77 protein-coding genes, 1 tRNA gene and 1 other annotated feature are annotated in these 85,618 nt (G+C 64.3%); of the genes, 45 read left to right on the top strand and 33 right to left on the bottom strand.

Annotation, left to right across the window (positions count from 1 at the left end):
• The first annotated feature begins 76 nt into the window (after positions 1 to 76).
• Entirely contained in the window at positions 77 to 1,321 is a 1,245-nt protein-coding gene (locus NKJ11_RS12635; protein WP_352793434.1) for an RNA polymerase sigma factor, read from the top strand.
• Positions 1,322 to 1,324: 3 nt separating this feature from the next.
• Here the strand turns inward: NKJ11_RS12635 and NKJ11_RS12630 are convergent, their stop codons facing one another.
• From NKJ11_RS12630 to hrcA, 6 genes are all read right to left on the bottom strand, one after another.
• Positions 1,325 to 1,951 carry a glutathione S-transferase family protein gene (locus NKJ11_RS12630; RefSeq protein ID WP_352613477.1) on the bottom strand — a complete coding sequence of 209 codons (627 nt, stop codon included), beginning with the start codon at positions 1,949 to 1,951 and terminating at the stop codon, positions 1,325 to 1,327.
• A 131-nt stretch (positions 1,952 to 2,082) separates the two neighbouring features.
• Complete coding sequence (gene cysK / locus NKJ11_RS12625; protein WP_352613479.1) at positions 2,083 to 3,063, bottom strand: cysteine synthase A; 981 nt, start codon at positions 3,061 to 3,063, stop codon at positions 2,083 to 2,085.
• Between the two features lie 177 nt (positions 3,064 to 3,240).
• The gene (locus NKJ11_RS12620) at positions 3,241 to 3,858 is read right to left on the bottom strand and encodes a LysE family translocator (protein ID WP_352613481.1); all 618 of its coding nucleotides are present in this window, start codon (positions 3,856 to 3,858) and stop codon (positions 3,241 to 3,243) included.
• A gap of 111 nt (positions 3,859 to 3,969) precedes the next feature.
• A complete protein-coding gene (locus tag NKJ11_RS12615) occupies positions 3,970 to 5,322 on the bottom strand; it encodes a PQQ-dependent sugar dehydrogenase (protein WP_352613483.1) in 1,353 nt (450 codons plus the stop codon).
• A gap of 98 nt (positions 5,323 to 5,420) precedes the next feature.
• A complete protein-coding gene (locus NKJ11_RS12610; protein ID WP_023814156.1) occupies positions 5,421 to 5,618 on the bottom strand; it encodes a hypothetical protein in 198 nt (65 codons plus the stop codon).
• 24 nt (positions 5,619 to 5,642) lie between these two features.
• On the bottom strand, positions 5,643 to 6,725 hold the full coding sequence (gene hrcA / locus NKJ11_RS12605) for a heat-inducible transcriptional repressor HrcA (protein WP_027040272.1): 1,083 nt from the start codon (positions 6,723 to 6,725) through the stop codon (positions 5,643 to 5,645).
• A 198-nt stretch (positions 6,726 to 6,923) separates the two neighbouring features.
• Between hrcA and rph the strand changes: the two genes are divergently transcribed.
• The 6 genes from rph to NKJ11_RS12575 all read left to right on the top strand — a co-directional run bounded on the left by rph (position 6,924) and on the right by NKJ11_RS12575 (position 10,831).
• Entirely contained in the window at positions 6,924 to 7,640 is a 717-nt protein-coding gene (gene rph, locus NKJ11_RS12600; RefSeq protein ID WP_013528632.1) for a ribonuclease PH, read from the top strand.
• 182 nt (positions 7,641 to 7,822) lie between these two features.
• Complete coding sequence (locus tag NKJ11_RS12595) at positions 7,823 to 8,233, top strand: VOC family protein (RefSeq protein WP_352628867.1); 411 nt, start codon at positions 7,823 to 7,825, stop codon at positions 8,231 to 8,233.
• Positions 8,233 to 8,880, top strand: coding sequence for an RdgB/HAM1 family non-canonical purine NTP pyrophosphatase (rdgB, locus tag NKJ11_RS12590; RefSeq protein WP_352628869.1), 648 nt, complete (start codon positions 8,233 to 8,235; stop codon positions 8,878 to 8,880). Before NKJ11_RS12595 ends, rdgB begins: the two co-directional genes overlap by 1 nt.
• Entirely contained in the window at positions 8,877 to 10,040 is a 1,164-nt protein-coding gene (hemW, locus tag NKJ11_RS12585) for a radical SAM family heme chaperone HemW (protein WP_352628871.1), read from the top strand. Before rdgB ends, hemW begins: the two co-directional genes overlap by 4 nt.
• Before the next feature lie 4 nt (positions 10,041 to 10,044).
• Positions 10,045 to 10,368, top strand: a complete 324-nt coding sequence (locus NKJ11_RS12580; RefSeq protein WP_352628873.1) for a low molecular weight protein tyrosine phosphatase family protein — start codon at positions 10,045 to 10,047, stop codon at positions 10,366 to 10,368.
• 25 nt (positions 10,369 to 10,393) lie between these two features.
• Positions 10,394 to 10,831 carry an EamA family transporter gene (locus NKJ11_RS12575; protein ID WP_127297006.1) on the top strand — a complete coding sequence of 146 codons (438 nt, stop codon included), beginning with the start codon at positions 10,394 to 10,396 and terminating at the stop codon, positions 10,829 to 10,831.
• A 73-nt stretch (positions 10,832 to 10,904) separates the two neighbouring features.
• On the opposite strand, the gene NKJ11_RS12570 is transcribed toward NKJ11_RS12575, so the two are convergent.
• A complete protein-coding gene (locus NKJ11_RS12570) occupies positions 10,905 to 11,096 on the bottom strand; it encodes a hypothetical protein (RefSeq protein ID WP_352628875.1) in 192 nt (63 codons plus the stop codon).
• A 134-nt stretch (positions 11,097 to 11,230) separates the two neighbouring features.
• On the opposite strand from NKJ11_RS12570, the gene rsmI reads away from it, so the two are divergent.
• Positions 11,231 to 12,160: a 16S rRNA (cytidine(1402)-2'-O)-methyltransferase gene (gene rsmI / locus NKJ11_RS12565; RefSeq protein ID WP_352628877.1), complete on the top strand. Its 930-nt coding sequence runs from the start codon at positions 11,231 to 11,233 to the stop codon at positions 12,158 to 12,160.
• Positions 12,153 to 12,530: a YraN family protein gene (locus NKJ11_RS12560; RefSeq protein ID WP_127269758.1), complete on the top strand. Its 378-nt coding sequence runs from the start codon at positions 12,153 to 12,155 to the stop codon at positions 12,528 to 12,530. The genes rsmI and NKJ11_RS12560 overlap by 8 nt, the downstream gene beginning before the upstream one ends.
• 277 nt (positions 12,531 to 12,807) lie before the next feature.
• Here the strand turns inward: NKJ11_RS12560 and NKJ11_RS12555 are convergent, their stop codons facing one another.
• Positions 12,808 to 13,614 carry an undecaprenyl-diphosphate phosphatase gene (locus NKJ11_RS12555; protein WP_023814166.1) on the bottom strand — a complete coding sequence of 269 codons (807 nt, stop codon included), beginning with the start codon at positions 13,612 to 13,614 and terminating at the stop codon, positions 12,808 to 12,810.
• A gap of 160 nt (positions 13,615 to 13,774) precedes the next feature.
• Between NKJ11_RS12555 and NKJ11_RS12550 the strand changes: the two genes are divergently transcribed.
• From NKJ11_RS12550 to NKJ11_RS12495, 12 genes are all read left to right on the top strand, one after another.
• The gene (locus tag NKJ11_RS12550; RefSeq protein ID WP_013528622.1) at positions 13,775 to 14,467 is read left to right on the top strand and encodes a glutathione S-transferase family protein; all 693 of its coding nucleotides are present in this window, start codon (positions 13,775 to 13,777) and stop codon (positions 14,465 to 14,467) included.
• Positions 14,448 to 15,602: a tRNA epoxyqueuosine(34) reductase QueG gene (gene queG / locus NKJ11_RS12545; protein WP_352628879.1), complete on the top strand. Its 1,155-nt coding sequence runs from the start codon at positions 14,448 to 14,450 to the stop codon at positions 15,600 to 15,602. Before NKJ11_RS12550 ends, queG begins: the two co-directional genes overlap by 20 nt.
• On the top strand, positions 15,599 to 16,498 hold the full coding sequence (locus tag NKJ11_RS12540; RefSeq protein WP_352628881.1) for an SDR family oxidoreductase: 900 nt from the start codon (positions 15,599 to 15,601) through the stop codon (positions 16,496 to 16,498). Before queG ends, NKJ11_RS12540 begins: the two co-directional genes overlap by 4 nt.
• Positions 16,499 to 16,563: 65 nt before the next feature.
• Positions 16,564 to 17,652, top strand: a complete 1,089-nt coding sequence (gene mepA / locus NKJ11_RS12535) for a penicillin-insensitive murein endopeptidase (protein WP_352628883.1) — start codon at positions 16,564 to 16,566, stop codon at positions 17,650 to 17,652.
• A gap of 199 nt (positions 17,653 to 17,851) precedes the next feature.
• Positions 17,852 to 18,877 (top strand): glucokinase, encoded by a 1,026-nt coding sequence (locus NKJ11_RS12530; RefSeq protein ID WP_352628885.1) that lies wholly within the window; start codon positions 17,852 to 17,854, stop codon positions 18,875 to 18,877.
• A gap of 138 nt (positions 18,878 to 19,015) precedes the next feature.
• On the top strand, positions 19,016 to 20,875 hold the full coding sequence (locus NKJ11_RS12525) for an ABC transporter ATP-binding protein (RefSeq protein ID WP_128305277.1): 1,860 nt from the start codon (positions 19,016 to 19,018) through the stop codon (positions 20,873 to 20,875).
• Positions 20,872 to 21,693 carry a 4-hydroxy-tetrahydrodipicolinate reductase gene (dapB, locus tag NKJ11_RS12520; RefSeq protein WP_128305276.1) on the top strand — a complete coding sequence of 274 codons (822 nt, stop codon included), beginning with the start codon at positions 20,872 to 20,874 and terminating at the stop codon, positions 21,691 to 21,693. Before NKJ11_RS12525 ends, dapB begins: the two co-directional genes overlap by 4 nt.
• Before the next feature lie 41 nt (positions 21,694 to 21,734).
• Positions 21,735 to 22,355, top strand: a complete 621-nt coding sequence (locus NKJ11_RS12515) for a 2,3-bisphosphoglycerate-dependent phosphoglycerate mutase (protein WP_128305275.1) — start codon at positions 21,735 to 21,737, stop codon at positions 22,353 to 22,355.
• A gap of 73 nt (positions 22,356 to 22,428) precedes the next feature.
• Positions 22,429 to 22,513: transfer RNA gene (locus NKJ11_RS12510), tRNA-Leu, on the top strand.
• 185 nt (positions 22,514 to 22,698) lie between these two features.
• Positions 22,699 to 22,754 (top strand) — a sequence feature (sul1 is cis-regulatory element that is thought to sense ions involved in sulfur or methionine metabolism; They are found in Alphaproteobacteria).
• A gap of 72 nt (positions 22,755 to 22,826) precedes the next feature.
• Positions 22,827 to 24,311 (top strand): SulP family inorganic anion transporter, encoded by a 1,485-nt coding sequence (locus tag NKJ11_RS12505; RefSeq protein ID WP_128305274.1) that lies wholly within the window; start codon positions 22,827 to 22,829, stop codon positions 24,309 to 24,311.
• Positions 24,312 to 24,466: 155 nt separating this feature from the next.
• Positions 24,467 to 26,158, top strand: coding sequence for an FAD-dependent oxidoreductase (locus NKJ11_RS12500; RefSeq protein WP_128305273.1), 1,692 nt, complete (start codon positions 24,467 to 24,469; stop codon positions 26,156 to 26,158).
• Positions 26,148 to 26,456 (top strand): UBP-type zinc finger domain-containing protein, encoded by a 309-nt coding sequence (locus NKJ11_RS12495; RefSeq protein WP_352793433.1) that lies wholly within the window; start codon positions 26,148 to 26,150, stop codon positions 26,454 to 26,456. Before NKJ11_RS12500 ends, NKJ11_RS12495 begins: the two co-directional genes overlap by 11 nt.
• An 84-nt stretch (positions 26,457 to 26,540) precedes the next feature.
• Here NKJ11_RS12495 and NKJ11_RS12490 read toward each other — a convergent pair whose 3' ends face one another.
• From NKJ11_RS12490 to NKJ11_RS12480, 3 genes are all read right to left on the bottom strand, one after another.
• Positions 26,541 to 26,915, bottom strand: coding sequence for a YkvA family protein (locus tag NKJ11_RS12490; RefSeq protein ID WP_352793432.1), 375 nt, complete (start codon positions 26,913 to 26,915; stop codon positions 26,541 to 26,543).
• A 79-nt stretch (positions 26,916 to 26,994) separates the two neighbouring features.
• Positions 26,995 to 27,177: a hypothetical protein gene (locus NKJ11_RS12485; protein ID WP_013528612.1), complete on the bottom strand. Its 183-nt coding sequence runs from the start codon at positions 27,175 to 27,177 to the stop codon at positions 26,995 to 26,997.
• A 126-nt stretch (positions 27,178 to 27,303) separates the two neighbouring features.
• On the bottom strand, positions 27,304 to 29,289 hold the full coding sequence (locus NKJ11_RS12480; RefSeq protein ID WP_352793431.1) for a BTAD domain-containing putative transcriptional regulator: 1,986 nt from the start codon (positions 29,287 to 29,289) through the stop codon (positions 27,304 to 27,306).
• Positions 29,290 to 29,543: 254 nt separating this feature from the next.
• On the opposite strand from NKJ11_RS12480, the gene NKJ11_RS12475 reads away from it, so the two are divergent.
• The 7 genes from NKJ11_RS12475 (at position 29,544) to NKJ11_RS12445 (ending at position 38,390) form a co-directional block, all read left to right on the top strand.
• Positions 29,544 to 30,632 (top strand): PLP-dependent cysteine synthase family protein, encoded by a 1,089-nt coding sequence (locus NKJ11_RS12475; RefSeq protein ID WP_352793445.1) that lies wholly within the window; start codon positions 29,544 to 29,546, stop codon positions 30,630 to 30,632.
• 13 nt (positions 30,633 to 30,645) lie between these two features.
• Positions 30,646 to 32,133, top strand: a complete 1,488-nt coding sequence (locus tag NKJ11_RS12470) for a pyridoxal phosphate-dependent decarboxylase family protein (RefSeq protein WP_352793430.1) — start codon at positions 30,646 to 30,648, stop codon at positions 32,131 to 32,133.
• Between the two features lie 49 nt (positions 32,134 to 32,182).
• Complete coding sequence (locus tag NKJ11_RS12465) at positions 32,183 to 32,539, top strand: hypothetical protein (protein ID WP_352442631.1); 357 nt, start codon at positions 32,183 to 32,185, stop codon at positions 32,537 to 32,539.
• Positions 32,540 to 32,663: 124 nt separating this feature from the next.
• Positions 32,664 to 33,035 carry a hypothetical protein gene (locus tag NKJ11_RS12460; RefSeq protein WP_352442630.1) on the top strand — a complete coding sequence of 124 codons (372 nt, stop codon included), beginning with the start codon at positions 32,664 to 32,666 and terminating at the stop codon, positions 33,033 to 33,035.
• Between the two features lie 114 nt (positions 33,036 to 33,149).
• The gene (locus tag NKJ11_RS12455) at positions 33,150 to 33,776 is read left to right on the top strand and encodes a CDGSH iron-sulfur domain-containing protein (protein WP_352673170.1); all 627 of its coding nucleotides are present in this window, start codon (positions 33,150 to 33,152) and stop codon (positions 33,774 to 33,776) included.
• 304 nt (positions 33,777 to 34,080) lie between these two features.
• On the top strand, positions 34,081 to 36,123 hold the full coding sequence (locus tag NKJ11_RS12450; protein ID WP_352793429.1) for a hydantoinase/oxoprolinase N-terminal domain-containing protein: 2,043 nt from the start codon (positions 34,081 to 34,083) through the stop codon (positions 36,121 to 36,123).
• Between the two features lie 98 nt (positions 36,124 to 36,221).
• Complete coding sequence (locus NKJ11_RS12445; RefSeq protein ID WP_352793428.1) at positions 36,222 to 38,390, top strand: malate synthase G; 2,169 nt, start codon at positions 36,222 to 36,224, stop codon at positions 38,388 to 38,390.
• A 117-nt stretch (positions 38,391 to 38,507) separates the two neighbouring features.
• Here the strand turns inward: NKJ11_RS12445 and NKJ11_RS12440 are convergent, their stop codons facing one another.
• The 4 genes from NKJ11_RS12440 to gshB form a co-directional block, all read right to left on the bottom strand.
• Entirely contained in the window at positions 38,508 to 39,047 is a 540-nt protein-coding gene (locus tag NKJ11_RS12440) for a DnaJ domain-containing protein (RefSeq protein ID WP_127296986.1), read from the bottom strand.
• A gap of 270 nt (positions 39,048 to 39,317) precedes the next feature.
• Entirely contained in the window at positions 39,318 to 40,850 is a 1,533-nt protein-coding gene (locus tag NKJ11_RS12435) for a YifB family Mg chelatase-like AAA ATPase (RefSeq protein ID WP_127296985.1), read from the bottom strand.
• A 240-nt stretch (positions 40,851 to 41,090) separates the two neighbouring features.
• On the bottom strand, positions 41,091 to 41,681 hold the full coding sequence (locus NKJ11_RS12430) for an NAD(P)H-dependent oxidoreductase (protein ID WP_128305158.1): 591 nt from the start codon (positions 41,679 to 41,681) through the stop codon (positions 41,091 to 41,093).
• Between the two features lie 234 nt (positions 41,682 to 41,915).
• Positions 41,916 to 42,860: a glutathione synthase gene (gene gshB / locus NKJ11_RS12425; protein ID WP_352442625.1), complete on the bottom strand. Its 945-nt coding sequence runs from the start codon at positions 42,858 to 42,860 to the stop codon at positions 41,916 to 41,918.
• A gap of 230 nt (positions 42,861 to 43,090) precedes the next feature.
• On the opposite strand from gshB, the gene NKJ11_RS12420 reads away from it, so the two are divergent.
• From NKJ11_RS12420 to NKJ11_RS12395, 6 genes are all read left to right on the top strand, one after another.
• Positions 43,091 to 44,440, top strand: a complete 1,350-nt coding sequence (locus NKJ11_RS12420) for a putative bifunctional diguanylate cyclase/phosphodiesterase (protein WP_023814197.1) — start codon at positions 43,091 to 43,093, stop codon at positions 44,438 to 44,440.
• Between the two features lie 267 nt (positions 44,441 to 44,707).
• Positions 44,708 to 45,475 (top strand): SDR family NAD(P)-dependent oxidoreductase, encoded by a 768-nt coding sequence (locus NKJ11_RS12415; protein ID WP_352611533.1) that lies wholly within the window; start codon positions 44,708 to 44,710, stop codon positions 45,473 to 45,475.
• The gene (locus tag NKJ11_RS12410) at positions 45,472 to 46,431 is read left to right on the top strand and encodes a 2-dehydro-3-deoxygalactonokinase (RefSeq protein WP_352611532.1); all 960 of its coding nucleotides are present in this window, start codon (positions 45,472 to 45,474) and stop codon (positions 46,429 to 46,431) included. The genes NKJ11_RS12415 and NKJ11_RS12410 overlap by 4 nt, the downstream gene beginning before the upstream one ends.
• Positions 46,428 to 47,069, top strand: a complete 642-nt coding sequence (locus NKJ11_RS12405; RefSeq protein WP_352442623.1) for a 2-dehydro-3-deoxy-6-phosphogalactonate aldolase — start codon at positions 46,428 to 46,430, stop codon at positions 47,067 to 47,069. Before NKJ11_RS12410 ends, NKJ11_RS12405 begins: the two co-directional genes overlap by 4 nt.
• Positions 47,066 to 47,947, top strand: a complete 882-nt coding sequence (locus NKJ11_RS12400; RefSeq protein WP_352673151.1) for an SMP-30/gluconolactonase/LRE family protein — start codon at positions 47,066 to 47,068, stop codon at positions 47,945 to 47,947. The genes NKJ11_RS12405 and NKJ11_RS12400 overlap by 4 nt, the downstream gene beginning before the upstream one ends.
• A gap of 126 nt (positions 47,948 to 48,073) precedes the next feature.
• Positions 48,074 to 49,141 (top strand): D-alanine--D-alanine ligase family protein, encoded by a 1,068-nt coding sequence (locus tag NKJ11_RS12395; RefSeq protein ID WP_352793426.1) that lies wholly within the window; start codon positions 48,074 to 48,076, stop codon positions 49,139 to 49,141.
• A 36-nt stretch (positions 49,142 to 49,177) separates the two neighbouring features.
• On the opposite strand, the gene NKJ11_RS12390 is transcribed toward NKJ11_RS12395, so the two are convergent.
• The 9 genes from NKJ11_RS12390 to dnaK all read right to left on the bottom strand — a co-directional run bounded on the left by NKJ11_RS12390 (position 49,178) and on the right by dnaK (position 56,968).
• The gene (locus tag NKJ11_RS12390) at positions 49,178 to 49,594 is read right to left on the bottom strand and encodes a GFA family protein (RefSeq protein ID WP_128305150.1); all 417 of its coding nucleotides are present in this window, start codon (positions 49,592 to 49,594) and stop codon (positions 49,178 to 49,180) included.
• A gap of 2 nt (positions 49,595 to 49,596) precedes the next feature.
• The gene (locus tag NKJ11_RS12385) at positions 49,597 to 50,079 is read right to left on the bottom strand and encodes an SRPBCC family protein (RefSeq protein ID WP_128305149.1); all 483 of its coding nucleotides are present in this window, start codon (positions 50,077 to 50,079) and stop codon (positions 49,597 to 49,599) included.
• Positions 50,076 to 50,396 (bottom strand): ArsR/SmtB family transcription factor, encoded by a 321-nt coding sequence (locus NKJ11_RS12380; protein ID WP_128305148.1) that lies wholly within the window; start codon positions 50,394 to 50,396, stop codon positions 50,076 to 50,078. Before NKJ11_RS12380 ends, NKJ11_RS12385 begins: the two co-directional genes overlap by 4 nt.
• A gap of 582 nt (positions 50,397 to 50,978) precedes the next feature.
• Positions 50,979 to 51,266 (bottom strand): DUF1330 domain-containing protein, encoded by a 288-nt coding sequence (locus NKJ11_RS12375; RefSeq protein WP_023762651.1) that lies wholly within the window; start codon positions 51,264 to 51,266, stop codon positions 50,979 to 50,981.
• Between the two features lie 32 nt (positions 51,267 to 51,298).
• Positions 51,299 to 52,012: an orotidine-5'-phosphate decarboxylase gene (pyrF, locus tag NKJ11_RS12370; RefSeq protein WP_352793443.1), complete on the bottom strand. Its 714-nt coding sequence runs from the start codon at positions 52,010 to 52,012 to the stop codon at positions 51,299 to 51,301.
• Positions 52,013 to 52,023: 11 nt separating this feature from the next.
• Complete coding sequence (locus NKJ11_RS12365; RefSeq protein WP_023814188.1) at positions 52,024 to 52,620, bottom strand: NADPH-dependent FMN reductase; 597 nt, start codon at positions 52,618 to 52,620, stop codon at positions 52,024 to 52,026.
• A 316-nt stretch (positions 52,621 to 52,936) separates the two neighbouring features.
• Positions 52,937 to 53,542, bottom strand: coding sequence for a phospholipid N-methyltransferase PmtA (gene pmtA, locus NKJ11_RS12360; RefSeq protein ID WP_128305147.1), 606 nt, complete (start codon positions 53,540 to 53,542; stop codon positions 52,937 to 52,939).
• 166 nt (positions 53,543 to 53,708) lie between these two features.
• On the bottom strand, positions 53,709 to 54,839 hold the full coding sequence (gene dnaJ / locus NKJ11_RS12355; protein WP_023810873.1) for a molecular chaperone DnaJ: 1,131 nt from the start codon (positions 54,837 to 54,839) through the stop codon (positions 53,709 to 53,711).
• A 212-nt stretch (positions 54,840 to 55,051) separates the two neighbouring features.
• Entirely contained in the window at positions 55,052 to 56,968 is a 1,917-nt protein-coding gene (dnaK, locus tag NKJ11_RS12350; RefSeq protein ID WP_023810872.1) for a molecular chaperone DnaK, read from the bottom strand.
• Positions 56,969 to 57,181: 213 nt separating this feature from the next.
• On the opposite strand from dnaK, the gene NKJ11_RS12345 reads away from it, so the two are divergent.
• From NKJ11_RS12345 to NKJ11_RS12325, 5 genes are all read left to right on the top strand, one after another.
• Positions 57,182 to 59,443: a hypothetical protein gene (locus NKJ11_RS12345; RefSeq protein ID WP_352793425.1), complete on the top strand. Its 2,262-nt coding sequence runs from the start codon at positions 57,182 to 57,184 to the stop codon at positions 59,441 to 59,443.
• Positions 59,444 to 59,453: 10 nt separating this feature from the next.
• On the top strand, positions 59,454 to 63,197 hold the full coding sequence (locus NKJ11_RS12340; RefSeq protein WP_352793424.1) for a DUF7929 domain-containing protein: 3,744 nt from the start codon (positions 59,454 to 59,456) through the stop codon (positions 63,195 to 63,197).
• Between the two features lie 216 nt (positions 63,198 to 63,413).
• Complete coding sequence (rpe, locus tag NKJ11_RS12335) at positions 63,414 to 64,091, top strand: ribulose-phosphate 3-epimerase (RefSeq protein WP_023810869.1); 678 nt, start codon at positions 63,414 to 63,416, stop codon at positions 64,089 to 64,091.
• Between the two features lie 410 nt (positions 64,092 to 64,501).
• Positions 64,502 to 65,242, top strand: coding sequence for a GntR family transcriptional regulator (locus NKJ11_RS12330; protein ID WP_352793423.1), 741 nt, complete (start codon positions 64,502 to 64,504; stop codon positions 65,240 to 65,242).
• Between the two features lie 163 nt (positions 65,243 to 65,405).
• Positions 65,406 to 66,920 (top strand): malonate--CoA ligase, encoded by a 1,515-nt coding sequence (locus NKJ11_RS12325; RefSeq protein WP_352720939.1) that lies wholly within the window; start codon positions 65,406 to 65,408, stop codon positions 66,918 to 66,920.
• Positions 66,921 to 66,941: 21 nt separating this feature from the next.
• On the opposite strand, the gene NKJ11_RS12320 is transcribed toward NKJ11_RS12325, so the two are convergent.
• Genes NKJ11_RS12320 through NKJ11_RS12300 form a run of 5 tightly spaced genes read right to left on the bottom strand, consistent with a single transcriptional unit; the run spans position 66,942 to position 72,911 of the window.
• Positions 66,942 to 68,981 carry an ABC transporter ATP-binding protein/permease gene (locus NKJ11_RS12320; RefSeq protein WP_352793422.1) on the bottom strand — a complete coding sequence of 680 codons (2,040 nt, stop codon included), beginning with the start codon at positions 68,979 to 68,981 and terminating at the stop codon, positions 66,942 to 66,944.
• A gap of 33 nt (positions 68,982 to 69,014) precedes the next feature.
• A complete protein-coding gene (gene nagA, locus NKJ11_RS12315) occupies positions 69,015 to 70,220 on the bottom strand; it encodes an N-acetylglucosamine-6-phosphate deacetylase (RefSeq protein WP_352793421.1) in 1,206 nt (401 codons plus the stop codon).
• Positions 70,217 to 71,254 (bottom strand): SIS domain-containing protein, encoded by a 1,038-nt coding sequence (locus tag NKJ11_RS12310; RefSeq protein ID WP_352793420.1) that lies wholly within the window; start codon positions 71,252 to 71,254, stop codon positions 70,217 to 70,219. Before NKJ11_RS12310 ends, nagA begins: the two co-directional genes overlap by 4 nt.
• Positions 71,251 to 72,033 carry a GntR family transcriptional regulator gene (locus NKJ11_RS12305; RefSeq protein ID WP_027040192.1) on the bottom strand — a complete coding sequence of 261 codons (783 nt, stop codon included), beginning with the start codon at positions 72,031 to 72,033 and terminating at the stop codon, positions 71,251 to 71,253. The genes NKJ11_RS12310 and NKJ11_RS12305 overlap by 4 nt, the downstream gene beginning before the upstream one ends.
• Positions 72,030 to 72,911, bottom strand: coding sequence for a glucosamine kinase nucleotide-binding domain-containing protein (locus tag NKJ11_RS12300; protein ID WP_352611526.1), 882 nt, complete (start codon positions 72,909 to 72,911; stop codon positions 72,030 to 72,032). The genes NKJ11_RS12305 and NKJ11_RS12300 overlap by 4 nt, the downstream gene beginning before the upstream one ends.
• A 198-nt stretch (positions 72,912 to 73,109) precedes the next feature.
• Between NKJ11_RS12300 and NKJ11_RS12295 the strand changes: the two genes are divergently transcribed.
• The 6 genes from NKJ11_RS12295 (at position 73,110) to NKJ11_RS12270 (ending at position 79,678) form a co-directional block, all read left to right on the top strand.
• A complete protein-coding gene (locus NKJ11_RS12295) occupies positions 73,110 to 74,069 on the top strand; it encodes an N-acetylmuramic acid 6-phosphate etherase (RefSeq protein ID WP_352611525.1) in 960 nt (319 codons plus the stop codon).
• Positions 74,070 to 74,071: 2 nt separating this feature from the next.
• Positions 74,072 to 75,331 carry an ABC transporter substrate-binding protein gene (locus tag NKJ11_RS12290; protein ID WP_352793419.1) on the top strand — a complete coding sequence of 420 codons (1,260 nt, stop codon included), beginning with the start codon at positions 74,072 to 74,074 and terminating at the stop codon, positions 75,329 to 75,331.
• A 239-nt stretch (positions 75,332 to 75,570) separates the two neighbouring features.
• Positions 75,571 to 76,500, top strand: a complete 930-nt coding sequence (locus NKJ11_RS12285; RefSeq protein ID WP_352752009.1) for a carbohydrate ABC transporter permease — start codon at positions 75,571 to 75,573, stop codon at positions 76,498 to 76,500.
• Between the two features lie 223 nt (positions 76,501 to 76,723).
• The gene (locus NKJ11_RS12280) at positions 76,724 to 77,563 is read left to right on the top strand and encodes a carbohydrate ABC transporter permease (protein WP_127380895.1); all 840 of its coding nucleotides are present in this window, start codon (positions 76,724 to 76,726) and stop codon (positions 77,561 to 77,563) included.
• Positions 77,560 to 78,621 carry a Gfo/Idh/MocA family protein gene (locus NKJ11_RS12275; RefSeq protein WP_352752006.1) on the top strand — a complete coding sequence of 354 codons (1,062 nt, stop codon included), beginning with the start codon at positions 77,560 to 77,562 and terminating at the stop codon, positions 78,619 to 78,621. The genes NKJ11_RS12280 and NKJ11_RS12275 overlap by 4 nt, the downstream gene beginning before the upstream one ends.
• A gap of 58 nt (positions 78,622 to 78,679) precedes the next feature.
• Entirely contained in the window at positions 78,680 to 79,678 is a 999-nt protein-coding gene (locus NKJ11_RS12270) for an ABC transporter ATP-binding protein (protein WP_023810856.1), read from the top strand.
• A 273-nt stretch (positions 79,679 to 79,951) separates the two neighbouring features.
• On the opposite strand, the gene NKJ11_RS12265 is transcribed toward NKJ11_RS12270, so the two are convergent.
• The 4 genes from NKJ11_RS12265 to deoC all read right to left on the bottom strand — a co-directional run bounded on the left by NKJ11_RS12265 (position 79,952) and on the right by deoC (position 85,504).
• A complete protein-coding gene (locus tag NKJ11_RS12265) occupies positions 79,952 to 80,797 on the bottom strand; it encodes a fumarylacetoacetate hydrolase family protein (protein WP_023810855.1) in 846 nt (281 codons plus the stop codon).
• A gap of 218 nt (positions 80,798 to 81,015) precedes the next feature.
• On the bottom strand, positions 81,016 to 81,747 hold the full coding sequence (locus NKJ11_RS12260) for an SDR family oxidoreductase (RefSeq protein WP_023810854.1): 732 nt from the start codon (positions 81,745 to 81,747) through the stop codon (positions 81,016 to 81,018).
• Positions 81,748 to 82,016: 269 nt separating this feature from the next.
• The gene (locus tag NKJ11_RS12255; protein WP_352793418.1) at positions 82,017 to 84,389 is read right to left on the bottom strand and encodes an aldehyde dehydrogenase family protein; all 2,373 of its coding nucleotides are present in this window, start codon (positions 84,387 to 84,389) and stop codon (positions 82,017 to 82,019) included.
• 65 nt (positions 84,390 to 84,454) lie between these two features.
• Positions 84,455 to 85,504 (bottom strand): deoxyribose-phosphate aldolase, encoded by a 1,050-nt coding sequence (gene deoC / locus NKJ11_RS12250; protein WP_352553257.1) that lies wholly within the window; start codon positions 85,502 to 85,504, stop codon positions 84,455 to 84,457.
• Positions 85,505 to 85,618 lie beyond the last annotated feature (114 nt).

Here is an 85,618-nt window from a genome sequence, read left to right as displayed (position 1 = left end):
ACGACACCGCCCCCGCCCCGGTCTATTGCGGCCCTACGTGGTAATGGCCCCACAACAGCCCAAAAAATTCCGGGGTATGCCCTGGCCCCCGTACAGCCCCGGGGCGCCCGCCTCGGCGGCCGCGCGGCAGAGCTACGGCAAGCTGGTCGCCTGGCTCGCGGCCCGCACGCGCGACGTGGCCGCCGCCGAGGACGCGCTGGCCGATGCCTTTGCCGCCGCCCTCGAGCGCTGGCCGCGAACCGGCGTGCCGGAAAAGCCGGAAGCCTGGCTGCTGGCGGTGGCGCGGCGGCGCCGCGTCGATGCGGTGCGGCGGCGGCTCACCAGCGAGGCCGGCCGCGAGCATCTCAAGCTGATTGCGCAGGAGGCGGAGGCACGCATGACCGAGGAAGATCTGCCCGACGATCGGCTGCGGCTGATGTTCGCTTGCGCCCATCCGGCGATCGAATCGAGCGTACGCTCGCCACTTATCCTGCAGACGGTGCTGGGGTTCGACGCCGCGACGATCGCCTCCGCCTTCCTGGTCTCGCCCGCAACCATGGGCCAGCGCCTGGTGCGGGCCAAGTCCCGCATCCGTGAAACCGGCATTCCGTTCCGCGTGCCGGAGCGGGCCGAACTCGGGGAACGGCTGGATGCGGTGCTGGAAGCGATCTACGCCGCCTTCGCCGAAGGCTGGACCGACCCGGCGGGCACCGAAACGCGGCGCCGCAACCTGGCGACCGAAGGCATCTGGCTCGGCCGGCTGGTGGCTTCGCTGTTGCCGGAGGAGCCGGAGGCACTGGGCCTCTTGTCGCTGATGCTGTTTGCTGAGTCCCGCCGCGCCGCACGGCGCAGTGCCGAAGGCGACTTCGTGCCGCTGGCGGAACAGGATTGCCTTCTATGGGACCGCGCCCTCATCGATGAGGCGGAGGCGCTGCTTTCCCACGCCGCGTCCAAGGGCGTCATCGGCCGTTACCAGCTTGAGGCGGCCGTGCAGTCCGCGCATGCGGCACGAAGGTTCACCGGCCGCACCGACTGGGTGGCGATCCAGGAACTCTACGACGCGCTGCTTTCGATCGCAGGATCGCCGGTGGTGGCGATAAACCGCGCGGTGGCGATCGCCGAGGCCGAGGGCGCAGTGGCCGGATTGGCGGCCCTTTACGTGCTGGGCGACGACAAGCGGCTTGACGAGTACCAGCCCTATTGGGCCGCACGCGCCGGTCTCCTGGCCAGGCTTGGTCAGGTACCGCAAGCCTGCGAAGCCTACGACCGGGCGATCGGCCTCGAGCGAGACCCGGCGGTGCGCCGGTTCCTGCAGGGAAAACGGGCGGTGCTCAGAAATTGAGCTTCAGCCCGGCCACATCTCGTGCGAGGTGTTGAGCGTCTTCATCAGCGGATGGTCGCGCAGCCGCGCCCACAGGCGTTCGATGTTCGGCCATGCCGTCCGCGCGCTGTCGATGTCGGGATGCCAGGCCACCAGCATGACCAGATAGATGTCGGCCAGCGACATCCGGTCACCGACCAGCCAGTCACGGCCCTCGAGCGCGGCATCGAGAACGGCAAAGCCGCGGTCCATCTCGGCCACGGCCGCCAGCTTGACCGCCTTGGTGCCTTCGGGATCGGCCGTGTAGCGGTATGCGTAGTAGAAACGCAGCACTGCCGAATAGAGAACAGACGACATAAAGGCCATCCAGCGCAGGAAATCCGCGCGGGCAGGCGCTTCTGCTCCCGGCGCCAAATTGGCGTCGGGGTGGCGCTCGGCAAGCACAATGCAGATCGCTGCCGATTCGGTCATCGAGCTTCCGTCCGGCAGGGTCAGCACCGGCACCTGGTTCAACGGACTGATGTCGAGGAAGGCGGGATCGGGCCGGTCGGTCTTCGGCACGTCGATCTGCTCAAATGGTACATTGGCCAGCGCCAGCGCCGCCTCCACCACGAAGCCGCCGCTGCCGGGACGGGTATAAAGCTTGTACATGAAATTCTCCCCCGGCCCGCGCAAAGCAGGCCGGGGGAAATATGAACCGGAAGCGGTGTGGCGCTCAAGCCGCCCATGGCGGCCACGGGCGTTTTTTCAGCGGGCCAGCTTGGTCACGAAGAAGCGTCGGATTACGATCCCAGCCCCTCGAACAGGATTGTCGACAGGTAACGCTCGGCGAAGGACGGGATGACCACCACAAGATTTTTGCCCTTGTTCTCCGGCCGCGAGCCGACGACGATGGCCGCCTGCAGGGCGGCGCCCGAAGAGATGCCGACCGGCACGCCTTCGAGGCGGGCGACGAGGCGGGCATTGGCGACCGAATCCTCGTTCGACACCTTGACGATCTCGTCATAGATCGTCGTGTCGAGGATTTTGGGCGCAAAGCCGGCGCCGATGCCCTGGATCTTGTGCGGGCCGGGCTGGCCGCCCGACAGAACCGGCGAGGAGTCCGGCTCGACGGCGACGACATGCACGGAGGGCTTGCGCTTCTTCAGCACCTGGCCGACGCCGGTGATGGTGCCGCCGGTGCCGATGCCGGCGACGAAGATATCGACCTCGCCATGCGTATCGTTCCAGATTTCCTCGGCCGTCGTCGTGCGGTGGATTTCCGGATTGGCCGGGTTCTCGAACTGCTGCGGGATGATCGCGTTGGGGATCGTCGCTGCCAGTTCGTCGGCCTTGGCGATGGCGCCCTTCATACCTTTCGGGCCTTCTGTCAGCACTAGCTCCGCGCCGAGCAGCGCCAGCATTTTCCGGCGCTCGATCGACATCGTTTCGGGCATCGTCAGGATCAGCTTGTAGCCCTTGGCGGCAGCGGCGAAGGCAAGCGCGATGCCGGTGTTGCCCGACGTCGGTTCGATCAGCGTGGTCTTGCCGGGAGAAATCTTGCCTGACGCCTCCAGCGCCTCGATCATCGCCACGCCGATGCGGTCCTTGACCGAGGCGATCGGATTGAAGAATTCGAGCTTGGCGATGAGATTGGCGACGATGCCCTTTTCCCGAGCGAACTTGTCGAGCCGCACCAGAGGCGTATCGCCGATCGTGTCGGTGATGGAATCGTAGACGCGGCCGCGGCCGGGCACGCGGGCTGATGTGGTGGGCTTGTTCATTGGTTTCGCTCCCAGAATTTCAGGCAAGTGGATTTGCGGGCAACATAGGACCTTCGACCGCGCAAGATAGACTGTCGATTGAAAATATCCGAGTGAGACCTGTGTCTAAAACAGTGCCGTCTCGGAAAAGCATTTCCCGCAAAGGCCTGTTTGCGAAATGCTTTGGCCGAAAGCCCGCTATTGGCGGGCGGCAATCGCTGCAGCGGCACCGACCATGAAGCCGGCAGCCGTACGGTTCAGCGCCTTGAGCGCGCGCGGCGACTTCAGGAACCAGCGCGCCTTGGCGGCCAGCGCCAGATACGGCACCAGCACCACCAGAAGCACGACGATCGTCAGCGCGACGAGAATGCCGTAGTCGGCCAGCGTGATGGTTTTCAGGTCGACGATGGTCGGCGTGATGGCGAGATAGAAGATCATCGTCTTCGGATTGCCGAGCGTGAGGGTCAGGCCGGCGGCAAAGCTCGACAGCAAGCCGCCCTTGCCTTTTCTGGCCTCGACGGTCTCGGGCGTGATGCCGCTGTTCCAGAAGCGCCAGCCGAGGAAGGCGAGATAGGCGACGCCGAGCCATTTGATAGCGAGGAAAACCATGCCGAAACTCTGGGCGACGAAGGCGAGGCCAAGCACCACGGCGGTCAGATAGGTGATGTCGCCAACCATCAGGCCAAAAGACATCGCCAGCGACGAGCGGAAGCCGGAGCCGAGCGCACGGGCGACCAGCGCGGTGATGCCGGGACCAGGAATCGCGGCGGCGATGCCGAGAGCGGCGCTGTAGGCGAGGAATCCGGTGAGGGTCATGGTTGCGGCCTTGCGCGACGCTGCTATCACGGCATCCTATCGCACAAAGTCCGGCGGGCGTGAATTCCCTGAAACTCGGATTCGATTGCACCACGCCTGTGCGAACTGCGCTCAGGAACGACCGTCGCCATGGGTGACACGCCAGATGGTGCCGTTGCCGTCCTCGGTGACGATCAGCGCGCCATCCAGGGCCACCGCCACGCCGACCGGCCGCCCCCAGACCTCACCGTTCGAGACGACGAAGCCGGTGATGAAATCCTCATATTCGCCGGTTGGCTTGCCGTCCTTGAACAGCAACCGCACCACCTTGTAGCCGGTCCGGTTGCCGCGGTTCCATGACCCGTGCAGAGCGACGAAAGCATCGCCCTTGTATTCGGCCGGAAAGCTCTTCCCATCGTAGAAGGCGATGTTGAGCGGCGCCGAATGCGCCTGCATCAGCACATCGGGAACGGTCGTTTTGCCGGCAAGATCGGGGCGCTCACCCTTGTGGCGCGGATCCTCATTGTCGCCGATATAATACCACGGCCAGCCATAGAAGGCGCCGTCCTTGACCACGGTCGCGTATTCGGGCGGCACATTGTCGCCAAGCGCATCCCGTTCGTTGACGACGCACCACAGCGCGCCGGTCGCCGGCTGCACGGTCATGCCCGAGCAGTTGCGCAGGCCGGTGGCAAAGATGCGGCCGCTCTTGCCATCGGGATCGAAGGCCAGCACATCGGCGCGGCCATCTTCGGATCCCCATGGCGCGCCGAGCGCCTGCGACGCCGCCCAGGCGTCGAGTCCGCCCTTCGGCTCCTGGCCCATGTCCTCGGCGACATTCGATCCCGAGCCGACCGACAGATAAAGCGTCTTGCCGTCCGGCGAAAAAGCGATGTCGCGGGTCCAGTGGTGATTGGCCGGGATGTTGTCGACGATGGTTTCTGGATCGCCGGAGGCCTTCAGGTCGCCATTGCGGTAGGCAAAACGCACGATGCTGTCGCTATTGGCGACATAGACCCATTGCGGGTCAGCGCCTGGCGGATAGAAGGCAATACCATAGGGCTGGTTGAGATTGCCGGCAAAGATGCCGTCCTGCGCAGGCTTCGCACTGCCTTCGGCCAGACGGTAGATGCGGACTTGGTTGGCCTCGCTGTCGGCGACGAACAGGTCGCCATTCGGCGCGACGCGCACGACGCGTGGATTGTCGATGCCCGATGCAACCAGCTCGGCCGAGAACCCCGGCGGCAGTTGCAGCTTCGCGTCTGCCGGCATGTCCGCAACGCCGGCGCTGTTCGAGGTCGACCGGGTGGCATAGGGCTTAGGCAGATCGTCCGGTCTGATCAGGCGGCGTGTGCCCGGCTTGTCCGCTCGCCAGTCGCCGAATGCGGCCGCGCCTTTGAGCACCGGATCGTCCGCCTGCTGGGCGAATGAAGCGGTCGAGAGAAACAGTGCGGCGGAAATTGCGGGGCCGGCAAAACGCATCATTCGGTCCTCCAATGTTTGGGCGTGAGAACAGGAACGAGCGGTCTCGTCGATCGTTCCACGGCACACGATGAGGTGGAGGAAGCTTCCGGTTTCCCGGCTCAGGTCCCGGCGGCGTAAAAATCGTCGTCGAGGCGTTTTTCCAACTCGACGAGGTCAGCCGGCAGCGGCAATCCCATGGCGCGCATTTCCTGCAGTTTTTCACGCAACTGCTCCTGGATCTCGTGCTGGTCTTCCGGCTGGTTGACCATCTCTTCCAGCAGCAGGCTGATCCGGGCCTTGAATTCTTCGAGCGCCATCATCGTCTCCTCGGTTGGATCAGCTCAGCGCAGCATGCGGGAAATCAGCTGCGCCGTATAGTCGACCATTGGGACGATGCGCGCGTAGTTCAGCCGGGTCGGGCCGATGACGCCGAGCGCGCCGACGACGCGGGCATCCTTGTCGCGATAGGGCGCGACAACCAGCGACGAGCCCGACAGCGAAAACAGCTTGTTTTCCGAGCCGATGAAGATGCGCACGCCCGATCCCTCTTCGGCGAGGTCAAGCAACTGGATAAGCCCGTCCTGCGTCTCCATGTCCTCGAACAAATGGCGCAGCAGTTCGATGTCGGCCTGGGCGGTGACGTTTTCGAGCAGATTGGCGCGCCCGCGCACGATGAGCCGTGCCGGCAGGCCACTGTCGGCGCCGGCCCACACCGCCAGCCCCTTCTCGACCAGGTCCTGCGACAGCGTGTCGAGCGCGGCCCTGGTCTCTTCCTTGATGCGGGCGATCTCGATCCGCGCCTCGGCAAGCGTTCGGCCGCGTATATGGGCGTTGAGGAAATTTGAGGCCTCGTGCAGTTGCGAGACGGTGATGCCGGCAGGCAGCTCGACGACGCGGTTCTCGACGTCGCCATTCTGCGACACCAGCACCGCCAGCGCCTTGGTCGGTTCGAGTTGGATGAATTCGATGTGCTTCAGCGCCACCTCGTTCTTGGCGGCCAGAACCAGGCCGGCGCCGCGCGACATGCCCGACAGCATCTGGCTGGCCTCGGTCAGCATGTGCTCCAGCGTCGCGCCCGAGCCGGACGCCCGAACCTGTGCCTCGATGGCGCGGCGCTCCTCGTCGGAAAGGTCGCCAAGCTCCATGAAGGCATCGACAAAGAAACGCAGGCCGGCCTGCGTCGGCAACCGGCCGGCCGAGATGTGCGGCGCGTAGATCAGGCCGAGATGCTCGAGATCGCTCATCACGTTGCGGATGGTCGCCGGCGACAGCGAGGACGGCAGGATACGCGACAGGCTGCGCGAGCCCACCGGTTCACCGTCCCTGAGGTAGGAATCGACAATGCGCCGGAAGATGTCGCGGGAACGCATATCGAGCGACTGAAGCGCGGGCGACTGCGAAGCGGGATCGACTGCCTTGGTCATACGGCCAAAAACCTCCGGCCCAACGATATAGACTTACACTGCACCCGCGCAACCCGGTGTCTTTGTGAGATCACCCGGTGTCTGTGTGAGATCACCCGGTGTCTGCGTCAGATCGTCAGGCCATTTTCCTTTGCGCCACGCGTCCCATGCGGTTACAAGCCGGCCAAGATTCCGAAAAATGACAAGAAAGCAGCCTGAATGCGCCCTTCCAAACGCCAATTCGACGAAATGCGTGCCATCTCCTTCGAGCGCGGCGTCTCCAAGCATGCCGAAGGCTCGTGCCTGGTGAAGTTCGGCGACACGCATGTCCTGTGCACGGCCAGCCTTGAGGAAAAAGTGCCTGGCTGGATGCGCAATTCCGGCAAGGGCTGGGTGACGGCCGAATACGGCATGCTGCCGCGCTCGACCGGCGAGCGCATGCGCCGCGAGGCTTCGGCCGGCAAGCAGGGCGGCCGCACGCTGGAAATCCAGCGGCTGATCGGCCGCTCCCTGCGCGCCGTGGTCGATTTGCAGGCGCTGGGCGAGCAGCAGATCACCGTCGACTGCGACGTCATCCAGGCCGATGGCGGCACCCGCACCGCATCGATCACCGGCGGCTGGGTGGCGCTGTATGACTGCCTGCGCTGGATGGAAGCGCGCCAGATGGCCAGCGTCGCCAAGGTGCTGAAGGACCATGTCGCTGCGATCTCCTGCGGCATCCATGACGGTCAGCCGGTTATCGACCTCGACTATATCGAGGATTCCGCGGCCGGCACCGACGCCAATTTCGTCATGACCGGCAAGGGTGGCATCGTCGAGATCCAAGGCACCGCCGAGGGCGAGCCTTTCTCCGAAGAGCAGTTCGCGGACTTGATGGGCCTGGCCAAGAAAGGCATCCAGCGGTTGGTGAGTTTGCAGCAGATGGCAGTGGCTTAGGATTAAATGCCGAGCTTGAACACCCCCCTCTGCCCTGCCGGGCATCTCCCCCGCAAGGGGGGAGATCGGATGTCGTTTCGGGCTTCGCTAATCTCTAACGTTGCAAAGGGCGCGGCGATGCGGAGGCTGCCAATCTCCCCCCTTGCGGGGGAGATGCCCGGCAGGGCAGAGGGGGGTGCCTCGTGATGCCCTCTGCCATCCTTGAATCAGCTCTCTACGTCAGCGACCTGACCGCAGCGGAAACCTTCTACACCGACATCCTCGGCCTCCCCCTCCTCGGCAAGGTGGCCGGCCGGCATCTCTTCTTCCGCTGCGGCCCCGGCGTGCTGCTCGTCTTCAACGCCGAGGCGACCAAAATCCCGCCGGCGTCCGACGCCAGGCTGCCGGTGCCGCCGCACGGCACGGTCGGGGAAGGCCATCTCTGCTTTGCGGCGACCGCCGACGAAATCGTGCGCTGGAAAGCGCATCTCGAGGCGAAGCACATCGCTATCGAGAGCGAATTCGAATGGCCGCAGGGCGGCCGTTCGATCTATATACGCGACCCCTCGGGCAATTCGATCGAATTCGCCGAGCCACGAATCTGGGGCCTTTGATGCATTCTCTCGACGGAAAGAAGATCGTCGTCGCTAGCCATAATGACGGCAAGCTGCGCGAATTCGCCGAGCTGATGGGGCCGTTCGGCTTCGAAGCCAAGTCGGCCAAGGAGTATGGCCTGCCGGAGCCTGACGAGACCGGCACCACCTTCGAGGAGAACGCCTACATCAAGGCGCTCGCCGCCGCCAAGGCGACCGGCCTGCCGGCGCTGTCGGACGATTCCGGCCTGTGCGTCGACGCGCTCGACGGCGCGCCCGGCGTCTACACCGCCAACTGGGCCGAAACCCCGGATGGATCGCGCGATTTCGGCATGGCCATGCAGCGCACCGAAGTGGCGTTGCAGGAAGTCGGCGCGGCCTTGCCGCAACAGCGCAAGGGACGCTTCGTCGCCGTCATCTGCCTGGCGTTTCCCGACGGCGAGGCGGAATATTATCGCGGCGAGGCCGAAGGCACGCTGGTCTGGCCGCCGCGCGGCGAACTCGGCTTCGGCTACGACCCGGTCTTCCTCCCCGACGGCTTCGACAAGACTTTTGGTGAGATGACGGCCGAGGAAAAGCACGGCTGGAAGCCCGGCCAGCCGACGGCGCTGTCGCATCGCGCTCGCGCCTTCCAGAAGTTCGCCAAGGCGAGATTGGGCTCGGCATGAGCATGCTGCTCGACCGGACGCCCGGTTTCGGCGTCTATGTCCACTGGCCGTTCTGCGCGGCCAAATGCCCCTATTGCGACTTCAACAGCCATGTCCGCCACCAGCCGGTCGACCAGGAGCGCTTTGCCAGCGCCTTCGAGGCCGAGCTGGCGACGATGCGCGAACGCACCGGGCCGCGCGAGGTGACCAGCATTTTTCTCGGCGGCGGCACGCCGTCGCTGATGAAGCCGGAAACGGTGGCCAGGGTTCTGGACGCCGTGGCGAAGAACTGGACTGTGCCTGACGGCATCGAGGTGACGCTGGAGGCCAATCCGTCCTCGGTCGAGGCCGAACGCTTTCGCGGCTACCGGGCAGCCGGCGTCAACCGCGTGTCGCTCGGCGTGCAGGCGCTGGATGACAAGGATTTGCGCTTCCTCGGGCGGCTGCACAATGTCGAGGAAGCGCTGCACGCCATCGGCCTCGCGCGGGAAATATTCCCAAGGCTGTCCTTCGACCTGATCTATGCCCGGCCCGGCCAGACGCCGGAGGCTTGGGCATCGGAGCTGGAACAGGCGATCGGCCATGCCGCCGACCATCTGTCGCTTTACCAGCTGACCATCGAGGAAGGCACGCCCTTCCACGCCCTGCACGCGGCAAAGAAATTCATCATTCCCGACAATGACCACGCCGCTGACCTCTATGCGCTGACGCAGGAGATTACATCGGCGCATGGTTTGCCGGCTTACGAGATCTCCAACCACGCAAGGCCGGGCGCCGAGAGCCGGCACAACCTCACCTATTGGCGCTATGGCGAATATGTCGGCGTCGGGCCGGGCGCGCATGGCCGCTTCGTCGAAAATGGTCGCCGCACGGTGACGATCGCCGAGCGGATGCCGGAAACCTGGGCCAATCTGGTCGAGGCCAAGGGCCATGGCGTCACCGGCGGCGAAATCCTGACGCGTTCGGAAGAGGCCGACGAATTCCTGCTGATGGGCCTGCGGCTCGCCGAAGGCATCGACCTCTCCCGCTACGAAGCGTTCTCCGGACGCGGCCTGTCGAGCTCGCGGCTGTCGATGCTGCAGGGAGAGGGGCTGGTGGCGCCGATCGGCAATTCGCGCCTGCGCGCCACGCCGGCCGGTATGATCGTGCTCGACGCCGTGGTCGCCGATCTGGCGCGCTAACCCTTTGAAGAACGTCCTCTTTGTCTGCAGCCAGAATCGCTTGCGCAGCCCCACCGCCGAACAGGTGTTTTCAACGCGCCGGGATATCGAGGTGGCCTCGGCGGGGACAAACCACGATGCGGACACGCCGCTGACGCATGAACTCGTCGCCCGAGCCGATATTATCTTTGTCATGGAAAAGGCGCACCGCACCAAGCTGCAGAAAAAATTCAAGGCCAGCCTGAAGAAGGCCCGTGTGATCTGCCTCGATATACCTGATAACTATGAATTCATGGACCTGGAGCTGATTGGCCTTCTGAAGGCACGCGTTTCACGGTATCTCGGTTAAGACGCCATCCGCAAAGGCCACCGGCATGAACCTGACCGTATCCTCCTGGCAATTCTGGGCATTGCTGTCGGCTGCCTTCGCGGCCTTGACGGCGATCTTCGCCAAAGTCGGCATCGAGAACATCAATTCCGATTTCGCCACCTTCATCCGCACGGTCATCATACTGATCGTGCTCGGTGCGATCCTGCTTGCCAGCGGCCAATTCCAGTCGCCGGCCACGATCTCGGGAAAGACTTGGGCTTTTCTCGGCCTGTCCGGTCTGGCCACCGGCGCGTCATGGCTCTGCTACTTCCGCGCGCTCAAGATCGGCAATGCGGCGCAGGTGGCGCCGATCGACAAGCTAAGCGTCGTGCTTGTGGCGGTGTTTGGCGCGGCCTTTCTCGGCGAGCGGTTGTCCGGAGCGAATTGGCTTGGCGTCGCCCTTATCGCGGCGGGCGCGGTGCTGGTCGCCTATCGAGGCTAGTTGCGCGCCGTTGCGGGCATTCTTTGTTTCAAGACGGGTGATGAAGATGTCGAAGCGATTGGGCATCGTCCGGTCAGTGCTCCGTCGTGCTGTCTGGTTTGTTGCTGTCGGGATGCCTGCCCTTCGTCGGCGAGGTGCTCGCGGTCCGCTCTTTGGTCAGGCTGTTCTCGGTCTTGGCAGGCAGGCGCTTGGCCGTGGGCGCGGCACCGCGCTTGCGGCCGGCATAGTAAGGCTCGAAAGCGTCCTGTATCTTCAGGCTGTCCATCCTGTCCTCCTCCGGAATCAGGGGGCTAATCTGCCAACGCCGGTTTGGTTCCCCACTGTGGCAAAGGAAAGGCGAATTCCTTACATCGGCGTCAGCTTTTGCAAGCCCGCGTCAGCCGTGCCAAACAGGGCTGAATGGAGAAGTCATCGGTGACCGCAGAGACGAGCAAGCGCAGCTATGTGGTCGGGCAGACCGAGATCGCGGCACGGCCATTGGAGCCGGCGCTCTATCTGGTGGCGACGCCGATCGGCAATCTCGCCGACATCACGCTGCGCGCGCTGGAGACGCTGGCCGCGGCCGACATCGTCGCCTGCGAAGACACGCGGGTGTCGCGCGTGCTGCTCGAGCGCTACGGCATTCGCCGCCGCACCACGGCCTATCATGAACACAATGCCGGCGAGGCCGGGCCGAAGCTGATATCGGCACTTCAGGCCGGGCAGAGCGTGGCGCTGATCTCCGATGCCGGCACGCCGCTGGTATCCGATCCCGGCTACCGGCTGGTCGGCGAGGCGCTCGACCACGGCATTCGCGTCGTGCCGATCCCCGGCCCGTCGGCGCCGCTTGCGGCACTGACGGCATCCGGCCTGCCCTCCGATGCCTTCCTGTTCGCCGGCTTCCTGCCGGTCAAATCAGGGCAGCGGCTGACACGGCTGGAAGCACTGAAGGCCGTGCCGGCGACATTGATTTTCTTTGAATCGCCGCGCCGGCTGGCTGACTCCCTGGCTGCCATGGTCGAAGCGCTCGGCGGCGAGCGCAAGGCCGCTATCGGCAGGGAATTGACCAAGACCTTCGAAGAGATGCGAACCGGCACGCTGCAGGCGCTGGCCGACCACTATGCTGCGGCCGATACGCCGAAAGGCGAAATCGTCGTCTGCGTCGGTCCGGCCGAGGCCAGGGTCGACGAGCCTGAAGACATCGACCGTCTGCTTCTGTCGCTTGCCGCCGAAATGCCCGCTTCCAAGGCGGCCGCGGAAGCCGCGAAGATGACCGGCGGCCAGAAACAGGCCCTCTATCGGCGGCTGCTTGACCTCAGGGAGACTTCTGGAGAAAGCGACAGTGGCTGAGCGCCCAAGCGTCAGCCGCCAAAAGGCCTATCGACGCGGTCATCGCGGCGAATGGCTGGCGGCGGCAGCACTGATGATGAAGGGCTACAGAATCCTTGCGCGCCGCCACCGCACACGCTTCGGCGAGATCGACCTGATCGCGCGGCGCGGCGATCTGGTGCTGTTCGTCGAGGTCAAGGCGCGCCGCACGCTGATGGAAGCCATGGAGGCGATCGGTCACGAATCGGAGCGTCGCATAGAAGGCGCGGCTGACATCTGGCTGTCACGCCAAGCGGACTACGGCAGATTGTCGATGCGCTTCGACATGGTCGCGGTGCTGCCCTGGCGCTGGCCGGTGCATGTCGAGAACGCGTTTTATGGGAGGAGTTAGAGGGGGCAGCCCTCCTTCATTCGTCATCCACGGGCGGAGCAGGAGCGAAGCTCCGTCGCGGAGACCCGAGGATCCATGCCGCGACCTCTAAGCGCCTCTACGGTGCAGGAATTGGGAGACTTTTCGCCGGATTTGGCGAGCTTGGCGATGGCTATTCTCGATCGCCGAACCCTCCGATCGACGTCACGGCATGGATCCTCGGGTCTGCGCTGCGTCGCTACGCTCCTTGCTCCGCCCGTGGATGACGAAGCGTAGGGTCCGCTTCGCGGATCACTCCTCATCCCCAGATCATCAGCGCCACCAACCCGACACCGCCGACCACTAGCCGCCACCAGCCGAACAGCGCGTAGCCTTTGCGCGAGACGTAGTCGAGCAGGAAGCGCACGACAATCAGCGCCGTGACGAAGGCGGCGACGAAGCCGACGGCGATGATCGGCAGGTCGGCACTGCTCAGCACGTTGCGGTTCTTGAACAGGTCGAAGGCGAAGGCGCCGACCATGGTCGGGATCGCAAGGAAGAAGGAAAATTCCGCAGCCGCGCGCTTATCGACGCCCAAAAGCAGGGCGCCGACGATGGTCGAGCCCGAACGCGATGTGCCGGGAATGAGCGACAGGCACTGGAAAAGCCCGATCTGCAGGTAAAGCCGGGTCGGGAAGCGCTCGACATCGCGGTAGACCGGCTTGAGGTTCATGCGGTCCACCGCCAGCAGCACGACGCCGCCGATGATCAGCATGATGCAGATCAGCCTCGGCGATTCGAACAGCACCGTCTTGATGAAATCATGCGCCAGCGCGCCGATGATCGCCGCCGGCAGGAAGGCGATCAGGATGCCGATGGCGAAATGCCGCGTCAGCCGGTCATGCGGCAGGTCGAGCAGCATCTTCCACAGCCGGCGGAAATAGACGCTGAGGATCGCCAGGATGGCGCCGAGCTGGATCAGGATCTCGAAGGCCTTGCCGGTCGAATGGAAGCCGAGGAAATGACCGGCAAGCAGAATATGGCCGGTCGACGACACCGGGATGAACTCGGTCAGCCCCTCCAGCAGGCCGAGCAGCAGGGCTTCGACGATGGTCTGGCTTTCCATGGCTACCTCGGCATTGGCGTGACGGCTGACAGAAGGGCTTGCTTGTCATGGCGTTGAAGTCCCCCTATAGGTCGCAACACCCTGACGGCCCGCTAACCGGGCGGCCAAGACTTACCGGTGCGCCCTGCGATTCGCCAGTGCGCTTTATCATCGCGGAACCATGCTGACGCTTTTCCACCATCCCATGTTCGCCACCTGTCGCTTCGTCCGCCTCGCATTCGGCGAGTATGGCGAGGAGCTGGCTTTGATCGAGGAAAAGCCGTGGACCCGGCGCAAGGAGTTCCTGGCGCTGAACCCGGCCGGCACGCTGCCGATCCTGCTGGCCGAAGGCGACGTGCCGATCGTCGGCGCGACGGTCATATCGGAATATCTCGATGAAACGCGCGGTGTGCTGAAGCGCGACAAGCGGCTGTTCGCCGAGGACCCGATGCAGCGCGCCGAAATCCGCCGGCTCATCGATTGGTATCTCAACAAGGCTGAAAGCGAAGTCACCCGCCATCTGGTGCGCGAGCGCGTGCTGAAGCCGGTCATGCCGGAAACGGCGGGCGGCGGCTCGCCCGATTCGGGCGCGATCCGTGCCGCGCGCGCCAACATCCGCCAGCACATGAAATACACCAACTGGCTGGCCGGCACCCGCCATTGGCTGGCCGGTTCGAGGGTCACCTATGCCGATCTCGCGGCCGCGGCGACGCTGTCGGTGCTCGATTATCTCGGCGAGATCGACTGGCGCGAGCACAGCGCTGCACGCGAATGGTACACACGGGTCAAGTCGCGGCCCTCTTTCCGGCCGCTTTTGACCGACCGGGTGCGTGGCCTGTCACCGGTGTCGCATTATGCGGACCTCGACTTCTGACGCCGCAAAACTGCGCGCGCTGATCGACGCGGAGGCGCAGCGCGCCGGCTTCGATGCCGTTGCCGTCACCTCCCCCGATGCGATCCCGCTGGCGCCGGCGCGCCTGGCCGAATTCGTCGCCGATGGCTTTCACGGCTCGATGGACTGGATCGCCGAGACGCTGCAACGCCGGGCCGAACCGGCGGCACTGTGGCCGCAGGTGCGGTCGATCGTCGTGCTGGCGATGAACTACGGCCCCGACCATGATCCGCGCGGCGTGCTGGCCAAGCGCGACCGTGGCGCCATCTCGGTCTATGCGCAAAACCGCGACTATCACGATGTGATGAAGGGGCGGCTGAAGGAGATCGCCGGCAAGCTCGTGGCGCGCGCCGGCGGTGATGTGAAGGTGTTCGTCGACACTGCGCCGGTGATGGAAAAGCCGCTGGCCGAGGCCGCCGGGCTCGGCTGGCAAGGCAAGCACACCAATCTGGTCAGCCGCGAGCACGGCTCCTGGCTGTTCCTCGGCACCATCTTCACCACCGCCGAACTCGTGCCCGACCGCGCCGAGATCGATCATTGCGGCTCCTGCCGCGCCTGCCTCGACGCGTGCCCGACCGATGCTTTTCCGGCGCCCTACCGGCTCGATGCGCGGCGCTGCATTTCCTATCTCACCATCGAGAACAAGGGGCCGATCCCACATGAGTTCCGTGAAAAGATCGGCAACCGCATCTATGGCTGCGACGATTGTCTTGCCGCCTGCCCGTGGAACAAATTCGCCAAGGCGGCTTCCGAAGCAAAACTCGTCGCGCGCGATGATTTGCGCCAGCCGCCGCTCGCCGACCTTTTGGGTCTCGATGACGCGGCCTTCCGCGCTTTCTTCTCCGGTTCGCCGATAAAACGCATCGGCCGCGACCGGTTCATTCGCAACGTGCTGATCGCCGCCGGCAATTCCGGCGATGCCTCTCTTGCCGACACTGTGCGCGTCTTGCTGGACGATGCTTCGCCGCTGGTGCGGGGCGCGGCAATATGGGCGCTGGCGCGGCTGGTGCTCGACGCCGAATATTCAGAAAGGGCAGCCATCGGCCTGAAAACCGAGAGCGACGAAGCCGTGCGCGACGAATGGCGTCTGGCGCGGCCAACCAGGGCGAATGCATGAGCGAAAAGCAGATCTTCATATTCGGCGCCGGCTATTCCGGCAGGGCTTTTGCTCGGGATAACAAAGGCGCCGCGACGATCTTCGGCACGACACGCTCGCCGGAAAAATTCGAGACGCTGCGGCAGGCCGGCATCGCGCCGCTCCTGTTCGACGGCGCGATGACCGGCGAAATCGGTGATGCATTGGGAAAAACAACGCATCTGCTGATTTCGGTTGCCCCGGAAGAGGCCGGCGATCCCGTTCTGAATGCCGCGCGCGCGGCAATCGCTCAAATGCCTTTGCTGGAATGGATCGGCTATCTCTCTACGGTCGGGGTTTATGGCAATTATGACGGCGCCTGGGTTGATGAAACGGCAGAATGCCGGCCGGTGTCGAAGCGCTCGGTGATGCGGGTTGCCGCCGAACAGGACTGGCTGGAGCTGGGCCGCGAGATCGGCCGACCGGGGGCGATCCTGCGCCTGTCCGGCATCTACGGCCCCGGCCGCAACGCGCTGGTCAATCTGGAAAAAGGCACCGCAAGACGGCTGGTCAAGCCGGACCAGGTGTTCAACCGCATTCATTGCGAGGACATTGCAGGCTCCCTGTGGCAGCTCATCGAAGGCAATACAGGCGGCATCTTCAACGTCACCGACGACCTGCCGGCGCCGCCGCAGGATGTGGTCGCCTATGCCGCTTCATTGATGGGCATAGAGCCGCCGCCCGAGATTCCCTTCGACGCCGCCCAACTTTCGCCCATGGCGCGGTCCTTCTATGGCGAGAACAAGCGTGTCGCCAACGCGGCGATCAAGGCGGCGGGCTATTCCCTGCGCTTTCGCGACTACCGCGCCGCCTTCGATCATATGTGGGCAAGCGGCGATTGGCGTGACGGCGAAGCGCGCAGCCCGATGAAGCGCTGACGATCGAAGCCGCGGGCGCGGCGTGCTATGATTCGGCCTTGGGATTGCGGTGGAGAACCGGGTTCATGAAGACAGCGATGAGGCCATCTTTCGGCAAAACGCCCCTGTTGGCCGCTGCGGTCGGCCTGCTTGCCGTGCTTGGGTTAGCCGTTCAGCCGGCGACCGCCGAGGAGCGGGCAAAAGACCTGTTCGGCGCCAAGAAACTGCCGGCCGCCACCGCGGCGCAGTCGATCGGATTCTATTCCAAGGGCTGTTTTGCCGGCGGCGTCGCCATCCCCTTGGACGGTCCGACCTGGCAGGTGATGCGGCCGTCGCGCAACCGCCGCTGGGGCCATCCGGCGATGATCGCGGTAGTCGAGAAATTGTCGCGCGACGCAGCGGCCGATGGTTGGCCAGGCCTGCTGATCGGCGACATTTCGCAGCCGCGCGGCGGCCCGATGCTGACAGGACATGCCTCGCACCAGATCGGGCTCGACGCCGACATCTGGCTGACGCCGATGCCCAGCCGCCCGCTGTCGATGGCGCAGCGCGAATCGATGAGCGCCACCTTGATGGTCGATGAGAAGACCCATCTGGTGAAGGACGCGCTGTGGACGCCAGCGCACACAAGGCTTTTGAAGCGCGCGGCAAGCTACAGCCAGGTCGAGCGCATCCTGGTCAATCCGGGCATCAAGAAAAAGCTCTGCGATACCGTCAAGGGCGACCGCTTCTGGCTGCGTAAGGTCAGGCCGTTCTGGGGCCACGACTATCATTTCCACATGCGCATCGGCTGTCAGCCCGGATCGCCCGGCTGCAAGGCGCAGGAAGCGACGCCGGACGATGACGGTTGCGGCAAGCCGCTGGCCTGGTGGTTCACGCAGGAGCCCTGGCGCCCCAACAAGAACCCCGATGCGCCCAAGGCCCGCGACCTGATGACGATGGCGAACCTGCCGAGCGAATGCCGCGCCGTGCTCGACGCGCCGGGGCCGTCGTCGGCCGAGGCGGCTACCTACCATGGCGGCGGCGTGCCGGTCGCGGCCGCGGCGCCCGAATCCGAAGCGCCGTCATTGCCCGCCACCCCGGCCGCCGCCGGCCTGCCAAGCACGGGGAACGCTTTCACGGCGACTCCCGAGATCGGCGTGCCGCTGCCGAGACCGCGACCGCCTGGAAACTGACGATCACGGCTTATAGCTTACAGCTTATAGGCAGGCTCAATCGGTTCAACGCCTCATTTTTGCGAAACCGTGGCGGTTTGGCCGCAGAGCCGGCCTCAGCGCGCCGCCGGGGTCGAAAACCGTTTCCCTTTTCAAACCCATGCGCTAGTCAACGGAAGAACGGCCAGATGCCACGGGGGCGCCGGAGACGGACGAGAGCATGCCACGCACAGGCGACGACGACACTTTGCTGCGGTTTCCGATCCTGATCGGCGACATCGGCGGCACCAATGCGCGCTTTTCGATCGTGCTCGACGCCAATTCCGAGGCAGGCGAGCCGACCATCGTCCAGACGGCGAACTACAACACCATCGACGAGGCGATCCAGGCGGCCGTGCTCGACCGCTCGTCGGTGCGTCCCAATTCGGCGGTGCTGGCGGTGGCTGGCCCGGTCGACGGCGACGAGATCGAGCTGACCAACTGCCCCTGGATCGTCAAGCCGAGGAAAATGTTCGCCAGCCTCGGCCTGAGCGACATCGTCGTGCTCAACGATTTCGAGGCGCAGGCGCTGGCCGTCGTCGCGCTCGGCGAGGAGCACATGGAAAAGATCGGCGGCGGCACGCCGGAGCCCAATGCCGGGCGCGTCGTGCTCGGTCCGGGAACCGGGCTCGGCGTCGCCGGGCTGGTCCATGCGCTGCACCACTGGATACCGGTCCCCGGCGAGGGCGGCCATATGGACATCGGCCCGCGCACACCGCGCGATTTCGAGGTTTTTCCGCATATCGAGAAGCTCGAAGGCCGCGTTTCGGGCGAGCAGATCCTGTGCGGGCGCGGTCTGGTCAATGTCTACCGGGCGGTGGCCAAGGCGGACGGCAAGGCGTCGCCCTTCACGACGCCGGCGGAGATCACTGCCGCGGCACTTGCGAAAACCGATCCGGTTGCCGAGGAAGCGCTGGAGATCTTCGTCACCTGCCTTGGGCGCACCGCAGGCGACCTTGCTCTGGTGTTCATGAGCCGCGGCGGCGTGTTCCTCACCGGTGGCATCGCGCAGAAGATCGTGCCGGCGCTGAAAGCCGGCAATTTCCGCGCCGCTTTCGAGGACAAGGCGCCGCACAGCGCGATGATGCGCACCATGCCGGTCTATGTCATCACCCACCCGCTGGCCGCACTTCTGGGCCTTGCCGCCTATGCCAGGAACCCCTCGCTGTTCGGCGTCCAGACCGAGGGCCGGCGCTGGCAGGCCTGAAAGCCAGCGAAGCGCTCGCGCCCCCGCGACGAAGTTAATCAGGTGCGGGCATAGGCAATTAGGCCGCAGGGCGTTAAGAGGGGTGCCGAATTTGCAGCCCCGGTCCCACGAGGCGGAAAACCACAAAGCGCTCCCGATTTGACACTTCAAGCTCCAAACAAACAAAAAGCCCGGCCCGGCGAGGTCACAGCGGTGCTCCGCCGCATCCTCGCTGAAAACGGCAACGAGTATCGCTGGACCTATGTCGTCGCCGTCTCTTGCCTGCTGATCGTTTCCGGCACCACTGCCTTCACGGCGTGGATCATGGCCCCGATGATCAACCAGATCTTCTACGAACGACGCGGCGATATGCTCTGGTTGATCTGTGCCGGTTTCATGGGAGCCTCCCTGCTGCGCGGCTTCGCCGGTTACGGCCAAGCAGTCGCGTTGGCCAGTATCGGCAACAATCTGGTCGCGCGCTACCAGAAGCGCAGCTTCGACCATCTGATGAAGCTCGGCGTCAACTTCTTCAACGATACGCGTTCCGGTCGGCTGGCGGCACAGGTCAGCGAGAATGTCGGCGGCGTTCGCGATCTGCTGTCGCTGACACTGACCTCCATCAGCCGCGACGCGGTCACGCTGATCGCTCTCGTCGGCGTGATGATCTATCAGGATCCGGTGTTGTCGCTCAGCTCGCTGCTGATCGGCCCTCCACTGATCTGGGCCGTCGTCTATATCACCCGCCGACTGCGGCGTATCAACCGGGAATCCGTCCTGATCAATTCGCGGCTGAACGGGTCCGTGCAGGAAGCCACGCAAGGCATCGCCATCGTCAAGGCCTTCACCTTGGAGGCCGAGCTGGCGCGCCGCATCGGCATCATGGCGGACACGGCCGAGCAGCGTAACAACAAGATCGCCCGCGTCTCGGAGCGGCTGTCGCCGATTTCCGAGATTCTGGGCGGTCTCGCCATCACCTCCGTGCTTGCCTATTCCGGCTACCGGGCGCTGTATCTTGGGCAGCCGCCGGGCGCGGTTTTCTCCTTCATCACCGCACTGATCATGGCTTACGATCCGGCAAGACGCCTGGCGCGCACACAGGTGGGCATGGAACGTGCCCTGGTCAACGCGCGCATGATCTACGAGTTGCTCGACCTGGAGCCGAAACAGGGCGACGCACCCGATGCCGTCGAGGCGAGGATCACCACCGGCGAGGTGCGTTTCGACAATGTGACGTTCGGCTACAGCGCCGACATGCCGGTGCTTAGGGACCTGAGCTTTACCGCCGCGGCCGGCAAGGTGACGGCGATCGTCGGTGCGTCGGGCGCCGGCAAATCGACGCTGGTGGCGCTCTTGCAGCGCTTCTACGACGTCGACCGGGGCAGCATCGAGGTCGATGGCCAGGACATCTCGAAGGTAACCAAGCATTCGCTGCGGCAGTCGATCGCCTATGTGGCGCAGGCGCCATATCTGTTCGAGGGCACGATCCGCGACAACATCCGCTACGGCCGTCTGTCGGCCACGGACGCCGAGATCGAGCAGGCGGCGAAACAGGCGGCAGCCGACGAGTTCATCCGCCAGCAGCCGCAAGGTTACGACACGCCGGTCGGCGAAGGCGGCTCGACCCTTTCCGGCGGCCAGCGCCAGCGCGTCTCGATCGCCCGCGCGATCGTGCGCCAGGCACCGATCCTGCTGCTCGACGAGGCGACATCGGCGCTCGACAACGAGGCGGAGGCGCGCGTCCAGGAAGCGCTGACCCAAGTCATGCAAGGCCGCACGACCATCGTCATAGCGCATAGGCTATCGACGGTGGTCAATGCCGACCACATCATCGTGCTGGAAGAGGGCCGGTTGGTCGAGGAAGGCACCCATGCGACGCTGATGGCCGACCCGGACAGCATCTATTCCCGCTTCCACCGCATCCAGGGCAAGAAGGGGCTGGGGCTTGTCGATGACAGCAAGCCGATCCAAACTCCGGTCCGGGCCACGCGTGCGAAGAAGACTGCTGTGAGGAGCACATGAGCGAAGCAAGCGATATGGGCCTTGTGGTGGTGGGCGCTGCCGGCCGCATGGGCCAGACGCTGATCCGTGCCATCCACTCTATATCAGGCGCTCGAGTTATCGGCGCGGTCGAGCGGGCGGATTCGCCGCATCTGGGCAAGGATGCAGGCGAACTCGCCGGCATTGGCCGCATCGATGTGGCGATCAGCGGCGATCCGCTGCCGGTCTTCGCCAAAGCCGATGGCGTGCTCGATTTCACCACCCCTGCTTCGACAGTGGAATTCGCCGGCTACGCGGCGCAGGCGCGCATCGTCCATGTCATCGGCACGACGGGCTGTTCAGCCGACGATAACGCGAAAATAGCGGCGGCGGCGCGCCACGCGATGATCGTCAAGTCGGGCAATATGAGCCTCGGTGTCAATCTTCTGGCGGTGCTGGTCGAACAGGCCGCGCGCGCGCTCGACGCCGACGATTTCGACGTCGAGATCCTCGAAATGCACCACAAGCACAAGGTCGATGCGCCGTCGGGCACGGCACTGCTGCTCGGCGAGGCCGCTGCTGCCGGGCGCGGCATTGCGCTTGCCGGCAATGATGTGCGCGTCCGCGACGGCCACACCGGGGTGCGCAAGACGGGCTCGATCGGCTTCGCCACGCTGCGCGGCGGCTCGGTGGTCGGCGATCACAGCGTGCTGCTGGCCGGCACCGGCGAGCGCATCACGCTGGCCCACCATGCCGAGGACCGCGCCATCTTCGCCCGCGGCGCCGTCAAGGCAGCGCTTTGGGCGCGCGGCAAGAAGCCCGGACTGTATTCGATGCGGGACGTGCTCGGCCTCAGCTGAGCGGCCAATCTGCCAACTTGCCCAACCTGAAGGGAGCAAACATGTCGAGAACCCTCGTGCTCGTGCGCCACGGCCAGAGCGAATGGAATTTGAAGAACCTGTTCACCGGCTGGCGCGACGTCGACCTGACCGAGCAGGGCCATGCCGAGGCCAAGGCCGCCGGTGAGAGGCTCAAGGCGCGCGGCCTGAAATTCGACATCGCCTTCACCTCGGCGCTGATCCGGGCGCAAAAGACCTGTCAGCACATCCTCGACGCCGTCGGTCAAAGCGACCTGAAGACCATCCGCGACCAGGCGCTGAACGAGCGCGACTATGGCGATCTCTCCGGCCTCAACAAGGACGATGCCCGCAAGAAATGGGGCGAGGAGCAGGTGCATGTCTGGCGCCGCTCCTACGACGTGCCGCCGCCCGCCGGCGAAAGCCTGAAGGACACCGGCGCCCGGGTCTGGCCCTATTACCTGCACGATCTGCAGCCGCATGTGCTGCGCGGCGGCACCGTGCTGGTCGCCGCGCACGGCAACTCGCTGCGCGCGCTGATCATGGCGCTCGACGGCAAGTCGGGCGAGGAGATCGTCAAGCTGGAACTCGGCACCGGCGTGCCGGTCATCTACCAGCTCAACGCCGATTCCACCGTCGCGTCCAAGGAAGTGCTGGACGACTGAGCCGGCGAACGGAGCAACCGCGAAAAAAGCGCGTTGACACACATCGCTTGCCCGCTTACATGAGCCCGCACCAGCCCAGATGGCGGAATTGGTAGACGCGCACGGTTCAGGTCCGTGTTCCGCAAGGAGTGGAGGTTCGAGTCCTCTTCTGGGCACCAAATTCCGGTTTCGAACCCTTCGACGGTTCAGAAACTTAAAGAAAAAGCCCGGTTTCGTCCGGGCTTTTTCTTTGTGCGGCTCAAGGTCACTCTAAAACGGCCGTTTCAGCGAGGCCAGCGCCTACGCCGTGCAGCAAAGACTTGTTGCACTGCACCAAAATTTGCGGCTATGTGCAGATATCCAAGATGGACCCGGTGCAATTCCGGGTGGCTCTTCCGGCCGCCGATCCGCCGGACAACAACAAAACCAGATCTGCGCTGACTATGATGGGCTGCGGTCCGTCGCGGTCTGGAAATGATTGACCGGAATTCCATGCTCACATTCAAAACCTACCGCGACGAGTGGCGCGGCAACCTGCGCGGCGACGTGCTCGCGGGCATTGTTGTCGCCCTGGCGCTGATACCAGAAGCCATCGGTTTTTCTGTCATTGCCGGCGTTGACCCCAAGATTGGGCTCTACGCTTCTTTCTCCATCGCCATGATTATCTCCATCACCGGCGGCCGGCCGGCGATGATTTCAGCAGCCACCGCGGCGACAGCCGTGCTCATGGTCACACTGGTGCGCGACCATGGTCTGCAATACCTGCTCGCGGCAACCATTCTGGCCGGCGTGGTCCAGGTCGCGGCCGGCTTCGCTAGGCTGGGTTATGTGATGCGGTTCGTGTCGCGCTCGGTGATGACCGGATTTGTCAACGCGCTTGCGATTCTGATCTTCATGGCCCAACTGCCGGAGCTGGTCGGCATGCCGTGGCAAACCTATGCGATGATCAGTCTCGGCCTTGCCATCATCTATCTGTTTCCCCGCATCACGAAGGCGGTGCCCTCGCCTCTGGTGTGCATCATCGTGCTCACCACCCTATCGCTGCTGCTTCACATCGACGTGCGGACGGTGGGCGACCTCGGCGAACTGCCGTCGAGCTTGCCGACCTTCCTGCTGCCAGACGTGCCTTTCACGCTGGAAACGCTGTGGATCATTTTGCCTTATTCACTAGGCGTGGCCGCGGTTGGCCTGCTCGAAAGCCTGCTGACGGCGTCCATTGTCGACCAGATGACCGACACAAAAAGCGACAAGAACCGTGAATGTGTTGGCCAGGGTATCGCCAACTTCGTAACCGGGTTCCTGGGCGGCATGGCCGGTTGCGCCATGATCGGCCAGTCGGTTATCAACGTCAAATCTGGTGGACGCACGCGGCTTTCCACATTTGTGGCCGGGGCGTTCCTGTTGTTCATGCTCATGTCGCTCGGCGACTGGCTGCGCGTCATTCCCATGCCGGCCCTGGTCGCCATCATGATCATGGTATCGATCGGCACGTTCAGCTGGTCTTCTCTGAACGATCTCAGGAAGCACCCCCGTCGTTCAAGCATCGTCATGCTGGCGACAGTGATCACCGTGGTCGGGACCCACAATCTCGCGCTTGGTGTCGGGGTGGGCGTGCTGCTCTCGGGCATCTTCTTCGCTTGGAAGGTGTCGCAGATTTTCCGCGTCACCTCCACCCTCAGTGGCGACGGCGCGGAGCGCCATTACCTTATCGAGGGCCAGTTATTCTTCGCTTCAGCGGAGGACTTTCTGAACGCGTTCGATTTCAAGGAGCGCCTCCAGCGCGCCGTCATCGACGTCACTCACGCTCATATCTGGGACCTCACTGGCGTCGGCGCAGTCGACACCGCCGTTCTCAAGTTCCGCCGCGAGGGCGTCGAGGTGGAGGTGGTAGGTCTCAACGAGGCCAGCGTCACCATCATGGACAAACTTGCCATGCACAATGAGCCGGGTGCTTTGGAACGAGTCTTCAGCCACTGACGAAGGCCTTCCGACTGAGGTTCTTCGGCTGGTGTCTCGGTTTGGATCCTCGCCCGAGATGACGACGGCGTGGTGTCTACCAGCCAGACCTCCCCTCCTGGTCAGGGCTCCAACAAACCGCTTCAAACTCCGCGCCCGCTTCGCTACGCTCAACCATGGCTCAATCCACCACCCAGATCTTCGGTGCCCGCCGCGACCAGGCGTTCCCCACGCTGGCCGAGGTGGACATCGACCGCATGCGCCGGTTCGGCGAGGCCAGCGCCTATGCGGCCGGCGAGAACATCGTCACGGCGGGCGATGTAGCGCCCGGTCTGATCGTCGTGCTGTCGGGCAGCGTGGATATCACCCAGGACGGGGGGCTCGGCCGGCACGAGACGATCGTCACCCACGGTCCAGGCAGCTTTGTCGGCGAACTGGCGCAGCTTTCGGCCCGTCCCTCGCTGGTCAATGCGCAGGCCGCCGAACCGGTGGAGGCGTTCGTCATCGCCTCGCAGCGGCTGCGCGACCTGATGGTGCAGGAGGCCAATCTCGGCGAGCGCATCATGCGGGCGCTGATCTTGCGCCGCGTCGGGCTTTTGGAGAGCGCCACCAGCGGGCCGATCATCATCGGACCCCAGGACAATGCCGACGTGTTGCGGCTGCAGGGTTTCCTCGCCCGCAGCGGCCAACCGCACCGCGTGCTCGATTCAGACAGCGATCCCTGCGCCAAAACCCTGGTAGAACGCTTCGAGGTCGATCCGCACCACCTGCCGATCGTGCTCTGTCCAAACGGCAGGCTGCTGATGAACCCCGGTGAAAAGGACCTCGCCCGCTGCATCGGCCTGCTGCGGCCGATCGATGCCGATACGGTGTATGACGTGGCCATCGTCGGCGCCGGCCCGGCAGGGCTGGCGGCGGCGGTCTATGCGGCATCCGAAGGCCTGTCGACGATCGTGCTCGATTGCCGTGCCTTCGGCGGACAGGCCGGCGCCTCCTCGCGCATCGAGAATTATCTCGGTTTCCCCACGGGCATTTCGGGCATGGCGCTGATGGCGCGCGCCTACAACCAGGCGCAGAAATTCGGCGTCGAAATGGTGATCCCGGACGAGGCGAAGCTTTTGAGCGCCGCCGCCGACGTGTCAGGCGCCCGCTATCTGCTCGATGTCGGCGACGGCGAGACCGTGCGCACGCGCAGCGTGGTGATCGCCAGCGGCGCGCGCTATCGCCGCCTCGACATCGCCAATCTGGCGCGGTTCGAGGGGACGTCCGTGCATTACTGGGCGTCGCCCATCGAAGGTCGGCTTTGCGCGGACCAGGAAGTGGCGCTGGTCGGCGCCGGCAATTCGGCCGGACAGGCGGCCGTCTATCTGGCCAGCCATGCGCGGAAGGTGGCACTGCTGGCGCGCGGCGGCAGCCTCGATGCCAGCATGTCGCGCTATCTGGTCGAGCGCATCCGGGCGCAGCCGAACATCGAGGTGCTGACCGGGACCGAAATCGAGGCTCTGGAGGGCGAAGAGGGCAATCTTGCCACAGTGCGCTGGCGCAACCGCGCCAGCGGCGCGAAAACGACGCGCTCGATCCGCCATCTTTTCCTGTTCATCGGCGCTGACCCGAACACCGACTGGCTGGCGAACTGCGATGTGGCGCTGGACGCCAGGGGTTTCGTGCGCACCGGATCGGACATAGGATCGACGCAGATGGAGACCAGCCGCAGCGGCGTGTTCGCCATAGGCGACGTCCGCGCCGGCTCGGTCAAACGGGTCGCGGCGGCTGTCGGCGAAGGCGCCCAGGTGGTCGCGGCATTGCATGCCTATCTCGCTCGCGGCAACGCCGACACACCTCGAATGGCAGGAGAGCATGATGGATGAATGCAGACATACGCGCGACATCAGGAAGGTGACGCCGAGCGCCCTCGGCTGCGAGGAATGCCTGAAGAGCGGGTCGCAATGGGTGCATCTGCGGCTCTGCCGCACCTGCGGCCATGTCGGCTGCTGCGACGACTCGCCCAACCGCCACGCCACCAAGCATTTCCACGCCACCCAGCATCCGGTCATCGAGGGCTACGATCCGCCCGAAGGCTGGGCATGGTGCTATGTCGACGAGGTTTTTATCGAGCTTGGCGACGATGTGACCCCGCAGAACGGTCCGATCCCGCGCTTTGTTTGAGCGACGCCAGATGGCGAAGGAATCCCGAGGCGCGATCCATCCGGGCTTTCTTGGCGGCAGCCTCCCTGCTGAACGGCTTGGCAGTCAGTCGGCGAAATATAGATATCCCAGCCAGCCGGCCAGCACGATCGAGGCCGCCCAGATACAAACAATGATCACCGCCGCGCTACGGCTCACGGGCCTGTCAGCGGCAAGGGCAGCGGCCTCCCTGTGTTCCGCCATCACCTCGGGCGGTATCATCCTGACCACGGCAAGGACGCCCAAAGGGACAAGGATCACGTCGTCGAGATAGCCGATCACCGGAATGAAATCGGGGATCAGGTCGATTGGCGACAAGGCATAGCTTGCAACACACACGGCAAGCGCCTTGGCGTACCAGGGCGTTCGCGGATCGCGAGCGGCGAGGTAGAGCGCATGCACATCCCGCTTGATCGTTCGGGCCCACTCATTCAGTGCCATCGGATGATTTTAGCGCCAAATGAAAACCGCCGATAGCGCACGCCTCCGAGAGTGTCTCGAAGAACCGATGACCGCTGGTTTACCGCACGGAGCCGGTGACGGTCGGGTCGATCATGCTGGGAACGGACTTGCGTTCGTTTCCGGCAAGCGCCGCTATGATCAGCAGGCTGGCAACCACCGGGACAAACAGGATGGCGACGCGAGCTTGCACGTAAAAGATGGCGCGCCATTCATTGCGCTTGTCGGGGCTGTTGCTCATCATACTCACTTTGTCGGTCCCCCACGCGGTGACATAGCCGCGAACGGTTAAACAACTCCTTCCGACTTCGTTAACCCGACGGAATTGAGGCGAAATTCCCAAGCGATGCCCCAGATGGCGATGCCAGCTTCAGTTCAGCCCGATAAGCCTGGCGCCCTGCCGGAACAGCGCCACGGCATCCGGCTCGAAGCGGAAGGTGCCGATGAAATCGTCGGCGCAATAGTCCGGCCTTGTCTTGCGAATGGCGGCGGCGAAGCCGCGCGCCTCGTCGAGCCGTCCGGCCAGCGCCAGGCAGTGTGCGGCGATCGCCAGTATGATGGCGTGGGCGTTGGGCCGCGCCGCCGCCTTCAGCGCCCATTCGGCCGCTTCCTCGAACTGGCCGAGCCGGACATGCGCCATGGCGCGTGCGCCCAGCATGCCGAACAGCAGCGGGTCGAACGGGCTGAGATGGCGCGAATGATCGGAAGAGCCTATCGCCGCTCGCGGGTCGCCCGACTGCGAATGCACGAAGGACAGCGCGTAGTGGCCGAGCGCGAAGTTGGGGCTGAGATCGACAGCCCGTTCCAGTTCGAGTAGCGAACCGTCCTGCTCGCCGCGCAGCCACAGCGCCCGGCCCATTGCCCAATGCGCGGCCGGATTGTGGTCGTCGACCAGCAGGCTGTGTCCGGCGCTCTCGAAGGCCAGCGCGCTTTCGCGGTCGCGGTCGCCCCAGCGCTGGAAGGCGTTCTGCCAGTGGGTGAAGGACAGGCCGGCATAGGCGCGGGCAAAGGTCGGGTCGAGCTGCAAGGCCTGGGCAAAGAAATGCCGCGCCTGCTCGTTTTCGGCCTGGGTGAAGCGGTACATGTGCCAGAGTCCGCGATGGTAGGCCTCCCAGGCGTTGAGCGAGCTGGGCGCCTTCAGCATGGCGCGGTTGCGCTCGACTGTTTCGATCTCGGCCGAGATCGAGGAGACGATGCTGTTGCCGATGTCGTCGAGCACGGAAAAGATGTCATCGGGCCTGCGCTCGAAGGTCTCGGCCCAGACGATCCTGGCGCTGCGCACCTCGATCAGTTCGACGCTGACGATGAGGCGGCCGGACGGGCTGCGCACGGTGCCGGTGGCGACATAGTCGACATTCAGCCGGCGGCCGGCATCCTCGGGCGCGATGTTCTGCTCTGCCAGCGCAAACACCGATCCGCGCGCGATGACGAAGAAGTCCCTGAGCTTGGCCAGGCGGGTGATGATGTCGTGGGTGAAACCGTCGGCCAATCCGCCGCGTGCGCCGCCGACCTCCTCGACAAACGGCATCACCGCCAGCGAAGCATGGCTGGGCTCGACCGGGCCGGGTGCGGTCGGCGTGGCCACCAATGGCGATAGTGTGGACAGGCAGGCCGTCCGAAGCGAGATGCCCGACTGTCGGTCACGGATCGCCCGCCAGGCCGCGCGAAGCGGTGCGAAATCCAGTTCTTCCGATTTGAACAACTGTTCTGCCGCCGCCAGATGCTCTTCAGCCGCGCCGATCTCGCCGCGTCCGGCCAGACCTGCCAAAAGTGCCGCATGTGCACGCCGGTCGAACGGCGCCAGTTCCACCCATGTGTCGAGATGGGCGATCGCCGCGTCGCTGTCTGCCGCCAGGCTGCCGACGAGTTGCTCCAGCACGGCGACGTGGCACGAGTGGAAGCGGCGGCGCTGCGCGGTCAGCCAGCTGTTGAAATGCGGGCTGCGCTCGAGCTCCAGCCCATCGAGGAAATCGCCGGCAAACAGTCTGGCCAGCGCCCGCAAGCGCTCGACATCAAGGGTGCCGAGCCCTTGCGTGGCGGCCTGGCTCACCTCCAGCGCATCGACCAGGCAATCGCTCAGATCGAGTGCGACCGTGTCGCCCTGTGTCGCGACCCGGTGTCGGCCCACCGCGTCGAGCGTGCTCCGCAGCTTGCTCAGGCACCAGCGCAGTTCGCCCCTTGGGTCGTTCGGCACATCCCACAACAACTCGCACAGGCGACTGCGGCCGACCGGATGCGGTGCCAGCGCCAGATAGGCGAGCAGCGCGCGCAGCTTGCGTGACGCGGGCAGGGTAACCGGAGCGCCGTCGTGGAAGATCATCAAAGGCCCGAGCAGGCGCACGGAAAGGACCGGCATCTCGACGTCCAGCCTCGATCGAGTGGATTCCACGTGCGTTTCCACGCCTGCTCCCACGCTGGCCTGTCGGCCTCTCCTGTATCACCAAACACGACACGGCGCATCCGGCAGCGGATTTCAGCGCCGGATACAGCCATTGCCGCTGTGCGGCATGTCAGTCCTAGCGCGGCAAGGTCACCAAACTTCGCCGCCCAACCTGCCGGTTTGTAACCGGCCCGTGAAGACAAAACGCGATGACAATCAAGGAGACCAAGATGTTGCAGCAGCAGAAGATCAGAACCACGGCCGGGCGCGGCCGCCTGTTCGACAGCATTCTCGACACCGTCGGCGACACGCCGGTGGCTCGCATCAACAATCTCGGACCGTCCCACGCGACGATCTACGTCAAGGCCGAGTATTTCAATCCCGGCGCCTCGGTGAAGGACCGGCTGGCGCTCAACATCATCGAGGAGGGCGAGCGCAGCGGTGCGCTGAAGCCGGGCCAGACGGTGGTCGAGGCGACCAGCGGCAACACCGGCATCGGCCTCGCCATGGTCTGCGCGCAAAAGGGCTATCCGCTGGTCGTCACCATGGCCGACAGTTTTTCGGTCGAGCGCCGCAAGCTGATGCGCATGCTGGGCGCCAGGGTGGTGCTGACGCCGCGCGCTGAAAAAGGTTTCGGCATGTACAAGAAGGCGGTGGAACTGGCCGAGGCCAATGGCTGGTTTCTCGCCCGCCAGTTCGAGACGGCCGCCAACGCCGCCATCCACGAGGCGACGACGGCGCGCGAGATCGTCAATGATTTCGCCGGCTCGCGGCTCGATTGCTTCGTCACCGGCTATGGCACCGGCGGCACGGTGGTCGGCGTGGCGCGCGTGCTGCGCCGCGAGCGTCCGGAAACCCGTATCGTGCTGTCCGAGCCGGCCAACGCGCAGCTCATCGGCAGCGGCAAGGTGCAGCAGCGCGGCGCCGATGGTGCCCCGGCCGCCAGCCATCCAGCCTTTGAACCGCACCCGATCCAGGGCTGGACGCCGGATTTCATCCCCAACGTACTGCAGGAGGCGATCGACACCAGCCTCTATGACGAGGTGATGCCGATCGCCGGACCCGAGGGCATCAAATGGGCCAGAGAATTGGCGCGGAAAGAGGGCATCTTCACCGGCATTTCCGGCGGCGCGACCTTCGCCGTGGCACGGCAGGTCGCGGAGAAGGCGCCGGCTGGCGCGGTGATCCTGTGCATGCTGCCCGACACCGGCGAGCGCTACATGTCGACACCGCTGTTCGACGGCATCGAGGCCGAGATGGATGCCGACGAGACCGCCCTGTCGCGCTCGACGCCCGGCTGCCAGTTTCCGGCGGCTTGACGGGAGATCTGGTATGGACGCCGTGCAAGAAAACCTCGGCCTGGTGGCCGAGGAAACGCTCGATCCCCTGGACTGGGCCGATGTGCAGGCCCTGTCGCACCGGGTCATTGACGATGCGGTCGATTATCTCCGCGATGTGCGCGACCGCCCGGTCTGGCGGGAGATGCCGGCCGATGTGAGAGAGGCCTTCTCGGCGCCGCTGCCGCGCTCCCCGGCGTCGCTGGATGCTGTCTATGCCGAGGTGTCCCGCACGGTGATGTCCTATCCGATGGGCAACATCCATCCGCGCTTCTGGTCCTGGTATATGGGGTCGAGCAACTTCACCGGCGCGCTCGGCGATTTCCTGGCGGCTATCCAGGGCTCGAACCTCGGCGGCGGCAACCACGCCGCCGGGCTGATGGACAGCCAGGTGGTCAACTGGTGCAAGGAGATGCTGGGCTTTCCAGCTTCTGCCGGCGGCACGCTGGTCAGCGGCGGCTCGATGGCCAACATCATCGGGCTGACCGTGGCGCGCAACGTCAAGGCCGGCATCGACGTGCGCGAGCACGGTGTCGCCGCCATCGAAAAGCCGCTGCGCTTCTACGGCTCGGAGCAGATCCACTCGTGCCACCGCAAGGCGATGGAGGCACTCGGCCTCGGCAACCGGGCACTGCGCCGCATCCCGACCGATGCCGGGCTGCGCATCGATATCGCTGCCTTGCGTGCGGCGATCACCGAGGACCGCGCCGCAGGGTTCAAGCCGGCCTGCGTCATCGGTACGGCCGGCACGGTCAACACCGGGGCGATCGACGATTTGCAGGCGCTTGCGAAGCTGGCACATGAGGAAGGCCTCTGGTTCCATGTCGACGGCTGCATCGGCGCGCTGATCGCCATTGCGCCTGAAAATGCCCATCGCGTCGCCGGCATCGAACGGGCCGATTCGGTCGCGCTCGATCCCCACAAATGGCTGCACGCGCCGTTCGAAGTCGGCTGCGCCCTGGTCAGGGATGCCGCCGCGCATCGCGGGGCCTTCGCTGTGACGCCGGAATATCTGGAATCGACGCCGCGCGGCCTTGCTTCCGGCGAATGGCTGCACGACTACGGCCTGCAGACATCGCGCGGTTTTCGCGCGCTGAAGGTGTGGATGGCGCTGAAGCAGCATGGCGTCGAAAAATTCGGCCGCCTGATCGACCAGAACATTGCCCAGGCCGTTTATCTTGCCGGCTTGATCGAGGCCGCGCCGCGGTTGCAGCTGGCGGCATCGCCGACCGTCAACATCGTCTGCTTCCGCTATCAGCCCCGTCTGACAGGCGAGGCTCTGAAGGCGCTCAACATGGAGATCATGCTGCGGCTGCAGGAACAGGGCATTGCGGCCCTTTCGGACACCACGGTGCATGGCGAGCACTGGTTGCGCGTGGCGATCACCAACCATCGCACACGGCGCGAGGATCTCGACCTTCTGGTGCATGAAACGGTGCGGCTGGGGCATGACATCGCAACGCAGGGTTCCGCGCCTTCCTAGTTACGGGCAGGCATGCGATTCTGCCGCGATGATTCGGGAGATCCAGGCCGTGACGCTGTTTCGTATGGTTGCACTGGCAGCGCTGGTCTTCACCGCCTCGGCGCAGGCCGCCGACATGGCCTTCTTCGTCAAGAACCTGCGCAAGGAATCTGTCGCGGTCGAGCTGTTCAGCCGCGATCGTGAGACGGTCTGGCCGGGCAATGACAAGGTGTTCCTGATCGAACCCGGGTCGCAGAAATCCGTGCCGCTGTCCTGCAATCAGGGCGAACATATCTGCTATGGCGCCTGGGTTGACGGCAATGACAGCCTCTCGGCCGGCGTCGGGCCGGACAATGACCAGCCCTGCGACACTTGCTGCTTCATCTGCGTGGAACACTCGACCGAGACGATCGATCTGGTGCCGTAGAGCGCGGAAGTTTCGTTGGACCCTAATTAAGTCGGGGATCGGCCCGTCCGGTCCACTTCCGCGGTTCAGCGCTGCATGCAATGGTCGCCCTGCGGCCGGGTGGGCCGCTTATTCGGGGGTTATCATGTTTCATGCCTATGCGCGCCGCATGCTGGCCGCGCTGTCCTTCGTCATGCTGGTTGCGTCGGCGGCGCAAGCCGACGATGTCACCTTCGCCATCAAGAACAGCCACCCGAACGCCATGCGCGTCGAGCTCTACAGCCAGGATCGCGACTATGTCTGGCCGGGCGAGGACAAGGACTATTTCCTCGACGACGGCGAGACCAAGCAGCTGCCGATATCCTGCAACGCGGGCGAAGCGATCTGCTACGGCGCCTGGGTCGATGGCGACGAGGGCACCTATTGGGGCGTCGGTCCCGGCAACACGGAAAAATGCGAGGATTGCTGCTACACCTGTAGCGGCGGCGAGACCGAGGAGATCGAGCTGGTCCCCTGACCGGTTTGCCAGCTTGACGGTCTTCGGGCCGGAGCCATAGCCTGTGCAAATACCCAGCGCGCGCCGCCTCGAACTGTTCAGACGCGACGTGCTTCAGGCAAAAGGAGCCCAGCTATGGCCGGCATGGTCGAAAGCGACAAGATCGACGTCGGGTTTTCCGGCAAGCGCTGCATCCATTCGCGCAACTGCGTGCTCGGCGATCCGCATGTCTTCGTGCCCAACGCGCCGGGCCAATGGATCCATCCCGAGGCGGCCAGCGTCGAGAAGATCGTTGCCATCGCCGAAAGCTGCCCCTCGGGCGCCATCACCTATGTCCGGAAGGATGGCGGGCCGCAGGAGCAATCGCCGGTGGTCAACACGGTGCGGCTGCGGGAAAACGGCCCGCTGGCGGTACACGCCGAGATCGTGCTCGACGGCGAGACTTCTTATCGTGCCACGCTTTGCCGCTGCGGCGCTTCGGAAAACAAGCCGTTTTGCGACGGCAGCCACAACAAGTCCGGTTTTGCCGCCACCGGCGAGCCGCCGCTGAAGGACACGCCGGCGCTCGAAGCGAGGAATGGTCCGCTGAAAGTGACGCCGACCACCAATGGCCCGCTCAAGCTCGAGGGCAATCTCGAGATCGTCACCGGAACCGGCCATACGGTCGACCGTACCCAACGCGCCTTCCTCTGCCGCTGCGGCCATTCCGCCAACAAGCCGTTCTGCGATGGCACGCACAAGAAGGTGGGGTTTGTGGGGTAGCTGTTTTGGCCGGCGGGACAGCACCTGTCCTGCCGGACATCTCCCCCGCAAGGGGGGAGATTGGCAGTTTCCGCCGGCGGCGCCCTTTTCGGCATTGAAGATGGCGAAAGCGGGGATGACATCCGATCTCCCCCCTTGCGGGGGAGATGCCTGGCAGGGCAGAGGGGGGTGCTGTCCCGCCGACCTCGCTTGTTCACCACCACCAACCTACCTACCGTGGCCCAGCGCTCGCGGCTTTATCGTCCGTTCCGTATCGGCTAAGGGCAGGGACAAATAAATTGCCACCCGGACCGCCGCCAAAAAGATGACAGCCAAGACCAAGCCAAAGCCGCTGTTCCTCGGGATCGACACCGGCGGCACCTATACCGACGCCGTGTTGTGGTCTGAGACGGAAGGCCCGCAAGAGGGGCCGAACAAAGGCAAGGTGCTGGCCAAGGCCAAGGCGCTGACCACCAGGCATGATCTTGCCGTGGGTATTTCCGGCGCCGTCGACGCGGTGCTGCAGAAAGCGGGAACCGATCCGGCTGATATCAAGCTGGTGTCGATGTCGACGACGCTTGCCACCAACGCGCTTGTCGAGGGCCAGGGCGGCCGCGTCGCGCTGGTGATGATCGGCTTTTCCGAGGGCGACCTCGCCCGCGACGGGCTGAAGGCCGCGCTCGGCACCGATCCGGTGGTTTTTTGTCCGGGCGGCCACGATGTGCACGGCAATGCCGCCAAGCTCGATCTGTCTGGACTGGAGGCGGCGTTGCCGGAACTCGGCGCCTCGGTGTCCGGCTTTGCCGTCTGCGCCTATTTTGCCACCCGCAATCCGGCGCATGAGATCGCCGCCCGCGAGTTGATCCGCGAAAAGACAGGCCTGCCGGTCACATCGAGCCACGAGCTGTCGGCCAAGCTCGGCGGCCCGCGCCGGGCACTCACCACTCTGCTCAACGCCAGGCTGATCTCAATGATCGACCGGCTGGTGGCGGCAACCGAAGGCTTTCTCCAGGCGCGCAACATTGCAGCCCCGCTGATGGTGGTGCGCGGCGACGGTGCGCTGGTTTCGGCAGCGTTTGCCCGCCAGCGGCCGATCGAGACCATCCTGTCCGGCCCGGCCGCCAGCCTGGTCGGCGCCCGCCACATGACCGGGCTCGACAATGCCATGGTGTCCGATATCGGCGGCACCACCACCGACGTCGCCGTGCTCGATGGCGGCCGTCCCAGGCTCGACCCGGAAGGCGCCACCGTCGGCGGCTTCCGCACCATGGTCGAGGCCGTCGCCATGCGCACCTTCGGCCTCGGCGGCGATTCCGAAGTGGCGCTGGAAGATGGCGCGCTCAACCCGAAGATCCTGCTCGGGCCGCGCCGCCTGGTGCCGTTGGCGCTGGCCGGCATGGCGCACGGTACAGCTGTCACCTCCGAACTCGAACGCCAGCTGCGGGCGCCCAATCCCGGCCGCATGGACGGCCGCTTCGCGGTGCGCACCGGCGTGCCGGACCGGCTCGCCGCCGGCCTGACCGGCGCCGAAGCCAGGCTCTACGAGCTGATCGGTGCCGTGCCGCTCGCCGTCGACAGGCTTTTGAGTTCCAACGCGCAGAACGCGACGCTGAACCGGCTGGTGTCGCGCGGGCTGGTGCATGTCGCCGGCTTCACCCCGTCGGACGCCGCCCATGTGCTGGGCAAGCAGGCGAACTGGGATCCCATCGCCGCGCGCCTCGGCGCCGAACTGTTCGCCCGCAAGCGTGACGGCCGTGGCCAGAACATCGCCGCTTCGCCGGAAGCGATTTCGGAACGGGTGCTGGTGACGCTGACGCGCTGGTCGGCCGAATATATCCTCGAGACCGCCTTTGCCGAGGATGGGCTCGATGGCGCGTCGACGGTGGCGCACGCCCTGGTGCAGCGCGCGGTCGACGCGCATCCCGGCATCGCCCGCCTGAGCGTTGCGCTCGACCGCCCGGTCATCGGCCTCGGCGCCTCGGCGCCGCTGCACTATGCCGGGCTGCCGCCGCTGATCGGCAATGACTGCGTGGTGCCCAGGGATACCGATGTCGCCAACGCGCTCGGCGCCGTCGTCGGCCAGGTCAGGGTATCGGCCGAGGCGCGGGTCAGCCAGCCCATGGAAGGGCTGTTTCGTCTCGCCTCGGGCGAGACTGTGCGCGATTTCCTCGACGAGGCGACGGCGATCGCGGCGGCCGAGGCCGATGTCCGCGCCATCGTCGCGGAGCGCGCCAGGGATGCCGGCACCGACAGCGCCGAGATCGACGTCGCCACCGAATTCCGGGTCTCGACCGTCGAAGCCCAGCGCATGTTCATCGAGGCGCATGTCGTGGCCGTGGCCTCGGGAAGGCCGCGCATTGCGGTTTGAGCGGGGCGGCGAAATACGCCACCTTCACCCTAAGCTGAATTGACCCGGCAAACCTGACATGCCAAAGGCCCGCAAAGCCTTTCATCTGGAGTAGCCTGATGACCGACCGCATCGAGATCGCCGGATTGCGGATTGCCCGCGAGCTGCATGAGTTCGTGGCCAGGGAAGCGCTGCCGGGCACGGAGATCGAAGCGGACGCCTTCTGGAACGGTTTTTCGGCCATCATCCATGATTTGGCGCCGAAGAACCGGGCGCTGCTGGCAGCGCGTGACGCCATCCAGGAACAGGTAGATGGCTGGTATCGCGATCACGGCGCGCCGGTCGACATGGAGGCCTACAAGGGCTTCCTGAAAGAGATCGGCTATATCGTTCTGGAGGGCCCGCCCTTCAGCGTGTCGACCGACAATGTCGACCCCGAAATCGCTGATGTTGCCGGACCGCAGCTGGTCGTGCCGGTGATGAATGCGCGCTATGCGCTCAACGCCGCCAATGCGCGCTGGGGTTCGCTCTACGATGCGCTCTACGGCACCGATGCCATCCCCGAAACGGATGGCGCCGAAAAGGGCAAAGCCTTCAATCCGGCGCGCGGCGCCAAGGTCGTTGCCTGGACGAAGACCTTCCTCGACGAGGCTGCCCCGCTCACCTCGGGCAAATGGGCCGGGGTCAACGGTCTGTCATTGGCGCAAGGCGCCCTGCGGCTAAGCGCCGGCGCCGGCTCGACGACGCTGGCCGACCCCAGGCAATTCGTCGGCTATCGCGGCGATGCCGCCAATCCCGATGCGGTGCTGCTTGTGCGCAACGGCCTGCACATCGAGATCGTGATCGACCGCAACAACCAGATCGGCCGCACCGATCCGGCTGGCATCGCCGATGTCATCCTGGAATCGGCGCTGACCACCATCCAGGACTGCGAGGATTCGGTCGCGGCGGTGGATGCGCCAGACAAGGTCGTCGTCTACCGCAACTGGCTCGGCCTGATGAAGGGCGATCTGACGGAAGAGATCACCAAGGGCGGCAAGAGTTTTGTCCGCAAGCTCAATCCTGACCGCTCCTACACCGCGCCCGCCGGCGGCACGCTGACCGTGCCCGGCCGCTCGCTGATGCTGGTCAGGAATGTCGGCCACCTCATGACCAACCCGGCGATACTGGATCGCGACGGCAACGAGGTTCCGGAAGGCATCATGGATGCGGCGATGACGGCGCTGATCGCGCTGCACGATGTAGGGCCGAACGGCCGCCGCGCCAATTCCCGCGCCGGCTCGATGTATGTCGTGAAGCCCAAGATGCATGGGCCGGAGGAGGTCGCTTTCGCCGTCGAGATATTCGACCGCGTCGAGGCCCTGCTCGGTATGGCCAGGAATACCATCAAGATGGGCATCATGGACGAGGAGCGGCGCACCACCGTCAACCTCAAGGAGGCGATCCGCGCCGCAAAAGAGCGCGTCGTGTTCATCAACACCGGCTTCCTCGACCGCACCGGCGACGAGATACACACCTCGATGGAAGCCGGCCCGATGATCCGCAAGGGCGACATGAAGCAGGCCGCCTGGATTTCCGCTTACGAGGCGTGGAATGTCGACACCGGGCTGGAATGCGGCTTGGCCGGCCACGCCCAGATCGGTAAGGGCATGTGGGCGATGCCGGATTTGATGGCGGCGATGCTGGCCGAGAAGATCGCCCACCCCAAGGCCGGTGCCAACACCGCCTGGGTGCCGTCGCCGACGGCGGCGACGCTGCATGCCACGCACTACCACAAGGTCGATGTCCATGCCGTGCAGGCCGCACTCAAGAACCGGCCCAAGGCAAAGCTCGACGACATCCTGTCGGTGCCGGTCGCGGTGCGGCCGAACTGGTCGCCTGAAGACATCCAGAAGGAACTCGACAACAACGCGCAGGGCATTCTTGGCTATGTCGTGCGCTGGATCGACCAAGGCGTCGGCTGCTCGAAAGTGCCTGACATCAACGATGTCGGCCTGATGGAAGACCGCGCCACGCTGCGTATTTCCTCACAGCATATCGCCAACTGGCTGCACCACGGCGTGTGCAGCGAGGACCAGGTGATGGCGACGATGAAGCGCATGGCTGACATCGTCGACCGCCAGAACGAGGGCGACCCGCTTTACCAGCCGATGGCGGCCGACTTTGACAAGTCGATAGCCTTCCTCGCCGCCTGCGACCTGGTCTTCAAGGGCCGCGTCCAGCCCAACGGCTACACCGAGCCGGTGCTGCACGCGCGGCGGCTGGAACTGAAGGCGCAGCAAGCCTGAGGCAACGGATCGGTTTTGTCGTATTTCGCTCGACGGTGGTGAAATCGCCAGCGGCGTTGAAGGCGCGTCCGTGACTGGTGCGGCGGATGCTATTTGCTTCCGGCCACAGACAAGGCGTCAGGAAGCCGTATGGTCCAGGAGCCGGATGGTGGGATCGCGACGGTGTTCGGAGTTGACCCGATCGACGCCTTCCACCGTAATCGCGATCGTCCCGTTTTCCACTCTTGCTATCCAGCCCTTCGCTTTCAAATACCAGAGATGAAATTCGAGATGCTCTCGCGGACAGCCTGACAAGCGTTCGAGCTCCACATCTCCGATCCCGGGATTGCTGACGTCGTGCCGGCGCTTCGCGTAAAGCAGCGACAGCAGCCTGGCCTGGATCACGACATCCCGCTCGACGCCCTTGGTGCTGCTGGCTTCCTCGGTCAGCTCGCGGCGAAGGCCGGCATGGTCCTTGTACGCGATGTCGTATTGAGCGCGTTTGACCGGATCCTTGAGCGTGTTGTGGGCTTCCACGATTTCACTGAAGCGGGCTTCATCGCCGGTTTCGCGATTGTCGGGATGATAGCGCATCGCAAAATAGCGAAATATGCGCTCCAGCGTTTCCGAATTGGCGTTCGGGCTAACTTCCAAAACTTCGTAGTAGTCAATGAACATAGCGGGCTCCCCGACCGCAACCATATTCGCATTGTCTAAATAAGGAATGTCCAATGCAGAGACCAAGACTTTGGTCCGGCGTCGATGACATCCACGCTTCTGGAAGAGGAAGAAAATGGCCGGCGCCCGCTCGGTGAGGCCGTTGGGTGGTGAGGACGCCGGCCAAGCGGACAATCAGGTCCGCCGCACCGTGGAGATGATCGATTCGCGGAGGCCGGGTTATGGCGTGATCGCGGAATGCAATGTGGCGAGGCCGGCTTGTCGGCGGACCTACGCCGCCTGCGCCATCCGCTCCGAGCTCATGCGGTAGGAGATCGCTTCGGCCAGATGGATTCGGCCGACGGTTTCGCTGGCGTCGAGATCGGCAAGCGTCCGTGCCACCTTCAGCACACGGTGATAGGCCCGCGCCGAAAAGGCGAGCTTTTCGCTGGCGTCCTTGAGCAGCGACAGGCCGGCGGCGTCCGGCATGGCGATCTCCTCGATGACCGAGGGCGCGCAATGCGCGTTGGTGGTGGCGCGGGTGGCGCCGAGCCGCTCGAAACGTTCGCGCTGGATGGTGCGGGCGCGTGCCACACGCAGCGCCACATCGGCACTTTTCTCCGCCCGATCGGGCCGGATCAAGTCGCTGGCCGACACTGCGGGCACTTCGATCCTGAGATCGATGCGGTCGAGCAGCGGACCCGAAATGCGCGCCTGATAGTCGGTGCGGCAACGCTCGCCGCGCAGGCAGCGATAGCCCGGCTCGCCGGCCATGCCGCAACGGCACGGGTTCATCGCCGCCACCAGCTGGATACGCGCCGGATAGGTGACGCGATGGTTGGCCCGCGCGATCATGCAGTCGCCGGTCTCCAGCGGCTGGCGCAGCGCATCGAGCGTCTGCGGCGTGAACTCGGGAAACTCGTCGAGGAACAGCACGCCGTGGTGGGCAAGCGACACCTCACCCGGCCGTGCGCGGATGCCGCCGCCGACCATCGCCGCCATCGAGGCCGAATGATGCGGGGCGCGGAACGGCCGCCGGTCGGTCAGCTTGCCTTCGCCGAGCTCTCCCGCCACCGAGGCGATCATCGAGACTTCGAGCAATTCCTTCGGCGCCAGCGGCGGCAGGATCGACGGCAGCCGCTGCGCCAGCATCGATTTGCCGGATCCAGGCGGTCCGATCATAAGCAGATTATGACCGCCGGCCGCCGCCACCTCCAGCGCCCGCTTGGCGGTCTCCTGGCCCTTGATGTCGGCGAGGTCAGGCAGATCCAGCGCCGCGGCGTGCATACCGGCCTCGGGGCGCGACAGCACCTGCGTGCCACGAAAATGATTGGCGATGGCAATCAGGCTGCGCGGTGCCAGAATGTCGATATCCTTTCCAGCCCAGGCCGCTTCCGGCCCGCATGCGAACGGGCAGATCAGGCCCTTGCCCTCGGCATTGGCGGCGATCGCCGCCGGCAAGGAGCCGGCGACCGCGGCAATCGTGCCGTCGAGTGACAATTCTCCAAGCACGACATAGCCGGCCAGCATGTCGCCCGGAATGGCGCCCAGCGCGGCCATTAGGCCGAGTGCGATCGGCAGGTCGTAGTGGCTGCCTTCCTTCGGCAGGTCGGCCGGCGCCAGATTGACAGTCACCTTCTTCGACGGCATCGACAGGCCGGAAGCATGCAGTGCGGCCTGCACCCGCTCGCGGCTTTCGGCCACCGCCTTGTCGCCCAGGCCGACGATGTGCATGTTGACCTTGCCGGGCGCGATCATCACCTGCACGTCGACCGGCACGGCCTCGATGCCTTGGAAAGCGACCGTGCGAACCCGCGCCACCATTTTTTGTACCCCCGGACAGTAGTTCGCCCATGCCCTGGCGATCAGGGTGTGAGCGAAGTCAAAGAAGACAACCACAGATTTCGGAGTTAAGCAAGAACATTACGAGAACATATAGCTTCACCACGGTGAGGAATTCTGCCGGCAAGGAGCGTCCATAAGCTAGGCTTTGATCGGAAGCTTGAGCGCCCGCTCCGTCAAAGGCTCGCTGGCATCAAAGATGACATACCCGAGCATAGATGGCTAGAATTTGTCGAACAGGCGCTCCACCTTGCGGGCGAACATTTCCCTCTGGTCATCAGAGATGTTTTCGACGGAATATCTCGTCAGGTAGAGGTGCCTCACGTTGCGGCCGCACATAGTCTTGAGACCGCGCAGCAGCACCTTCCTTCCCGGGTTTTGCATGTACAGTTCAGTATACCACCACGGCGACCCGCATGTGGTAACAACGCCCATCCGCCGGATGTTCAATAGCGCCGGCTTGATCACGCCACCGTCTGCCGGCAACTCGTAAGCCACCCCCGGTCGCCAAACTCGATCAAAATAACCCTTCAAGATTGCGGGCATGCCTGACCACCATGTCGGAAAGCAGAAAACGCATGCCTCCGCCCATCTCAACGCGTCGATGTAAACCTGCAAGTCGCTGGGTGCCTGGGCAGGGTCAAAGTGGCCATGTCTTTCTTCGGCATGCATCACGGGATCGAACTTCATCTGATGGAGATCGAAATCAACGACCTCGTCACCCCTGGCTTTGAGGGTCTGAACGACCCGTTTGTGGAGCGCCGCCTGGTAACTGTCGGCTAGTGGATGCGCGTAGACGACATTGATTTTCATGGCGCGGGCCTTCAGGCTTCGAATTACACGCACATATTAGCCGTCGCGCAACCAAGTGGAAACAGCAAGGTCAGTGGCGGGGAGGGAAGCCCATCGCCGGTGTCGATCCGCAGCGGGCTTATACAATCGCCTGATCAAATGAGGAACATTACAAGAATATGCAGCCGCGCCGGTCGCGGCTGGGTTGTGGCCGGTTGCAGAAACCGGAACATGGTTAAGACAAAGTGAAAACGGTTACGTCCGCCGCTTGTCCTCGACCGCGTCCCAGAACAGGCTGGCGATGTCGGCGCCGCCGAAGCGCTTGACCTCGCGCACGCCGGTCGGCGAGGTCACGTTGATCTCGGTCATGTAGTCGCCGATGACGTCGATACCGACCAGGATGAAGCCGCGCTCTTTCAGCGAGGGCCCGATGCGGGCGCAGATCTCGCGTTCGCGCTCCGTCAGTTCGGTCTTTTCGGCGCGGCCGCCGACATGCATGTTGGAGCGGGAATCGTGTTCGGCCGGCACCCGGTTGATGGCGCCGACCGGCTCGCCGTCGATCAGGATGATGCGCTTGTCGCCCTTGCGCACGTCCTTGAGATAGCGCTGCACGATATAGGGTTCGCGGAACATCTGGCCGAACATTTCCAGCAGCGAGGCAAGGTTGCGGTCGGCCTCCAGCATGTGGAAGATACCGGCGCCGCCATTGCCGTACAGCGGCTTGATGATGATGTCGCCGAACTCCTTGCGGAAGGCGGCAACTTCGAGTGGATCCTTGGTGATCAGCGTGTCCGGCATCAGGTCGGCAAATTCGGTGACGAAGATCTTTTCGGGGCTGTTGCGCACCCATGCCGGGTCGTTGACCACGAGCGTCTTCGGATGGATGCGTTCGAGAATGTGCGTGGTGGTGATGTAGTTCATGTCGAAGGGCGGATCCTGGCGCAGCAGGACGACATCCATTTCCGACAGATCGGTGCGCACCTTCTCGCCCAGCGAATAGTGGCTGCCCTTCTCGTCGCGCACCTGCATCTCCTCGATGCGGGCAAACACCTTGCCGTCGCGCAGCGACAGCCGATCCGGCGTGTAGTGGAACAGCTCATGGCCGCGCCGCTGCGCTTCCAGCGACAGCGCGAATGAGGTGTCACCGGCGATCGACACGGTGGAGATGTGGTCCATCTGGACGGCGATTTTCAGCTTCATGGCGGGTCTCCGGCGGCTCGGATGGACGACTGTCTTGCCTGTACAGGCTCACTGCCCGTCTGCCAATCGCGACATTCCTAGGATTGGCATCCGACACCCGAATGCGCTGCTTTCATCGATCCTTCGAAACAGTCGCGGTTGCCCGTGGAAAATCGATCTCGCGATACGTTTCCTAAAGGGTTTGCTGCCAGTCTGAAAATAAATTCCGACGTCACAAAACAGGGACACCGATGCAAACTTCGTTTGGCACCGGTCAGGCAAACAGGGAGAGCACGGATCTGGCATTCACCGATCCGTTGACCGGGCTTGGCAACCATCGCCGCTTCTTCGACAAGGTCGATCGGCTGATCGCCGATCGTGCCGACGATCCCGCGCCCTTTACCGTCGGCATTCTCGACCTCGACGGCTTCAAGCCGATCAACGATCTGTTCGGCCACAAGGCCGGCGACGACATCCTGATCCAGGTCGCGATGCGGCTGCGCGCCTCGATGGACGGCCATTCCACGGTCTGCCGCATCGGCGCCGACGAATTCGCCTTTCTCTATCCCCTGGTGTTCAGCGAGGATGCAGCGGCCGAAAAGTCCCGCATGCTGATCGAGATCCTGTCGGCGCCCTATGATGTCGGCGAACGCACCGCCAGGCTTTCGGCCTCGGTCGGCTGCTCGCTGTTCTATTCGGGCGACGAGACCACCGAGATCCTCATCAACAAGGCCGAGACGGCGCTCTATCACGCCAAGCGTTCCGGCCGTGGCCGCGTCGTCGTCTACACCCGTGAGATGGAAGAAGCGGCCAAGCGCGTCACCCGCATCGAACAGGCGCTGCGCCGGGCTGTCTCGGCCGGCGAGGTGGAGCCGCATTTCCAGCCCATCGTCGACCTCAACACGCGCCGCACCATCGGCTTCGAGACGCTGGCGCGCTGGACGGATCGCGACCTGGGTTCGGTGCCGCCGACCGTCTTCATTCCCATCGCCGAGGAGCGTGGCATCATCGGCCCGTTGTCGCAGCTGGTGCTGCGCAAGGCGACCGAGGCCGCCAGAAGCTGGCCGAAGGATCTGTTCCTGTCCTTCAACCTGTCGCCCTCGCAGCTCGTCGACCAGAACACCGGCCTGCACATACTGGCGATCCTCGATCGCACCGGCTTCGATCCGCGGCGGCTGGAGATCGAGATCACCGAGACCGGCCTGATGAACGACCCGGCCTCTGCGGCGCAGATCGTCGAGGATCTGCGCCGCGTCGGCATCCGCGTCTCGCTCGACGATTTCGGCACCGGCCAGTCCTCGCTCGGCCGTCTGCGCGAATTCCATTTCGACAAGCTCAAGATCGATCGCGCCTTCGTCTCCTCCATTCTCGACGACCGTCCCTCGGAGCACATCATCCGGGCTATTCTCGCAATGTGCGAGGGGCTCGGCATGGACGTCGTCGCCGAAGGCATCGAGCAGGAAGCGCAGGCCGACCGCCTCGTCCAGTTCGGCTGTGCCGGCGGGCAAGGCTATCTGTTCGGCAAGCCCGTCGATGCCGACGCCACGCTCGGCTATCTCCGTGATTCCTTCCGCGGCGCCCTGCGCGCCAAGGCGATCTGACCGGCGATCCCCGTGATCCGCAATCCTGGTGCTGCCGCTGTGCGCATCCGGTGCGGCGCATTGTCGTTTTGTCTGACATAAGCCCAGAAATCCGGTCTTTCGCCCTTGCCCGCGCGCCTTGCGCGGCTAGGATGCGCGCCGGTCACCCTACAGAGCCGCGCGTCCTTTTGGACGCGCAAAGGACGCTGTAGCAATTTACATTTTGCGCATGATCCCTTTCCGAAAATCGATCCGATTTTCGGGGTCATGCGCTGGGAGACAGGAACGATGATGCCATCGGCGCATTTTGCCGACCTCGAAGGAGCCTCGGTGCTGATCACCGGCGGCGGTTCCGGAATAGGTGCTGCACTGACCGAGGGGTTTGTGCGCCAGGGCGCCAATGTCGCCTTCATCGACATCGCCGACGGCCCAAGCACGGCCCTCGCCGACCGCATCGAGAAGGCGTTCGGCAAGCGGCCGCTCTATCTCAAGACCGATTTGCGCGACGTCGAGGCTCTGCGTGCGTCCGCCGCGAAGGCCGCCGAGGCGCATGGCGATGTCACCGTGCTGGTCAACAATGCCGCCTGGGATGAACGCCACGCCGTCGAGGATGTGACGGTCGAGTTCTGGGACAACAACCAAGCCATCAATCTGCGGCCGCATTTCTTCACCGCGCAAGCGGTGGCGCCGGGCATGAAGCGGGCCGGCGGCGGTTCGATCATCAACTTCACCTCGACATCCTATCTCATCAACCACCCTGACATGCCATCCTACACGGCCGCCAAGGCCGGTATCCTCGGCCTGACCAAGGGGCTGGCCGGCAAGCTCGGTGTCGACGGCATCCGCGTCAACGCCATTGCGCCTGGCTGGGTGATCACCGAGCGGCAGAAGGAGCTCTGGGTGACCGAACAGGGGCTTGCCGCCCATGTCGCCAAGCAATGTATCAAGCAGGTGATGCAGCCCGACGACATCGTCGGCACCGTGCTGTTCCTCGCTTCGGATTCGTCGCGCATGCTGACCGCGCAGATGCTGGTCGTCGATGGAGGTTTCCTGTGAGCCAAGGGTTTGCCGGCAACGCACCGGCGGTCGCCGCCGTCGACTGGGGCACGACCCGCATGCGGGTTTGGCTGATCGACGGGCAAGGCAAGGTGCTTGCCGAACGCCGTGGCGATGATGGCCTGATCACGGCGCAGCAGAAGGGCTTTTCGACCATTCTCGAAGGACATCTGGCAGCCATGGGAGCGCCGCAAGCGTTGCCCGTCATCATCTGCGGCATGGCCGGATCCCGCCAGGGCTGGCTCGAAGCGCCCTATGTCACCGTGCCGGCGCCGCTTAGCGCCATCCTTGCTGGTGCCGCCAGCGTGCCCGGCCAGAGCCGCGACATCCGCATCGTTCCGGGTCTTGCCCAGCGGCTGACCGATACGCCCGACGTCATGCGCGGCGAGGAAACCCAGCTCGCCGGCGCCGGCCTGCCGGCCAGGGGGCGCCAGCTGGTCTGCATGCCCGGTACCCATTCGAAATGGGTGCTGATAGAGGATGGCGCGGTTGCCGGCTTCGGCACCTGGCCGACCGGTGAGCTGTTTTCCGTGCTTGCCGCGCATTCGATCCTGCGCCATTCGCTCGGCGAACATCCGAAGCCCGTCACATCGGACAATCCGTTCTTCCGCCGCTGGTGCGAAACCGCATTGGGTGAAGGCGGCGATGTCACCTCGCGGCTGTTTTCCATCCGCGCCGCCGGCCTGCTGCAGGACTTGAAAGCCGACGATGCCGCCGCCTGCCTGTCCGGCCTTCTGATCGGCGGCGAGATCGCCTCCGCCAGCCGCCGGCATGGCGCCGGCGCCGAACCCGTGGTGCTGATTGCGTCCGGCGCGCTGGAAACGCTGTACAGCGAGGCACTTGGCCTTGCCGGCCTCGAGGTTCGGGCCGTCGACGCCGACGAGGCTGTGCGTGCAGGTCTCGTCGAGGCGGCGCGTGAGAACGGCATGATCGCTAGAATTGGAGCAGCCCGATGAGCCAGACCGCACCGTTTCCAAAACTCAAGCGCGGGCTGGTCGCCATCCTTCGCGGGCTCAAGCCCACCGAGGCGATGGCCATGGGCCAGGCGCTGTTCGACGCCGGCATCGAGGCGATCGAAGTGCCGCTGAACTCACCGCAACCGTTCTCGTCGATCGCCCGCATCGTCCAAGTGCTGCCGAAAACGGCGCTGGTCGGCGCCGGCACAGTGCTGACGCCAGCCGATGTCGATGGTCTGCACAAGGCGGGCGGGCGGCTGCTGGTCAGTCCCAACATCGATGCCGAGGTCATGGCGCGCGCCATGCATTACGGCATGGTGACGATGCCCGGCGTGTTCACGCCGACCGAAGCCTTGCTGGCGATCAAGCTCGGCGCCTCAGCCCTGAAATTTTTCCCGGCGAGCGTGCTGGGTGCCGGCGGCATTTCAGCGATGCGCGCTGTGTTGCCGGCGCAGACGCTGGTCGGTGCCGTCGGCGGCGTCTCCGAAAAAGATTTTGCCGGCTACAAGGCGGCCGGCGTTACCGCCTTTGGACTGGGATCCAGCCTGTTCAAGCCGGGCATGAGCGTCGACGAGGTGGCCGCGCGGGCCGAGGCGGCGGTGACAGCCTGGGATGCGGCGTTCGGAGAAGCAGGATGAGCGAAGCGATCGTTTCGGTTTTTTCCGACCACGTCTGCCAGCTCGGCGAAGGGCCGAGCTACGATCCCGCCACCGATACGCTGTATTGGTTCGACATCGTCAACAGCCAGCTCCTGGAAAAGCGGCTGTCCGGCGGCGCGACCACCGTCCATGAGCTTGGCCAGATGGCGAGCGCCATCGCCGTCATCGACGACAAGCGCCAGCTTATCGCCGCCGAGACCGGCCTTTATGTGCGCGACGTCGCGACCGGCAAACTGACGCTGCACACGCCTGTCGAGGCCGGCAATCCGGTTACGCGCTCCAACGATTCCCGGGTCCACCCCTGCGGCGCCTTGTGGATGGGCACCATGGGCAAGGGCGAGGAAAAGGGTGCGGGTTCGATCTACTGGTTTTTCAGAGGCGAACTGCGCCGGCTGTTTTCGGACATCACCGTCTCCAATTCGATCTGTTTTACCGAGGATGGCGCAATCGCCTACTACACCGACACCTCGACCGGGCTGCTGATGCGCGTCGCCTGCGACCCGGCGACCGGCCTGCCTGCCGGTGAGCCAAAGCTGTTCGTCGATCACCGCTCGGCCAAGGGCTATATTGACGGATCCGTGCTCGACCGCGACGGCATCCTGTGGAACGCCGTCTGGGGCGGCAGCGTCATCGAAGCCTACGGACCCGACGGCAAGCTCGTCCGCACGGTCGCCATGCCGGTGACGCAACCGTCCTGCCCGGCCTTTGTCGGCGCCAAGGCCGACCGGCTGGCGGTCACCTCCGCCTGGTCGGGCAAGGATGAGAAGCAGCGTCTGCTGGATCTGCAGGGCGGCATGACCTTTCTGCTCGACATTCCCGTCAACGGCCGCTTCGAGCCGCGCGTGCTGATCGCCTGAGCGAACTGGATTCTGCGGTTGGACGGTGCGTTGTCACGCAACCGCCCGCGCCATGTCGGTTTCACGAGAGCCTGACGCCTTGACCATGCGATGGTAGGCAATCCTACTGCCGGGGATCGTCATCTCATGCCCAGCCGCAAGCCGAAACTGATCCTCGTCCATGAGCCGGAAAAGGCCTGCCTGGACCGTCTGGTCGCCGACGGTCATGCACCGCAGCGCGCCGGCGAAATCGCGTCCTATCTGGCGCAGTCGACCGACCTCGCCCCCGAATTCGACGTGCTTGGCCGTGCCTGCCAGGCACACGGCCTGTCGTTCAGGCCGGTGGCGCTGGACGAGGCCACCGGCGTGCTCGCCGGCGAGCATCCCAGCACAACGCTGGTCTGGACGCTGACCGACGGCATCGCCTATTTTCGCGGCGGCGCGGCGCCCGCTCTGGCGCGATTGGGCGGTTTCAAGACGATCGGCGCAGATGATGCGCTGTTCGCGCTCTGCCAGGACAAGTTCCGCTCCGGCGCCGTGCTCGGCGCACTCGGCCTGCCGGTGCCGCAGGCCGGGCTTGCGCGCGACGGCCAATGGCTGGTCGAGCCGCCGGCCTCGCCCGCCGGCTGGTTCGTCAAGCCCAACCGGCTCGGCGCCAAGATCGGCATCTGGCCGGATTCGCGCTGTTGCGATCTCGCCCACGCTTTGGAACTCAGCCGGCGCGTCTTTTCGGCCTATCGCGACGATGTCGTCGTCCAGCCCTATGTCGCCGGCCGCAACGTGCGCGCCAGTTTCCTCGGCCTGGTGCCAGGCGCCGGGGTCGAAGCGCTTGGCGTGGCTTTTGTCGATTCAGGCGCCGATTTCCAGACCATGGCGGACAGCCTGGCGCTCTACGGCGACACCGGCGAGGCAGCGAAGGCGGAGGGACATTACGCCGAACCGGAGCTCGTTGCGGTTGCCGACAGCCAGCCGGCCGCCGACGCCACGATACGTGCGATCGCCGGGCGGCTGATGAGCGGGCTCGGCCTGCGCGATGTGTTTTCCATCGATCTCAGGGTCGAGGCCGACGACACCGTCCACCTCATCGAGTTCGAGGTTTGCCCCGGCCTGCCCTGCTTCGATTTTCGCGCCTATTGCCGCCAGCAATGGGGCCTCGATCTGGCCGACGCCATGGCCGAAACTGCGGCCAGCCGGCTGACCGGTGTCGACCGATAGCTGTGCGCCTTGTGTCGGCGGGCTAACCAGCAGACGCTACCCGCCAGGCATTCGCTCGGCCGCCTGCAAGGACGGATCCATCTTGTCCCAGGCATGGCCGTGGCTCGTGTAGGTCACCATCTGCGGGCTGAACTGTTCCGGATCGTCGAGGCTGGCCGCGTGGACCGCTATGAATTCCGGCATGGCGACGGATATCAAAAAGACCGGCGTTCCGCAGGTTGGACAGAAGGTGTGGATTTTTTCATTGCCGCTGGCGCCCGCCACGCGCCAGGTGCTCACCTCCCCGGTAATTGCCATATCGGTGCGCTGGCCGAAGGTCAGGTAGGATCCGTGGCCGGTGCCTGAGCGCTTCTGGCAATCGCTGCACTGGCAGTGGTTCTGGAAGATCGGCTCGTCATTGGTTTCGTAACGGATCGCGCCGCATGCGCAGCCGCCGGTATAGCGTTTGGTCATCGTTATTCTCCCGCGGCGATCAGGGCTGATTTCGGCTTGGCGAAAATGTCGATGCCGCTGCCGGTTTCGAGGAAGGATTTCATGCTCGACAGCACCGCCGGCCAGCCCTGGCTGACGCCTTTCGCCATGCCGCTACCGGCTTCGAGTTCGTCATGGCTGACGGTCAGCCGCACCATGGTGTCGTATTCCTCGATGGCGAACGTCACCCGGCTCGTTTTTGACGGATCGTCGGCCTGCGAAGCGTTCGCCCAGGTGATGACGAGGCGGGTCGGCGGCGAAACCTCGACGACATTGCCGACGAGTTCGACGGTCCGTTCGTCATTGGCGCGGATATGCTCCCATTTCGAGCCCGGCGTCCATTCGGAGACGTTCTCGTGACCCCAGTAGCGCTTTGCGACATCGGGCTTGATTATGGCCTCGAACACCTTCTGCGGCGTCGAGCGGATATAGGTCACGTAGACAAAGCTGGTCGTTTCCCTGGTCATTGGTCTTCTCCTTCGAGTTCTTGCTTCAGGTCGTGCAGCAGGCTGAGCCGCTGCCGTTCGAATTTCCGTACCCAGCGCTCGTAGACTTCGTGCAAGGGCACGGGATTGATGAAATGCAGCTTTTCGCGGCCGCGCTTGACCGTGCTCACCAGATTGGCCGCCTCCAGCAGATCGAGGTGCTGGGTGGCGGATTGCCTGGCCATGTCCAGGTTTTCGCAAAGCTGACCGAGCGTCTGCCCGTTCTGCTGGCACAGAAGGTCAAGCAGCCTTCTGCGTGTCGGGTCGCCCAGCGCTTTGAAAACCTTGTCGGCGTCCATCTGCCTCACTCTGTTGTAAGGCATAATATGCAGGTAAATACCTGCATGTCAACCTACAGTTCGCCCCGCATCGCAAGACTGGATGCGGCTATTCGGACTCGGACGTTGATTGCGCGATGGGCCGCCCCGGCCATGTACCTGATGTCGGAGCCCTGCTTAGCGGCGCCAAACTGCGGACGTAAACCTGCAGGATTTCGTCTGAAGTCCTGCTACTAGCGCTGCAGCAGGGATTTGACAGGATGCCTATCGACGGCCGAGATTTCATCGTTCGTTGGTGGACCATCCTAAGCGTTCGAGATTGGCCGAAGCCTCCCAACTTCGTCATCCTAGGGCGAAGCAGGAGCGAAGCTCCGTCGCGGAGACTCTGGGATCCATGCCGCGACCTTGGCCGAAGAATGCAGCGGAGCAGAATTCTACACCGCTGCAACGCTTTGAAGTCGCGGCATGGATCCTCGGGTCTGCGCTGCGTCGCTACGCTCCTTGCTTCGCCCGTGGATGACGAAGGCGCTGGGCGTTTGCGGCAATCGCCAAGGTATGCCGTCCGTCACACCCGCGATTCGTCAAAACTGCTCGAGGCGGATTTTAGGCGCCCTCGACCAGAACGATCTCGCCGTCGGCGACCTTCTGACGGATGGCGACGGCGCGCTGGTATTCCGGCGAATGGTAGCAATCATGCGCGGCGGCGAGCGATTCGAACTCTATGATGACATTGCGTGCCCGGCCGGGGCCTTCGGCCTTTTCATGCTCTCCGCCGCGCGCCAGGAACTTCGCGCCGAAGCGCTCGAAGGCAGGCTTGGCGGCGGCGACGTAGTCCTTGTAGCCTTCCGCGTCGCGCACATCGACACGGGCGATCCAGTATCCCTTGGGCATTTTCTTGGTCTCCGAACTTGTTCTTGGAAATCTCAGGCCGAGCGCATCTCGTCGAGGATGGCTTCGGCCGCTTCCCGTTTGTTGGCCGCAGCAATGATAGGCCTGCCGACGACGAGATGGCTGGCGCCGTTGCGGATCGCCTGGCCCGGCGTCACCACGCGCTTCTGGTCGCCATGATCGCTGCCCGCCGGCCGGATGCCGGGCGTCACCACCGCCATGTCGGGGCCGACGATGCGGCGCACCGCTTCGGCTTCCGCGGCCGAGCAGACGATGCCCCCCATGCCGGCATGCAGCGCCTGTTCCGAGCGCCGCAGCACCAGCGTATGCGGGTCGTACTCATAGCCGACGTCGATCATGTCCTGCTCGTCCATCGAGGTCAGCACGCTGACGGCAAGCAGGCAAAGATTGCTGCCGCGCGCTGCTTCCACCGCCGCCGCCATCGCTTTGGGATAGGCGTGGATGGTCAGCATGGTCATGCCCATCTTGACGATGTTCTCGACGCCCTTGGCCACCGTGTGGTCGATGTCGAGCAGCTTCATGTCGAGGAAAACCTTGGTGCCGCCGCTGGCCAGTTCCCTGGCGAAATCGAGCCCGCCGGCGAAGGCAAGCTGGTAGCCGATCTTGTAGAAGGAGACGACGCTGTCGAGTTCGCGCACCGCCTGCTCGGCCTCCCTCACGGTCGGGACATCGAGGCCGACTATCAGTCTTTCCTGCATGGATCGTGCCTGTATGGATTGTGCCTGCATCGTCGTTGCGATCACGCCTCGATCCGGGTGGACAGCATGCGCGAGGTTTCGATCAGGGTGCGGCATAGGTGCTCCATCGATTTGTGCAGTCTTTCGTCACGGAAGTTTCCATCCTCGTCGAAGGCGCCGCCGCCGTCGGGCACCGAGCATTCCGGCGTCACCACCTCCATCTGGCAGCGCACCAGCACCGCGCGCAGATGGTTGATGCAGCGGATGCCGGCAAAGTGCCCGCTGGAGGACGAACAGAGGCCGGCGACCTTGCCGGCCAGCGGCCTCACCGGCCGGCCGCCATCCCTGCGCACCCGGCTCACCCAGTCGATCGTGTTCTTGAGCAGCGGCGGAATGGAGCCATTATATTCGGGCGTGGCGATCAGCAGCCCGTCATGGGCGATCACCAGACGGCCAAGTTTCTGGGCGTTTTCAGGAACGCCTTTTTCCTTTTCCAAATCCTCGTCCATGATCGGCAGGGGGTAGTCGGCAAGCGAGATGCGGGTCACCTCGGCGCCCTGCATGGCGAGTTCCTTCTGCGCCACGTCGGCGGTCCTGCCGCTATAGGCGCCGCTGCGAACCGAGCCGGCGAAGACGAGGATTTTCGGGATCACTGCCATTGGCCACCCTTGTTCCCGGACAGGTACAGCCAAGGATCGAGCAAATCAACGCCAACTTCGTCATCCTTGGGCGAAGCAGGAGCGAAGCTCCGTCGTGGAGACCCTGGAATCCATTCCGTGACAGCTATCCAGGAGTGCAGCGGAACAGAATTCTGCGCCGTAGCGGCGCTCGGAAGTCGCGGCATGGATCCTCGGGTCTGCGCTGCGTCGCTGCGCTCCTTGCTCCGCCCGTGGATGACGAAGCGAGGGACGTTCCCGCCATCGCCAAGGTATGCGGTGAGCACTGGCGATCCGCGAACAACCCTGCGCCGAGAAATTAATGCGCTTCGCGGCGGTAGATCCACAGCTGGGTCGGCGGGATGTTGCGGAGGATGAAATCGAAATGCTTGACCGTATAATTGCCACGGCCGGCCGGGATCGGCGACATCGGGCCGTAGGTCAGCTGCACGATCGGCCGTCCGGCCGGGATGCGGTCGAGCAGGCTTTCGATATAGGCAATGCGCTGGGCGACCGGGAAGTTGAGCAGCGGCACGCCGGAAACGACGGAATCGAAGATCATCCCGCTCTTGTCGCCAAGCGTGGCGTTGAGGTTGAAGGCGTCGCCCTCGATGACGTTGACGCCGGGATAGAGTCGCCGCAGGTGACGGACGAAATCCGTGGAATACTCGACCGCGTAGAGGTTCTCGGGCCGCACGCCCTGGGCGAGGATGGCGCGGGTGATGACGCCGGTACCGGGACCGACCTCGAGCACCGGCAGGCCGGATTTAGGATTGACGATCGACGCCATCTTGCGCGCGGTGACCGAACTGGTCGGCACGATCGAACCAACCGCCTTCGGCTTGTCGATCCAGCCCTTGAAGAATTTGAGTTCGTCGTCGAACTTTTCGACAAGCGCCTTCCGCAGTCCAGGGCCACGTGTCATGCAAGCTCTCCTCAGCGCTCCCCGCAAGTTACTTAGCACCTGAGCGGTGCTAGGCAAGGCGCGGCCGGACGCATGTCGTGGATAAGATAATTTTCGTCGCGTCTCAAGGGGTGACGAGATTCAAGGATTTACGCGTTGCAAATCGGCTTAGGCGGGCCAAAGTGCATCAACGTTCGCCGAACGACTCGAAGAAATCCTTCATGCGGGCGAAAAAGCCGCTCGATTGTGGCGAATTGTCCTGCGAGGAGAGCTGTTCGAACTCCTCCAGCAGTTCGCGCTGGCGGCGGGTGAGGTTCTGCGGCGTCTCGACCGCGGTCTGGATGTAGAGGTCGCCGATATTGGGCTGGCGCAGCACAGGCATGCCCTTGCCCTTGAGGCGGAACTGGCGCCCGTTCTGCGTGCCTTCGGTCACCTTGACCTTGGTCTGCGTCCCGTCCAGCGTCGTCACCTCGAAGGAGCCGCCAAGGGCGGCTGTGGTCATCGAGATCGGCACCTTGCAATACAGGTCGGCGCCGTCGCGTTGGAAGAACTCGTGCGGTTTGACCGCCAGGAAAATATAGAGATCGCCCGATGGCCCGCCGCGCAGGCCGGCTTCGCCCTCATTGGCAAGACGGATGCGGGTGCCGTCCTCGATGCCGGCCGGGATGTTGACCGACAGCGAACGCTCCTCGGTGACGCGGCCCTGGCCGGCGCATTTCGGGCACGGATCCTTGATCGTCTGGCCGCGCCCCTGGCATTGCGGGCAGGTCCGCTCGATCGAAAAGAACCCTTGCGTGGCGCGCACCTTGCCGTGGCCGTTGCACATCGAGCAGGTGACAGGCTGGGTGCCGGGCTTGGCGCCGCTGCCCGAACATTCAGAGCAGGAGATCGACGCCGGCACCCGGATCTGCGCGGTCTTGCCGGCAAAAGCCTCTTCCAGGGTGATTTCCATGTTATAACGCAGGTCGGCGCCGCGCTCGCGGCCGCCCGACGAGCGGCGCTGGCGCCCGCCCATCATGTCGCCGAAAATGTCCTCGAAGATATCGGCGAAACCGCCGGCGCCGAAACCTTGCGCGCCGCCATTCATTCCGCCCTGTTCGAAGGCGGCGTGGCCGAAGCGGTCATAGGCCGCGCGCTTCTGCGGGTCCTTCAGCGTCTCGTAGGCTTCGTTGATTTCCTTGAACTTGTGCTCGCAGGAATGATCGCCGGGGTTGCGGTCGGGATGGAACTGCATCGCGAGCTTGCGAAAAGCGCTCTTGAGCTCCTTCTCGTCGGCGCCTTTTTGGACGCCCAGCGTCTCGTAGAAATCAGCTTTCATTTTTTCCCGCTGTCCGGATACTCAACGTCTTGAAGCATTGTTGCGTCTCTTGCCGGCACTGACGCTTCGATTTAGGTGCGATGGAAGGGCGATGCCAGTGTCGACGCGGCCTTGCCTGCATTTTTTCAGCAAGGCCCGCTGTTTTTCTGCAAGGGGTTGCAAAAAAGCCCGGCCTTCGCCGGGCTTTTCGCTTTATCTTGCCGTCAAACGGTTCAGGCCGACTTCTTCTTGTCGTCGTCCTCGTCGATTTCCTCGAAATCGGCGTCGACAACGTCACTGTCCTTGGCGGCGTCCGCCTTGGCGTCGGCTTCCGCCGCTTCCTTCTGCGAAGCCTCGTACATGGCCTGGCCAAGCTTCATCGAAGCCTCGGCAAGCGCCTGGCTCTTGGCTTCGATGTCGGCCGGGTCGTCGCCTTCGGTCGCGGTCTTAAGCGCCGCGATCGCGTCGGAAATCGCCGTGCGCTCGCCTTCCGAAACCTTGTCGCCATATTCCTTCAGCGACTTCTCCGAGGAATGCAGCAGCGCTTCGGCCTGGTTGCGGGCCTCGACCAGCGCACGCCGCTTCTTGTCGGTCTCGGCATTGGCCTCGGCGTCCTTGACCATCTTCTCGATGTCGGCGTCCGAAAGACCGCCCGATGCCTGGATGCGGATCTGGTGCTCCTTGCCGGTGCCCTTGTCCTTGGCCGAAACGTTGACGATGCCGTTGGCGTCGATATCGAAGGTGACCTCGATCTGCGGCACGCCGCGGGGCGCCGGCGGAATGCCGACCAGGTCGAACTGGCCGAGCGCCTTGTTGTCGGCGGCCATTTCACGCTCACCCTGGAAGACCCGGATGGTCACGGCCGATTGACTATCCTCGGCCGTCGAGAACACCTGGCTCTTCTTGGTCGGGATCGTCGTGTTGCGCTCGATCAGGCGGGTGAACACGCCACCCAGCGTCTCGATGCCGAGCGACAGCGGCGTCACGTCGAGCAACAGCACGTCCTTGACGTCGCCTTGCAGCACGCCGGCCTGGATGGCGGCGCCGAGAGCAACGACTTCATCCGGATTGACGCCCTTGTGCGGCTCCTTGCCGAAGAACTGCTTCACGATCTCCTGGATCTTGGGCATGCGCGTCATGCCGCCGACCAGGACGACTTCGTCGATCTCGCCGGCCTTCAGGCCGGCATCCTTGAGCGCCGCCTTGCAAGGGGCAATCGTGCGCTGGACCAGGTCGTCGACCAGCTGCTCGAACTTGGCGCGCGTCAGCTTCAGCGTCAGGTGCTTCGGCCCGGTCGCGTCGGCGGTGATGAAGGGCAGGTTGATCTCGGTCTGGGTGGTCGACGACAGCTCGATCTTGGCCTTTTCAGCCGCCTCCTTGAGGCGCTGCAGGGCAAGCTTGTCGTTCTTCAGGTCGATACCCTGTTCCTTCTTGAACTCGGCCGCCAGGTATTCGACCAGGCGCATGTCGAAATCCTCGCCGCCGAGGAAGGTGTCGCCATTGGTCGACTTGACCTCGAACACGCCGTCGCCGATTTCGAGCACCGAAATATCGAACGTGCCGCCGCCAAGGTCATAGACGGCAATGGTCTTGCCTTCCTTCTTGTCGAGGCCATAGGCAAGCGCTGCCGCGGTCGGCTCGTTGATGATGCGCAGCACTTCGAGGCCGGCGATCTTGCCGGCGTCCTTGGTCGCCTGGCGCTGGGCGTCGTTGAAATAGGCTGGAACGGTGATGACCGCCTTCTCGACCTTTTCGCCGAGATAGGCTTCCGCCGTCTCCTTCATCTTCTGCAGGATCATGGCCGAAATCTGCGAGGGCGACTGCTTCCTGCCGCCGGCCTCGACCCAGGCATCGCCATTGTCGCCCTTGACGATCTTGTAGGGGACAAGCTTCTTGTCCTTCTCCGTCACCGGATCGTCATAGCGGCGGCCGATCAGGCGCTTGACCGCGAAGATGGTGTTTTCAGGATTGGTGACCGCCTGGCGCTTGGCCGGCTGGCCGACCAGACGTTCGTCGTCGCCCGAGATGGCGACGATGGAAGGCGTCGTGCGCGCGCCTTCCGCATTCTCGATTACCTTCGGCTCCTTGCCATCCATGATGGCGATGCAGGAGTTGGTGGTGCCGAGATCAATACCGATTACTTTTGCCATTTTTCTAGTCTCTCCGCTAAGCAGGCTCTCAGGACCCGTACAGGCGTTCCGACGAAAGCCCCTGTTCACAAGAAATCCCGTTCCGGCAACCGGCATTCCGGCGCCGAACGGCTTGGCGCGTATATAAGAACAGGCGGCATCGCGCGCAAGCATTCTGCGCAAGGCTTCCATGAACCTTTCCACTTCCGCCCGCGACTGATCTCCAGGTGCCGCATGGTGCGGCCCGGAAAGGAAGCCCCCATGACCAATAACCCAGAGGCTCTGCGGTCTCCGGGAACAACAGGAGCTCGGCGCGACCAACGCCTTCGGGACGAGGTCGATGCGCTGGGCTTCCCGCTGATTCCGTTGACCCTGCGTAAGAGCAGGCGTATCGTGATTTTGAGGAAAGCAGACAATTCGATCAGGGAAGAACGAGCCGGACCGCCGCGCCTTGCCCTGATTTGCGCGGCCAGACCCGACGTTCTCCCGTCGACTACGGGGGGTAGTGTCATGTCTCGCATCCGCGGCTCGTTCGTGTCGTCTCTTGATGGCGGCTTGCGCCGCGCTGTGCATCCAGGCGGGTTGCTGGCGCTGGCACTCGGCCTGTGGCTGGGCGCCGCGCAGGCGCAGGAAACCCGGATCATCTATCCCGGTTCGATGGCGGTGACCGGATTTTCCGGCACCATCATTCCCAATTTCGACCCTCCTGATTCCGAAAAAGGGGGCCTGCCGCCCGGCGTCGATCCGGTCGACGAAACCTTCATCGACACCACGCGCGCCACCTTGCGCGTGTTCGACGTCTCGCATCTGGGCGGCCCGGCCTCCGGGCAACTGGTCAACACCCCGCCGCCCCTCGAGGTGACGGCGGAGCAGATCGGCCAGGTGTTCGGCGTCACCTATGATGACGGCGTGCGCGACGGCGTTCCATCGGGCATTCCCAATCTCTATGCCGGCGCCACCTCGCTGCACGGCATCCGCATCGTCACCCTGGACGCCGACGATGACGGCCGCCCCGAGCGGCAGCGCCGCGGCGCGGCCGGCGCCACCTTCATGGACGGCCAGTTCGGCACCGAAAACGGTGGCGGGCCGGGCACCATCTGGAAGATCGACGGCATCACCGGCCAGGTCTCCAAATTCGCCGACATCGACACCAACAGCGGTCCCGGCATCGGCAATCTCACTTTCGACGCCACTCACCGCCAGTTCTTCGCCTCCGACCTCGATACCGGCCTGGTCCATCGCATCGACGCCATCGGCGCGCTGATCGACAGTTTCGACCACGGCGTTGCCGGGCGCCCGGCGCATGGGCTAGCTCCGATCGCCGACGATGGTTCGGTGATGGACATACAGGGTGCGGCTTTCGACAGCGAAGACCCCGACAGCTGGGGCTACACGCAGGACGAGCGCCGCATCTGGGCCGTCTCCTATCATGGCGGCCGGCTTTATTATTCGGTCGGTGAAAAGTCTGAAATCTGGTCGGTGGGCATTGCCCGCAACGGCAGTTTTGCCGGCGACCCGCGTTGGGAACTGACGGTCAAGGCCGACAAGGACTACGCCGTCACCGACATCGCCTTCGACAACAGCGGCTTCATGTACCTGGCCCAGCGCGGCCCGGTCGAGAACCGCTACGATTACAGCCAGTTCGCCGATTCCGGCAAGGGCGAGGTCATCCGCTACTTCAGAGAGAACCCGGACGATCCGGAAACGGAATCGGTCTGGGTCGAAGTGCCGCAGGAATATGCGGTCGGCTTCCCGCAGGGCAACCGGCAGTCGGCCGGCGGTCTCGACCTGCAGTATGGCTATGATTCCGACGGCACTCTCGACACATCGGTCTGCACGCAGACGCTGGTCAACACCGGCGACAAATTGCGCGACAATCCGGCTCTCGCCGAACAGCTCGCCGCCGGCGGGCCGCTCGCCGTGCACGGCGTGCAGATCACGCCGAAAGAGCTGGTCAAGCCGGCCAATGTGCCGCCCTCCGGCTCCTGGTTCGTCGACTTCGACGGCTATTTCGAAGACCCGGAGGTCGAGGGCCATGTCGGCGACGTCGCCGTCTGGCATCCTTGTGAAGGCCGCGCCGGCTATTATGAAGAAATCCCGGGCGGCTACCTGCCCCCCTTCTACCCGCCGGACTTCCCACCGCCCGGCAATCTGCCTCCGTGCATCGATGTCGAGGATATCAGGTATTACTGCACGCCTCGCGGCCTCCAGGCCGATCTCTATCTCCATGACCATGCCGGCTTCGGCGGCGATTCGATCAAGGCCCAACCTTCGAATGAGACAAAGTCCAGGACGCCAGGCGTCGGGGTGACGTCATCCCAGTCGCATGCGCCCGGCCAGCCTTACACGATCGACATTACCGGCCACTATCCGGGCGACAGAGTGGATGTTGGGCTTTGCTTCTACAGGAAGTCCGACAAGGACAAGGGTGGCTACTACCCTTGCTGCAAGATGACCTTGCCGCTCAGGACCCCAGCCGTCAGTTGCGAACGTTGAGGAGGGGAAGATGAAAAATCTCGAACTCTCCCCGCTCGCAACCAACACTCAAGAAACCGTCATGGAGACGATCATGAAACCCCTGTCATACGCCAGGCGCGGCGCGCGCTGGCTGATGGCGGCCGGTATCGCGGTCGCCATGCTAACCCCGGTGCAAGGCTTTGCGGAAGACGCTGCCCCGATCACCCCGGAGCTGAAGCTCGATCTCGACAGTTCGCGCGTCATCACTCCGAGGCCCGACCGGGTCGTGCCCTTCTTCACCAAGAAAGGCACTCAACGAGGCTGCGACTACGTCGTCTATTCGCTGAGCTTCGGCCTGCGCGGCGATCCGCAGGGCCTTGCCGACCCGAGCCTTGAGGCCAGGCTGAAGAAGGTCCGGGTCGACTTCAAGGACCAGCTTCCGCACGGCCTTGAGATCGTCAACGTCAATGTGTCCGGCGACGGCACGGATTCATCCGGCGGACCACTGCCGGGCGCGACGATCAGCACCTCGGCGGGTCCCAACGATACCGCTGTTGTTTCAGACTTCCGCATCTCCACTTCCGATCTCGACGGCGCCGGCGCTCCCAACGAGCGCGTCATCAACTTCAAGATCACGGCCAAGATCGATCATGCGGCATTTCCCGCGCCGACGATCGTCGACAACCAGGGGATGATCAAGGTGACCGCCGGACCGGGCACCGGGACCATCATCCCGTCGCAGGATCCGAGCAAGCCCGACGACGGCGACTTCAAGACCGGCGTGAAGACCTCGATCAAGATCGACGTCACCAAGTGCAACCCGCCGCCGCCACCTCCCGGCAAGGAATGCTTCAAGGTGGAGCGCGGCACCGTCGACTGCGTGCCCGGCGGCGGCGCCTTCATCTACCACATGCCGGTCGGACCGGAGATGGGCGGCAAGTGGGTGCAGGTGTCGACGACCACATCAGGCATCACCATCATTCCCGACACCCAATTGGTGCCGGCGGGCGGCGGTGTGCTCAACTGGAAGATCGTCGGCGCATCGCCCGGCGACGTCATCCACCTCATCGTCACCGGCATCGAAACCTATGCCGGTCCGAAGGAAGGCTGGGGCCTGTGCTGCACGCAGACCATCGACATCGTCATCCCGCGTGACCAGAGGTGCCCGCCCAAGGACAAGGAGCCAGACCTCAAGGTTGAGAAACGCGCCGACGTGACGCGTTGCACGATGGGCGGCGGCTGCGACTTCACCATCAGGGTCACCAATGTCGGCACCGGTGCCTACCACGGCAAGATCGTGCTCGACGAGGTGACGCTGCCGGCCGGCTCGACGCTCGATTCAGGGCCCAATCCGCCCTGGGTCTGCGTACCCGGCACCACCCCTATGATTTGCACCCATCCGGTGACCACGCTCAATCCGGGGGCCTCCGTCGACCTCAAGCTCGGCTTCAAGCCGGCCGGAGGCTGGCAAGGCGGTGCTTTACGCAACTGCGCCACCTATAATTATGGGGCCAGCGGCAAGCCGCTGTTCGGCAGCCAGTCGAACGACCGCGGCTGTGCCTCGATCCCGGTCTGCCGGCGTGGCGATCGTGACCGCGACTGCCGGCCGCCGGTCGAAAAGAAGGTTGACCTGATCCTGAAGAAGCGTGCCCGCGTCCCGGTCTGCACGGCCGACGGCATCTGCTATTTCGTGATCGACATCATCAACAACGGCACGTCGACCTATAACGGGCCGCTGACCGTGATAGACAGCTATCCGGCCGGCGCGCCAGCCTCCTCGACCTTCGGCCCGAGCCCGCCATGGACCTGCGTACCAACCGGCCCCGGGCTGTTCCGCTGCGACAATGCGGGCATCTCGCTGCCTCCGGGCGGCTCGACGCCGATCGTCGTCAAGGCGGTCATGCCAGCCGGCTACCAGTCGGACACTGTCGAGAATTGCGCGACGGTGAAGCCCATCCCCGGTGAAAACGATCTCACCAACAACAAGGCCTGCGCAAAGGAACGCTTCCGTCATCCCAATGGCGGCAAGCCGACCTTGCGCATCACCAAGGTGTGCAACGGCTCGCTCGCCGGCGCTGCGGTCATCTCTTGCCGCATCACCGTCATCAGCCTTGGCACCGCTGCCCCCACCGGCCCGGTGCGGGTCAACGATGCCGCCACGCTGGTTGCCGGCGGCGCGCCTGTCCAGATCCAAACCGTCACCCCTGACGGTGCGGAATGGGCGTGTGGACCGGTTCCGGCCAACGCGCTGTCGTGCCAGATTCCCGGTGCCGTCATGGTACCTGGAACCAGCCGCCACTTCGACGTGACGGTCTCGGCCAATGGCGCGTTCGAAAACTGCGCGCGCGGCTCCTATGGGCCGGCACCGGGCGACGACGTCGTCTATCCCTTTGGCCAGGCCTGCGCCAAGGGCGGCGGTTCTTCGACCATCCGTGTCGAAAAGACCGGCGACCGTGAATGCAGGCTCGGCCAACCCTGTTCGTTCGAGCTCACCATCACCAATGACGGAACGACCCCCTTCTCCGGGCCGGTCCGCATTGGCGATGCGATCGGCGTGGAGGGTCTCGGCAGGCTGGAAGGCGTTGAGATCACGTCGATCGATCCGCCCTTTGGCTGTTCGCCGGAACCGGCAATCTTGCCACTATCCTGCATTGCCAATTTGTCGCTCGGCGCCGGCGAAAGCCGGGTGCACCATGTCACCGTGGTCATTCCCGACGACGGTCGCCTGGCCAATCTGCAGGGCAATGTCAGCGGCCAGAACTGCGTCGGCGTGCTCTCTCCCGACACACGGGTGCAAGGCGGTGGCGACGTGCTTTCCGACGACCAGGCCAACATCGAGGGCGATCGCGGCAAGGCCTATGCCTGCCATCCCTTCACCATTGGCCAGGAGACGAAGAAGGAATGCTCGCAAGGCTTCGTCATGAACGATGCCGGCCGCTGCGTTTGCCCGGAAGGCACCACCTACCGCAACGGCCAGTGCTCGCCGGGCGGTGGTATCGTGCCGAAGCCGGAACAGCCGAAGCGCTGTGTGCTGCTCGAAGGCCAGATCCGCACCGAGGACGGCCGTTGCGTCTGCCCACGCGGAACCGGGCTCGAGAACGGCAGATGTGTCAGGACCGACAAGCCCGAGCAGTGCACCATCCGTGGCCAGGTCCACAATGCGGATGGCGATTGTGTCTGCCCCAGGGGAACCGAGATCAGGGGCAATGCCTGCCGCCCGATCCAGCCAAAGCCTGAGCAGTGCACGATCCGTGGTCAGGTTCACGACGCGGATGGAGACTGCGTCTGCCCGAGAGGGACCGAGGTGCGCAACGGCGCCTGTCGTCCGATCCGGCCAAAGCCTGACCAGTGCACCATCCGTGGTCAGGTCCACGACACCAACGGCAATTGTGTCTGCCCGAGGGGTACCGAGGTGCGGGGCAATGCCTGCCGGCGCAAGCAGCCGACGCAAGAGCAATGCGACATACGCGGCCAGGTCCACAACAAGCGTGGCGAGTGTGTCTGTCCGCGTGGGACGCAGGTGATCAACGGCGCATGCCGCAAGCCCAGACAGGAGGTGGAATGCGCACCGGGCTCGCAGATGATCAATGGCCAATGCCAGCCGATCATCAGGCGGCGCTGCCCGGAAGGCACGATCGGGCGCTATCCGAACTGCCGGCCCGTCCGCGGACAACCGTCGCTGGAGCTCAACCCCGGCCTGCTGCTGCAGCAGGTATTGCCACGGCGCAGGCCGCAGGTCGAACAGCAACAGGATCCGGTTCCAGACAGAATCCTGAAACTCCAGCAGCAATAACCACTGCTCGACACGAGACCAGAAACCCGCCGGAGCAATTCGGCGGGTTTTTCTTCGTAGCTGTGGGGGCAAGCGGGAATTGGCCGCACGTGATCGGGGATGCTGGCACGTCAGCCTGCGCGGTGCCCGCGCCTGCACCCTCGACAAGTCGGCTGTGGCACATTAGGCAGTCGATAGGGTGGCCGAACGAGAAGGACACTCGGAAAGGCCGCACCCATGAGCAGAAAGACCCTGATTGCACCATCGGTGCTGGCGTCGGATTTTTCCAAACTCGGCGATGAGGTCGAAGCGGTGGCGGCGGCCGGCGCCGACTGGATCCATCTTGATGTTATGGACGGGCATTTCGTGCCCAACATCACCTTTGGCCCGCCGGTGATCAAGGCGATCCGCAACCGCACCAAGGCCTTCTTCGACTGCCATCTGATGATTGCCCCGGCCGACCCCTATCTGGCCGCTTTTGCCGAGGCGGGCTGCGACGGTTTGACCGTCCATGCCGAGGCCGGCCCGCATCTTGACCGCTCGCTGCAGACCATCAGGAACCTTGGCAAGAAGGCCGGTGTGTCGCTCAATCCGGCGACGCCGGAAAGCGTGGTCGAATACGTGCTCGACCGGCTCGACCTGATCCTGATCATGACCGTCAATCCGGGCTTCGGCGGCCAGGCCTTCATCCCGGCGGTTGTCGACAAGGTGAAGCGGGTCAAGGCCCTGATCGGCGGCCGGCCGATCCGCATCGAGATCGACGGCGGTGTTTCAGCCGAAACCGCGCCGCTGGTCACCGCTGCCGGCGCCGACGTGCTGGTGGCGGGCGCCGCCATCTTCAAGGGCGGCAGCGTCGAGGCTTATCGTCAGAACATCCAGGCGATCAGGACGGCAGCCGACAACGCAGCCGGCTGACCGGCGGTGTTCCCGCGGTCGGCCCGACATGCCGGCTAAGGTTCTGGTCCCGGGCGGGGCTTGTGAAGATCTGATGCGCAACGGCATCGGGCTGAGCGGTTGCCTGATTCGGTCTCAAGGTCCGCCGGCCTATGCCCAAAGCAGACAGTTGATCTCGCGCGCATACAAAAGAACAGAAAGACAGATTCTCCTGCGTGCATACAAAACATGTTAAGTTTCCACAGGTTGTGAAAATGCGCGGAATTACAGCATTGAGCTCCGGAATGCCGCATATTCCTTCGTGCTAAAGTACAATAACGTGATCTTCTGCTTGAGCAGGCGAATGCTCGCACTGTATGGTACAAGTACGAGAAGGCGAATGCTTTCAGACTCGAATCGCCCAGGACAAGTCCTGGGGACAAGGAGTCGCTATGACATACGGAGCTGCCAATCTGAACGACGACGCTGCGGGACCGAAGAGCACGCTTGCCACTACGGTCTATCAGCAATTGCGGGACGATCTTCTCGGCGGTGTCCTTGAAACCGAGAGCAAACTGCGGGTCGAATGGGTGGTCTCCAAATATGGGGCCGGCGCCTCACCTGTCCGCGAGGCTCTCAATCGCCTCGCCTCGGAAGGACTTCTCGGTCGGCACGACCAGCGCGGCTTTTTCATCATGCCGGTCAGTGCGTCGGAACTCGAAGAGCTGACGCGCACCCGCTGCTGGCTCGAGGAGCGGGCGCTTCGCGAATCCATCGCCCACCGCACCGCCGAATGGGAAGAACAACTCGTGCTGGCGCTGCATCGCCTGGGCCGTGCGTCACGTTTTTCGCCGCAGAACCTCGTCTCGCTCAATCCCGATTGGGAGAGGCTGCATCGCATCTTTCACAGGATGCTGATTTCGGCCTGCCGGTCGCAATGGCTGGTGGGGTTTTGCGACCAGCTCTCCGATCACGCCTATCGCTACCGGCAAATGGCCAATGATGGCGAAGGCGTCCAGCGCGATGATTTCGGCGAGCATCGCCTGATCGCCGAATGTGCCTTGGACGGCAATGCCGACGGTGCCGTCGAGGCACTGCTCAACCACTACCGGTTGACTGCAGCCATGTGCATGAAACGCTTCGAGCAGGACGACGAAACGAAGGAACTCGCCGGCAAACGCGCTCGGCGATAGCAGTCGTTTCCTGGCGGGTCTCTTGCGCTCGACCTGCGTCGGCGCGGCTGGCGTGAACCGCTGCCGACGGACTTGACGGCGCGGCCAAGAACCGCGAACTCTCGCCGCCGAGGCATGCCGCGACAGGCGCATGCCCAGCGCCGCCGCACCCAGGGAAGTCTTCATGAGCAATCATCTGTTCGATGCGTTCCGGTCCCGGATGCCGGCGCCAGCGCGCTTGCTGATGGAAACCGATGATGGCCGCTTGCTCACCTATGGCGATATGCTGGCCCGCTCGGCGCAGCTTGCGCATGCGCTCTTGCAACTGGATGTCGAACCCGGTGACCGCATTGCCGTGCAGGTCGAGAAGAGCCCGGAAGCGGTCATGCTCTATCTCGCCTGCTTGCGAGCCGGCGCCGTCTTCCTGCCGCTCAACACCGCCTATACGCTGGCCGAGCTGGAGTATTTCTTCGGCGACGCGGAACCACGCCTGGTCGTCTGCGATCCGGCAAGAGCGGCCGATATCGGCGCGCTGGCGGAAAAGACGGGCGCCGTCACCGTCACGCTCGGCCGCGACGGCCGGGGATCGCTGACCGACCAGGCCTCGCGGCTGCCGACGGATTTTCATGACGTGGCGCGCGGGTCGGATGACCTCGCGGCAATCCTCTACACGTCGGGAACCACCGGCCGTTCGAAAGGCGCCATGCTCAGCCACGAGAACCTTGCTTCGAACGCGCGCGTGCTGGTCGAGCACTGGCGTTTCACTGGAGACGACGTGCTGATCCACGCATTGCCGATCTTCCACACGCACGGCCTGTTCGTCGCCACCAATGTCGTCCTGATGGCCGGCGCCTCGATGCTGTTCGAGCAGAAGTTCGATCCGGCCCGCATCGTCTCGCTGATGCCGCGTGCCACGGCCCTGATGGGCGTGCCGACCTTCTACGTGCGCCTGCTGCAGCAGGATGGGCTGGCCCATGAGGCGGCAAAAAACATCCGTGTGTTCATTTCCGGCTCGGCGCCGCTTTTGGCCGAGACGCACAAGGCCTGGCGCGAGCGCACCGGCCACGCGATCCTCGAACGCTACGGCATGACCGAGACCAACATGAACACCTCGAACCCCTATGAGGGCGAGCGGCGCGCCGGTACGGTCGGGTTCCCCTTGCCCGGCGTCACGCTTCGCATCGCCGATCCCGACAGCGGCGCAGCACTTGCGCAGGGTGAGGTCGGCATGATCGAGGTCAAAGGCCCCAACGTCTTCGGCGGCTATTGGCGTATGCCGGAGAAGACCAAGGCGGAATTCCGCGCCGACGGTTTTTTCATCACCGGCGATCTCGGTATGGTCGACGCCGACGGCTACGTCCACATTGTCGGCCGCGGCAAGGACCTGATCATATCGGGCGGCTACAATATCTATCCGAAGGAACTCGAAAGCGAGATCGACGCGCTCGACGGGGTTAGCGAAAGCGCCGTCATCGGCGTTGCCCATCCGGATTTCGGCGAAGGCGTCACCGCCGTCGTCGTGCGTGCGCCGTCATCGCCGATCACCGATGCCGAAATTCTCGGCGCCATCGCCGGGCGGGTGGCGAAATACAAGCACCCGAAGCGGGTGATCTTCGTCGATGAACTGCCGCGCAACACCATGGGCAAGGTACAGAAGAACCTGCTGCGCGATACCTACAAGGACATATACGCATCATAGTTGCGCTGGGGCAGGGGCGCCTTACTCCTTGCGCGGCCTTTCGGCCCGGCTGCCGGAACCCCACAAGGCGCGCTTCAGCAGGTTGCGCTTGCGTGGGGCGAGATTGATGTCGCTGACAAGCTTGGCGCCGCCCTCGCGCCGTTCGAGGGTGATCTTGCGGCTGTGGAAGGCTTCCAGCTCGGCCCGGTGCGCCACGCTGATGATGGTGACATCAGGCAATTCGCGGATCACCGTCGCCATCATGGTGTCCTGGCTCTTCTCGTCGAGCGCCGAGGTTGCTTCATCCAGCACGACGATATCGGGGCGGTGCAGCAGCAGGCGCGCGAAGGCGAGGCGCTGCTTTTCGCCGCCCGACAGCGTCTGGTCCCATGGCGCTTCTTCCTTGATCCTTTCGGCAAGATAGGCAAGGCCGACCTTGTCGAGGGCGGCCTTGATCTGTTTGATCGTCCACTTGTCCGCCGCCGCGGGATAGGCGACCGCGCGGCGAAGCGTGCCCGAGGGGATGTAAGGGCGTTGCGGCAGCATGAACAGACGCCTGCCGGCGTGGAAATTGACGCCGCCGCCGCCCCACGGCCATAGGCCCGCGACGGCCCGCACCAGCGTCGACTTGCCTGAGCCTGATTCGCCGGCCACCAGCACCCGCTCACCGGGTTCGATTGCAACCTCGGTCTCCTTGACCACGGCGGTGCCGTCGTCGAGCGTGACGGAGAGATTGTCGAGGCTGAGCATCGCACCGTCATCGGTTTCGCCGTGCTGGATGCGTCCGAGCGCGTCGCTTTGCTCCGCACGCTCGAGCCCGTCGAGCGACATCATCAGCGAAGCTATGCGCCGCGCGGAGGCGTTCCAGTCGGCAAGACGCGGGTAGTTGTCGACCAGCCATCCGAACGCGCCTTGCACGATACCAAAGGCAGACGCTGCCTGCATCACCTCGCCAAGCGTCATTGAGCCTTCGAGGAATTTTGGCGCGCACAGCAGGATCGGCACGACCGGCGCAAACAGGCTCGATCCCTGCGACACCGCCGCCGTGCGCATGTGCTGGCCTGTCAGCAGCGCCCATTGCCTCAGCACATGGCCGAAATTCCTGTCGATGCCGCTGCGCTCCTCCTCCTCGCCGCCCAGCAAGGCGATGCTCTCGCCGTTTTCGCGCACGCGCGTCAGCGTGTAGCGCAATTCGGCCTCCGCCTGGTTCTTCCGCTCGGAGAGCTGGACGAAATTGCGGCCGATGACCACCATCGAGGTCGAGGTGATGGCGGCATAGATCATCGCGGTGATGACCAGGAAGCCGGGAATGGTAATGCTCTCGCCGCCGATCGGCAGGGTGAGCGCGCCGCCGATGGTCCACAGCACGACGATGAAGGTCGAGGCCGACAGGAACGCGTTGAGAACGCCGGCGATGAAATCGACCGGCGACTCGGTGGCGATCCGCAAATCCTCGGTCATGCGGGCCTCGGGGTTCTGGTGGTCGCCGCCGACGAGGTTCAGTTGGTAGTAGCGACCGCTTGCCAGCCAGCGCGCAATGACCGCGGTGGTCAGCCAGGAACGCCAGCGGCGCTGGATCGTCATGCGCAGGTAGACCTGCGCGACGACAAGGCTGCCGCTGCAGATCACCAGCGGCACGAAGACGGCGCTGAGGAAATAGACGCTGCGGGCGTTGCGCTGCTCGAGGGCATCGAACATCGAGCGGTTCCAAACATTGATGCCATACTGGAAGCCGATATTGATGCAGATCAGCAGCAGCACCCCTATCGTCAATGGCCAAGCGAGCCGGTCGCCGCGCCGGCTCCAGTAACCGCGCGCGCTGATCCAGAAACGCCGCAGCAGATATTTCTTGCGCGCCTGCTCGGCCTCTTCGGGCGTCAGTTGCGGATCGGGCTCGACAGCCTCCGGCGGTGGCCCCGGCTGGCCGTCGACCTCCGGGGCAGCTTCGGCGGCCGACGGCTTTTTTTCGCGCAACTCCTCGTGGCGTGGCCTCTGGTCACGCGGCGCTTGCTGTCGCGGCTTCAAGGCATCGCGCGGTTTGATGCCGTCGGCCTGTTTCAATTTGGGTTTCGCCTCGGACATACGCTCCGACAACGACCTCAAAATCAAAAGGTTTCATGACGTCAGCCGACTTGAACCTGAAATCAACGCAGTGGCGGAACCGGCCGCAAAAACCTTTTCGCCGCCGATCCAGACGCCCTTCGTGTCGAGATCGTCCGACAGCGCGACCATGTCCGCGGCCGTGCCGTTGGCGAATCGGCCCAGCCGGTGCGACTGGCCGATTGCTTGCGCCGGATAGAGCGAGGCCATGCGCAAGGCCTCGGAAAGCTCGACCCCGACGACGCGGTGGATGAAACGAACGGCCGAGATCATATCGAGATCGGCGCCCGCCAGCGTTCCGTCGGCGAGCCTCAGGCTGCCATCCCTTCGATAGATGGTGCGGCCGTTGAGTGTGAACGACGTCATGTCGGTGCCGATTGTCGCCATGGCGTCGGTGACCAGCACGATTTTGCCGGGACCTTGCTTGGCGCGCAGCGCGATCTTGATCGTGGCCGGGTCGACATGGATGCCGTCGGCGATGAGACCGGCGGACAAGCTGCCGATGTCGATGGCAGCCCCCGCCAGTCCAGGTTCGCGATTGCCGATCTGGCTCATCGCGTTGAACAGATGGGTGACCATCGAGGCGCCGGCCTCTGCAAAGGCGCTGGCGGCGGCATAGCCGGTATCGGAATGGCCAAGGCTGACGATGATGCCGGCCTTGGCGAGTGCCGCGACGCGCGCCGGCTCGACGGATTCCGGGGCAATGGTGGTGAGCAGCACCGGTAGTTTTTGCCGCGCGGCGATCAGCATCGCCTGGTCGGCGTCCGTCATCGGCCGGATCAGCGCCGGATCATGTGCGCCCTTGCGGGCGACCGACAGATGCGGGCCTTCGAGATGCAGTCCGAGAAACCCAGGCACCTTCTGGCGCGCCGCTGCCTCGCCGGCGGCGACAGCGGCGGCGGTGATGTCTGATGTGTCGGTGATCAGAGTCGGCAGCAGCGCCGTCGTGCCGAAGGGCGCATGTGCGCGGCAGATGGTCTCGATCGAAGCGACATCGGGGTGGTCATTGAGCATGACGCCGCCACCGCCATTGACCTGCAGGTCGACGAAGCCCGGCGTCAGCACGCCGCCGCCGGTGTCGACGACGCGGATATCCGAGGCGATGGCGCCGGCGGGCAAAATGGCCTCGACGAGACCGTCGCGCACGACAAGTGCGTGGCCTTCATGCCAGTCGTCGCCGTCGAAAACCCGGGCGCCAGTCAGGGCAAAGCGATCGCTCATACTGTCTCCGTCACCTTGCGAAGATTGCGCGGCGTGTCCGGGTCGAGACCGCGATGGCGGGCAAAGGCCTCGACGAACATGTAGAAGGAGACGATCAGCGTCAGCGGATCGGTCAGCGGGTGGCCGGTGGCGACATGCGGCAGGCGCACAGCGCGTTTGCCAAGTGCGGAGGTGACGAACACCGGCGCGCCCTTGGCCGCCAGGCTGTCGGCGGCCTCGGCAATGGACGGTTCGGAGGCGTCGCGCGCAGCCAGCGCCAGCACCGGAAAATCGGGGCCGATCAGCGCCAGCGGGCCGTGCATGACTTCGGCGGCGCTGTAGGCTTCCGCATGCATGCCGCAGGTCTCCTTGAATTTCAGCGCCGCCTCATTGGCCATCGCCGCCGACGGTCCGCGGCCGAGGATGAACAGCGATTTCTGCTTCTCGATCGTCTCAGACAGCACGCTCATCCAGTCGCAGGCGATCGCCTTGCCGAAATGCTCCGGCAGGCGGGCAAGTGCGGCCAACAGCGCATCGTCACCGGTGGCGTGCGCCATCAGAGCGAGGCCGGCGACGGCCGAATTGATGAAGGTCTTGGTGGCCGCCACGCTGCGCTCGGGGCCGGCCAGGATATCGATCGCATAGTCCGATGCGCGCGCCAGCGGCGAATCAGCGGTGTTGGTGATGGCGATGGTCAGCGCGCCCCCCGCCCGCGCGGTTTCGGCCATAGCGACGATATCGGGGCTCTTGCCCGACTGCGAGATCGCCAGGCAGGCCGAGCCGGCGAGCCTGAGCTTGCGGCCGTAGATCGAGGCGATCGACGGGCCGACCGACGCGACGGCCAGGCCGGCGGTCAGTTCGACGGCATATTTCATGAAGGTGGCGGCATGGTCGGACGAGCCGCGCGCCACGGTGACGACAAACTGCGGGTCGCGTTCGCGGATGCCGCGCCCGGCCTCGGTCAACACGGCGCCGGAGCCGTCGAGCAGGCGGGCGACCGCTTGCGGGACCTCCTCGATCTCGCGCCGCATATGGGTCATTTCTGTCGTGCTCATGGTCGGCCCTCTTCGCTCGGCCCTGTCAGCCGCAGTTCGGCGACGAAATCATAGGCGTCGCCCCGGTAGATGGAGCGGGTGAATTCGATCACCTTGCCGCTCGCCAGATAGGAAATGCGTTCGATGTGCAGGCCGGCAATGCCTGGCGGCACTTCGAGCAGGCGCGCGTCGCTGTCGCCGAGATTGGCGGCGGAAATGCGCTGCACGGCGCGCACCGGCCGGTTGCCGGTCAATTCCAGCGCCGCATAGAGCGAGGAGCCTATATCGGCCGGGTCGGGCAACACGCTGGCCGACAGCGAGGCGCGCTCGATCGCCAGCGGTGTGTCGTTGGCGATGCGCAGGCGCGCCACGCGCGCCACGAGTTCGCTCGACGACAGGCCGAGCACCATCATCTCGTCGGGCGAAGGTGCGTAAAGGCCTCGGTCGAGCCATGCCGAACGCACAGCCATGCCGCGCCGCGCCATGTCTTCGGTGAACGAGGTCAGCCGCGACAGCGACTGTTCGACACGCTCCATGCGCGGCGCCACGAAAGTGCCGGAGCCGTGGCGCTGCACCAGGATGCCGCCCTTGACGAGGTCCTGCACCGCCTTGCGCACGGTGACCCGCGAAATATCGGCCTTGGTGGCGATGTCGCGCTCGGAAGGCAGCGCGTCGCCCGGCCCGATCAGGCCGCGATTGACCGCGTCCTCGATGCTCTTGCGAAGCTGCAGATAAAGCGGCGCGCCGCTTTGCGCCTGATGTTTGAGCGTGGCGAAGATCTGGTCGGCGGCCTCGCTCATCGAGTTGCCTCCGCGTGTCCGGCGAAAAGGCGAACCGCCATCTGCACCGCGCCGCCCAGCGCGTCGTCGAGCGGCGGCTTCAGCAGCGCCCGGTAGCGGGCAGACAGCCGCGGCGCGTAGAGCGGCGCCAGCCCGCCGAGCAGGCACAGCGGCGCGTCTTCTGAGAGGTCGAGCGCGCCGAGCGAGGCTTCGACATCGGCGACCACCCTGTCGAGGATCCAGTTGGCGACGCTGTCGCCCTTCCCGGCATGCTCGAACACCTTGGGTGCGAAGCCGCCGAAGTCACCCGGCTTGGCATTGGTGGTGAATTCGACGACGTCCTCCGGGTTGTTGCGGAACACGGCCAGCATGCTCTGCGTCAGCGGCGAACCTTCGCGGACGCCGTCATAGGCAAGCAGTGTCTGTTCGAGCAGGTCGCGGCCGATACGGGCGCCGCTGCCCTGGTCGCCAACCTGGAAGCCCCAGCCGCCGATGGCGCGCGATTTGCCTTGTCTGCGCGCCATATAGGCGGTGCCGGTGCCGAGGATCGCCATGGCGCCGTCGCCGGAGCCGACAGCGCCTTCCAGCGCGATCTCGGCGTCGGTCTCGACGCGGCTGATGCTGAATGGCAGGATCGCTTCAAGCTGCTGCCGGTAGGTGCCGACATTGGCGCCGGCAAGGCCGAGAATTGCGGGTGTTTGCGAGATCAGTTCCGGATCCTGCCCGGCGGCGAGGAACGCCTGCCTGGCGGCCTCGACGATGTTCGAGCGGGCGCCGGTCAGGTCGGTGCGTATGTTGGCGGCGCCGCTTTTGGCGCGGCCAACAACAGTGCCATCCGCTGTTGCCAGGGCAGCCCTGCAGCTGGTGCCGCCACCATCGATTCCGAGCACGAGATTCACGTGGTTTCTCCTCCATGCGGATAATACCAATAAAATACCAATAGCCAAGGGTTAATTTCCGTTTCAAAAAGATTAAGCCGTATTTTATTGAAAAACCTATGCATTTCGTCGGCTCAGCGATTTCTGGCCAGCGAATTCGTTAATGCGTGTGGACAAGTGGTATTTTTTTGGTATTGTTCTGGTATTGGAGGAACCGGGATGGCCGAAACGCGCACCGAAGCGCTTCACCAGAATGCCGAGGGGCTGGATATCCAAGCCCCGGACGCCATCCTTTCCTATTTGGCCGACGCGCAGATCGAAGCCGCAAAAGTTGTGCGCCATGCCATCCCGTCCATCGCCAGGGCAGCAGAAATCATCGCCGGTGGGTTGAAGAGTGGCGGCAAGCTTGCCTATGCGGCGGCCGGCAGCTCCGGCCTGATGGCGCTGGCCGATGCGCTTGAATTGCCCGGCACCTTCGGTATTCACCGCGACCGCATTGCTATCCTGATCGCCGGCGGCGACGACGCTTTCCGCACATTGGCCGGCGGGCCGGAAGACGATACCGAGGAGGCCGCGGCAGCGGTCGCCAAGGCCGGCCTCGGCAAGGGCGACTGCCTGATCGCCATTTCCGCCAGCGGCACGACGCCCTATGCCGTCAAGGCGATCGAGGAAGCCGCCCGTCGGGGCGCCGCCACCATCGGCATCGCCAACAACAGGGACTCTGCGCTGCTGCGCCAGGCACAAACCGCCATCCTGCTCGAAACACCGCCGGAACTGATCGCCGGCTCTACGCGCATGGGCGCCGGCACTGCCCAGAAGATCGCGCTCAACATGCTGTCGACGCTGACCGCCATCCATCTCGGCCATGTGCATGACGGCTACATGGTCAATCTCATGGCCGACAACATCAAGCTGCGCGACCGCGCGGCGCGCATCGTCGCCGCGATCAGCGGGCGCGGCACGGACGAAGCGGCCCGTCTGCTCGAGAAGAGCGGCGGCGCGGTCAAGACCGCCATTCTGCTCGCAGCAGGCGCCGACAGCACTGACGCGGCGCAGAAGATACTGGAAGAGGCCGGCCAGAAGCTGCGGCCGGCCCTTTCCGCTATAGAGGGGAGCAAGGGGCGCACTGCCTCCGTTCTCATCAAAACCGAACCTGAAAAAGGTCAACAGGGAGACTGAGCATGACAACGAAACTACTGACGGCACTGCTTCTGGGCACCAGCATTCTCGGCTCGGCCGGGGTTGCCTATGCCGACGACGTAACGCTCAACATCGAAAGCTGGCGCGGCGACGACCTTGCCATCTGGAAGGATAAGCTGATCCCGGCTTTCGAAGCCAAGAATCCGGGCATCAAGGTGGTGTTCGCGCCGTCGGCTCCGACCGAATATGACGCAGCGCTCGGCGCCAAGCTCGCCGCCGGCTCGGCGGGCGACCTGATCACCTGCCGCCCATTCGACAAGTCGCTCGAGCTGTTCAAGAAGGGCAACCTTGCCGATCTCTCGGCGCTGCCCGGCATGGAGAACTTCTCGCCCGTGGCAAAGTCCGCCTGGCAGACCGACGACGGCAAGGCGAGCTTCTGCGTGCCGATGGCCTCGGTCATTCACGGCTTCATCTACAACAAGGACGCCTTCGAAAAGCTCGGCATCAAGGTGCCGGAGACCCGCGACGAGTTCTTCGCCGCGCTCGAGAAGATCAAGGCCGACGGCACCTACATCCCGATGGCGATGGGCACCAAGGATCTCTGGGAAGCCGCGACCATGGGCTACCAGAACATCGGCCCGAACTACTGGAAGGGCGAGGACGGCCGCGCAGCGCTGATCAAGGGCGATCAGAAGCTGACCGACAAGGACTGGGTCGCGCCGTATGAGGAACTGGCCAAGTGGAAGCCTTATCTGGGTGACGGTTTCGAGGCGCAGACCTATCCGGACAGCCAGAACCTGTTCACGCTCGGCCGCGCCGCCATCTACCCGGCCGGCTCGTGGGAAATCGGCCTGTTCAACACCCAGGCCCAGTTCAAGATGGGCGCCTTCCCGCCGCCGGTCGAAAAGGCCGGCGACACCTGCTACATCTCCGACCATACCGATATCGGCATGGGCCTGAACGCCGCTTCGAAGAACGCCGATGCGGCCAAGACCTTCCTGTCCTGGGTCGCTTCGCCGGATTTCGCCACCATCTACGCCAACGCGCTGCCGGGCTTCTTCAGCCTGAACTCCTCGCCGGTGAAGATGGCAGACCCGCTGGCGCAGGAATTCGTCTCCTGGCGCGCCAAGTGCAAGCCGACGATCCGTTCGACCTACCAGATCCTGTCGCGCGGCACGCCGAACCTCGAGAACGAGACCTGGGTTGAATCGGCCAACGTCATCAACGGCACCGATACGCCGGAAGCCGCGGCCAAGAAGCTGCAGACCGGTCTCGACAGCTGGTACAAGCCGGCGAAGTAAGAGCTCAGGCAACGAGATCGGCCGGGCGTATGCCTGGCCGGTCTCGGACTATCCTGGTTTTTCAGATTGCGATTGTCGGCACCGCCTCTCGGCCTTACCCTCGCTGTTGTGGGGAAAGGCTAGCTGACCAGTCGCAGGCCTTTGTTCTTGCCGCATCGGGCAAGAACGGTCGGGCCGTGCATCGAGGCATCATCTAGATCGATACCCTTTGGAACCGAGAGACGGCGGGGACTGAACTCATGGCCGCAGAAACACGACCGAAAAGACCGTTCCGCTGGCACATCGGCATCTTCCTGGCGCCGGCGGTGCTCGTCTACACGGCGATCATGATCCTGCCGCTCGCCGGCACGCTGCAGCTGTCGCTGTTCCGCAACATCGAGCAGCATCAGGTCTTCGTCGGGCTGCAAAACTTCCGCACCCTGTTCGGCGACCCCAACTGGTCGGTGGGTTTCTGGAACGCGCTCAGGAACAACACCTGGTTCTTCATCATCCACATGCTGGTGCAGAACCCGATCGGCGTCATGCTGGCCGCGCTGCTGTCCAGCCCGAGACTGAGATTCGCGGCCTTCTACCGCACGGCGATCTTCGTTCCGACGATCCTGTCCTTCGTCATCGTCGGCTTCGCCTGGAAGCTGATCCTGTCGCCGCTGTGGGGCGTGGCGCCGCATCTGATGGATCTTGTCGGCCTGAAAAGCTTGTTCACGCCGTGGCTGGGCAAGGAGCAATATGCTCTGACGGCGCTTAGCCTGATCTCGGTGTGGCAGTTCGTCGGCATCCCGATGATGCTGATCTACGCAGCCCTGCTGTCGATTCCCGAAGAGGTGATCGAGGCGGCCGAATGCGACGGCATTACCGGCCTGTCGCAGTTCTGGAAGATCAAGCTGCCGCTGATCCTGCCATCGATCGGCATCATCTCGATCCTCACCTTCGTCGGCAATTTCAACGCCTTCGACCTGATCTACACCGCGCAAGGGGCGCTCGCCGGGCCAAACTATTCGACCGACATTCTCGGCACCTTCCTCTATCGCGCCTTCTTCGGTTTCCAGCTGCAGACCGGCGACCCCAATATGGGCGCGGCGATCGCCACGATGATGTTCCTGATCATCCTCGGCGGCGTCTGCGTCTACCTCTTCCTCGTCCAGACGCGCCTGCGTCGCTACCAGTTCTGAGGGGCGAGATGTCGAGCTTGAACACCCCCCTCTGGCCTGCCGGCCGTCTCCCCCGCAAGGGGGGAGATTGGCAGCGTTGGCCTTGCCGGCCATCTTGCTGCGTTGGTGATTGGCGAAAGCAGTCGCGACATCCGATCTCCCCCCTTGCGGGGGAGATGTCCGGCAGGACAGAGGGGGGTGCCTTGGCGCCATTCCTTGGAAGTGTGCGTCAGGAGACCTCCCAATGAGCACCGCCACCCGTTCCGTGCCCCGCACCATCGGCGCCCACGCGATCCTGTTGACCTACACGGCGATCGCGCTGTTTCCGGTGATCCTCGTCATCATGAACTCGTTCAAGTCGCGCGCGGGCATCTTCGGCGCGCCGCTGACGCCGCCGACGCCCAAAACCTTCGACCTGATCGGCTACACGACGGTGATCGGCCAGGGCGACTTCATCCACTATTTCCAGAACAGCCTCGTCGTCACCGTCGCCTCGCTGTTCTTCGTGCTGTTGTTCGGCGCCATGGCGGCGTTCGCGCTGTCGGAATACCGCTTCCGCGGCAACTCGCTGATGGGGCTTTATCTGGCGCTCGGCATTATGATCCCGATCCGGCTGGGCACCGTCGCCATCCTGCAATTGATGGTGGCGAGCGGGCTGGTCAACACGCTGACGGCGCTGATCCTGGTCTACACCGCGCAGGGCCTGCCGCTTGCCGTGTTCATCCTGTCGGAATTCATGAAGCAGGTGTCCGACGATCTGAAGAATGCCGGCCGCATCGACGGCCTGTCCGAATACACCATCTTCTTCCGCCTGGTGCTGCCGCTGGTCAGGCCCTCGATGGCAACCGTCGCCGTCTTCACCATGATCCCGATCTGGAACGATCTGTGGTTCCCGCTGATCCTGGCGCCGTCAGAAGAAACCAAGACGGTGACGCTCGGCGCCCAGCTCTTCCTCGGCCAGTTCGTCACCAACTGGAACGCCATCCTGGCCGCACTGTCGCTGGCGATCATGCCGGTGCTGATCCTCTACGTCATCTTCTCGCGGCAGCTGATCCGCGGCATCACGTCCGGAGCCGTCAAGTGAACTCTGAAACACCTCTTCGCGTCGTCGTTGCCGGCCTCGGCAATATGGGCCGCAGCCACGCGCTGGCCTACCATGCCAATCCAGGTTTTCAGATCGCAGCGCTGATCAACCGCTCCGACGTGCCGCTGCCGGACAGACTGTCGGGTTACGGCATAAGGCGCTCCTTCGATGAAGCCCTGCGTGACGAAAAGCCCGATGTCGCCTGCATCGCCACCTATTCCGACAGCCATGCCGACTATGCGGTGAGGGCGTTCGAGGCCGGTTGCCATGTCTTCGTCGAAAAGCCGCTGGCAACGACGGTGGCCGACGCCAAGCGCGTCGTCGCGGCGGCGAAGGCCAATGGCAGAAAACTGGTGATCGGCTATATCCTGCGCCATCACCCGTCCTGGATCAGGCTGATCGCCGAAGCGCGCAAGCTAAGCGGCCCCTACGTTTTCCGCATGAACCTCAATCAGCAATCCTCGGGCCACACCTGGGAGACGCACAAGCAGTTGATGCAGACGACGTCGCCGATCGTCGACTGCGGCGTGCACTATCTCGACGTCATGCTGCAGATCACCGATGCCAAACCGATCGAGGTGCGTGGCATGGGCGTGCGGCTGACCGAGGAGGTGGCACCCTCGATGTACAATTACGGCCATCTGCAGGTGCTGTTCGATGACGGGTCGGTCGGCTGGTATGAGGCCGGCTGGGGGCCGATGATTTCGGAAACGGCGTTCTTCGTGAAAGACGTGATCTCGCCCAAGGGCTGCGTATCGATCGTGATGAAGGAAGGCGTCAAGTCCGACGACATCGACACCCACACCAAGACCTCGACCATTCGCCTGCACAGCGCCGCGACCGGCGCGGACGGCAAGTTTCTCAAGGCCGACGAAATGCTGTCGATGGCAGGCGAACCCGGCCATCAGGACCTCTGCGACCTCGAACAGGCCTTCGTGCTGAAGGCGATCCGCGAGGATCTGGATCTCACCAAACATATGGACGACGCGGTCAAATCGCTCGCCGTCTGCCTTGCCGCAGACGAGAGCGTGCGCAGTGGAAAGGCGGTGCGATTGTGACCGCAGAATTGTCGTCACGGGTTGCATTCGCGCCCACATTCCAATCCGGAGGATCGCCGTGGGCTCGCTGAACATTGAGAACGTGAAAAAGGCCTTCGGGCCGGTCGAGGTGCTGAAGGGCATCAACCTCGAAGTGAACGACGGCGAATTCGTCGTCTTCGTCGGCCCGTCTGGCTGCGGCAAGTCGACCTTGCTCCGAGTCATTGCCGGACTGGAGGATTCGACCTCGGGCCGCGTCGTCATCGACGGCGCGGACGTCTCGGCCACGCCGCCGGCCAAGCGTGGCATCGCCATGGTGTTCCAGACCTATGCGCTCTACCCGCATCTGACGGTGAAGAACAATATGGGCCTTGGCCTCAAGCAGGCAGGAACGCCGGCGGCCGAAATCGAGCGCCGCATCGGCATCGCGTCATCGATGCTGTCGCTGGAGCCCTATCTCGAAAGACGGCCGGCCGAACTCTCCGGCGGCCAGCGCCAGCGCGTCGCCATCGGCCGCGCCGTGGTGCGCGAGCCAAAGCTTTTTCTCTTCGACGAGCCGCTTTCGAACCTCGATGCGGCACTGCGCGTCAACACGCGGCTGGAGATCGCGCAGCTGCATCGCCGGCTGAAGGCAACGATGATCTACGTCACCCACGACCAGGTCGAGGCGATGACGCTGGCCGACAAGATCGTCGTGCTCAATGCCGGCAGGATTGAGCAGATCGGCGGCCCGATGGAGCTCTACAATTCGCCGGCAAATGAGTTCGTCGCCGGCTTCATCGGCTCACCGAAGATGAATTTCGTCGACGGCGCCCGCCTCGGCGAAACCGCCAAGACCATCGGCGTGCGGCCGGAACATTTGACCGTCGATCCGAAATCCGGCGCCTGGAAGGGAACGGTGGTGCACGCCGAGCATCTCGGCGCCGACACCAATCTGTATCTCGACTGCGAGAAGGCCGGTCTGATCACCGTGCGGATCTTTGGTGTTTATGATGCCGAGCCGGGTGCCACGCTGTATGCGACGCCGGATCCGGCGAAGACGTATCGGTTTGGCGCTGATGGGAAGGTGTTGAAGTAGCTTGACACCCTCTTCCTTTCCCCTCCCTCCGGAGGGGGGAGAGGTGGCGCCGCGAAGCGGCGACGGAGTGGGGGAAGACCTGGACCCAAGCCAAAACCGCCATAGGATAGGGACTGACGTGTCAGTACAGTCGCTTCGACAGACGAGCGGATCGAGCCCCCACTCCGTCGAGCTTCGCTCGCCACCTCTCCCCCGATCGACGGGGTAGAGGAAAGGCGCGAAACCGCCCCTTCCTCTTCTCATTCCAGAGACACAAGGAGAGAACAGAGAAGCCTACACGTCAGCCTTGAACGTCTGCTTCTGCTGCCCCAAGCCTTCAATGCCGAGCTCCACCACATCGCCTGCCTTCAAAAACACCGGCGGCTTCATGCCGAGGCCAACGCCGGGCGGGGTGCCGGTGGAGATAATGTCGCCGGGGTGCAGCGACATGAACTGGCTGAGATAGGACACCAGATACTTTACGCCGTAGACCATGGTCTTGGTCGAGCCGTTCTGCATCGTCTTGCCGTTGACGGTCAGCCACATTTTGAGGTTCTGCGGATCGGCTACCTCGTCCTTGGTCACCAACCACGGGCCGGTCGGGCCGAACGTGTCGCAGGACTTGCCCTTGGTCCACTGGCCCTGGCGCTCGGCCTGGAAGGCGCGTTCGGAGACATCGTGGGCAACGCTATAGCCGGCGACATAGTCGAGCGCATCGGCCTCGCTGACATATTTGGCGGTTTTGCCGATGACCACGGCCAGTTCGACTTCCCAGTCGGTTTTCTCCGAGCCGCGCGGGATCAGCACGTCGTCATCCGGCCCGACAATGGCCGAGCTTGCCTTCATGAAAATGATCGGCTCCGGCGGCACGGTGGCGCCGGTCTCGGCGGCGTGGTCGGAATAGTTGAGGCCGATGCAGATGAACTTGCCGGTTCCGGTAACGCAGGCGCCGAGGCGCGGGCTGCCGGAAACCGCCGGTAGCGACTTGGGATCCAGCTTGGCCAGTGCAGCCAGCGATGCCGGGTCGAGCGTCTTGCCGCCGATATCGGTGACGTGAGCGGAGAGATCACGGATCGTTCCATCCGCATCGAGCAGGCCGGGACGTTCGCTTCCCACCTCGCCATAGCGCAGCAGTTTCATCTAAATCCTTCTCCTGATTGCGGCCTCGTGGCCCTTTGCAAACTTTCCGCCAAGGCGATGCTCCTTCAAGGAACCGGCGGACCGTACCCATCGACCTGACTACGGACAAGCGCGATCGCCATACAAGATAGCCGGCGCGCGGGATTTTCAGACTCTTCGATCCCCTGTTAAACGCCGGGAAAGGGCCAGATCGTCCTGCTCGCGTATGATTTCCGCAGTCAGATCGACCAGCCGCCGTCGATATTGTAGGCCTGCCCGGACGTGTAGGTGGCGCCGGCCAGATAGACGGCGAGATCGGCGATTTCCTCCGGCGTGCCGAGCCGGCCCATTGGCTGGCGGGCGATGAAGGCGGCGCGGGCGGCATCGTAGTCGCCTTGCGCGTGCATGCGGTCCTGCAGCGACGGGCTCTCGACCGTGCCGGGGCAAATGGCGTTGCAGCGTATGCCCTTGCCGACATAGTCGGCGGCGATCGCCTTGGTCAGGCCGATGACGGCGGCCTTGGTCAGGCCATAGACGAAGCGGTTGGGCACGCCCTTGGTCGAACTGGCCAGCGAGGCCATGTTGATGATCGATCCGTCGCCGCGTTCCAGCATGCCGGGCAGCACAGCCCGGCTGGTGCGGATCATGGCGCGAACATTGAGGTTCAGCGCGAAATCGAGGTCGCCGTCCTTCATCTCCAGGATCGAGCCCGAATGGACGAAACCGGCGCAGTTGAACAGCACGTCGACGACACCGATCTCGGCAAAGGCGGCGTTGACGGCTTCGTCGTTGAGCACGTCCAGCTTGCGGGTCTTGATCCCCGGCGTCTTGGCGAGTTCCGCCAGCAGGGCCTCGTTGATGTCGGTGGCGTAGACGATGGCGCCAGCTTTTGCGAAGGCCAGTGCGCTCGCCTTGCCGATGCCTTGCGCCGCTGCCGTGACGACAACGACCTTGCCTGCCAGATCCGCCATACTGTTCTCCTCGTCCACTGGGATAGTTCGGGTCTACCTGCGGCTGGCCAAGGCGTCATGTGCCAGTCACGCATGATCGTGCAGCCTGCGCCGTTGATCGTTCACTGATAAAGATGTTTTTTCTCGTTAAAGAACATCTGTCCGTGCGTCAACCCCGAACACGGTCTCGACAGCACCGGGGGGAGCTCAAAGCGCGCGACGCGCTTTGGCTCTTTGCCTTTATATATGTCGTTGCCCCAAAACCGCTGCGCACTTTTGGGCGACATACATTAATCGCCGTAAGGCACCCAGACATTCTTGACCTCGACGGCGCGGCGCAGGAAGGCGTCGCCGGCGGCTTCGTCGGATGCCCAGTCGAGGCCGCGGCCATTTCCGCTCCAGATGCGCTTGAGGTTGCCGATGGACTCGGCTTCCGCCTGGGCGCAGGTCTCAGCATCGGCGAACACCCAGAGCCCGTCGACGTCGTCATGCTTGGCCAGCACGCCGGCAAGTTCGGCGCTGCGACCGGTGACGATGTTGATGGCGCCTGAGGGAACGTCGGAATATTCGATGACCTGGTAGAGATCGGTGGCCAGCAGCGGATAGCGCTCCGAAGGCACCGCGACCACGGTGTTGCCCATGGCCAGCGCCGGTGCGACCAGCGAGATCAGGCCGAGCAGCGGCGAGCTGTCGGGGGCGACGATGCCGACGACGCCGACCGGTTCATGAAGCGCCAGCGTCACGGCACGCGCCGGCGGCTGGTGCACGCGGCCCTCGAACTTGTCGGCCAGACCGGCATAGAGGAAGAGGCGCTCTATGGACTGTTCTACTTCTTCCCGCGCGGCCTTGGCGCTGGCGCCGGTCAGCTCGGTGAGGCGGGCGGCAAACTCGGCGGCGCGGCCGGAGAGATTTTCGGCCAGATAGTAAAGCACCTGACTGCGGTTATAGGCGGTCGCCTCGGGCCAGCCCCTACAGGCGCGGGCTGCGGAGACAGCGTCGCGGATATCCTTGCGGCTGCCGAGACCAACCTCACCGGCCAGCTTGCCCTTGGCGGTGGCGACAGCCAGCGAATAATTGCCGTCCGGCCGTACCTGCTTGCCGCCGATGAATAGCTTTGCCGTGCGGTCGATTGCCGAGCCGTCGGCCTGCTCGACTGGCTGTGCGGAGGTCGTCGCCGGCTTGATGATCTGGCCGAGCGGCAGTTTCGCCGCGAGATATTCGAACATGCCCTCGCGCCCGCCGTCGCGACCGAAACCGCTCTCGCGGTAGCCGCCGAAGCCGCAGGCGGCGTCGAACATGTTGGTGCCGTTGACCCAGACCACGCCGGCCTTCAATTGCGGCGCGACGTGCAGGGCAAGGTTGACGTTCTCGCTCCACACCGAGGCGGCGAGGCCATAGCGCGTGTTGTTGGCGAGCTCGATCGCTTCCTCGGTATTGCGGAAGGTCATGGTCGCCAGAACAGGGCCGAACACCTCTTCTTGCGCCAATATGTTAGCCGGCGAAACACCTGTGGCGAGCGTCGGCAGATGGTAGTAGCCGGAAGACGGCAGCGCCGCATCCGGCTGCCAGCAGACGGCGCCCTGCCTGGCACCTTCGGCGACCAGGCCCTTGACGCGCTCGAGCTGTGTGGCGTCGACCAGCGGGCCGATATCGGTGTTCTTGTCGAGCGGGCTGCCGACGCGCAGCCGGCTCATCCGCGTCTTGACCTTGGCGATCAGGGCGTCGGCGATGCCTTCCTGGACCAGCAGTCGCGAACCGGCGCAGCATACCTGGCCCTGGTTGAACCAGATACCGTCGACCAGGCCTTCGACGGCGCTGTCGAGATCGGCATCCTCGAAGACGATGAAGGCCGACTTGCCGCCAAGTTCCAGCGACAGTTTCTTGCCCGAGCCGGCGGTGGCTTTCCGGATGATCTTGCCGACTTCGGAAGAACCGGTAAAGGCGATCTTCTGGATGCCGGGATGGTTGACGATGGCCCCGCCGGCCTCAGGACCGCCCTGCACGATGTTGACGACACCTTTCGGCACGCCGGCGCGCTCGCAGATCTCAGCAAACAGGATTGATGTCAGCGGCGTAAACTCGGCCGGCTTCAGCACCACGGTGCAGCCGGCGGCGAGGGCCGGCGCGATCTTCCAGGCCAGCATCAGCAGCGGAAAGTTCCACGGGATGATCTGGCCGACCACGCCGACACCCTTGTGGCCGGGGAAATCCTTGTCCAGCGCCTGCGCCCAACCGGCATGGTGTATGAAATGGCGGATCGCCAGCGGCACGTCGATGTCGCGGCTTTCGCGGATCGGCTTGCCGTTGTCGATGGTCTCAAGCACTGCGAACAGGCGCTGGTGGCGCTGCATGGCGCGGCCGATGGCATAAAGCACCTTGGCGCGCTGATAGCCCGAGGCTGCCGACCACTTCGGCAGCGCCTTGGTGGCCGCCGCAACCGCCGCGTCGATGTCGACGGCATTGGCGTCGGATATCTTGGCCAGCAGCTTGCCGGAAGACGGCTCGCTGGTTTCGAAAGTCTTGCCGCCGGACGCGGCTTTCCAGTCGCCGCCGATGAACAGCGCCTTGCCGAAATCGCGCGCGGCAAGCCATGCATCGGCCTCGTTGCGGGCTTCCGGCGCCGGGCCGTACTCCATGGCATGATAGCGATCGAGGATGTTCATCAGGTGCCTCCTTCACCCTCCCGCCTGGGAGGGTCGATCGGCAAAGCCGATCGGGTGTGGTGCGCTCAAGCCATCGCGTGGCGATGATTGGCCGAATAGTGCCCGGTCAGATGGTGCTCGAGCTGGCGCTCGATATCGGTCAAGAGGCTCGACGCGCCGAAGCGGAACAAGTCTGGCTCCAGCCATGGCCGGCCGAGCTCTTCCTTCATCAGCACCAGCCAGTCGAGCGAGGCCTTGGCCGTGGAAATGCCGCCGGCCGGCTTGAAGCCGATGAGGTAACCGGTTTCCTCGAAATAGGCCCTGATGGCGCGCACCATGGCGAGGCCGACGGGCAGCGTCGCATTGACGCTTTCCTTGCCGGTCGAGGTCTTGATGAAGTCGGCACCTGCCATCATCGCCACCATCGAGGCCAGCATGACATTGCGCAGCGTGGCGAGGTCGCCGGTGCCGAGAATGACCTTCAGATGCGCGTCACCGCAAGCGGCGCGCATCGAGACGATCTCATTGTAAAGCTCCCGCCAGTTGGCGCCGAACACCAGCCCGCGTGGAATGACCACGTCGATCTCGTCGGCGCCGTCGCGGACCGAGGCTTCGATTTCCTGCAGCCGGGTCGACAGGGGTGCCAGACCATGCGGGAAGGCGGTGGAGACGGCGGCGACGTGGATGCCGGTGCCGCGCACGGCGTCGACGGCGGTGGCGACGAAGGGATGGTAGACGCAGACGGCGGCCGGGCGGATGGTTTCACCTGATATGCCGAGGCCCTCGACAATGTCGCGGCGGAACGGGTTGATCGCCTTGGCGCAGAGCCGGCGCACGCGCTCCTCGGTGTCGTTGGAATTCAGCGTCGTCAGATCCATGCAGGAGACGGCCTTTAGCAGCCAGGCGGCCTGGTTGTCGGCCTTGATCGAGCGCCGCTTGGTCAGGCTGGCGACGCGCCGTTCCAGCGCCGAGCGGTTGACGCTGCGCACCGATTCCATGAAGCCGAGATCGAGCTTCATGCCGGGATTGCGCGCAATGCGATGGTCCGGTGGAACGGCTGTGTTGGCGGCGGCACGCGCCGGCAGCGGCGTCACCTTGGACGAGCCGATATCGGCTTCTCGGATTGTGCTGCTCATCTCCTGCCCTTTCATTCAGCGACGTGTGCCGAAGATAGCCCGCGAAGTCGTACTTCACGAGTCCTGCAGACGGTGATAGCCGAAAAAGGCGGCGAAAGCAGCAGTTTTTGACCG

It is taken from the genome of Mesorhizobium sp. M0243, assembly GCF_040321775.1.
GTDB lineage: Bacteria > Pseudomonadota > Alphaproteobacteria > Rhizobiales > Rhizobiaceae > Mesorhizobium.
The sequence above is the reverse complement of the archived record's forward strand: the minus strand, read 5'-3'. Positions and strand labels throughout refer to the sequence as shown.

What these genes read in the sequence shown, in the direction of transcription:
- NKJ11_RS12635 (WP_352793434.1), top strand. Translation starts at nt 77, where the DNA reads ATGCCCTGGCCCCCGTACAGCCCCGGGGCGCCCGCCTCGGCGGCCGCG.
- NKJ11_RS12630 (WP_352613477.1), bottom strand. Translation starts at nt 1,951, where the DNA reads ATGTACAAGCTTTATACCCGTCCCGGCAGCGGCGGCTTCGTGGTGGAG.
- cysK (WP_352613479.1), bottom strand. Translation starts at nt 3,063, where the DNA reads ATGAACAAGCCCACCACATCAGCCCGCGTGCCCGGCCGCGGCCGCGTC.
- NKJ11_RS12620 (WP_352613481.1), bottom strand. Translation starts at nt 3,858, where the DNA reads ATGACCCTCACCGGATTCCTCGCCTACAGCGCCGCTCTCGGCATCGCC.
- NKJ11_RS12615 (WP_352613483.1), bottom strand. Translation starts at nt 5,322, where the DNA reads ATGATGCGTTTTGCCGGCCCCGCAATTTCCGCCGCACTGTTTCTCTCG.
- NKJ11_RS12610 (WP_023814156.1), bottom strand. Translation starts at nt 5,618, where the DNA reads ATGGCGCTCGAAGAATTCAAGGCCCGGATCAGCCTGCTGCTGGAAGAG.
- hrcA (WP_027040272.1), bottom strand. Translation starts at nt 6,725, where the DNA reads ATGACCAAGGCAGTCGATCCCGCTTCGCAGTCGCCCGCGCTTCAGTCG.
- rph (WP_013528632.1), top strand. Translation starts at nt 6,924, where the DNA reads ATGCGCCCTTCCAAACGCCAATTCGACGAAATGCGTGCCATCTCCTTC.
- rdgB (WP_352628869.1), top strand. Translation starts at nt 8,233, where the DNA reads ATGCATTCTCTCGACGGAAAGAAGATCGTCGTCGCTAGCCATAATGAC.
- hemW (WP_352628871.1), top strand. Translation starts at nt 8,877, where the DNA reads ATGAGCATGCTGCTCGACCGGACGCCCGGTTTCGGCGTCTATGTCCAC.
- NKJ11_RS12575 (WP_127297006.1), top strand. Translation starts at nt 10,394, where the DNA reads ATGAACCTGACCGTATCCTCCTGGCAATTCTGGGCATTGCTGTCGGCT.
- NKJ11_RS12570 (WP_352628875.1), bottom strand. Translation starts at nt 11,096, where the DNA reads ATGGACAGCCTGAAGATACAGGACGCTTTCGAGCCTTACTATGCCGGC.
- rsmI (WP_352628877.1), top strand. Translation starts at nt 11,231, where the DNA reads ATGGAGAAGTCATCGGTGACCGCAGAGACGAGCAAGCGCAGCTATGTG.
- NKJ11_RS12555 (WP_023814166.1), bottom strand. Translation starts at nt 13,614, where the DNA reads ATGGAAAGCCAGACCATCGTCGAAGCCCTGCTGCTCGGCCTGCTGGAG.
- NKJ11_RS12550 (WP_013528622.1), top strand. Translation starts at nt 13,775, where the DNA reads ATGCTGACGCTTTTCCACCATCCCATGTTCGCCACCTGTCGCTTCGTC.
- queG (WP_352628879.1), top strand. Translation starts at nt 14,448, where the DNA reads ATGCGGACCTCGACTTCTGACGCCGCAAAACTGCGCGCGCTGATCGAC.
- NKJ11_RS12540 (WP_352628881.1), top strand. Translation starts at nt 15,599, where the DNA reads ATGAGCGAAAAGCAGATCTTCATATTCGGCGCCGGCTATTCCGGCAGG.
- mepA (WP_352628883.1), top strand. Translation starts at nt 16,564, where the DNA reads ATGAAGACAGCGATGAGGCCATCTTTCGGCAAAACGCCCCTGTTGGCC.
- NKJ11_RS12530 (WP_352628885.1), top strand. Translation starts at nt 17,852, where the DNA reads ATGCCACGCACAGGCGACGACGACACTTTGCTGCGGTTTCCGATCCTG.
- dapB (WP_128305276.1), top strand. Translation starts at nt 20,872, where the DNA reads ATGAGCGAAGCAAGCGATATGGGCCTTGTGGTGGTGGGCGCTGCCGGC.
- NKJ11_RS12515 (WP_128305275.1), top strand. Translation starts at nt 21,735, where the DNA reads ATGTCGAGAACCCTCGTGCTCGTGCGCCACGGCCAGAGCGAATGGAAT.
- NKJ11_RS12505 (WP_128305274.1), top strand. Translation starts at nt 22,827, where the DNA reads ATGCTCACATTCAAAACCTACCGCGACGAGTGGCGCGGCAACCTGCGC.
- NKJ11_RS12500 (WP_128305273.1), top strand. Translation starts at nt 24,467, where the DNA reads ATGGCTCAATCCACCACCCAGATCTTCGGTGCCCGCCGCGACCAGGCG.
- NKJ11_RS12495 (WP_352793433.1), top strand. Translation starts at nt 26,148, where the DNA reads ATGATGGATGAATGCAGACATACGCGCGACATCAGGAAGGTGACGCCG.
- NKJ11_RS12490 (WP_352793432.1), bottom strand. Translation starts at nt 26,915, where the DNA reads ATGGCACTGAATGAGTGGGCCCGAACGATCAAGCGGGATGTGCATGCG.
- NKJ11_RS12485 (WP_013528612.1), bottom strand. Translation starts at nt 27,177, where the DNA reads ATGATGAGCAACAGCCCCGACAAGCGCAATGAATGGCGCGCCATCTTT.
- NKJ11_RS12480 (WP_352793431.1), bottom strand. Translation starts at nt 29,289, where the DNA reads ATGCCGGTCCTTTCCGTGCGCCTGCTCGGGCCTTTGATGATCTTCCAC.
- NKJ11_RS12475 (WP_352793445.1), top strand. Translation starts at nt 29,544, where the DNA reads ATGTTGCAGCAGCAGAAGATCAGAACCACGGCCGGGCGCGGCCGCCTG.
- NKJ11_RS12470 (WP_352793430.1), top strand. Translation starts at nt 30,646, where the DNA reads ATGGACGCCGTGCAAGAAAACCTCGGCCTGGTGGCCGAGGAAACGCTC.
- NKJ11_RS12460 (WP_352442630.1), top strand. Translation starts at nt 32,664, where the DNA reads ATGTTTCATGCCTATGCGCGCCGCATGCTGGCCGCGCTGTCCTTCGTC.
- NKJ11_RS12455 (WP_352673170.1), top strand. Translation starts at nt 33,150, where the DNA reads ATGGCCGGCATGGTCGAAAGCGACAAGATCGACGTCGGGTTTTCCGGC.
- NKJ11_RS12450 (WP_352793429.1), top strand. Translation starts at nt 34,081, where the DNA reads ATGACAGCCAAGACCAAGCCAAAGCCGCTGTTCCTCGGGATCGACACC.
- NKJ11_RS12445 (WP_352793428.1), top strand. Translation starts at nt 36,222, where the DNA reads ATGACCGACCGCATCGAGATCGCCGGATTGCGGATTGCCCGCGAGCTG.
- NKJ11_RS12440 (WP_127296986.1), bottom strand. Translation starts at nt 39,047, where the DNA reads ATGTTCATTGACTACTACGAAGTTTTGGAAGTTAGCCCGAACGCCAAT.
- NKJ11_RS12435 (WP_127296985.1), bottom strand. Translation starts at nt 40,850, where the DNA reads ATGGTGGCGCGGGTTCGCACGGTCGCTTTCCAAGGCATCGAGGCCGTG.
- NKJ11_RS12430 (WP_128305158.1), bottom strand. Translation starts at nt 41,681, where the DNA reads ATGAAAATCAATGTCGTCTACGCGCATCCACTAGCCGACAGTTACCAG.
- gshB (WP_352442625.1), bottom strand. Translation starts at nt 42,860, where the DNA reads ATGAAGCTGAAAATCGCCGTCCAGATGGACCACATCTCCACCGTGTCG.
- NKJ11_RS12420 (WP_023814197.1), top strand. Translation starts at nt 43,091, where the DNA reads ATGCAAACTTCGTTTGGCACCGGTCAGGCAAACAGGGAGAGCACGGAT.
- NKJ11_RS12415 (WP_352611533.1), top strand. Translation starts at nt 44,708, where the DNA reads ATGATGCCATCGGCGCATTTTGCCGACCTCGAAGGAGCCTCGGTGCTG.
- NKJ11_RS12405 (WP_352442623.1), top strand. Translation starts at nt 46,428, where the DNA reads ATGAGCCAGACCGCACCGTTTCCAAAACTCAAGCGCGGGCTGGTCGCC.
- NKJ11_RS12400 (WP_352673151.1), top strand. Translation starts at nt 47,066, where the DNA reads ATGAGCGAAGCGATCGTTTCGGTTTTTTCCGACCACGTCTGCCAGCTC.
- NKJ11_RS12395 (WP_352793426.1), top strand. Translation starts at nt 48,074, where the DNA reads ATGCCCAGCCGCAAGCCGAAACTGATCCTCGTCCATGAGCCGGAAAAG.
- NKJ11_RS12390 (WP_128305150.1), bottom strand. Translation starts at nt 49,594, where the DNA reads ATGACCAAACGCTATACCGGCGGCTGCGCATGCGGCGCGATCCGTTAC.
- NKJ11_RS12385 (WP_128305149.1), bottom strand. Translation starts at nt 50,079, where the DNA reads ATGACCAGGGAAACGACCAGCTTTGTCTACGTGACCTATATCCGCTCG.
- NKJ11_RS12380 (WP_128305148.1), bottom strand. Translation starts at nt 50,396, where the DNA reads ATGGACGCCGACAAGGTTTTCAAAGCGCTGGGCGACCCGACACGCAGA.
- NKJ11_RS12375 (WP_023762651.1), bottom strand. Translation starts at nt 51,266, where the DNA reads ATGCCCAAGGGATACTGGATCGCCCGTGTCGATGTGCGCGACGCGGAA.
- pyrF (WP_352793443.1), bottom strand. Translation starts at nt 52,012, where the DNA reads ATGCAGGCACAATCCATACAGGCACGATCCATGCAGGAAAGACTGATA.
- NKJ11_RS12365 (WP_023814188.1), bottom strand. Translation starts at nt 52,620, where the DNA reads ATGGCAGTGATCCCGAAAATCCTCGTCTTCGCCGGCTCGGTTCGCAGC.
- pmtA (WP_128305147.1), bottom strand. Translation starts at nt 53,542, where the DNA reads ATGACACGTGGCCCTGGACTGCGGAAGGCGCTTGTCGAAAAGTTCGAC.
- dnaJ (WP_023810873.1), bottom strand. Translation starts at nt 54,839, where the DNA reads ATGAAAGCTGATTTCTACGAGACGCTGGGCGTCCAAAAAGGCGCCGAC.
- dnaK (WP_023810872.1), bottom strand. Translation starts at nt 56,968, where the DNA reads ATGGCAAAAGTAATCGGTATTGATCTCGGCACCACCAACTCCTGCATC.
- NKJ11_RS12345 (WP_352793425.1), top strand. Translation starts at nt 57,182, where the DNA reads ATGGTGCGGCCCGGAAAGGAAGCCCCCATGACCAATAACCCAGAGGCT.
- NKJ11_RS12340 (WP_352793424.1), top strand. Translation starts at nt 59,454, where the DNA reads ATGAAAAATCTCGAACTCTCCCCGCTCGCAACCAACACTCAAGAAACC.
- rpe (WP_023810869.1), top strand. Translation starts at nt 63,414, where the DNA reads ATGAGCAGAAAGACCCTGATTGCACCATCGGTGCTGGCGTCGGATTTT.
- NKJ11_RS12330 (WP_352793423.1), top strand. Translation starts at nt 64,502, where the DNA reads ATGACATACGGAGCTGCCAATCTGAACGACGACGCTGCGGGACCGAAG.
- NKJ11_RS12325 (WP_352720939.1), top strand. Translation starts at nt 65,406, where the DNA reads ATGAGCAATCATCTGTTCGATGCGTTCCGGTCCCGGATGCCGGCGCCA.
- NKJ11_RS12320 (WP_352793422.1), bottom strand. Translation starts at nt 68,981, where the DNA reads ATGTCCGAGGCGAAACCCAAATTGAAACAGGCCGACGGCATCAAACCG.
- nagA (WP_352793421.1), bottom strand. Translation starts at nt 70,220, where the DNA reads ATGAGCGATCGCTTTGCCCTGACTGGCGCCCGGGTTTTCGACGGCGAC.
- NKJ11_RS12310 (WP_352793420.1), bottom strand. Translation starts at nt 71,254, where the DNA reads ATGAGCACGACAGAAATGACCCATATGCGGCGCGAGATCGAGGAGGTC.
- NKJ11_RS12305 (WP_027040192.1), bottom strand. Translation starts at nt 72,033, where the DNA reads ATGAGCGAGGCCGCCGACCAGATCTTCGCCACGCTCAAACATCAGGCG.
- NKJ11_RS12295 (WP_352611525.1), top strand. Translation starts at nt 73,110, where the DNA reads ATGGCCGAAACGCGCACCGAAGCGCTTCACCAGAATGCCGAGGGGCTG.
- NKJ11_RS12290 (WP_352793419.1), top strand. Translation starts at nt 74,072, where the DNA reads ATGACAACGAAACTACTGACGGCACTGCTTCTGGGCACCAGCATTCTC.
- NKJ11_RS12285 (WP_352752009.1), top strand. Translation starts at nt 75,571, where the DNA reads ATGGCCGCAGAAACACGACCGAAAAGACCGTTCCGCTGGCACATCGGC.
- NKJ11_RS12280 (WP_127380895.1), top strand. Translation starts at nt 76,724, where the DNA reads ATGAGCACCGCCACCCGTTCCGTGCCCCGCACCATCGGCGCCCACGCG.
- NKJ11_RS12265 (WP_023810855.1), bottom strand. Translation starts at nt 80,797, where the DNA reads ATGAAACTGCTGCGCTATGGCGAGGTGGGAAGCGAACGTCCCGGCCTG.
- NKJ11_RS12260 (WP_023810854.1), bottom strand. Translation starts at nt 81,747, where the DNA reads ATGGCGGATCTGGCAGGCAAGGTCGTTGTCGTCACGGCAGCGGCGCAA.
- NKJ11_RS12255 (WP_352793418.1), bottom strand. Translation starts at nt 84,389, where the DNA reads ATGAACATCCTCGATCGCTATCATGCCATGGAGTACGGCCCGGCGCCG.
- deoC (WP_352553257.1), bottom strand. Translation starts at nt 85,504, where the DNA reads ATGAGCAGCACAATCCGAGAAGCCGATATCGGCTCGTCCAAGGTGACG.